Origin of the sequence: Pseudomonas orientalis, from assembly GCF_001439815.1 — a bacterium.
GTDB lineage: Bacteria > Pseudomonadota > Gammaproteobacteria > Pseudomonadales > Pseudomonadaceae > Aquipseudomonas > Aquipseudomonas orientalis.
Map to the genome: position 1 here is coordinate 342117 of NZ_JYLM01000001.1, position 115343 is coordinate 457459.

Annotated in this window: 91 protein-coding genes and 1 pseudogene (1 of these 92 only partly in view); 51 read left to right on the forward strand and 41 right to left on the reverse strand. The window is 61.2% G+C overall.

Going from position 1 to position 115343, the window contains the following annotated elements; all coding sequences use genetic code 11:
- The first annotated feature begins 170 nt into the window (after nt 1-170).
- Nucleotides 171-3278, forward strand: coding sequence for a hypothetical protein (locus tag TU82_RS01540; RefSeq protein WP_156421623.1), 3108 nt, complete (start codon nt 171-173; stop codon nt 3276-3278).
- A gap of 63 nt (nt 3279-3341) precedes the next feature.
- Here the strand turns inward: TU82_RS01540 and dsbG are convergent, their stop codons facing one another.
- The 3 genes from dsbG to dsbD are packed head-to-tail and all read right to left on the reverse strand — an operon-like array spanning nt 3342 to nt 6651.
- Nucleotides 3342-4103, reverse strand: coding sequence for a thiol:disulfide interchange protein DsbG (gene dsbG / locus TU82_RS01545; RefSeq protein ID WP_057721382.1), 762 nt, complete (start codon nt 4101-4103; stop codon nt 3342-3344).
- Complete coding sequence (locus tag TU82_RS01550) at nt 4079-4924, reverse strand: TlpA disulfide reductase family protein (protein ID WP_057721383.1); 846 nt, start codon at nt 4922-4924, stop codon at nt 4079-4081. The genes dsbG and TU82_RS01550 overlap by 25 nt, the downstream gene beginning before the upstream one ends.
- Nucleotides 4924-6651 carry a protein-disulfide reductase DsbD gene (gene dsbD / locus TU82_RS01555; RefSeq protein WP_057721384.1) on the reverse strand — a complete coding sequence of 576 codons (1728 nt, stop codon included), beginning with the start codon at nt 6649-6651 and terminating at the stop codon, nt 4924-4926. Before dsbD ends, TU82_RS01550 begins: the two co-directional genes overlap by 1 nt.
- A 176-nt stretch (nt 6652-6827) precedes the next feature.
- Here dsbD and TU82_RS01560 point away from each other — a divergent pair, with 176 nt between their 5' ends.
- The 5 genes from TU82_RS01560 to TU82_RS01580 all read left to right on the forward strand — a co-directional run bounded on the left by TU82_RS01560 (nt 6828) and on the right by TU82_RS01580 (nt 11655).
- Nucleotides 6828-7508: a response regulator gene (locus TU82_RS01560; RefSeq protein ID WP_057721385.1), complete on the forward strand. Its 681-nt coding sequence runs from the start codon at nt 6828-6830 to the stop codon at nt 7506-7508.
- Nucleotides 7508-8827 carry an ATP-binding protein gene (locus tag TU82_RS01565; protein ID WP_057721386.1) on the forward strand — a complete coding sequence of 440 codons (1320 nt, stop codon included), beginning with the start codon at nt 7508-7510 and terminating at the stop codon, nt 8825-8827. The genes TU82_RS01560 and TU82_RS01565 overlap by 1 nt, the downstream gene beginning before the upstream one ends.
- A 123-nt stretch (nt 8828-8950) precedes the next feature.
- Nucleotides 8951-9718 (forward strand): N-acetylmuramoyl-L-alanine amidase, encoded by a 768-nt coding sequence (locus tag TU82_RS01570; RefSeq protein WP_057721387.1) that lies wholly within the window; start codon nt 8951-8953, stop codon nt 9716-9718.
- Between the two features lie 232 nt (nt 9719-9950).
- The gene (locus tag TU82_RS01575; RefSeq protein WP_057721388.1) at nt 9951-11351 is read left to right on the forward strand and encodes an aspartate aminotransferase family protein; all 1401 of its coding nucleotides are present in this window, start codon (nt 9951-9953) and stop codon (nt 11349-11351) included.
- 82 nt (nt 11352-11433) lie between these two features.
- Nucleotides 11434-11655: an MbtH family protein gene (locus tag TU82_RS01580; RefSeq protein ID WP_057721389.1), complete on the forward strand. Its 222-nt coding sequence runs from the start codon at nt 11434-11436 to the stop codon at nt 11653-11655.
- Nucleotides 11656-11762: 107 nt separating this feature from the next.
- Here TU82_RS01580 and TU82_RS01585 read toward each other — a convergent pair whose 3' ends face one another.
- The 7 genes from TU82_RS01585 to minC form a co-directional block, all read right to left on the reverse strand.
- Entirely contained in the window at nt 11763-13934 is a 2172-nt protein-coding gene (locus tag TU82_RS01585) for a mechanosensitive ion channel family protein (protein WP_057721390.1), read from the reverse strand.
- Between the two features lie 66 nt (nt 13935-14000).
- Entirely contained in the window at nt 14001-14177 is a 177-nt protein-coding gene (locus tag TU82_RS28845; protein WP_164484911.1) for a hypothetical protein, read from the reverse strand.
- 148 nt (nt 14178-14325) lie between these two features.
- Entirely contained in the window at nt 14326-15615 is a 1290-nt protein-coding gene (locus TU82_RS01590; protein WP_057721391.1) for a M18 family aminopeptidase, read from the reverse strand.
- A gap of 169 nt (nt 15616-15784) precedes the next feature.
- The gene (locus tag TU82_RS01595) at nt 15785-16420 is read right to left on the reverse strand and encodes an RluA family pseudouridine synthase (protein ID WP_057721392.1); all 636 of its coding nucleotides are present in this window, start codon (nt 16418-16420) and stop codon (nt 15785-15787) included.
- 202 nt (nt 16421-16622) lie between these two features.
- Nucleotides 16623-16877, reverse strand: coding sequence for a cell division topological specificity factor MinE (gene minE, locus TU82_RS01600; RefSeq protein WP_003175252.1), 255 nt, complete (start codon nt 16875-16877; stop codon nt 16623-16625).
- A 3-nt stretch (nt 16878-16880) separates the two neighbouring features.
- Nucleotides 16881-17693, reverse strand: coding sequence for a septum site-determining protein MinD (gene minD / locus TU82_RS01605; RefSeq protein WP_017737535.1), 813 nt, complete (start codon nt 17691-17693; stop codon nt 16881-16883).
- 200 nt (nt 17694-17893) lie between these two features.
- Complete coding sequence (minC, locus tag TU82_RS01610; protein WP_057721393.1) at nt 17894-18631, reverse strand: septum site-determining protein MinC; 738 nt, start codon at nt 18629-18631, stop codon at nt 17894-17896.
- 119 nt (nt 18632-18750) lie between these two features.
- Here minC and TU82_RS01615 point away from each other — a divergent pair, with 119 nt between their 5' ends.
- Both TU82_RS01615 and TU82_RS01620 read left to right on the forward strand, forming a co-directional pair.
- Nucleotides 18751-19686 carry a lipid A biosynthesis lauroyl acyltransferase gene (locus tag TU82_RS01615; protein ID WP_057721394.1) on the forward strand — a complete coding sequence of 312 codons (936 nt, stop codon included), beginning with the start codon at nt 18751-18753 and terminating at the stop codon, nt 19684-19686.
- Between the two features lie 160 nt (nt 19687-19846).
- A complete protein-coding gene (locus tag TU82_RS01620) occupies nt 19847-20977 on the forward strand; it encodes a patatin-like phospholipase family protein (protein ID WP_057721395.1) in 1131 nt (376 codons plus the stop codon).
- Between the two features lie 124 nt (nt 20978-21101).
- Here TU82_RS01620 and TU82_RS01625 read toward each other — a convergent pair whose 3' ends face one another.
- From TU82_RS01625 to puuE, 7 genes are all read right to left on the reverse strand, one after another.
- Entirely contained in the window at nt 21102-21887 is a 786-nt protein-coding gene (locus TU82_RS01625; RefSeq protein ID WP_057721396.1) for an outer membrane protein OmpK, read from the reverse strand.
- Between the two features lie 226 nt (nt 21888-22113).
- Nucleotides 22114-23460: a nucleobase:cation symporter-2 family protein gene (locus tag TU82_RS01630; RefSeq protein WP_057721397.1), complete on the reverse strand. Its 1347-nt coding sequence runs from the start codon at nt 23458-23460 to the stop codon at nt 22114-22116.
- 176 nt (nt 23461-23636) lie between these two features.
- Nucleotides 23637-24920, reverse strand: a complete 1284-nt coding sequence (locus TU82_RS01635) for a urate hydroxylase PuuD (protein WP_057721398.1) — start codon at nt 24918-24920, stop codon at nt 23637-23639.
- A gap of 51 nt (nt 24921-24971) precedes the next feature.
- Nucleotides 24972-25475 (reverse strand): ureidoglycolate lyase, encoded by a 504-nt coding sequence (locus TU82_RS01640; RefSeq protein WP_005789953.1) that lies wholly within the window; start codon nt 25473-25475, stop codon nt 24972-24974.
- A 145-nt stretch (nt 25476-25620) separates the two neighbouring features.
- The gene (gene alc, locus TU82_RS01645; protein WP_057721399.1) at nt 25621-26616 is read right to left on the reverse strand and encodes an allantoicase; all 996 of its coding nucleotides are present in this window, start codon (nt 26614-26616) and stop codon (nt 25621-25623) included.
- 41 nt (nt 26617-26657) lie between these two features.
- Nucleotides 26658-27173 (reverse strand): 2-oxo-4-hydroxy-4-carboxy-5-ureidoimidazoline decarboxylase, encoded by a 516-nt coding sequence (uraD, locus tag TU82_RS01650; RefSeq protein ID WP_057721400.1) that lies wholly within the window; start codon nt 27171-27173, stop codon nt 26658-26660.
- The gene (puuE, locus tag TU82_RS01655) at nt 27170-28096 is read right to left on the reverse strand and encodes an allantoinase PuuE (RefSeq protein WP_057721401.1); all 927 of its coding nucleotides are present in this window, start codon (nt 28094-28096) and stop codon (nt 27170-27172) included. Before puuE ends, uraD begins: the two co-directional genes overlap by 4 nt.
- Before the next feature lie 438 nt (nt 28097-28534).
- On the opposite strand from puuE, the gene uraH reads away from it, so the two are divergent.
- Both uraH and TU82_RS01665 read left to right on the forward strand, forming a co-directional pair.
- On the forward strand, nt 28535-28888 hold the full coding sequence (uraH, locus tag TU82_RS01660) for a hydroxyisourate hydrolase (RefSeq protein WP_057721402.1): 354 nt from the start codon (nt 28535-28537) through the stop codon (nt 28886-28888).
- A 145-nt stretch (nt 28889-29033) separates the two neighbouring features.
- Nucleotides 29034-34172, forward strand: a complete 5139-nt coding sequence (locus TU82_RS01665) for a dermonecrotic toxin domain-containing protein (RefSeq protein ID WP_156421624.1) — start codon at nt 29034-29036, stop codon at nt 34170-34172.
- Here TU82_RS01665 and TU82_RS01670 read toward each other — a convergent pair.
- Together TU82_RS01670 and TU82_RS01675 are read right to left on the reverse strand one after the other, a co-directional pair.
- Complete coding sequence (locus TU82_RS01670) at nt 34153-34788, reverse strand: LysE family translocator (protein ID WP_057721403.1); 636 nt, start codon at nt 34786-34788, stop codon at nt 34153-34155. The genes TU82_RS01665 and TU82_RS01670 overlap by 20 nt on opposite strands.
- Before the next feature lie 65 nt (nt 34789-34853).
- Nucleotides 34854-36200 carry an NCS2 family permease gene (locus tag TU82_RS01675; RefSeq protein ID WP_057721404.1) on the reverse strand — a complete coding sequence of 449 codons (1347 nt, stop codon included), beginning with the start codon at nt 36198-36200 and terminating at the stop codon, nt 34854-34856.
- Nucleotides 36201-36508: 308 nt separating this feature from the next.
- On the opposite strand from TU82_RS01675, the gene TU82_RS01680 reads away from it, so the two are divergent.
- Entirely contained in the window at nt 36509-37111 is a 603-nt protein-coding gene (locus TU82_RS01680; RefSeq protein WP_057721405.1) for a glutathione S-transferase family protein, read from the forward strand.
- 164 nt (nt 37112-37275) lie between these two features.
- On the opposite strand, the gene TU82_RS01685 is transcribed toward TU82_RS01680, so the two are convergent.
- Nucleotides 37276-38172, reverse strand: coding sequence for a LysR family transcriptional regulator (locus TU82_RS01685; protein WP_057721406.1), 897 nt, complete (start codon nt 38170-38172; stop codon nt 37276-37278).
- Nucleotides 38173-38297: 125 nt separating this feature from the next.
- Between TU82_RS01685 and TU82_RS01690 the strand changes: the two genes are divergently transcribed.
- Genes TU82_RS01690 through TU82_RS01700 form a run of 3 tightly spaced genes read left to right on the forward strand, consistent with a single transcriptional unit; the run spans nt 38298 to nt 41266 of the window.
- Nucleotides 38298-39590: a CitMHS family transporter gene (locus tag TU82_RS01690; protein ID WP_057721407.1), complete on the forward strand. Its 1293-nt coding sequence runs from the start codon at nt 38298-38300 to the stop codon at nt 39588-39590.
- 15 nt (nt 39591-39605) lie between these two features.
- Nucleotides 39606-40931, forward strand: coding sequence for an acyclic terpene utilization AtuA family protein (locus TU82_RS01695; RefSeq protein ID WP_057721408.1), 1326 nt, complete (start codon nt 39606-39608; stop codon nt 40929-40931).
- Nucleotides 40928-41266, forward strand: a complete 339-nt coding sequence (locus TU82_RS01700; protein WP_057721409.1) for an AtuA-related protein — start codon at nt 40928-40930, stop codon at nt 41264-41266. The genes TU82_RS01695 and TU82_RS01700 overlap by 4 nt, the downstream gene beginning before the upstream one ends.
- An 83-nt stretch (nt 41267-41349) precedes the next feature.
- Here the strand turns inward: TU82_RS01700 and TU82_RS01705 are convergent, their stop codons facing one another.
- A complete protein-coding gene (locus TU82_RS01705) occupies nt 41350-41721 on the reverse strand; it encodes a glutathione S-transferase N-terminal domain-containing protein (RefSeq protein ID WP_057721410.1) in 372 nt (123 codons plus the stop codon).
- A gap of 102 nt (nt 41722-41823) precedes the next feature.
- Nucleotides 41824-42369: a GTP cyclohydrolase I FolE gene (gene folE / locus TU82_RS01710; RefSeq protein ID WP_057721411.1), complete on the reverse strand. Its 546-nt coding sequence runs from the start codon at nt 42367-42369 to the stop codon at nt 41824-41826.
- Nucleotides 42370-42552: 183 nt separating this feature from the next.
- Between folE and TU82_RS01715 the strand changes: the two genes are divergently transcribed.
- Both TU82_RS01715 and TU82_RS01720 read left to right on the forward strand, forming a co-directional pair.
- Nucleotides 42553-43284: a zeta toxin family protein gene (locus tag TU82_RS01715; protein ID WP_057721894.1), complete on the forward strand. Its 732-nt coding sequence runs from the start codon at nt 42553-42555 to the stop codon at nt 43282-43284.
- Nucleotides 43281-43469 carry a hypothetical protein gene (locus TU82_RS01720; RefSeq protein WP_057721412.1) on the forward strand — a complete coding sequence of 63 codons (189 nt, stop codon included), beginning with the start codon at nt 43281-43283 and terminating at the stop codon, nt 43467-43469. The genes TU82_RS01715 and TU82_RS01720 overlap by 4 nt, the downstream gene beginning before the upstream one ends.
- 52 nt (nt 43470-43521) lie before the next feature.
- On the opposite strand, the gene TU82_RS01725 is transcribed toward TU82_RS01720, so the two are convergent.
- The 3 genes from TU82_RS01725 to TU82_RS01735 form a co-directional block, all read right to left on the reverse strand.
- Entirely contained in the window at nt 43522-44079 is a 558-nt protein-coding gene (locus TU82_RS01725; protein ID WP_057721413.1) for a Smr/MutS family protein, read from the reverse strand.
- Nucleotides 44080-44154: 75 nt separating this feature from the next.
- Nucleotides 44155-44475 carry a hypothetical protein gene (locus TU82_RS01730; protein ID WP_057721414.1) on the reverse strand — a complete coding sequence of 107 codons (321 nt, stop codon included), beginning with the start codon at nt 44473-44475 and terminating at the stop codon, nt 44155-44157.
- A gap of 142 nt (nt 44476-44617) precedes the next feature.
- On the reverse strand, nt 44618-45208 hold the full coding sequence (locus TU82_RS01735) for a cysteine hydrolase family protein (protein ID WP_057721415.1): 591 nt from the start codon (nt 45206-45208) through the stop codon (nt 44618-44620).
- 239 nt (nt 45209-45447) lie between these two features.
- Between TU82_RS01735 and prmB the strand changes: the two genes are divergently transcribed.
- A complete protein-coding gene (gene prmB, locus TU82_RS01740; protein ID WP_057721416.1) occupies nt 45448-46356 on the forward strand; it encodes a 50S ribosomal protein L3 N(5)-glutamine methyltransferase in 909 nt (302 codons plus the stop codon).
- 125 nt (nt 46357-46481) lie between these two features.
- On the opposite strand, the gene TU82_RS01745 is transcribed toward prmB, so the two are convergent.
- Nucleotides 46482-47285: a hypothetical protein gene (locus TU82_RS01745; protein ID WP_057721417.1), complete on the reverse strand. Its 804-nt coding sequence runs from the start codon at nt 47283-47285 to the stop codon at nt 46482-46484.
- Between the two features lie 98 nt (nt 47286-47383).
- Nucleotides 47384-48346, reverse strand: a complete 963-nt coding sequence (locus tag TU82_RS01750) for an alpha/beta hydrolase (RefSeq protein WP_057721418.1) — start codon at nt 48344-48346, stop codon at nt 47384-47386.
- A gap of 143 nt (nt 48347-48489) precedes the next feature.
- Here TU82_RS01750 and aroC point away from each other — a divergent pair, with 143 nt between their 5' ends.
- The 4 genes from aroC (at nt 48490) to TU82_RS01770 (ending at nt 51754) form a co-directional block, all read left to right on the forward strand.
- Nucleotides 48490-49581, forward strand: a complete 1092-nt coding sequence (gene aroC, locus TU82_RS01755) for a chorismate synthase (RefSeq protein ID WP_057721419.1) — start codon at nt 48490-48492, stop codon at nt 49579-49581.
- 10 nt (nt 49582-49591) lie between these two features.
- Nucleotides 49592-50752 (forward strand): MFS transporter, encoded by a 1161-nt coding sequence (locus tag TU82_RS01760; RefSeq protein ID WP_057721420.1) that lies wholly within the window; start codon nt 49592-49594, stop codon nt 50750-50752.
- Nucleotides 50749-51276 carry an acireductone dioxygenase gene (locus TU82_RS01765; RefSeq protein ID WP_057721421.1) on the forward strand — a complete coding sequence of 176 codons (528 nt, stop codon included), beginning with the start codon at nt 50749-50751 and terminating at the stop codon, nt 51274-51276. Before TU82_RS01760 ends, TU82_RS01765 begins: the two co-directional genes overlap by 4 nt.
- A 208-nt stretch (nt 51277-51484) precedes the next feature.
- A complete protein-coding gene (locus TU82_RS01770) occupies nt 51485-51754 on the forward strand; it encodes a response regulator transcription factor (RefSeq protein ID WP_057721422.1) in 270 nt (89 codons plus the stop codon).
- A 255-nt stretch (nt 51755-52009) separates the two neighbouring features.
- On the opposite strand, the gene TU82_RS01775 is transcribed toward TU82_RS01770, so the two are convergent.
- Nucleotides 52010-52288: a DUF3509 domain-containing protein gene (locus tag TU82_RS01775; RefSeq protein WP_003172952.1), complete on the reverse strand. Its 279-nt coding sequence runs from the start codon at nt 52286-52288 to the stop codon at nt 52010-52012.
- Between the two features lie 382 nt (nt 52289-52670).
- Here TU82_RS01775 and TU82_RS01780 point away from each other — a divergent pair, with 382 nt between their 5' ends.
- The 4 genes from TU82_RS01780 to TU82_RS01795 all read left to right on the forward strand — a co-directional run bounded on the left by TU82_RS01780 (nt 52671) and on the right by TU82_RS01795 (nt 56498).
- Nucleotides 52671-53186 (forward strand): ankyrin repeat domain-containing protein, encoded by a 516-nt coding sequence (locus TU82_RS01780; protein ID WP_057721423.1) that lies wholly within the window; start codon nt 52671-52673, stop codon nt 53184-53186.
- Nucleotides 53187-53227: 41 nt separating this feature from the next.
- Complete coding sequence (locus TU82_RS01785; protein WP_057721424.1) at nt 53228-53758, forward strand: hypothetical protein; 531 nt, start codon at nt 53228-53230, stop codon at nt 53756-53758.
- A 66-nt stretch (nt 53759-53824) separates the two neighbouring features.
- Entirely contained in the window at nt 53825-54016 is a 192-nt protein-coding gene (locus TU82_RS01790) for a PLDc N-terminal domain-containing protein (protein WP_003172956.1), read from the forward strand.
- A 394-nt stretch (nt 54017-54410) separates the two neighbouring features.
- On the forward strand, nt 54411-56498 hold the full coding sequence (locus tag TU82_RS01795; RefSeq protein ID WP_057721425.1) for an LTA synthase family protein: 2088 nt from the start codon (nt 54411-54413) through the stop codon (nt 56496-56498).
- Nucleotides 56499-56558: 60 nt separating this feature from the next.
- Here TU82_RS01795 and TU82_RS27470 read toward each other — a convergent pair whose 3' ends face one another.
- A complete protein-coding gene (locus TU82_RS27470; RefSeq protein ID WP_003192767.1) occupies nt 56559-56711 on the reverse strand; it encodes a DUF3309 family protein in 153 nt (50 codons plus the stop codon).
- A 329-nt stretch (nt 56712-57040) separates the two neighbouring features.
- Between TU82_RS27470 and TU82_RS01800 the strand changes: the two genes are divergently transcribed.
- Nucleotides 57041-57856, forward strand: a complete 816-nt coding sequence (locus tag TU82_RS01800; RefSeq protein ID WP_057721426.1) for an SDR family oxidoreductase — start codon at nt 57041-57043, stop codon at nt 57854-57856.
- Nucleotides 57857-57983: 127 nt separating this feature from the next.
- The gene (gene csrA, locus TU82_RS01805) at nt 57984-58181 is read left to right on the forward strand and encodes a carbon storage regulator CsrA (RefSeq protein ID WP_057721427.1); all 198 of its coding nucleotides are present in this window, start codon (nt 57984-57986) and stop codon (nt 58179-58181) included.
- Between the two features lie 9 nt (nt 58182-58190).
- On the opposite strand, the gene TU82_RS01810 is transcribed toward csrA, so the two are convergent.
- The 4 genes from TU82_RS01810 to TU82_RS01825 form a co-directional block, all read right to left on the reverse strand.
- Nucleotides 58191-58418: a YheU family protein gene (locus TU82_RS01810; protein WP_003192759.1), complete on the reverse strand. Its 228-nt coding sequence runs from the start codon at nt 58416-58418 to the stop codon at nt 58191-58193.
- 75 nt (nt 58419-58493) lie between these two features.
- Nucleotides 58494-59693, reverse strand: coding sequence for an osmoprotectant NAGGN system M42 family peptidase (locus TU82_RS01815; RefSeq protein WP_057721428.1), 1200 nt, complete (start codon nt 59691-59693; stop codon nt 58494-58496).
- Between the two features lie 135 nt (nt 59694-59828).
- The gene (gene ngg / locus TU82_RS01820) at nt 59829-61574 is read right to left on the reverse strand and encodes an N-acetylglutaminylglutamine synthetase (protein ID WP_057721429.1); all 1746 of its coding nucleotides are present in this window, start codon (nt 61572-61574) and stop codon (nt 59829-59831) included.
- Between the two features lie 3 nt (nt 61575-61577).
- On the reverse strand, nt 61578-63350 hold the full coding sequence (locus tag TU82_RS01825; protein WP_057721430.1) for an N-acetylglutaminylglutamine amidotransferase: 1773 nt from the start codon (nt 63348-63350) through the stop codon (nt 61578-61580).
- Nucleotides 63351-63719: 369 nt separating this feature from the next.
- On the opposite strand from TU82_RS01825, the gene TU82_RS01830 reads away from it, so the two are divergent.
- A complete protein-coding gene (locus TU82_RS01830; protein WP_057721431.1) occupies nt 63720-68534 on the forward strand; it encodes an NEL-type E3 ubiquitin ligase domain-containing protein in 4815 nt (1604 codons plus the stop codon).
- Between the two features lie 24 nt (nt 68535-68558).
- Here TU82_RS01830 and mnmC read toward each other — a convergent pair whose 3' ends face one another.
- The gene (gene mnmC / locus TU82_RS01835; RefSeq protein ID WP_057721432.1) at nt 68559-70550 is read right to left on the reverse strand and encodes a bifunctional tRNA (5-methylaminomethyl-2-thiouridine)(34)-methyltransferase MnmC2/FAD-dependent 5-carboxymethylaminomethyl-2-thiouridine(34) oxidoreductase MnmC1; all 1992 of its coding nucleotides are present in this window, start codon (nt 70548-70550) and stop codon (nt 68559-68561) included.
- Nucleotides 70551-70706: 156 nt separating this feature from the next.
- Here mnmC and pap point away from each other — a divergent pair, with 156 nt between their 5' ends.
- The 13 genes and pseudogenes from pap to TU82_RS29410 form a co-directional block, all read left to right on the forward strand.
- Entirely contained in the window at nt 70707-72221 is a 1515-nt protein-coding gene (gene pap, locus TU82_RS01840; RefSeq protein ID WP_057721433.1) for a polyphosphate:AMP phosphotransferase, read from the forward strand.
- Nucleotides 72222-73219: 998 nt separating this feature from the next.
- Nucleotides 73220-74404 (forward strand): thiolase family protein, encoded by a 1185-nt coding sequence (locus tag TU82_RS01845; RefSeq protein WP_057721434.1) that lies wholly within the window; start codon nt 73220-73222, stop codon nt 74402-74404.
- 497 nt (nt 74405-74901) lie between these two features.
- Nucleotides 74902-75411 carry a fimbrial protein gene (locus TU82_RS01850; RefSeq protein WP_082631959.1) on the forward strand — a complete coding sequence of 170 codons (510 nt, stop codon included), beginning with the start codon at nt 74902-74904 and terminating at the stop codon, nt 75409-75411.
- A 51-nt stretch (nt 75412-75462) separates the two neighbouring features.
- The gene (locus tag TU82_RS01855) at nt 75463-76023 is read left to right on the forward strand and encodes a fimbrial protein (RefSeq protein ID WP_057721436.1); all 561 of its coding nucleotides are present in this window, start codon (nt 75463-75465) and stop codon (nt 76021-76023) included.
- A 20-nt stretch (nt 76024-76043) separates the two neighbouring features.
- Nucleotides 76044-78647: an outer membrane usher protein gene (locus tag TU82_RS01860; RefSeq protein ID WP_156421625.1), complete on the forward strand. Its 2604-nt coding sequence runs from the start codon at nt 76044-76046 to the stop codon at nt 78645-78647.
- On the forward strand, nt 78644-79405 hold the full coding sequence (locus TU82_RS01865) for a fimbria/pilus periplasmic chaperone (RefSeq protein WP_057721437.1): 762 nt from the start codon (nt 78644-78646) through the stop codon (nt 79403-79405). Before TU82_RS01860 ends, TU82_RS01865 begins: the two co-directional genes overlap by 4 nt.
- A gap of 18 nt (nt 79406-79423) precedes the next feature.
- Complete coding sequence (locus TU82_RS01870; protein ID WP_057721438.1) at nt 79424-80005, forward strand: fimbrial protein; 582 nt, start codon at nt 79424-79426, stop codon at nt 80003-80005.
- Between the two features lie 10 nt (nt 80006-80015).
- Nucleotides 80016-80498 carry a fimbrial protein gene (locus tag TU82_RS01875; RefSeq protein ID WP_057721439.1) on the forward strand — a complete coding sequence of 161 codons (483 nt, stop codon included), beginning with the start codon at nt 80016-80018 and terminating at the stop codon, nt 80496-80498.
- Between the two features lie 13 nt (nt 80499-80511).
- Nucleotides 80512-80991, forward strand: a complete 480-nt coding sequence (locus tag TU82_RS01880) for a fimbrial protein (RefSeq protein WP_057721440.1) — start codon at nt 80512-80514, stop codon at nt 80989-80991.
- A gap of 11 nt (nt 80992-81002) precedes the next feature.
- Complete coding sequence (locus TU82_RS01885; RefSeq protein ID WP_057721441.1) at nt 81003-81539, forward strand: fimbrial protein; 537 nt, start codon at nt 81003-81005, stop codon at nt 81537-81539.
- A 35-nt stretch (nt 81540-81574) separates the two neighbouring features.
- The gene (locus tag TU82_RS01890; RefSeq protein WP_057721442.1) at nt 81575-82543 is read left to right on the forward strand and encodes a fimbrial protein; all 969 of its coding nucleotides are present in this window, start codon (nt 81575-81577) and stop codon (nt 82541-82543) included.
- A gap of 68 nt (nt 82544-82611) precedes the next feature.
- The gene (locus tag TU82_RS01895) at nt 82612-83568 is read left to right on the forward strand and encodes a fimbrial protein (RefSeq protein WP_057721443.1); all 957 of its coding nucleotides are present in this window, start codon (nt 82612-82614) and stop codon (nt 83566-83568) included.
- A 74-nt stretch (nt 83569-83642) separates the two neighbouring features.
- A pseudogene (locus TU82_RS29410) lies at nt 83643-83822 on the forward strand (EamA family transporter); the annotation flags it as partial.
- 512 nt (nt 83823-84334) lie between these two features.
- On the opposite strand, the gene TU82_RS01905 reads toward TU82_RS29410, so the two are convergent.
- Nucleotides 84335-85723 (reverse strand): class II fumarate hydratase, encoded by a 1389-nt coding sequence (locus TU82_RS01905; protein WP_057721445.1) that lies wholly within the window; start codon nt 85721-85723, stop codon nt 84335-84337.
- A gap of 181 nt (nt 85724-85904) precedes the next feature.
- On the opposite strand from TU82_RS01905, the gene TU82_RS01910 reads away from it, so the two are divergent.
- The 3 genes from TU82_RS01910 to TU82_RS01920 all read left to right on the forward strand — a co-directional run bounded on the left by TU82_RS01910 (nt 85905) and on the right by TU82_RS01920 (nt 89845).
- The gene (locus tag TU82_RS01910; RefSeq protein WP_003175221.1) at nt 85905-86423 is read left to right on the forward strand and encodes a DUF2059 domain-containing protein; all 519 of its coding nucleotides are present in this window, start codon (nt 85905-85907) and stop codon (nt 86421-86423) included.
- A 6-nt stretch (nt 86424-86429) separates the two neighbouring features.
- Complete coding sequence (locus tag TU82_RS01915; RefSeq protein WP_057721446.1) at nt 86430-86723, forward strand: BolA family protein; 294 nt, start codon at nt 86430-86432, stop codon at nt 86721-86723.
- 137 nt (nt 86724-86860) lie between these two features.
- Complete coding sequence (locus TU82_RS01920) at nt 86861-89845, forward strand: RHS repeat-associated core domain-containing protein (RefSeq protein ID WP_057721447.1); 2985 nt, start codon at nt 86861-86863, stop codon at nt 89843-89845.
- A gap of 54 nt (nt 89846-89899) precedes the next feature.
- Here TU82_RS01920 and TU82_RS01925 read toward each other — a convergent pair whose 3' ends face one another.
- The 4 genes from TU82_RS01925 to TU82_RS01935 are packed head-to-tail and all read right to left on the reverse strand — an operon-like array spanning nt 89900 to nt 102112.
- Complete coding sequence (locus TU82_RS01925) at nt 89900-93613, reverse strand: toxin TcdB middle/N-terminal domain-containing protein (protein ID WP_338110593.1); 3714 nt, start codon at nt 93611-93613, stop codon at nt 89900-89902.
- Nucleotides 93526-94464 (reverse strand): SpvB/TcaC N-terminal domain-containing protein, encoded by a 939-nt coding sequence (locus TU82_RS29380; RefSeq protein WP_338110592.1) that lies wholly within the window; start codon nt 94462-94464, stop codon nt 93526-93528. The genes TU82_RS01925 and TU82_RS29380 overlap by 88 nt, the downstream gene beginning before the upstream one ends.
- The gene (locus TU82_RS01930; protein WP_057721448.1) at nt 94461-99281 is read right to left on the reverse strand and encodes a Tc toxin subunit A-related protein; all 4821 of its coding nucleotides are present in this window, start codon (nt 99279-99281) and stop codon (nt 94461-94463) included. Before TU82_RS01930 ends, TU82_RS29380 begins: the two co-directional genes overlap by 4 nt.
- Before the next feature lie 2 nt (nt 99282-99283).
- Complete coding sequence (locus TU82_RS01935) at nt 99284-102112, reverse strand: Tc toxin subunit A (RefSeq protein ID WP_057721449.1); 2829 nt, start codon at nt 102110-102112, stop codon at nt 99284-99286.
- 178 nt (nt 102113-102290) lie between these two features.
- Here TU82_RS01935 and TU82_RS01940 point away from each other — a divergent pair, with 178 nt between their 5' ends.
- The 6 genes from TU82_RS01940 to TU82_RS01965 all read left to right on the forward strand — a co-directional run bounded on the left by TU82_RS01940 (nt 102291) and on the right by TU82_RS01965 (nt 112089).
- On the forward strand, nt 102291-105197 hold the full coding sequence (locus TU82_RS01940; protein ID WP_072024048.1) for an RHS repeat-associated core domain-containing protein: 2907 nt from the start codon (nt 102291-102293) through the stop codon (nt 105195-105197).
- Between the two features lie 131 nt (nt 105198-105328).
- On the forward strand, nt 105329-106270 hold the full coding sequence (trhO, locus tag TU82_RS01945) for an oxygen-dependent tRNA uridine(34) hydroxylase TrhO (protein ID WP_057721451.1): 942 nt from the start codon (nt 105329-105331) through the stop codon (nt 106268-106270).
- A gap of 3 nt (nt 106271-106273) precedes the next feature.
- Nucleotides 106274-106912, forward strand: a complete 639-nt coding sequence (locus TU82_RS01950) for a DsbA family protein (RefSeq protein WP_057721452.1) — start codon at nt 106274-106276, stop codon at nt 106910-106912.
- The gene (locus TU82_RS01955; protein ID WP_057721453.1) at nt 106902-108704 is read left to right on the forward strand and encodes an ABC transporter ATP-binding protein; all 1803 of its coding nucleotides are present in this window, start codon (nt 106902-106904) and stop codon (nt 108702-108704) included. The genes TU82_RS01950 and TU82_RS01955 overlap by 11 nt, the downstream gene beginning before the upstream one ends.
- Before the next feature lie 71 nt (nt 108705-108775).
- A complete protein-coding gene (locus TU82_RS01960) occupies nt 108776-111238 on the forward strand; it encodes an EAL domain-containing protein (protein WP_057721454.1) in 2463 nt (820 codons plus the stop codon).
- Nucleotides 111239-111315: 77 nt separating this feature from the next.
- On the forward strand, nt 111316-112089 hold the full coding sequence (locus TU82_RS01965; RefSeq protein ID WP_420893024.1) for an iron-containing redox enzyme family protein: 774 nt from the start codon (nt 111316-111318) through the stop codon (nt 112087-112089).
- Nucleotides 112090-112110: 21 nt separating this feature from the next.
- Here TU82_RS01965 and TU82_RS01970 read toward each other — a convergent pair whose 3' ends face one another.
- Entirely contained in the window at nt 112111-113037 is a 927-nt protein-coding gene (locus TU82_RS01970; protein WP_057721456.1) for a GGDEF domain-containing protein, read from the reverse strand.
- 305 nt (nt 113038-113342) lie between these two features.
- Complete coding sequence (lldD, locus tag TU82_RS01975; RefSeq protein ID WP_057721457.1) at nt 113343-114479, reverse strand: FMN-dependent L-lactate dehydrogenase LldD; 1137 nt, start codon at nt 114477-114479, stop codon at nt 113343-113345.
- A gap of 100 nt (nt 114480-114579) precedes the next feature.
- On the opposite strand from lldD, the gene TU82_RS01980 reads away from it, so the two are divergent.
- Nucleotides 114580-115343: the 5' portion of a LysR family transcriptional regulator gene (locus TU82_RS01980; RefSeq protein ID WP_057721458.1), read on the forward strand. 139 nt of this gene lie beyond the right edge of the window; the window shows 764 of its 903 coding nt (coding positions 1-764); it begins with the start codon at nt 114580-114582; its stop codon lies beyond the right edge, outside the window.

A 115343-nucleotide genomic window follows, 5' to 3' on the forward strand; every position in this document is an offset into this window, starting at 1 on the left:
ACGTGTATAGAAAACAAGGCCTCCAGCAATGGAGGCCTTGTTCGTTACGCTCTACATGTTCAGAACTGTCAACTATGACAGTAGCGGACGAAGTTCCTATCGGATTAGATACCACAGGGCTTGCAGCAGCGGGCCATCGGATTATTTTTCCTTGGACGGGAGCGTAAGTCATGACTAAAACCCAAAAATCCGGAACTACTGCAAATTCTGCAGGAGCTGCGGCTTCACCTCCGGCGGTCAGCCCTCCAATCGAAGATCTGCCGCTGCCGCGGGTGCGCAATGCTTCGGCCAACAGCACCCTGTACCCTATGACGTCGATAACCGGTACGGATGTCATCATCACCGCCGCCGTCGCGAGCGGGGTTGAAATAACGGTGTATTGGGCAGTCCTGGGGCAGGAGCACGCCCCGCTATTTACCGCAAAAGCCGAGGGTAACGGCAGCGCTGACGTTCACGTACCGGTTCCGGCCTGGGTCGTGGGTTTTTGTATCGGCAAAACCACGACCATTTGGTATCGAACGCCGACGCAAAGCTCGCTTCGGCTGGAACTGACCGTTGAAGTGATTAAACCCGAGGAGATGCCCAAGCCCGAGTTCCTGGACCTGACGCCCAATGGCTCGGACCGCTGGTTGGATATGAAAGAGTTTTACGGCAACGCTCGTATCAAGCTCTGCGGGTGGCCCTTTATTGCCGATGGCCAGCTTTTATGGGTCGAGGCGAGCAGCAACGAGCACCTGACGCCCAGGCGTTTTCACTGGATTCTTGAAAACCATCGAGTGACAGAGGTGGAGTCGCAGAAAGGTTTCTGTTTCGTGCTGGAGATTCTGCGTGAGTGGCTGGCGAACAACGTGGACTGGTCTTCGGTCACGATACAAGCTGGCGTCACGTACGATGGAGCACCGGGTACACCGCCCAAGGATCCAAGTATTTCCCATCTACCCGAAAACGCCCATGAGTTCCAGCGGACCACGACTGTCCTTCGATTGGGTAATCCTGCGCTCAGGCTATTACCACCGACATTGCGCGAAGCGACGTATATCGAGGGTCAAGGGTATGTGCTCAATCCAGTCAATACTGTCAACGGGGCGCATTTGATAGTGGCGTACGATGGCATCAGTCCTGGCCATAAAGTCTGTGTGAACATCAAAGGCGCACCGGGCCCGGGCTCCCCGGAATTAGCGTGCAAGGTGGTACAGTCCGGCCAGACCAGCGTGGTGTTCGATGTACCACCTTCAGCGATCAGCGCCAACTTCGACAACACGTTCGTTGCGTCCTATACGGTCCTGAGCGGCGACGTCTTGTGGCCGTCCCCGGAGTTGCCCGTCAAGGTACTGGCACTTACCGACCTGGAGGGGATAGACGTTGACGAGAGGACGGGTGACAAGCTGTGCCTTAATACCTTTACCGGTGACGCTACGGCGCGGGTTGCCAGGTGGGATTACGCTGCGCCTGGCCCAGGTCAAACCTGCTGGCTTCATATTGTTGGTGAGTACGAAGACGGCCGCCTGTTTCACTGGACTATCCTGGAAGCCGAACCGGTCAAGCCTGAGTGGGTGAGTGGGGGGGTGAGTGCGCTATTAAGTCGTGAGCAGTTGGAGGCGCTGGCTGACTGCCACGAATTCAAGCTTTGTTTCGCCGTGGATTTCCGTGGCTCGGAGGTACTGGCAAACGCTGTTGCGTTTCGCCCGCTGACGCTGCACATGGTCCAGGCAAGTCTGGTATTGCAGCCGCCCTCGGTGCTCGAGGCGGTGGGTAATGTTTTGACCATATGGAACGGCCGCGCGGGTGTGACCGCTCGGGTGGGGTATAAACGCATCAGCCGGCATCACAAGGTTTGCCTGACGTGGGACAGAGGAGACGGTACAAGCCTGTCGCTAGGCCCCGAGCCGGGCGACAGCGACCTGGGGCACGTCGATTTCAAGATCCCGCGTGAAGAAGTGATTCGGGCTGCAGGTAAAGCCATTCCTATCAGCTACTCGGTAACGAGTGCCTGCCAGCAGGCGTCTTCCGGGACATTGGAGTTGGAAGTCAGTATTCCTGTCCTGGCGCGGCGACCAGCGCTGAGGGTCCACCAGGCGGCGTGTCCGCCTGGGCAGCGCTGCTACTTGGATCTGGGCACTTTCGAAGGAGATATAAACGTCTTTGTGAAAGACCCTGGAGAGGATATCGAGAAGGCCTGGTGGTTTATTCTTGAAGATCAAATCGCCTATATGACGTGTACGGGGCCTGCAGAAGATGGCTCTCCCCACACAATTAGCATCATGCACAAGGAACCTATCAAACTTGATGACCTGAACAGGTTATCGCGGACGGTTTTACGTGAGGAATTCGAGAGGTTCAAAGATGGCGCGGAGTTAACGTTGCGCTTCAAATGCACGACAGATCAAAGTCAACTTGAGAGCGATGCGCATGAATTTCAGACGTTAACACTGCTGTTTAAAAAAGCAATTGCGCTGCCCGCACCCCATGTGCCGGAGGCGAACGATGGCGTGTTGGATTTTCTACAACTGTGCTGTGAAAAGGACGCCCATCTGGTTGTGAACCCTTGGACGCGGATCGCTACGGATAACCAGGTCTCGCTGAGCTGCACCGGTAGCACGGTCGGCGGCGGTCAACACTCCGTTGAACTGCTGCGAGAGCGTCCAGTGACCCCCTCGGAAGTCCAGTACGGCTTGAATATTGCGATTACTAACGCGCAACTCGCATCGTTTGCCAATGGCAGTGAAATCACGCTGCAACTTAATGTGAGATTCCCGAATGATGCATTGCGGCCCTTCGATCCTGTGTCGCTGAAGCTGATCAAAAGCAGGCAGATCATCGAAAGGTTTGATGGACAGCCCAACAAGCTGCTCAAGTCCGGGGAAAGTATCCGCCTTTCGACGATGACCATCACCATGGTTCAATTGGCTGCACATGCTCGCGGCGGTATCTACACCTACGGGACCGTAGGGGACTTTATGTCAGGGCCAGCTTTTGGGCTTTGCATCGACGCTAACGGCAGTATCATCCCGGCTCAGATAACGCGCTTTGCATTCATCGTGCCTTGCGCCTGTCTGCGGTTTGCATATGTTCATCTGGACGGTAAGGCAACGGTGCGGTTTTACGGTGAAAGCGGCGCGCTCATGGAGACGCGGATCGTGGACTCAGCCAAGGGCGGGCGGCACCAATGGGTCGAGTTCAAGGCGGGTAAAGGTAAATTGCTCGCAAGCTTTGAGGTTGAAGTGGGAGAGCACGGCTACCTGGATAACTTCACCATGTGCAGCGTCGTGGATGCCTAGAACCAGGCAATGAAGAGCGGGGTCACGCAGACCCCGCTTTTTTGTTGTTTGTTGGTGGGCTAACTACTTCACCCCCAGTATCTTCACCAGCTTATCCGGCGACGGCGCCCCCTGCTGTTGCTGCAACGCACCCTTGTCATCCAGATAGAAAATCGCCGGCGTGGCCGATAACTCCAGTTCCTCCATCAACTTCATATTCCCATCGAGCTTGGCTTCGATATCCGCCGGGATTTTGCTCAGCGCCTGCAGTTTGCTGGCCTTGCCGGCGCCTTCGTGTTCTTCCAGGGCTTTTTGCGGGTCCTTGGCGGCGAACAGCGCGGCGGATTTGCCTGGGCTGTCTTCGCGGATGATGCCGACCATGATGTGGCGCAACTGCACCTTGCCGGCCTTCACCCACGGGCGGGCCTGTTCCCAGAACATGTTGCAGTACGGACAGTTCGGGTCGCTGAACAGGTAGACGACGCGTGGTGCATTCTTGTCGCCGTCCTGGATCCAGCTGCTGTTTTCCATCTTGGCCCAGACTTCCTTGGACATCGGGGCGTACACCAGTTTTTCCAGGGGCGCGCTGCTCAGGTCGTTGCCTTGGGCGTCGTACAGGTTGCCGGCGATCACGCTGTTGCCGTCCGCGGTCAGGTACAGCGCCATGCCGCGGTTCTGGTACTGCGCGGCGTAGCCGGTGAGGCCGCTGGGGGCGTCGAATTTGCCGAGGATTCTGGCGCCCTTGGCTTCGATTTGCTTGATCGGGGCCGGCCAGTCTTCGGCCTGGGCCAGGGTGGCGGCAAGCGTCAGTGGCAGCAGGGTCAGCAGGTGGCGGAGGCGAGGCATGTGGGTTTCCTTTGTGGGGCGGTGTCGAAGGGTTCCATGGCGCGGGCCAGGCTGGCTTGGGACAGCTCGCCCAGGTGGCTGTTGATCAGGCGCCCGTCGGCCGAGTAGAACAAGGTGGTCGGCAGGGCCATGGAGCCGACGGCCTGGCCGAGGCGGCCGCTGGCGTCGAACAGCACGTTGTCCAGGTTCAGGCCCTGGGTGGCCAGGTAGGTGCTGACGCTTTGCATGCTCTCGGCCTGATTGACGAACAGGAAGGTGACGTCCGGGCGTTGGTGTTGCGCGCGTTCCAGCACCGGCATTTCGCGGCGGCAGGGTGGGCACCAGGTGGCCCAGAGGTTGATCACCAGCGGGCCGCCTTTGTAGTCGGCCAGTTGCACCACAGTGCCATTGGCATCGCGCAGGGTGATGTCCGGCAGTTGCGAGCCCTTGTCGTAAAGGTTCAGGGACAGACTGGCCATGCCCCAGAACACCAGGCCGCTGATCACCCCGGCGCTCAGGGGCTTGCGCAGGGCCGGGCGTCGCCAGCCGTAGGCCAGCGCACCGAGTACCAATGCGATCACGCCGGGCCAGGCGAGGAAACCGCCGTCGCGCAGGTCGACCATCTGCAGCCAGTCGTTGCGGTAATCACTCCAGTACATCAGCACAAAGCTGACACGGGCAGTGAGCATGCCCAGCAGGAACAGGCTGAACAGCACCGATTCGGGGTTTTCCCCGCCACGCTTGGCCACGCGCCAGCCCACCAAAGTGGCGAGAATCAGCGCGCTGATCAGCAGAATGTGATTCAGGGCGATGGCGAAGGTGCCGATGGTCAGGGTCAACATCAGCGCGCGTCTCGGGTGTGCGTCCAGCGTTGCAGGAAGGCGGCGGCATCCACTTCGCCGGTGATGCGCTGGGCGCGGCGCTCATTGCCGTCCGGACCGATCCACACGAAGCTCGGTGGCCCCGGCACCTGGTAGCGGCCGAGCAGTTCACGGCTGGCGGCAGTGTCGGCGGTGACGTCCAGGCGCAGCAGGCGTACATCCTTCAGGGCATCCATGACTTCCGGTTTGCCGAACACCTGTTTTTCCATGATCTTGCACGATACGCACCAGTCGGCGTAGTAGTCCACCAGCACCCATTGGCCCTGGGCCTTGGCGCTGTCGAGCTGGCTTTGCAGGGCGGCCGGGTCGTTGATGGTGGTGAACCCATCGTGAGCGCCGGCTGTGGCGGCGACCCGCGAGCCGCTGTAGACCTTCAGCGGTTGCCACAGCTCATCGCTGCCGCCGGCCGCGCCCACCACCAGCACCGCGCCCCACAGGCCCAGCACCAGGGAGCCTGCGCCAAACACTTTGGCGGCCAGGCCGTATTCACGCGCCAGCGTCCAACCGCAATAGGCCATGACCAGTGCCAGTGCGCCCCACAGGCCGAGCCACAGGCTTTCGCCGACCACCGGGCGAATCATCAGCACGGCGGTGCCGAGGAACAGGAAGCCGAAGACGCCCTTGAGCATGTTCATCCAGGTGCCCGGCTTGGGAAGGAAGCGGTTGCCCACGGTGACCAGCAACAGCAACGGGATGCCGATGCCGATGCCCATGGCGAACAGGATCAGCCCGCCATGCAGCGCATTGCCGCTCTGGGCGATATACAGCAGGGCGCCGGCCAGGGGCGCGGTCATGCACGGGCCCACCAGCAGGCCGGACAACGCACCGAGAATGCCGGCACCGACCAGGCTGCCACCGCTCTGCCGGCGGCTGACCGTGTCGAGGCGGTCACGCAGGAAGGCCGGCAGTTGCAGTTCAAAGAAGCCGAACATCGGCAGGGCGAGGATCACGAACAATGCGGCGAAACTGCCGAGGATCCACGGGGTTTGCAGCAGCGCAGCCAGATTGCCGCCGAGCAGCGCGGCCATCACGCCCAGCGCGGCATACACCAGCGCCATGCACACCACGTAGCTGCTGGCCAGGGCAAAGCCGCGACGCGGGCTGGCACCGCTGCCCACCACCAGGCCGGCGAGGATCGGCAGCATCGGCAACGAACACGGGGCGAACGCCAGCAACAGACCCAGGCCGAAAAAGATCAGCAGGCTCCAGCCCAGGCTGCGCTGTTGCAGGCCGCTGGCCAGGCTCTGGTCCTGGGCCTGTGCGGTGGCGGCGACCGCCGGGTTGCCGCCCAGGTCCACGGTGATCGATTGCGGCGGATAGCACAGGCCGGCATCGGCACAGCCCTGCCAGCCCAGCTTGACCTGGCCGGTGGTGCCGGCCGGGAGCTTCACTTCCAGGCCCTGGCGATACACCTGCTGTTCGCCGAAGAACTCATCGCTATGGGCTTCACCCTGGGGCAGCACGGGCTTTTCGGCCAGGCCGTCGAATTTCATGCGCTGCTGGTACAGGTAATAACCGTCGGCAATCTGCCAATACAGCTGGGTCTCGCCGCTTTCAAGACGCTCGGAGGTAAAGGTGAAGGCCTTGCCCACCGGCAGGAAATCGGGTTTGGTATCGAACGGATTGCCCGGCGCGGCCTGGGCGAACCCCGCCAGCAACACCAGCAGAAAAGTAAATAGATACCGCATGGTCCAGCCTTAATTCGATGCAAGTGAGGCACACAATGTGTGGCGTTGATTAACCGATGATTAACCGGACGCTATTCTAGAGTGTAGGGGTTATCGGGTGTTGCGAAGTTAGCGGCATAATGCGCGCTTAATCCGTGCGCTTTCTAATCACCCGCATCTTTCATGAAGGGTTCAGCATGCACGTACTGGTCTGTGAAGACGACGAACTGATCGCCAGCGGCATCGTGGCCGGCCTCACCGCCCAGGGCTTCACGGTCGAACGCGTGGGCACGGCTGCGGCGGCCAGGGCGATGCTCAGGGCGGCGACCTTCGACATCATGGTGCTCGACCTCGGCCTGCCCGACGAAGACGGCCTGAAACTGCTGCAGCAGCAGCGCAGCCAGGGCCTGGAAATCCCGGTGTTAATCCTCACCGCGCGTGACTCGGTGACCAACCGCGTCGACGGTCTGCAGGCGGGTGCCGATGACTACCTGCTCAAGCCCTTTGACCTGCGCGAACTTGCCGCCCGCCTGCAAACCCTGCTGCGCCGCGTGGCGGGGCGCAGTGTCAACCTTATCGAACATGGCCGCCTGGCGTACAACCCCAGCAGCCGCGAGACGTTCCTGGGCGGCCAGCCGGTGGACCTGTCGCGCCGTGAACAGGCGCTGTTGCAGGCCTTGCTGCACAACAAGGGCCGCGTGCTCTCCAGTGAGCAGCTCAAGGACAGCGTCTACGGGTTCAACGACGAATTGGAAAGCAACGCGCTGAACGTGCACATCCACCACCTGCGGCGCAAATTGGGCAATGGCATCGTCGAGACCGTCCGCGGCCTCGGTTATCGCCTGGGTCCGGCGGATGCGGGAGAGGAGGCTTCGTGATGAGCCTGCGCCTGCGCCTGACGTTCAAGCTCGGCGCCGCGTTTGTATTGATCTGGGCCCTGGCGGCGGCCTGGATGCTCAACGACCTGCGCAAGCAGATGATGTTTTCTCTCGACCAGCGGCTGGTCGCCTCGGCGCGCATGGTGGCCGGGCTGACCGAACAGATGCCGGGCCTGGCCAGTGTCGGCGCCGGCACCCATTTGCGCACCGAACAACTCAACGTACCGGGGGGCATGGCCTGCCAGGTCAGTTCCCTGCACGGTGAAATCCTGGCGCGCAGCCACACCACGCCGGATGAAGGGCTGGAGTCGCGCAAGAGCGGTTTTCGCGACCAGATAATCGATGGCGTGGGCTGGCGCAGTTTCACCCTGTCCCGTGGCGACCTGCTGATCACCACCGCCGACCGTCAGGTGGAGCGTGAGGCGCTGAACCTGTCGATCCTGCTCGCGGCCTCGGTGCCGGTTGGCGTGGCCTTGCTGGGCTGCCTGTGCCTGCTGTGGCTGGGCATCGGCCAAAGCCTGGTGCCGCTCAATCGCATGCGTGACGCCTTGATGCGCCGCAGCGCCGACTCCCTTGAACCGCTGCAGATCCACCCGCTGCCCAGCGAACTCAAGCCATTGCTCGACACCCAGAACCAACTGTTGCAACGCATCGCCAAGACCATCGAGCGTGAGCGCCGCCTCACCGGCGACGCCGCCCATGAGCTGCGCAGCCCATTGACGGCGATCAAGACCCACCTGCAGGTGGCCCGCATGACCGAGGGTACGGCCCGTGACCAGTCCCTGGCTCATGCCGAGGAAGGCGCCGACCGCTTGCACCGCACCCTGGAACAACTGTTGCTGCTGGCACGGGTGGAGGGCAGCCTGTCGTTTGACGATGGTTTGCAGTGCAGCGCCGACGAGGTTGCCCGGCTGGCGATCCAGGATGCCAATGCCGGGGACAATTCGCGTATCGACCTGATCCTGGCGGACGGTCTTGCCGACACGCCGGTGGACATGCCCGTGGGCCTGGCCGTCGCGGCCTTGCGCAACCTGCTGGACAACGCCTTGCGCCACACCCCGGCCGATACCCGTGTGGAGCTGAGGGTTTTCTCCAGCGCCGACAAGGTGGTGTTCCGCGTGCGCGACCACGGCCCGCAGATTTCCAGCGAGGACCTGCAATACCTCACCCAACGCTTCTGGCGCAACGGCAGCAGCGAAGGCTGTGGCCTGGGCCTGGCGATCGTTCAGGCGATCGTCCAGCGCTGCGCGTGCTCGCTGACATTCGACAGCCAGGCGGATGGCCTGCGCGTTGATTTGGGCATGCCGTTGCGACGCTGAACGCTTTTCTGCAAGTGCCAAATAATTACCGCCCGCCTGAGCTTCAAGTCTTCAGGATGGCGGTAATTTTTTTGCGCTTGAAAGGGCCGAATGATTCGGCCCGTATTGAAAAGGACGGATCTTATGTTGGTCATCGATACCAGTTTCCCTGCCAGGGATTTCAACGAACGTAACGGCGAGCGGGTGGGGCAGGTGATCCTGCACTACACTGCGGCGTCCTTCGCATCGTCCCTGCGCACCCTGACCCGGAATGGGGTCAGCGCGCACTATCTGCTGCCCGATCCCGATGAGCCCGCCTACCGCGCTGCCGGCTATGACGAGCTGCGTGTGTTTCGCCTGGTGGGCGAGGACAAGCGTGCCTGGCATGCCGGAGCAAGTCATTGGGGCGGGCGGGATAACCTCAACAGCCGCGCGATCGGCATCGAAATCGTCAACCTGGCGCGTGACGACAAAGGCGTGTTCACTTTTCCGGCGTATCGCGAGGAACAGGTGCAGGTGTTGATTGCGCTGGTGCGCGACATTCTCGAGCGCTACCCGCGCATCGGCCCGGTCGATATCCTCGGGCATTCGGATGTGGCGTACTGGCGCAAGAGCGACCCGGGCCCTCGACTACCCTGGCGGTGCCTGTACGAAGCCGGAATAGGGGCCTGGTTTGACGAAAGCACCCGGGCGATGTACCAACGCCGGTTTTGCGTGGGGCTGCCGCCGGAAGTGGAAGTCGAGCGGGCGTTTCAGCGCTATGGCTACAAACCGGCCTGGAATCGCCAGGCCTTTGAACAGCGCACCCGGGCGTTTCAGATGCACTTTCGACCGCGCGATTATACCGGGCGTCTGGATGCCGAGACCTGCGCGATCCTGTATGCACTCAACGATAAATACCGCGGCCTCTAAAGCCAAACACCATTCAAATGTGGGAGGGGGCTTGCCCCCGATAGCGGTGTGTCAGTTGAAAAATGGCTGGCTGACCCACCGCCATCGGGGGCAAGCCCCCTCCCACATTCGATCTGCATACATCTGTAAATCCGACCGGGTCTCTAAATCCTTGCGCACCTGATGCGTCTTCAGAACATGAAGTCCGTGCGTATTCCCCACTCCCACGGATCACCACCTGAGGGATCGAGAGATGTCAGTCGCCACCAGCCCTATCGAAGCCGCGCCTGCGCACGCCAGCGAAACGCTCTACCAGTTCGACGAAACCCCGCTGCTGGCTCGCCAGCGCCAGCAGGAATCCAACGCCCGCAGCTATCCGCGGCGCATTCCGCTGGCGCTCAAGCGTGCCAAGGGTATCTACGTGGAAGACGTGGAAGGCCGCAGTTTCATTGACTGCCTGGCCGGCGCCGGCACGCTGGCGCTCGGGCATAACCACCCGGTGGTGATCCAGGCCATTCAACAGGTATTGAGCGACGAGTTGCCGTTGCACACCCTGGACCTGACCACGCCGGTCAAGGATCAGTTCGTGCAGGACCTGTTCGGCCTGTTGCCGCCGGCGCTGGCGCGGGAGGCGAAGATCCAGTTCTGCGGCCCCACCGGCACCGATGCGGTGGAAGCGGCCTTGAAGCTGGTACGCACCGCCACCGGGCGCAGTACGGTGTTGTCGTTCCAGGGCGGTTATCACGGCATGAGCCAGGGCGCGTTGAGCCTGATGGGCAGCCTCGGGCCGAAGAAACCCCTGGGCGCGTTGCTCGGCAATGGCGTGCAATTTCTGCCATTCCCCTACGACTACCGTTGCCCGTTCGGCCTGGGTGGCGCGCAGGGCGTACGGGTCAACCTGCATTACCTGGAAAACCTGCTCAACGATCCCGAAGCCGGCGTGTTGCCGCCGGCGGCGGTGATTGTCGAAGTGGTGCAGGGCGAGGGCGGCGTGATACCGGCGGATCTTGACTGGCTGCGCGGCCTGCGACGGATCACCGAACAGGCGGGCGTCGCGCTGATCGTCGATGAGATCCAGAGTGGCTTTGGCCGCACCGGCAAAATGTTTGCCTTCGAGCACGCGGGGATCATCCCGGACGTGGTGGTAATGTCCAAGGCGATTGGCGGCAGCTTGCCGCTGGCGGTGGTGGTCTACCGCGACTGGCTCGACACCTGGCTGCCGGGTGCGCATGCCGGTACCTTCCGTGGCAATCAGATGGCGATGGCGGCGGGGTCTGCGGTGATGCGCTACCTCAAGGAGCACGACCTGGCCGCGCATGCGGCGGCGATGGGCGAGCGCCTGGGTGAGCATTTGCGCATCCTGCAGCGCGATTTTCCGCACCTGGGGGATATTCGCGGGCGTGGGCTGATGCTCGGCGTGGAGCTGGTAGACCCCAATGGCATGTGCGACATCCAGGGCCATCCGCCGGTGCATCACCAGCTCGCGCCGCTGGTACAACGCGAATGCCTCAAGCGCGGCCTGATCCTCGAGTTGGGTGGGCGCCATGGCAGTGTGGTGCGCTTCCTGCCGCCGCTGGTGATCACCGCCGCCGAGATAGACCGCGTCGCCGAGATCTTCGGGCGCGCCCTGGCGGCGGCGGTCGCCGGCGTCTAATTTTCCTGGCCCTTGATACGTTTCTACAGATATCAGTGCTGCGCATGGTGCGCAGCCGGCCTTTGAGCGACGGAGAACCGCAATGACCTCAGTATTTGACCGCGACGACATCCTGTTTCAGGTAGTGGTCAACCACGAAGAGCAATACTCGATCTGGCCCGACTACAAGGCGGTGCCGGAGGGCTGGCGCACCGTGGGCAAGAGCGGCATGAAGAAAGAGTGCCTGGCCTATATCGAAGAGAACTGGACGGATATGCGTCCGCTGAGCCTGCGTCAGAAGATGGATGGCGCTGCACTCGCGTAACCACCGCCGATCAAAAATGTGGGAGGGGGCTTGCCCCCGATGGCAGTGGATCAGTTACAGATGCATCAACTGACACACCGCTATCGGGGGCAAGCCCTCTCCCACAATTAATTTGCGTTGACTTCAGGCCTTTCTTTCTCCTGTCCCCCCGTCACCACCTGCACACTCAAGCGCGGTGTCGCCAGGTCAAGCCCGGCTTCATCCAGGTGTCGCTTGAGCGACAGGTTGAACGCCCGCGACACTTCCCATTGCTTGATCGGCGCGGTCTTGAACCGCGCGCGCAGGATGGCGCTGCCCGATTCAAAACTCTCCACGCCCTGGATCTCCAGCGGCGACCAGATATTGCGGCGTTGCAGCGGGTCATTGCGCATGGCCTGGCCGACATCGCGCATCAGCTTGATCGCGTCGTCGATCTCCATGTTGTAGGGGATCGCCACGCGAAAGATCGCGTAGCCGAACTCGCGGGAATAGTTCTTGATGCTCTTGATTTCGCTGAACGGAATGGTGTGCACGATGCCGTCGATATCGCGCAGGCGCACGGTCCGAATGGTCAGGCCTTCGACGGTGCCCAGGTGGCCACCGACGTCCACGTAGTCATCGATGGCCAGGGAGTCCTCGATAATGATGAACAGGCCGGTGATCAAGTCCGCCACCAGCGACTGCGCACCAAAACCGATGGCGATACCGATCACACCCGCACCGGCCAGCAGCGGCGTGACGTTCATGCCCATGTTCGCCAGGGCGACGATGGCGGCAATGATAAAGATTGTCACGAACAGCACGTTGCGGATCAGCGGCATCATGGTCTGCGCGCGCGCATTGGCCAGGCCTTTGCGTGAGCGGGTCAGGGCGTGGTGGATCGCGGTGTCGCTGAGGATCCAGATCAGCCAGGCGAACAGCAGGGTCCCGCCCAGGCCGAACAGCTTGACGCTGACTTCATGGCCGTCGCCTTCGGTAAAGCGAATCATCGACAGGCCCCAGACCCGCAGCCCCAACTCGATAAACACCAGCCACACCACCAGATGCACCAGGGTGTAGACGAAGCTTTTCAGGCGGTCGGAGTACAGCGCATGGCGCTTGTGCCCGCGTTGTGGTTTGAGGGCGTGGCGTCGCACCAGCCCGTTGATCACCATGCACAACACCAGCAGCACCGTGCACAGCAGCGACTGGCGCAGGGCCGTGCTGGTGTCACCGGCGGAGAGGAAGGTGGCGAACAGCGAAATGCCCACCAGCAACAGCGCCGGCAGGTACCAGAAGGTGCCGATGATCGAGAGGGTGTCGGTGAGGGCGCGACGGGTCAAGCGGCGCGACAGCGGCTGGTTGCGGATCAGGTGGGCAATCGGCCGACGGAACCGCAGGATAAACACACCGGTGGACAGCGCCGCCATTACATTGGCAACGGTCGCGGCGGTGTGGGCCAGGTGCTGGCCGAGCGCCGCGACCAGGCGCGGGTCGCTCAGGGCTTCGCCAAAGGCGGCAAAACTGCCGATCCACCACAGCGGGCGGAAGGCCTGGTGGCGCAGGATATACAGGGCGCGGTGACGGTGCGGGCCGTCGAGCACGGAGAAGGCAATCACGCAGATGGCGGAGAAACAGGTGCCAACCACCAGCGCGTAAGCCAGCACCATTGCCAAGGATTTGCCCAAGGACGAAGGCAGGGCGTAGCTCAGGTACACCGTGATCACCAGGGCGATCAACCACGGGCCCAGCTTGCGCAGGGCGAAGCGCAGCATGTCCCAGGTGCGCGGGTGTTGTGGTAACTCTTCGGGCAGGCCGAAGCGTTCGCGCACGCGGTGGCTGAGCCAGATCAGCGCGGCGGCCAGCAGGCTCCACACCGCGAGGATCAGCGCAAAGCCAAAGATGATCGGCAACCATTCGTTGGCCGGCAGCATCAGTGCGCTGAGTTCATCCTTGGCCAGGTCGACTTCATTGGACCAGCGCCCCAGCGGGCTGTCGGCGCCGGAGAACTGCTGTTCAAAGCCCGACAACGTGCTGCCGATCAGGCCGAGTACACCGAGTTCGGCGGCCGGTTGGGCTTTTTGCGTGGCGGCGCGCAGCTTTTTCAGGTCGCTCAGCAGTTGGCTGCGCTGCTGGTCGTTCTCCAGGGTCTTGATCACCTCATCCAGCGACTGCCCCAAGGGCACCTCGGCCTGGGGTTGGGCCTTGGTGGAGCCGCCCAGCATCCCGGGCAGGCCCACGGCCTGGGCGGACGTCGGCGGCAGTAACATGAGCAGGGTGATCAGCAGGTAGCGGGGCAGGGCAAACAGACGGGAAAGCACGAGGCGGTCAACCTTGAAAACGACGAATCGACCGAGTGTACGAGGCCGCTATGCCAGATGCGAGTGTCATTGCGCCAATTTGGCGAGGATCTTGTACACCACGGTGCCCAGAATCAGCAGCATGCCGACCCACATGCCGAACACGCCAAGGGGTTTGTCACGAAAGTTGAAGCCGACGGCGAGCAGGATCATGCCGATCAGGATGGGGATCAGCAGGGTGTGGAACGAGGACATGGAGATCATGGGGGTGACGGCCTTGTCGAATTGGGAATACTGACAAGTCTAGGCTGGATTGTTAAAAATGCATGTGATGCAAGTCAGGTGTACGCCAAACCAAATGTGGGAGGGGGCAAGCCCCCTCCCACATTTTTGACCGAGTTAGCCCATCGAATCAGGGCAGGTCGCGACTGGCGTAGAACGCCCCGAGCACCTTGACCAGATGCGCCAGGTCATGGCTGCCGCACAGCTCACGAATGGAGTGCATGGCAAACGTCGGCAGGCCGATGTCCACGGTGCGCACACCCAGGTGGCTGGCGGTGATTGGTCCAATGGTCGAGCCGCAGCCCATGTCGCTGCGCACCACGAAGCTCTGCACCGGTACTTCCTGGGCCATGCACAGGTGGCGGAAGAACCCGGCGGTTTCGCTGTTGGTGGCGTAGCGCTGGTTGCTGTTGACCTTGATCACCGGGCCGGCGTTGAGCTTGGGGCCGTGGTTGGCGTCGTGTTTGTCGGCGTAGTTCGGATGCACGCCGTGGGCGTTGTCCGCAGACACCAACAGGGATTTCTGAATGGTACGTACGAATTCTTCACCTTCGGGCAGCAGGCGGCGCAAGGTCTGTTCCAGCATCGGGCCATCGGCGCCGCAGGCCGAACAGGAGCCGACTTCTTCGTGATCGTTGCACACCAGCACGCAGGTTTCTTCGGTGTCGCTGGTGAGCAGGGCCTGCAGCCCGGCGTAGCACGACAGCAGGTTGTCCAGGCGCGCCCCGGCGATGAAGTCGCCGTTCAAGCCAATCACGGCGGCGCTTTGGGTGTCGTAGAAGCTCAGCTCGTAGTCGAGCACCACGTCGGCATTGAGCCCATGCTCGCGCGCCAGTTGCTCGGTGAGTACGGCACGAAAGTCCACGCGCTCGTCACCGGCAAATTGCGCGAGGATCGGCGGCAGTTCGGTCTGGGCGTTGATCGCCCACCCCTGGTTGGCCTCACGGTTCAGGTGAATGGCCAGGTTGGGAATGATCGCGATCGGCAGCTTGAAGTCGATCAGTTGGCTTTCGACCTTGCCATCGCGACGGAACGTCACGCGGCCGGCCAGGGACAAATCGCGGTCGAACCACGGGGCCAGCAAGGCGCCGCCGTAGACTTCCACGCCCAACTGCCAAAAGCCCTGGCGTTGCAGCTCGGGCTGCGGCTTGACCCGCAGGCATGGGCTGTCGGTGTGGGCGCCGACCATGCGGATACCGTCTTGCAGCGGCGAGTGGCGGCCCAGTTTGAAGGCGATGATCGAGGAGTCGTTACGGGTCACGTAATAACGACCGTTGGACTCGGTGGCCCAGGTGTCGCGCTCGTCGAGACGCTGGTAGCCGGCCGCTTCCAGGCGCTGGGCGAGGGCGGCAGTGGCATGAAAAGGAGTAGGGGAGGCCTTGAGGAAGTCGATCAGGCCTTGATTCAACGCTTCGCGCATAAATAGCTCCAGACAGCAATGCGCGGAGTTTACCGTTCGATGGCCAGTAGTGCACAGAACAAATGTGGGAGGGGGCTTGCCCCCGATAGCGGAGTGTCAGTCGAATATTTATAACTGATACACCGCCATCGGGGGCAAGCCCCCTCCCACATTTGACTGTGTTCACAACTTAAAAGGGGGCTGGGCACTCGAAGCGCAAGCGCTCGCCGCTCTGTGGATGCGTGAAGCTGAGCATGCTCGCATGCAGGCACAGCCGCGGCCAGGCCGCCAGGGCCTGTTCGTGGGCGTACAGGCCGTCACCCAGCAGCGGGTGGCCGATGGACAGCATGTGCACGCGCAACTGGTGCGAGCGCCCGGTGATCGGCGTCAGTTCCACGCGGCACCAGTCGCCGCAACGCTCCAGCACTTTCCAGAAGGTCAGCGCGTGCTTGCCGAATTCGTGATCCACCACATGGCGTGGCTTGGTCGGCGGGTCATAGCGCAAGGGCAAGTCGATGCTGCCGCTGTCCAGTTCCGGCTGGCCCCACGCCAAGGCGGTGTAGGCCTTTTCCGTTTCGCGGTCGTGAAACTGGCGGGACAGTTCGCGGTGGCTATCGGCGTCCCGGGCCAGCAGGATAATGCCGGACGTTTCCCAGTCCAGTCGATGGACGATACGGGCTTCGGGGTAGCCGTTTTCCTGCAGGCGGGTGATCAGGCAGTCCTTGTTGTCATCGGCGCGGCCGGGCACCGAGAGCAGCAGGGTCGGCTTGTTCACCACCAGGACAGCGTCGTCCTGATGCAGGATATGGATGTTGGACAGCGGCATTAAACAGCCTCGTAACAAACGCCAACGGCGGCTCCACTGACTGCCCCCTCACCTTGCAGGAGCGAGCTTGCTCGCGAAAAACTCAACAGCACCGCGTTCATTCAGGTGAAACGCGTTGTTCTCAGGTTCTTCGCGAGCAAGCTCGCTCCTACAGCAGTACAGGGGCCAGGTAGCAGAGCCGCCGTGGCGGCCGCCTGTTCGATCAACGATCAGGCAGGGTGATATTGAGTTCCAGAATCGAGCAGCTGCCGTCATTTTCCAGGGCGACATGCACGTCATCGTTACCGATATTGACGTACTTGCGGATTACCTCGACCAGTTCCTTCTGCAAGGCCGGCAGGTAGTCCGGGGTACTGCGTTGGCCGCGTTCGTGCGCCACGATGATCTGTAGACGCTCTTTCGCGACCGATGCGGTACTTGGTTTTTTGTTGGCGCGAAAGAAGTCGAGAAATTTCATTGTTCAGTTGCCTCCAAAGATACGCTCGAAGAATCCCTTCTTCTTGACATCGAGGAAGCGGTGTTCCACGGTCTTGCCCAGCAGACGGTCGACGGCATCGCTGTACGCCTGGCCGGCGTCGCTCTGGTCGTCGAGAATCACGGGTACGCCCTGGTTGGAAGCCTTCAGCACGGCCTGGGATTCCGGAATCACACCCAGCAGGGTCACGGCGAGGATGTCCTTGACGTCTTCAACGCCGAGCATTTCGCCATTGCTGACGCGCTCAGGGTTATAGCGGGTGAGCAGCAGGTGTTCCTTGATCGGGTCTTCGCCTTTCTCGGCGCGCTGGGACTTGCTGGCCAGCAGGCCGAGCATGCGGTCGGAGTCACGTACCGAGGACACTTCCGGGTTGGTCACCACGATGGCTTCATCGGCAAAGTACATCGCCAGGTGAGCACCGGTCTCAATGCCGGCCGGGGAATCGCACACCACGTATTCGAAGGTTTCTTTCAGCTCGGCGAGGACTTTGCCTACGCCTTCCTTGGTCAGCGCATCCTTGTCACGGGTCTGGCTGGCGGCCAGCACATACAGGTTCTCAAGGCGCTTGTCCTTGATCAGGGCCTGTTGCAGGTTGGCTTCGCCGTTCACCACGTTGACGAAGTCGTACACCACGCGGCGTTCGCAGCCCATGATCAGGTCGAGGTTACGCAAACCGACGTCGAAGTCGACGATGACTGTCTTGTGGCCGCGCAGAGCGAGGCCGGTACCGATAGCGGCGCTGGTGGTGGTCTTACCCACACCACCCTTGCCGGATGTAACCACGAGAATCTTGGCCAAGGTGTTTCACCCCTAAGGAAAAAGGACGTTCAGTCCCTGAAAAACATCTCTTGAAACTCGCTGCAGGCGGACAGCCTTTGTAGGGAAAAGCCAGGGTTTGCCCAAGGGAAACGCCAGCTTCCAAATAGTCCTACGCAAGTATTGCCAGTTTCGCTTTGCTATCAGAGTCTAGAGATGCTTGGAAAATGCGGCAGTATCCGTTAAAGACGAATGATGTTCAACACATCGCCCGACAGGTTGACCTGTACCGAAGCGCCCCATAGCGGATCACGGCGCAGATCTTCGGAAACCTTGTACTGACCCGCGATGGAAACCAGCTCAGCGGTCAACTGCTGGCAGAAAATACGCGCTTTGGTATCACCCTTGATGCCGGCCAGGGCGCGGCCGCGCATCGGGCCGTATACATGGATGTTACCGTCGGCAAGAAGTTCCGCGCCGGGGCTGACCGAGGAGACCACCACAAGGTCGCCGCCCTGGGCGTAAATCTGCTGCCCGCCGCGTACGGGCGAGGTGATGATCTTTGTAGGCCTGATCACCGGTTCAGGTGGTTTTTCCGGTTTTTTCTTCTCTTCACCGACCAATGGTTCGAGCGGACGCTCGCGTGCACCGGATGGCGGCAATACTGGCAGTTCAATAGCGATGGCCGCGGCAATGTCTTCGATACGGCTGGCGCGAATCGCCAGGGTACGCAGGCCGTGGGAGCGGCACACGCGCATCAGCCCGGGCAGGTCGATGACGCCCTGGCCGGCTGGCAGTTTGTCCAGGGCCAGCACCAGCGGGGCATTGTTGAAGAAATTCGGCGCCAGGGCGACCTTGGCGGCCAGTTGGCGGTCGAGGGCATCAAGGTCATTGCGGGCCAGTTCCAGCACGGTAATGGCGAGCATGCTGCCTTTCAGCTGGAACACGGGATCTTGGTCTAGCGGTTCGGTTTGGCTCATGGTCGGCGAAAGCGGCTTGTCACGAAAAGTGTCGAGACTTATAACGAGAACACTCACCCGCCGCAAGCCGAGTCGAACCGTTGTAGAATGCGCGGCCCTTGTCTTTACCGGAATCTGTAATGGATCGCCCGCGTTTTCGAGCTGTATTTCTTCACCCGCGTTTTTGGCCGTTATGGCTGGGGCTGGGCCTGTTGTGGCTGGTCACCCAACTGCCGTACCGCGTGCTGCTGACCATTGGTCGCCTGCTGGGCGCGGGCATGTATCGGGTGGCGGGCGATCGCCGCCGTATCGCGGCGCGTAACCTGGAACTGTGCTTCCCGGAAAAATCCGCGCAAGAGCGTAAACGCCTGCTCAAGGAAAATTTTGCCTCCACCGGGATCGCCTTTTTCGAGATGGCGATGAGCTGGTGGTGGCCCAAACCGCGTCTGGCGCGGCTGGCCCATGTCGAGGGCCTGGAGCATCTGAAGCAAGCGCATCTGGAAGGCAAGGGCGTGATTCTGATGGCCCTGCATTTCACCACGCTGGAAATCGGCGCCGCCCTGCTCGGGCAGAAGCACACCATCGATGGCATGTACCGCGAGCACGGCAACCCGTTGTTCGACTTTATCCAGCGCCGTGGCCGCGAACGCCATAACCTCGATTCCCTGGCGGTGGAGCGCGACGACGTGCGCGGCATGCTCAAGCTGCTGCGCGCCGGCCGTGCGATCTGGTATGCACCGGACCAGGACTACGGCGCCAAGCAAAGTATCTTCGTGCCGCTGTTCGGCATCCAGGCCGCTACCGTCACCGCCACCAGCAAGTTCGCGCGCCTGGGCAAGGCCCTGGTGGTGCCGTTCACCCAGGAGCGCCTGGCCGATGGCAGTGGTTACCGTCTGGTGATTCATGCGCCGTTGAGCGATTTTCCCGGCGAGACGGACGAGATCGACTGCCTGCGCATCAACCAGTGGGTCGAAGCCTCGGTCCGCGCATGCCCCGAGCAATACCTGTGGACCCACCGCCGCTTCAAAAGCCGGCCACCGGGCGAACCCAAGCTGTACGAAAAACGCCGTCGATAACCCTGCTGTCACTGTAGGAGCGAGCTTGCTCGCGAAAAAACCAATAGCACAGCGTTCACCTAGGATGTACGCGTAATCATTGGCGATCTTCGCGAGCAAGCTCGCTCCTACAATGATGTGACGTTGTTAAGCCCAATTTTTCGCCACATGGAGTGACGCAATGCGCCCAGCTGAACCGGTCACAGGCTTGATTCTTTCCGGCGGCGGGGCGCGAGCGGCGTATCAGGTGGGGGTGTTGGCGGCGATTGCCGAGTTGCTGCCGCCCGGGGCGCCCAATCCCTTTCCGGTGATCGTCGGCACGTCGGCCGGGGCGATCAATGCGGTCACCCTGGCCAGTGGCGCGACTGATTTTACCGCCGCTATCGAACGCCTCACCGCTTTCTGGCAGGGCTTTCGCAGCCATCTGGTGCTGCGCAGCGATTGGCCGGGCGTGATCCGCCAGGCCAGTCGCTTCCTCTTTCATAGCCTGTTGGGCTTGGGCAGGCAGTTCCCGGTGGCGTTGCTCGACAGTTCACCGCTGCGCGATTTGCTGCAGGACAAACTGCATCTGGCGGGTATCGACGAAGCCATCCAGCGCAAACAACTGCACGCCGTGGCGGTCACCGCGTTCGGCTATGAATCCGGGCAAGCGGTGACCTTCTATCAGGGCGGCGGCACCATTGACCCCTGGCTGCGGCATCGGCGGATTGGCGTGCCGACCCCAATCACGGTGGAACACCTGCTGGCCAGCTCGGCGATTCCCCTGCTGTTCGCCCCGGTGAAACTCGACCAGGAATACTTCGGTGACGGTGCCGTGCGTCAGTCGGCCCCGATCAGCCCGGCCCTGCACCTGGGCGCGAATCGCGTGCTGGTGGTGGGCGTCAGCGGTAACCCGCGCGGCAACGAACCGTCGATGCCGCGCACCTGCACCGGCCAGGAGCCAACCTTGGCGCAGATTGGCGGGCACATGCTCAACAGCACGTTCATTGACAGCCTGGAAAGCGATATCGAATTGCTGGAACGCTTGAATCAATTCAGCGATGTCTCGCCCGGGTTGGCGGCCGTGGAAGTGCTGGTGATTGCGCCCAGCCAGCCGATCGATGAAATTGCGGCACGCCATCGCCAGGAACTCCCGGCGGCGTTGCGCATGTTCCTGCGTGGGCCTGGGGCGACCAAAACCAGCGGGGCGGGGGTGTTGAGTTACTTGCTGTTCGAGGCGGGATATTGCAGCGAACTGATCGAATTGGGGCGCAAGGATGCGTTGGCCAAGCGTGAGGAAATCACCCGATTCCTCGGCCTGATGCAGAACTGAATGTGGAGAGCTGAGTGTGGGAGGGGGCTTGCCCCCGATAGCGGTGTGTCAGTCACTGGATTTGTTGACTGGCACACTGCCATCGGGGGCAAGCCCCCTCCCACATTTGAACTGCGGTGTTTGATCAGAAGTGGTATTTCACCAGGAAGCTTGCGGTGTCCTGGGTCGTCTTGAATGCGCCCGAGTCCTCGATCCCGTACTTGTTCTTCCAATAGTCGTATTCAAAACCTACATACAACTGCTTGTCACCCCAATGCAGCGCTTTACCGAGGTCGTATTTGACCTGCGGGTTGAAGTGCAGGTTGGCGTGGTAGGTGCCACGGGCGTTCTTGTCGTTGTCCACCACCCAGTCCATGAAGCCGTCGATCAATACATCGGAGCTGCCCACGGGAATTGTGTACGACCACACCGGGGTGATCTGCCACACGCCGTCACCCGGGCGGTTGCCTTCGGTCTGGCGCTGGTAGAAGTTCAGCTGGAAGTAGTCGAAACCCGGAATATTCAAGTCAAACGCCGGGCCCAGCAGGTACGACTCGTTGTCGCCTTCGCCGAACTCGTAAGTGAAGGCCAGCAACACGTCCTTGATCGGGCCGAATGACAGGTCCTTGTCCAGAATCTTGCCGAACGACAAGCGCGGGCTGAACTCGCCGTAGTAGGTATTCGGACCGACGTTGCCGTCTTCCTTGCCGTTGTAGAAGATACGGTCGAGAAAGAAGAAGTTGTCGCCGTACTTCCACGCGTCGGCATGTTCGAAGGTGACGGTTTGCTGGATCTGCGGGTTGACGGTAAAGCTCTTGCCCCACAGATAGGTCAGGCTGTTGTTCTGCCACTGCAACAAGTCACCGGCCACGGCTTGGCCACCGCCCAGCAGGGATCCCGCCAGCATCAGGCCTTTGAACATAGGTTTCATTCGGTGCTCCCGAGTTAAAGTTTTATGTTTTTTCTAATCTGGCGCTCTGATACGGCGCCTTGGGTGTTGCTGAAAACTCGTCTGATTGGTCAGCTTTATGGCTACAGCAAAAGCCGCGCCAAGGCGGTAAAAAACCGTCGATTCAAGCGGGCGCGGAGAATACTGGCTCCCACGTCGGGGCTCAAGTGCGCCGTTACAGCGCGCACAGGGCGACAATGGGGCAGGGTCAGGTGTGGGCGTGCTCAACGGCAGGACGCTCGGCACCGCCGAGAATGTTGAACAGGATATTCAGCGACAGCGCGCTGAGGGTGGCCATGGCGATGCCACTGTGGGTGATCGGGCTCATCCACAACGGCAACTGCGCGAAGAACTCCGGGCGCACCACCGGGATCAGGCCCATGCCGATGCTCACCGCCACCAGCAACTGGTTGCGCCGGTCGGCGATGTCGGCTTCCTGGAGGATCTTGATACCGGTCGCCGCCACCATGCCGAACATGGCAATTGCTGCGCCGCCCAGTACCGCCGGCGGAATCGAGGCCACCAGGTAGGCAGCCTTGGGCAGCAGGCTCAGTACGATCAGAAAGCCCCCGGCCATGATCGTCACCGAACGGCAGCGCACGCCGGTCATCTGCACCAGGCCGATATTCTGCGCGAACGAAGAGTGGGTGAAGGTGTTGAAGAACCCGGCGAAAAATGACGCCCCGGCATCACACAGCAGGCCACGACGCAGCATCCTTGGTGTGACCTCCTGGCCGGTGATCTTGCCCAGGGCGAGAAACATGCCGGTGGACTCGACAAAGATGATCACCACCACCAGGCACATCGACAGGATCGGCGCCAGCTCGAACTTCGGCATGCCAAAGTGCAACGGCGTTACCACCTGCACCCACGGCGCCTGGGCCAGGCCGCTGAGGTCGACCATGCCGATAACGCCGCACAACGCATAACCCAGGCCCATGCCGATCAGTACCGAGATGTTCACCCAGAAACCGCGCATGAAACGGTTGATCAGCAGGATGGTGGCCAGCACCAGCGCGGCGACCGCCAGGTACACCGGCGAGCCGAACGTAGCGGCCGCGCTGCCGCCACCGGCCCAGTTCACGGCCACCGGAAACAGCGACAGACCGATGGCGGTAATCACCGTGCCGGTCACCAGCGGCGGGAAAAAGCGCACCACCTTGGACATGAATGGCGCAATCAGCATGCCGAAGAACCCGGCGGCGATGGTCGCGCCGAAGATGCCCTGCAAGCCGATACCGGGCATGCCGGCCATGGCGACCATGCTGCCGACGGCGGCGAAACTGGCACCCATCATCACCGGCATGCGAATGCCCAGCGGGCCGATGCCGAACGACTGCACGAGGGTGGCGATGCCGGCGACCAACAGGTCGGCGTTGATCAGGAAGGCGATTTCTTCACGGCTCAAACCTGCGGCCTGGCCAATGATCAGGGGTACGGCGACGGCGCCGCCGTACATCAGCAAGACGTGTTGCAAGCCAACCAGAATCAGTTGCAGGAGGGGCAGCCGCACCATGGCGGGCGCGGCAGGAGTCTGGGTTTCTAACTGGGACATGCAACACCTCGGATCTTTTTATTGTTGTGTCGTTTGGAACGCAATCGTCAACACACAGCCTGTCCAAATGTGGGAGGGGGCTTGCCCCCGATGGCGGCGGTCCAGTCATAGATGCTGTGAATGACACACCGCTATCGGGGGCAAGCCCCCTCCCACATTGGATCTCTGTGAATCAGTTAGTTGGTACGGGCTCCCTGATTGATCCAGGTGCCGATCAGATCCCGTTCCTGCTGGGTCATCTGCGTGATGTTGCCCAGCGGCATAATCTGGCTCGCCACCGCCTGCGCCTGAATGCGCGCAGCCTGTTGCTGGATCTGCTCCGGCGTGTCGAACATCACGCCAGCCGGTGCGGTGCTGAACAATGGACTGGTGGGTTTGGCCGAGTGGCAGACCGTGCAGCGTTGCTCGATCACGTGGTGCACCTGCCCGAAGTCGGTGCCGGCCTGGGCCGGTGCCGGTTCAGCGGCGGGTGCCGCAGGCGCTGCGGGTTTCAAACCGCCGCCCAGGGCGGTTTCCGGCAGTGGCTGGTACTCGATGGCCGCAGGTGCCTTGGCCACTTCCGGTGCCGGCTTGGGCCCGGTCACATACGCCAGGCTGATCATCGCCAGCGCGCCTACCGGCAAGGTCCATGCATACTTCTGGCTGTTATGCCGGGTGTTGAAGTAGTGCCGCACCAGCACCGCCGCCACGGCGATCCCGGCCAGGATCAGCCAGTTGTACTGGCTGCCGTAGGTGCTCGGGAAGTGGTTGCTGATCATGATGAACAGCACCGGCAGGGTGAAGTAGTTGTTGTGGCGCGAGCGCAGCAAGCCTTTGGCCGGGAGTGCCGGGTCGGGCGTGCGGTTCTCGGCGATGGCCGCCACCAGTGCGCGCTGGGCGGGCATGATGATACGGAACACGTTGCCAACCATGATCGTGCCGATCACCGCGCCCACGTGCAGGTAGGCGCCACGGCCGCTGAACACCTTGCTGAAGCCGTAGGCCGTCGCGATCAGCAGCACGAACAGAATCAGGCCGAGCAGGGCAGGGCGCTTGCCCAGGGCCGAGTCGCAGAGAAAGGAATAGATGAACCAGCCGGCGAACAGCGAGACGATGCCCAGCAACACGCCTTCGGTGCCGCTCAATGTGCTGCCGGGGGCCAGCAGGTACAGCGTCGGGTTCCAGTAGAACACCACGCACAGCAGCGCGACGCCCGACATCCAGGTGAAATAGGCTTCCCATTTGAACCAGTGCAGGTTGTCCGGCATGCTCGGTGGGGCCAGTTTGTATTTCTCCAGGTGGTAGATACCGCCACCGTGGATCGCCCACAAGTCACCGGCCAGGCCGCTTTTGGGGTTGACGCGATTGAGGTTGTTTTCCAGCCAGACGAAATAGAACGAAGCGCCGATCCAGGCGACGCCGGTGATCATGTGAACCCAGCGCACGCTCAGGTTCAGCCATTCCAACAGATGTGCTTCCACAGTCCTTACCTCTCGCCTGTCACCCTTGTTGTCGGGTGATCAGACCTTCTCTTATTGGTGGGGGGCGAGGATCAACCGCTCATCCTCTTTGAAAAAATGCTCATCGCAGTTATTGCCTGTGCCACTGCGATCAACCACCAGGAAGTCATCCCGCTTTTCGATCGTCAGCACCGGGTGGTGCCAGACGCCGCGATGGTAATTGATGCCCTGCCTGCCGTTGGTGACGAAGGCGCGGACCAAGCCTGATACAGGTGCATCGCCAAGGGGCGCGACCACGATCAGAAAGGGGTTGCCGAGCAGCGGAATGAAGGCCTGGCTGCCCAGCGGGTGTCGTTCCAGCATGCACACGGTCAACGGCATGTCCTGCGCGTCGGCGCGGAAGATGCTGATGATGGCGTGGTCTTCGGGCTGTGCCGTTTCGACCGTCGCCAGTTTGTGAAAGCGCATGGTCGACCCGTTGTTGATCATGAAGTGATCGCTGCCATCGGTTTCGATCACGTCTCCGAAAGGGGCGAAGGCTTCTTTGGTCAGGGGTTCGATCATCAGTGTGCGCATGGCTGTCTTCTTAATCTTGAGTTGTTATTGGATCTATGTAGGAGCGAGCTTGCTCGCGAAAAACGCAAGGACACCGCGTGTATCCAGGATGGGCGCGTTATCGTTGACGATCTTCGCGAGCAAGCTCGCTCCTACAGTCTCAGCATTACTTCGATACTTTGCCCAATACTCGCAGGCGACTCACACCGCCATCCGGGAACACGTTCAAGCGGATATGGGTAATCGGCCCCAGCGCCTTGATCTGCTCGGCGAAGGTGTGTTCGGCGTGCATTTCCAGCTTCTGCGCCGGCAGCAGTTCGCGCCAGAACAGCGACTGGGTTTCGATCTGGCTGTCGGTGCCGCCCTTGACGAACGCGCCCTGGATCGAGCAAGTGTCCGGGTAGTTGCCCTTGAAGTGCAGAGTGTCGACGATGATTTTCTCGATCTCGCCCGGATGGCCCAGGGCGACAATCACCCAGTCATTGCCCGGTGTGCGCCGACGCGCGGTTTCCCAGCCGTCGCCCATGTTGATGCCACGGCCCGGGTTGAGGATGTTGCTCATGCGCCCGAAGTGTTCATCGGAGCAGGCCAGCGCGCGACCGCCATTGAGCGCGGCGGCCAGGTCGACCTGTTCGTTGTCGCCCACCGCGGACCAGTCGCGGAACGGCACGCCGTACACGCGCAGACGGGCCACGCCGCCATCCGGGTAGATGTTGAAGCGCAGGTGGCTGAACGCCTGCGCGTTGTTGATCTCATGGTAGTGGTGGCTGTTGCCCTGCAGCTCGACGGCCGACAGCACTTCCACCCATTGAGTGTGCTCGTCAGGCTCGCCCGAGGCCAGGAAACAGGCTTCCAGGGACGCCGACGGCGGGAAGTTGCCGGTGAAGAATGAAGTGTCGATGTCCACGCCCTTGATCGAACCCGGTACGCCCAGGCGGATCACCGCGCTGTCGTAGCCTTCGAAGCGCTTGCGACGTGACTCCCAGCCGTCCATCCACTTGCCGTTGTCATCGAAAACGCCCTCCTTCCACACGGCCGGGGTCGGCTGGAACAGCCGGTTGGCGTCGGCGAACCAGTCATCGGTCACCGAGATGATTTTGGTGCCCAGGCGGGCGTCGGCCAGGTTGACGAACTTTTCGAAAGGTACGGCGTAAGCATTCATTCTTCTTGTCTGCCTTGGATAGAGTGGCTGGGAATGGTCGTTTAGAGGGTCAGTAAGCGGAACAACGCGATCTTGTTGATCTCGTCCAGCGCGCACTTGAACTCGGCGTCTGCAGAGTTGTGGATGCGCGTTTCGAACGCGGCGAGGATCTGATGCCGGTTGCTGCCTTTTACCGCCATGATGAAGGGAAACTTGAACTTGGCCTTGTAGGCCTCGTTCAGCTCGGTGAAGCGCGAGAACTCTTCGGCCGTGCATTGGTGAATCCCCGCGCCAGCTTGCTCATCAGTGCTGGCTTGGGTCAGTTGGCCCTGGACGGCGGCTTTGCCTGCCAGGTCCGGGTGAGCATTGATCAGCGCCAGTTGCGAGGCATGATCAGCACTCAACAGGATATCGCTCATGCGCTGGTGCAGCGTTTCGATCTGGTCGATCGACGTGTCCTGGCCCAGCTCAAAGGCCTTTTCGGCTACCCATGGCGAGTGTTCGTAGATATCGGCGAAGGCGGCGACGAATTCATCGCGGCTCAGGCTCGACGGTTTCAGGGTCTGGAATGCAGTCATTTCGCGGTTCCCGTGTACGGGTGGGTTTCGTGCCAGTGACGGGCAATGTCGACGCGGCGGGTGAACCACACCTGTTCATGGCTTTTGGCGTATTCGATAAAACGCTTGAGCGAAGCCAGGCGCGCCGGACGGCCGATCAGGCGGCAGTGCAGGCCGATGGACAGCATCTTCGGCGCTTCGGCCCCTTCGGCGTACAGCACGTCGAAGGCATCCTTGAGGTACTCGAAAAAGTCATCGCCCTTGTTGAAGCCCTGCACCTGGGTGAAGCGCATGTCGTTGGTGTCCAGGGTGTAGGGGATCACCAGGTGCGGCTTGCCGGTCGGGTTGTTGGGTTCCCAGTAGGGCAGGTCGTCGTCGTAGGTGTCGCAGTCGTACAGGAAACCGCCTTCTTCCATTACCAGGCGCCGGGTGTTGGGGCCGGTGCGGCCGGTGTACCAGCCCAGCGGGCGCTCGCCGGTCAGTTCGGTGAGGATGCGGATCGCTTCGAGCATATGCTCGCGCTCCTGGGCCTCGTCCATGTACTGGTAGTCGATCCAGCGGTAGCCGTGGCTGCAGATCTCGTGGCCTGCGGCGACCATGGCGCGGATCACATCCGGATGGCGCTGGGCGGCCATGGCCACGGCAAAGATGGTCAGCGGGATGTCGAACTCTTTAAACAATTTGAGGATGCGCCACACACCGGCACGGCTGCCGTATTCGTACAGCGACTCCATGCTCATGTTGCGCGCGCCCTGCAGTGGCTGGGCCGAGACCATTTCCGAGAGAAAGGCTTCGGATTCCTTGTCACCATGCAATACGTTCCGCTCACCGCCTTCTTCGTAATTGAGTACGAACGACAGCGCGATGCGTGCCTTGCCCGGCCAGTGGGGGTGAGGAGGGTTACTGCCGTAACCGATCAGGTCGCGTGGGTAGTCAGCGCTCACTGCAGTCTTCCTTCTTGTTCGTGGTAGCAAATGTGTGGCGGCCGGGCAGTGGAAAGACTGGGGGGCGTCACAGCGATGAGTGATTGTATACAACTTATCGCGAACTTTGTAAGCCTGCATTTCTGCATTTTTTCTGAACGGACTCCACGCCTTGCCTTGCAAGAAACCTGCCTGACTGGTCAGCTAAAGGCGAAAAACCCCACTGTAGGAGCGAGCTTGCTCGCGAAAAACCTGAGCGCGCCACTTTTCATTCTGAAAGCCCGCGTTATCGTTGGCGTTTTCCGCGAGCAAGCTCGCTCCTACAGGGGATTGGAAGGCTGTGGAATTTATTGTGTACAATTTTTTTAAAAAGTGTCTTAATCAGCCATCGCCGGCTTTTTCGCTGCCCTGAAAGAGTGCGGGTTGTTTCTTTACTGACTTCGGGAGGCGCATGACGCCATGGGACGTTTGACCACACACGTTTTGGACGCCGCGCACGGCTGCCCCGGCGCCGCAATCAACGTTGAGCTGTACCGCGTCGAAGGCGCCCGGCTTGAACGGGTCGCCACCGCCACGACCAACAGCGACGGCCGCTGCGATGCGCCGCTGTTGCAAGGCGACGACTACCGCAGCGGTGTCTACCAGCTGCAATTCAACGCCGGTGATTATTACCGCGCCCGTGGCGTGCAGTTGCCCGAACCGGCTTTTCTGGATGTAGTGGTATTACGCTTCGGCATCAGCGCCGAGCAAGCGCATTACCATGTGCCCCTGTTGATTTCGCCTTACAGCTACTCCACGTATCGCGGTAGCTGAGCGTCACCTCGCTTCACACCCCCAAATGCTCTTCGTTGGTTTCGCCCGCGCACACTGCGGGCTTTTTTTCGACCGTCAACTATGTAACTCCGGCGGCTCACTCCAACTGCCTAGTCTTTTTTTTTCAGAAAAAATGGACGTAGACATGGGACCCGAACCCTTTCTGCTCGACCGCCTCAACACGACCGTCACATCCGGTCGCCAGCTCAACGAGCTCTACCTTGCCCATGCACGCTGCGCGGACCGGGCGCATGTACTGCAACGGATGCAAGTCCGCGCGCCACGTATCAGTCGTCTGATTCGCCAGACCTTGCGCGACACCTTTCAAATGGACCCCGACTCCTTGTTGCTCAATGTGCCCTTGGCCCCTGACGAGATGCCCTGGCGTCTTAGCTTGACCGACACGGTGATGCGCTTGCTGGCTGAGCGCGCCTGTGTCCGTGAGGGCAAGCTGAGTCAGCGAGCGTGTCAGTCCCGGCAACTGGCCGACGCGGCCTTGAGCCGGGTGCTGAAAGTGGATCTGTTGGCGCGCATCGAGTCTGCGGCACCGGCCTTCTGGCAAGTGCTGGCTGAGGATCGATTAGCGACGCGCGAGGCGTACTGGTGTGAGCTGTACCACGAGTTGGTCGGCGACCAGGCGCTGCTGGCCCACGGACTCAACCAGTTAACCGAGGAAGGATTAGCCATGGTCATGACGGTGGTCGAGGCGCCCACCGCCGAGCAACGTACACGGGCAGGCGGCCTGCGTGCCGACCTGCGGGTGGCGCAAGTGGTATGCCCAGGCAAGTCCGGCGCCACTGTTCCCTTCTGTGGCGCGCTGCATCTCTACTACGAAGCGGACCCTGCTCACACCCGACAGGTGCTGTTCCTGCCGGGTCTTGCGCCACCGTTTTATGAGTTCGAAACGCACCAGGCCTGGCAGAGTCGCTTCCCTGAGCTGGTGACGGCACAGGCACACTCGTTGTGGCCGTTGCTGGCGCTGCGCAGGCGCCATGAGTTACCCGATGTCACCGCATCCTCCGCGCTGCCCATGGTGGCAGGGCAGTTGGGTCCGCGGGTCGATAGCCATGCGTTCGAGAACAGCGCCAGGGCGCTTTTGCATGTGCAGTGGGACAACGAGATGGCAACGTTGCTGGATATCAATATTGCTTACCTGTTTGCTGGCGATGCGATCAAAGGCGCCTACATGCAACCGGTCGAGCGTCTATTGCAGGTGGAACAGGGGCGCAAGCTGTTGTGCATGCCGGCTGGCTGGAATTCGACCCTGGCACACCTGCTGAGCCGCGACCAGCACGAGCGGCATGTGCAAATCAGCTTCGCCAGCCTGTCCCACAGCCTGCCATTGCGTCTGCGCGAGCAGAAACAGCAGCAGTATGAACAGGCGCTGACAGGTTTGCTTGATGATGATAAGCCGAGTGAGGAAACGGTCGACTTCAAGGCTTTCACTGCCTTGCACCAGCAGTGGCTGGAGCAGCGTCAACACTGCTCGACCTTGCTCGAAGGCCATGAACATCGATTGGATGACGAGTCATTCTGGGTGGGGCCTGCCAGCGGTGAGCCCAGCCGCCGGGAGCGCTTGCTGGCGGCGCGTGGCGCGGCCTTGATCAACGAGGCGCAGTTGATGCATCGGCTCAAGTTCATTGACGAACACTTGCTGGCGCGGGTCAGGGCGGTGGTCGAGAAACCGTCGCAAATGCGTGGCCTCGGTGCCGGTAGAGTGCTTTCTGTGACGCTGGGAGGGGGCACGCAGCCAGCTTTCCGATTGCTTGGCGTGTTCGTGGTGGCGGGCGCCTCGGACCAGGCTCATCAGGCGACGTTGTTGTACATGCCGGGGCTGGAAGGCGGGCTGCAGCGCTTCAAATCCCTGCCGGCGCTGACGCAGCGCTTGCAGGCCAGTTTCATGGCGCGCGAGCCGAGCCCGCTGTGGCAGGGCGTCGGACGTGCCGAGCGCAATGCAGCGCGCAGTTGGGTCCGGTGCCTGCCACCCAACGAGGCCGTCACGGTGTGCTTTGCGGACATCGATGGCGACGTGCTGTTGGTCGGCCTCAAGGAACAGGTAAAGGGTTTCGCTGACGCACGCCAGAAAATCATCGCGGGCGAACGGGTGTTTACCGAGGTCAGCGATGCCGCGCTGGCAACGACCCTGCTGGCGGCCGAGGTTGCCCAAAGCCTGCAGGTACCGGGCCACGATGTCAGGGAGGTGGCCCTGAACAACCTGCAGATGGTCATGACGGGGGCCTCGTTGGCAACCGCAATGCCGGCCTGGTACGCCCAGGCGCCGGTGTCCATCAGCAGGCGGCACGCGCGGTTGGTCAATCGCCAGCACCGCAGTGCGCTGAACCTGCAGCGTCAACTGGTGGATGCGCTGGGGAGTGTGGAGAACTTCGCCCGCCCCCTGTTGATTCGGCAGTTGACCCTGGATGGGCTCTACCCTGAGCTGGATATCGATCAGCCGCTGTTCGATATCCCCGATGATGTGAGCAAAGTCTGGGCCGGCCATCCGGAGCGTCCTCCCGGTGAGGCAGGAGCGAAAACCGTGGTCAGCAAAGAACGCACCACCTACAGCTTTTTGCAGCTGGCGCTGAACAACCTCGACCCCGAAGCGCCCTGGACCGCCTGGCGCCTGAAACGCATGCGGTACGTGATCCCTTCATGGAAGGAGCGCTTGAGCGTGGATTATTTGATCAAGACCATCGCCGCCTTGGATATCGGTGACCAGTACGATCGAAAAATCCTCAGTGTTTGCTACGGTGAAGGCGATATCGCGGATGCCGCTACGCACTCGCCGCTGCGCCATGAACTGTTGCGCAGGCCGGTACGGCGTCAGACGAAAATAGACCTGATCAGTGCCCGACAGCTCAAGCTGAGCGAGCAAGGGCTAAAGCTGTTCAGTCGCGCAATAGCCCTGCAACACGGCGCATCCTCGTCACTGCGCCTGTGTTTCCTCAGGCTTGAGGCGGTGACGGTGCCCTGGGCGCGTCATATTGCCGGGATGATAGTGATCCAGGACCCCGACGCGCAGCACTGTGTTTTCTACTGGCCCGCTGCAACCAATTTCCCGGTGCTTTCGGAGCACATCAGTCTCGACGCTCTACGTGAAACCCTGACCAGGCACTGGCAGGCGCAGGAGCACATTGTCGAGCTTGCGAAATTCATTGCCCCTGGCTCAGAGACGCAAGCGCTCGCCGGTTATCCAGGAGCAATCACCCCTGTAGTCACCCCGCGAACGCTCTGGCGCAGCATGCTGGAGCAACTGCGGATGTTTGCCTTGGTGGGGGTTACCGAGCCCAGCGCGTTATTCGTTGGCCGGTATCTGTATCGCTGGTTTAAAAGCAAGCGGGTATTCCCGGCCACGGCACTCAGCGAGATCGAGCTGGAGATTCGTGAACAACAGGAGGTGATGCCTGCACAGTGGTTGGGTATCACCCAAACTGACGCACGCGACATGGTCGCAGCGCTGGCCCATGCACAGGTGCTGAGGGTGCAGCGCCAGGGGCGTGCCGAGTCCAACTCTCAGGCTTCGCTGGAGGTTTATCGTCGCTGGCGATTGGCTGAGCAAAAGGCTCAAACGATCAAGGGGCTGTTGTCCATGATCCCCTTCGTGTCCCTGGGCGTGCTGCTGCATGATGTCCTGTTGGCCGCACGACGTCTCTATCACAGCACGGGCGACGGCGTTGACCTGGCGATTGCCATTCATCAACTGGTGCTGGATGTGGCGCTGACGTTCGCTCCGTTCAAGATCGGACCCGTCGCCAAACCGCTCAAGCAGGTCGCCGTGAGACCGCTGAGATCGGCCCTCAATCAGTTGCGTCGGCGCCAGCCTGTTCAGAGCCGATTGTCGTTGCGCCCACCTTCCTCCCCCCTGACCTTCAAGGGCCTGGAGCCCTACAAACTCTCGGGGTTGGCCAGTGATGCGATTGAATTGAAAGGGCCTGTGAGCAAAGGCTCCCGGCTTAAAAACGGCGAACAATTCGTCACCGATGCCAAGGGCGAACGTTATCAGGTGTATCAGCGCGATGGCGAACAGCAACTGCGCTTCAAGAACGCGCAAACACCTGGGGACAACGAACTGATATTGAACATCGAGGAACCGCGCCAGTGGTTGTTGGGGGCCGATGCCCCCGAGCCGCAGCCGGGGCCCAGCTCGAGCGCCACGCCATTCTGGCAGCAGACACTCCCCCCCTCGAAGGTTCCGGTCAGTTGGACGCCGCCGCCCGTTGCGTCGGCGGAACAACTGGGCAGGCGCCCGCACAATCTGACGAGCGCCTGGCGGAACTGGGGGCAACCACTGGGCTCGCGCAAGGCGGTGGAGCTTGCGCCGCACCGCAAAATATTTACGATGGAACAGGTCAGCAATCCGAGCCTTAAAGTGGGCGATCAGTATTATGAAACCCTGTCCGGCGGCTCCCGGGTCGATCCCGACGTGGTTTTTCTCAAGCCGCCAGGATCGCTGATGGACAGTATCGACAGCATCAGTATGCTGCTGGGGGACGGGACCACGCCTCAGCCCGTGCTGTTCACCTATGGCGAGGACCTGCGCTGGACCGCCCGGGAGGCGCTGTTCAACCAGCCATTGTCTGCCTCGATCAACGCCAGATTTCCAGAGCTGACACCGTCCAGTGCACGGCATGCGGCGCGCAGGTTGGTTGAACTGGCCGATCCGGGTGAGCGCGCACTGACGAGCACTCGCTTATTAAGGATTCGCGCAGCTCTGGACGAGTGGAGGCCTCAAGCGCCGGGGCAAACGGTTCGAACCGATGACTTGATAAGAATGTTGCGGCCTTTGCAGCCACGCAAGCCGTTCAGCCTGTATGTGGGCGCAGACGGGCAAGTCGGCAATTTCGAGCGTATGGATTTCAACTTGCCGTCGACGTTTGACCGTTCCCTGTTCGTCAAACCCAAAGGCCAGAATGCGATCACCCAAAGACGAGTAGTGGCCAGTCTTGAGCAAGCCACGCGGATACTGCAGCAACAAGGGTTTGCGGTACAACGCTTGAATCTTGTCTATGCGCCTCGTTATCCCCATCTTCTGGCGACCCATCCAGCCTCCAATAAGCTCTATTACATCATGCCCAAATGGCTGGACGGAAAAAGCATGCCTATGAAACTGGGCGCCAGGCGACTACTTTCCAATGATTGGTTTCTGAATAAGAGCCAGGTGTATCCGGCGTTATATCGGCAGGTCATCGAAGCCTCGAACGAGGGACGGTTGGTCAAGCTGGTCGCGGGGGTCCAGAACGTCAGGCCGCCCACGATCTACTTCATCAGGCCAGGGGAGCTTTGATCAATGACGCAATGCCGGCGCCGCCGAACAGCGCCGCGCTGATGCGGTTGAACCAGCTCTGTCCCGAACCGCTGCGCAAATAGCGTGCGGCGCCATGGGCGCCCGAGCCATAGGCCAGTTTGCACAGCAGGTCGAGCACTGTCCACGTGGCGATCATGGTCAGCAATTGCGGCAGGAACGGTTGCTGGCTGCTGAGAAATTGCGGCAGGAAGGCGGCGAAAAACAGGATGTCCTTGGGGTTGCTCGCACCCAGCACAAAAGCCCGCCCAAACAAGGCGCGAAAGCGCGGCACGGCCGGCGTCTGCGGCACGTGTGCACCCTGGGCCGGCAGGCGCGATTGCTGCCAGCTCTGCCAGGCGAGGTAGAACAGGTACAGCGCACCCACGATCTTCAATGCACTGAACACGTGCTCGGACGCCAACAGCAGGGCGCCCAGGCCCAGGGCCGAGGCGCTCAGCAGGCAGATCGAGGCAAACACCCCGCCCAGGAATGCCGGGTACGAGCGGCGCAGGCCATAGTTCAGGCTGTTGCTGATCATCAGCAGGGACAACGGGCCGGGGATCAGGATCACCACCAGCGCGGCGCCGCTGAACAGCAGCCAGGTTTCCAGGTTCATCTACGTTTCTCCCTTCATGCAAAAGCCTCACCCGAAGATGAGGCGGTTTTTCAGCCGTTCCTGAATTACAGGAAGATGAACTTGGCGATAAAAATCGCGCACAGCACCCACAGGCTGACGGAAATCTCGCGGTACTTGCCGGTGCCGGTCTTGAGCGCCACATACGTGATAAAGCCCAGGGCGATACCGTCGGCGACCGAAAACGTCAGCGGCATCATGATCGCGGTGACGATCGCCGGAATGCTGTCGGTGGCTTCATCCCAGTTGATATGCGCCATGCTCGCCATCATCAGCATCGCCACGTAGATCAACGCGCCGGCGGTGGCGTAGGCGGGGATCATACCGGCCAGCGGCGCGAAGAACATCGCCGCCACAAACAGCACGCCCACCGTGACAGCGGTCAACCCGGTACGCCCCCCGGCTGCCACACCGGCGGCGCTTTCCACGTAGCTGGTCACGGGCGGCACGCCGACCATGGCACCGAATACACTGGAAGCACTGTCGGCCTTCAGCGCGCGGGACAGGTTGTCGATCTTGCCGTCGGCGTTCACCAGGCCGGCACGCTGCGCAACGCCCATCAGTGTACCCGCCGTGTCGAACATGTGTACAAAAAGAAAGGCGAATACCACGCTGATCATGCTTACATTGAACACACCTATCACGTCCATGGCCATCCAGGTCGGCGCCAGGCTCGGTGGGGTGGAGAGAATGCCGTTGTAATGCACCAGGCCCAGGCCCCACCCCGCCAGGGTGACGGCGATGATGCTGATCAGGATCGCGCCGAACACGCGGTGATAGCTGAGAATGGCGATCAGCAGGAAACACACCGCCGCCAGCAGCGGCGCAGGTTCATGCAGGGAGCCGAGCTTGATCAGGGTCGCCGGGCTGTCCACGATGATCCCGGCGGTTTTAAGACCGATCACGCCGAGGAACAGGCCCACCCCGGCGCCCATGGCGTGGCGCAGACTCACGGGAATACTGTTGAGCAGCCATTCACGGATGCGCGACAGCGTAAGAATCATGAACAATACGCCGGAGATAAACACCGCGCCGAGGGCGGTCTCCCAGTGGTAGCCCATGGTGCCGACCACGGTGTAGGTAAAAAACGCATTCAAGCCCATGCCCGGCGCCAGGCCCACCGGCCAGTTGGCGTACAGGCCCATCAACAGGCAGCCCAGCGCGGCGGCGATGCAGGTGGCGACGAACGCCGCACCGTGGTCGATGCCCGCATCGGCCATGATGTTGGGGTTGACGAAGATGATGTAGGCCATGGTGATGAAGGTGGTAAGGCCGGCGATCAGCTCGGTCTTCACTGTGGTGCCATGCAAGCGCAGTTTGAACAGGCGTTCGAGCCAGTCATGCGGCGGCGGGCTGACGTCCAGGGCAGGGGCTTCGGTTTTACGGCTATCCACAGCGAGTACTCCTCAATCGTTTTATTGTTATTTCCAGCGCCGGTCACATGAGTGGGCAACAGCGCTTTGAGGTACTGGCGGGTTTTGTTGACTGATAGGTCAGGAACTCGCACGAAGCGAATTATGCTTTTGTATACAAATAAAGCAAATAATGTTTTCGATTATCTCGGCGCAAAGGGATGAAAGGCTGTCCCTACGGCAGGCGGGCGGATTTATTCTGCGCAATGCCTTGAAACAAACCTTCGATACCCGCACTTTGTGGGCGCAAGCGTTCGTTCAGAGCGCGTCAAGCGGCATAAGGGGAGCCCATGTACAAGGTTTATGGCGATTACCAATCGGGCAACTGCTACAAGGTCAAATTGATGCTCAATCTGTTGGGCATCCCGTACCAATGGATCGATATCGATATTCTCAAGGGCGACACCCAGACCCCTGAATTCCTGGCCAAGAACCCCAACGGCAAGATCCCGGTGCTGGAACTTGAAGATGGCACCTGCCTGTGGGAGTCCAACGCGATTCTCAACTTCCTCGCCGATGGCAGCGACTTTTTGCCGAGCGAGCCGCGTCTGCGCACCCAGGTATTGCAGTGGCAGTTCTTCGAGCAATACAGCCATGAGCCGTATATTGCGGTGGCGCGGTTCATTCAGTTTTACCAGAACATGCCGCAGGATCGCCTCGAGGAATACAAGACGACCCACAAGGGCGGTTACAAGGCCCTGAAGGTGATGGAGCGCCAGCTGCAAGCCACGCCGTATCTGGTGGGCGAGCACTGTTCGATTGCCGATATCGCGCTGTATGCCTACACCCATGTGGCCCATGAAGGCGGGTTTGATCTGGCGCCGTATCCGGCGGTGCAGGCCTGGCTGCAGCGCGTGGCCAGTCATCCTCGGCATGTCCCGATGCTGGACTGATCATGCAATCAAAAGGTGGGGGCACGTCCTGATGCAGGAGCGAGCTTGCTCGCGAAAAACTTACAGGCACCGCGTTCATTCAGGAGGTACGCGTTATCGTTGACGTTTTTCGCGAGCAAGCGCGCTCCTACAGAGGGTGGTGTTCGCCAAGCCGCCTCCCGCATTCAGCTCAATGGTGAGTCTGCTAGTTCTTTATTCAGCAGGTCGTAACAGCGCTGTGCTGCCGGGCTCAACGCCGCCCCGCTGCGGCTGATCAACCCGATCTCCCGGTTCACGCCGGGATGATCGATGTTGATCCGCTGCAACCCCTCCAGGCTGTCCGCCGCCGACTCCGGCAGCACACTGATCCCCAACCCCTGGCGCACCAGCGCCAGCACCGTGGACATGTAGTTGGCCTCCATGCCCGCGTTCAGCGTCAGTCGCGTCTGGTCAAACAGCGCGTCCACTTGCTCGCGCACGCTGCTGTCGCGTCCGGTCAGGATGATCGGTTGGTCTGCCAGTTGCTCCAGGGTCAGTGACCGATAGCGCGTCAGCCCATGGCCCAGCGGCACAAACGCGCACAGCCGATCATTCAGCACCGGCACGAAGTCCAGGCCGTGGCTCAGGCGCGCGCGCACGCCGATGCCGAAATCCACCTCGCCGGAACGCACCTGGGCATGAATGCGATGGGCTACCAGGTCATGCAGACGCACTTCGATCCCGGCAAAACGTTCGCGAAACAGGCGCAACACCGGCGGCAGGCTGCCGGCGCACACCGAGGGCAGGGCGGCGAGGGTGACCACCCCCCGACGCAGGGCCGCGAGGTCGCGCGAGCCGGTGACGATGTTGTCCAGGTCCAGCAGCAATTTTTCCATGGGGCCACGCGCCTCCTGGCCGGCGGCGGTGATGCTCACGTGGCGCGGGCTGCGGTCGAGCAGGGCGACGCCGAGCCAGTCTTCCAGTTGTTGCACCTGCACGGTGAGGGCTGACGGAGACAGATGCAGCTCGTTGGCGGCCTTGGTGAAACTGCCGGTACGGGCGACGGCGAGAAAGGCCTGGATGTGCTGGATGCTATTTTTCATAAGAGCGGCTTCATTTTGTTTTTCCGAACGCGCTATGCCGAATATTCCAATTTACAAAGACTAACCCGCTTCCAATACTCCAGGGAAAACAATAACCGGCCATCAAGGCCGCTCTGGAGTACCCCATGCTCGCGACCCTGGGTGTCATCACCATCCTCTGCCTGCTTGCCGCCGTCATGAGCAAGCGCCTCTCGCCGCTGGTGGCCCTGATTGCGTTGCCGATCATTGCCGCATTGATCGGCGGGTTCGGCCTGCAAACCAGCACCTTTATCATCACCGGCATCAAGAACGTCGCCCCGGTGGTGGGCATGTTTGTGTTTGCGATCCTGTTCTTCGGGATCATGACCGACGCCGGCATGCTCGACCCGATTATCGACCGCATCCTGCGCACGGTCGGCACGCGTCCTACACGGATTGTCGTCGGCACCGCGACCCTGGCGCTGCTGGTGCACCTGGACGGCTCCGGCGCGGTGACCTTTCTGGTGACGGTGCCGGCGATGTTGCCGCTGTACACCCGGCTGGGTATCGACAAGCGCATCCTGGCCTGTGTCTGTGCGATGGCCGCCGGGGTCAACTTCCTGCCGTGGACCGGTCCGGTGCTGCGCTCGTCCGCAGCCTTGCATGTGCCGGTGGCGGACCTGTTCCAGCCGCTGATCCCGGTGCAGATTGTCGGTCTGATCTTTGTGTTCGCCTGCGCCTGGTGGCTGGGCCATCGGGAAGAAAAACGCTTGGGCCTGGGCGCCGGTTCCCGCGTGGACGCAGTACCGCAGCGGGTGCTCAGTGACGACGATATCAAGCTGCGCCGGCCACGGCTGTTCTGGGTCAACCTGATCCTCACCGTGCTGGTGATGGTGGTGATGATTGCCGGCTGGGTCGACCCGGTGGTGATGTTCATGCTCGGCACCGTAGTGGCGCTGTGCATCAACTACCCCAATGTCGACGCCCAGCGCGCGCGTATCGACGCCCATGCCAAAACCGCCCTGACCATGGCCAGTATCCTGCTCGCCGCCGGCGTGTTCACCGGCATCATGCAAGGCACCGGCATGCTCAAGGCGATTGCCGAAGTGGCGGTGGCGCAGATCCCGGCCGGCCATGGCAAGCTGATCCCGGCGGTGGTCGGCTTTATTTCCATGCCGTTGAGCATGTTGTTCGATCCCGATTCCTACTATTTCGGCGTGATGCCGGTGATTGCCGAAGTCGGCAAGGCCCTGGGTGTCGATCCGCTGCAAGTGGCCCAGGCCTCGTTGCTGGGCGTGCACACAACCGGTTTCCCGGTCAGCCCGCTGACCCCCGCGACCTTCCTGCTGGTGGGCCTGTGCAAGATCGAACTGGCCGATCACCAGCGCTTCACCATTCCTTTTCTATTCGCCGCGTCGGTGCTGATGACCCTGACCGCGCTGCTCCTGGGAATTATCTAAGAGGAGTTATCTGAGATGAAAACCTTGCGCATCGGCGCCGGTGCCGGCTATTCCGGTGACCGTATCGAACCCGCCGTGGAACTGGCCGAACAGGGCGACCTGGATTACCTGGTGTTCGAATGCCTGGCCGAACGCACGATTGCCCTGGCGCAACAGGCGCGTATCAGTGATCCGGCGGGCGGCTACGACCCCTTGTTGAGCGAGCGCATGCACCGTGTGCTGCCCTTTGTCGGGCGGCAACCGGGTCGCCGCCGTCTGCGCGTGATCACTAATATGGGCGCGGCCAACCCCGTGTCTGCTGCCGCTCAAGTGCGGCGCATTGCCGGTGAGCTGGGCGTGAAGCTCAAAGTGGTGGCCGTGCTGGGCGACGATGTGCTGTCGGCGTTGCGGCCCGAGCAGATGCTGGACAACGGCCAGACCCTGGGCGCACTGGGCGACCGGCTGATTTCGGCGAATGCCTACCTGGGTGTGGACGGCATCCTGGAAGCCTTGCGCGCCGACGCCGATGTAGTGATTACGGGGCGTGTGGCCGACCCGTCATTGTTTCTTGCGCCGCAGATGTTTGAGTTCGGCTGGGCCGCCGACGATTGGCTGCGCCTGGGCCGCGGCACCTTGGTCGGGCATTTGCTTGAGTGTGCGGGGCAGGTCAGCGGTGGTTATTTCGCCGACCCAGGCTTAAAGGATGTGGATGACCTGGCACGCCTGGGCTTTCCGTTGGCCGAGGTCGACGCCGACGGCCATGCATTGATCACCAAGGTAGCGGGCTCCGGGGGGCAGGTCAGTCGCGCCACCTGCAGCGAACAATTGATCTACGAAGTGCACGACCCGGCGGCCTATCTGACTCCGGATGTCACGGCCGACTTCTCACGAGTGGGTTTTGTCGAGGAGGGTATTGACCGGGTGCGTGTTCAGGGGGCCGACGGCCGTGCCCGGCCTGAACAGCTGAAGGTCAGCGTCGGTTATCTGGATGGCTGGATTGGTGAAGGGCAAATGTCCTACGGCGGCCCTGGCGCTGTCGCGCGGGCGCAGTTGGCACGGGATGTAGTGCTCAAGCGTCTGGAACTGATCGGCGTGACGATGCAGGACGTGCGCGCCGAGTTGATCGGCATGGACTCATTGCACGGTCCGCGCAGCCACGTCGAACCGTGGGAAGTGCGCCTGCGCGTCGCTGCCCGTTGTGCGGATCGCGGTGATGCCGTACGGGTCGGCAATGAAGTGGAAACCCTCTACACCAACGGCCCGGCCGGCGGTGGTGGAGCGAGCAAGAGCGTGCGTCAGGTGGTGGCGGTGGCGTCGTTGCTGCTGCCGCGTGGCGCCGTCACACCGAGGATTGAAGGATGAAACTGCACACGCTGGCCCATTCCCGCACCGGGGACAAGGGCGATACGTCGAACGTCTCGATCATTGCCTATCGCGCCGAAGACTATCCATTGCTGTGCGAACAGCTTACGGCGGAGCGGGTGGCCGAGTGCTTTGCCGACTTGCTGGAACCCGGCGCTGCGCCGGTCCGGCGTTATGAGTTGCCCAATGTGCAGGCGCTGAATTTTGTGTTGCCGGGCATCCTGCGCGGCGGCGTGACCCGCTCGCTGGCGCTGGATGCTCATGGCAAGTGCCTGGGGTCGGCACTGTTGGACCTGGATTTGCCAACACCGTGGGAGGGGGCTTGCCCCCGATAGCGGTGGGTCAACCAACATCAGTGTTTGCTGGGCCGACGTCATCGGGGGCAAGCCCCCTCCCACAGTGGATCCGCGCAGGTCTGTCAGATCGCGGCGAAGCGCTTGTCCAGGTAATCAATGATCACCTTGGAGTCATACATCCAGGTGGTCTGGCCATTCTCTTCGATACGCAGGCACGGCACCTTGATCTTGCCGCCTTGCTCCAACAGGGTCTGGCGATCCTGTGCGTTGTTCTTCGCGTCCTTGAGCGCTACCGGCACATTCAGGCGATGCAGGGTACGCCGGGTTTTCACGCAGAACGGGCAGGCATGGAACTGATACAGGGTCAGGTCTTTGGCCGCTGCGTTCACCTGCGCCTGTTGTTCGGCGGGGCGCTGCTTTTTGCGCGGACGGGTCAGGAAGTCGCCGGCGATGATGATCTGGCCGAGGCCGATTCGTAGTGCTTTGACGAACATGGCTGAAAGCCTCTTGCCCATGGAGAAGGGGTCGCAGCTTACCTGAATTTTACCGGCGAAAAAAAAACCGGCGATGAACGCCGGTTTTTCCTACACAGCCACTTACTTGATCAGGCTGAGAAATTCGCTGCGGGTGGCCGCGTTGTCACGGAACTCACCGAGCATCACCGAGGTGATCATCGACGAATTCTGTTTTTCCACACCGCGCATCATCATGCACATGTGCTTGGCTTCGATCACCACCGCCACGCCGAGGGCGCCGGTCACTTCCAGCACCGCATCAGCGATCTGGCGGCTGAGGTTTTCCTGGATCTGCAGGCGCCGCGCATACATGTCGACGATCCGTGCGACCTTCGACAGGCCCAGCACTTTGCCGCTCGGGATGTACGCAACGTGGGCCTTGCCGATAAAGGGCAGCAGGTGGTGTTCGCACAGCGAGTACAACTCGATGTCCTTGACCAGCACCATTTCGCTGTTGTCGGAGCTGAACAAGGCGCCATTGGTGACTTCTTCGAGCGTCTGTTCATACCCGCGGCAGAGGTACTGCATCGCCTTGGCGGCACGTTTTGGCGTGTCGAGCAGGCCCTCGCGGGAGACGTCCTCGCCGAGTTGGCCGAGAATCGCGGTGTAGTTTTGTTCCAATGTCACAGGACTGTTTCCGTATGAGTTTCAGAGCGGTACGGTGTATGCCTGTACCAATATGAAGCGTTGTTATCGCGCTGATATCGCAGTGTGCGCTGGTGATTGGCGCACATAGTAGCGTAGGTACGGCGACAGGTGTATTCCCGGACGAAGCCGATGTTAAAGTCGGCCTCCAGTGAGGAGTATGTGATGACGCCACGGGAACGAAGTATTGCTGAGCGTGCTATCGGCTTTGCGAAGGCGAATCGGACACGAATCGCCAGGGATTTGGCCTGCTTGACTCGCTACCCCGGTGAAGAATATCCCGTATCGGTTTTTATGGCGGGTTCTCCTGGCGCCGGTAAGACTGAGGTCTCGAAGTCCTTTGTTAATTTGATGGAGGCACATGGGGCCAAAACGCTTCGTATCGACCCTGACGACTTCAGAGATTATTTTCCTGAGTATACCGGTGCGAATTCGAGCCTGTTTCAGCGCGGCGTAACCGTTATGGTGGAGCGGGCCATCGACCTCGTTTATCAGCAGCGACAGTCGTTTCTTCTGGATGGGACTCTTGCGAATATCGACGTTGCGCGAAAAAACATCCAGCGTGCGCTCGGCAAGAAAAACCGGTCAGTTCAAATCATGTATGTGTATCAGAAGCCGGAACTGGCATGGGAATTCGTGCTTGCACGGGAAGCCATTGAAGGCAGAAATATCCCTTGTGTGGAATTTGTTCGCCAGTTCTATGCATCCAAGGCGACGGTGTGCCAATTGAAGCGCGAGCTTCTGGGGAAAATCCAGGTCGATGTGATTCTCAAGGATACTGATGGGGCCGATGCCGAGGTTGGTATTGACCTGTCAACCGACGAAATTGACGAACTGGTCAGGCAGCCCTACCATCCTGAACAACTTGAGCAAATGTTGGCCGGAGTAGCCCCATGAAAGGCGAAATCACGGAAACACTGGAAAAATACCCTTCTACAACCATGTCCGACTTTTTCCGAAGCTGTTCGGTAGAGGAGAAGCGGGCGGTCTATCGAAGCGCAGCCAATACTGCAATCACGATGCAAAAAGCCATGATTTCACTGGCAAGAGAGAAGAAGGCTAAAGAGTTCTCCGGCGAATAAAGCCCGGATTTTCTGATTGAAAGCCCAGCCTGAGTGCTGGGCTTTTTGTCTGTTACTCGTCGCGCCCTTCCATCATGGTGCGCTTGAGCATCACATACACCGCGCCGGCCCCGCCGTGGCGGGCCTGGCAGGAGGTAAAGCCGAGTACCTGGGTGTGTTGGCGCAGCCAGGTGTTGACGTGGCTCTTGATCATCGGCCGCTTGCCGTCCAGCCGCACGGCCTTGCCGTGGGTGACGCGCACGCAGCGGATTTCGAATTTGGTGGCTTCGGCGAGGAAGGCCCACAGGGTTTCCCGAGCTTTTTCCACGGTCATGCCGTGCAGGTCGAGGCTGCCTTCGAATGGGATCTGGCCGGCCTTGAGCTTGCGCATCTGGCTTTCCTGTACCCCGTCGCGGGCCCACATCAACTCATCTTCGGGGCCGACGTCGATCACGAACTGGTCCGACAATCCATCCACGGTGGTGGCATCGGTGCGCACGGTCGCGGCCTGACGCAGCTTGGCGATTTGCGCCCGATCAGCCTTGGGTTTGCCGGTGTCGGCGCGGTCGTGCTTGATCGGCTTGACGCCGCGCAGCTCGTTCTTGAACAGGGAAAAATCGTCGTCTTGCATGTCAGCCTCCGCGAAGGGCGGGCAGTTTACCTAAATCGCGGCGGCTGGGGCGCGGCAAATGCTATCCAAGCGCCATTAGTCGTGCTTTTTCATCAGGTGCGAGGCGATATTCAACGACAACGGTTGGCGCATTTTCCGACGACTGCGGCGCCATAGCCATACACCCAACCACAGCACCAACAGGCCGATCCCCAGCAGGATCGCCGAGCCGCCAGGGCTGGCATTCAGTTCGCCGAGTGCCGGCGAATGCCCAAACAGACCGGCGCCACCAGCGCCTGCCAACAACAGACCTACGATCGCCAGCAGCGCGGCAAAGCCCGCCACCAGGCGCAGACGCCAATTGCTCGGGCCCTTGGGGCGCAAGCGACGAGCATCAAAACCATCGGATATCTTCATTCCGACCTTTCCTCCAGGGTATCGGCCCTTCGACCGGAAGATGCACAGGTTGTTCCTGTGCCCGAGGTAAATGCGCGAAATGAGCGGGCTTTGCGGATGAGCGGGGCAATGAACATCGGCACACCGCTCATCAGAGAGACGATCAGATCAGATCTTTGGTCAACGCCAGGGTCGCGAAGTTGTCGGCCATGATGGCCATTTCGGTTTGTTGCACGTGCTCGGCACTGAGCACGCCTCCCTTGTAGGGCAAGTCGCGTGTAGCACAGGCATCTTCCACCAGGGTGCAGCGAAAGCCGAGGTTCTTGGCGGCGCGTACCGTGGTGCTGACGCTGGAGTGGCTCATGAATCCGCAGACGATCAGGTCCAGCGAACCCAGGTCCTGCAAGTGTTTTTCCAGGCCGGTGCCGTGAAAGGCGCTGGGCAGCAGCTTGCCGATAATGGTTTCGTCGCCTTCAGGCTCCAGGCCGGGAATGAATTCGCCGCGCTCGCCTTGCGGATCGAACAGGCCGCCGACGGTCCCCAGGTGGCGCACATGCACAATCGGGCGTCCGGCGTTGCGCGCAGCATTCGCCAGTTGCTTGATGTTGCCGACCGCCGCGTCCATGCCCGAGAGGGCGAGTGGGCCGCTGAGGTATTCCTTCTGGGCGTCGATGATCACGAGGGTCGCATGGGCCAGGTTGGCAGCTGCGTAACCACGACCGCTGAGTTGAAACATCGTCTTTGGAACGGACATTCTGGGGCTCCTGTGAGGGGGGCTTTTGCGACATTGTCCACTGGCTGAGCGGTTCTGTGAATCGCCACCATCGTAAGGTACGCCGTTGCTGGCGTGCAGCCATGTCAAGAGGGTGGCTTGTTTAAGCCATTCGTGATGATTTGGATGAAATCCGACATACGGCAACGGCATTTCGTACATCGTCGGTACAGATGAACACTGTTAGAATCGCCAGTCGTTTTTTCCAGGAGTCTGCCCCCGTGATCACTTCCCGCCTGCGCACCTTGCGCGACCATATCCGTTGGGCTGTCAGCCGTTTCCATGGGGAAGACCTGTTTTTTGGCCACGGCACCGACAACGCCTGGGATGAAGCCCGGCAACTGGTACTCGGCGCCCTGCACCTGCCGTGGGAAATTGCCGACAGCTACTTGGACTGCAATCTGGAAGAAGAGGAAATCTCCCACGTGCAGCGTTTGTTGCATCGGCGCATCCATGAGCGCGTGCCCACGGCCTACTTGCTCAAGGAGGCCTGGTTCTGCGGCATGTCGTTTATCGTAGATGAGCGCGTGCTGATTCCGCGCTCACCCATTGGCGAACTGATCGAAAACCGCTTCGAGCCCTGGCTGGCCCAGCCGCCGGCGCGCATTCTCGATTTGTGCACCGGCTCCGGCTGCATCGGCATCGCCTGTGCCTACGAATTCCCGGAGGCCGAGGTGGTGTTGGGCGACTTGTCCTTTGAAGCCCTTGAAGTGGCCAATCAGAACATCGAGCGCCACGGCGTCGATGAGCGCGTATATACCGTGCAGGGCGACGGCTTTGATGGGCTGCCGGGTCAGCGCTTCGATCTGATCGTGTCCAATCCGCCGTACGTGGATGCCGAAGATTTCGCCGATATGCCGGATGAGTACCAGCACGAACCGGAATTGGGCCTGGCGTGCGGCGATGATGGCTTGAATCTGGTACGGCGCATGCTGGCCGAAGCGGCGGAGCATCTGACCGAAAAGGGCTTGCTGATTGTCGAAGTGGGCAACAGCCAGGTGCATGTTCAAGCGCTGTACCCGGAAGTGGATTTCGCCTGGCTGGACTTCCAGCGGGGTGGGCATGGGGTGTTCATGTTGACGGCGGAGCAGTGCCGGACGCATCAGGCCGTCTTCGCCGCCAGGATCTAACTGAAGAAGTAGGGTCAATGTGGGGGGGGCTTGCCCCCGATGAGGCAGTGTCAGCAAATGCATTGCTAACTGACATACCGCTATCGGGGGCAAGCCCCCTCCCACATTGGTGGTATTTCAATCTGTTAGCGGTGCGTGGCAATCCAGATCAGAAGCCCCGCCTGAAACACGGTAAACGCCACCAGGCAGGTGATGGTAAAGCGCAACCCGCTGTCCTCACGCTTGAACTTGAGCACCTTTTCCTCTTCCTTGCGCAGCTTCACTTCCTGCTCGGCCAGGTTGTGCTCGGCCTGTTGCAGCATTTGCGCAGCTTCGAGGATTTCCACGAATTGCACCTTCTCGGTGTTCCAACTGTCCAGCACATCGCTGACCTTGCCCGGCTGTACGTTGCCCTTGAGGTGTTGCACGTCGGCATAGGCCACGTCAAAACCCTGGATGCGCAGGAAGTGATCGCGGCGCAGGCGCGTGGCTTCGTTGAGCGCGTCCTTGTTGGCCAGGTCCACGCCATCGACGCGGTAATGTGACCACTTCTTCTTGGCCCACGCAGCGGCCTGGGCCACCAGGAAGCGGCCAAGACCACGGTTCGCCGGTTCGATTTCCAGGCTGTTGCCCGGGCCGAAGTGCACGCGATGTTTATCGTGATCCACCCAGATATCCAGCTGGTTCTGCTCGCGCCGTACGCGCTGGCCGGGCAACTGGATCACCATGCGCAACAGGCTGTGATGCGAGTCATGGCGCTCGGCGTAGCCGAACTGCACAAACCGCAAGGGTCGCGCGCCGGTCGCACGGTCTATGGCCAACGGGGCGAGGCGCAGCATCTTGAAATGTTCGGCGTGCACGTCCGCCCACGGCAGCGCCGCAGCGGCGGCGGCTTCGGTTTCAGCCGGGGTGTCGGCGGTGGATTCTGGTATTGCTTCTGTGGTTGTCATGCGGCGCGATCCTGTCCAAGCCCTGCGGGCCGACAGTCTTTTTACTGTCGACCCTGAGCTTATCGGCCGCTTTCCTCAGGACTGGAGGCAAATTGCCGTTAACGGGGTTCAAGTCCGTCGATAAAGCGCACTATCCGCTCGCCCAGTTCGGCGGCGAGGGGCAATTTGGGGTCGTTGTAGGAGGCCAGTTGCTGCTTGACGTTGTTGGGCACGATGCGCATCACGTGGTTCATGCCTTCGATCACGGTCAACTGTGCGTCGGGCTTGGCCTGTTTCAGTTGCCGGGCATCGCCTACGCCGACCTGTATGTCGTTGGTGCCCTGGATGATGAGGGCCGGCATGCTCAAGCGGGCAAAGGCAGCAGACGGATCGGCGCGGAACAGGCTGATCAGATAGGGCTGCACGCTGGGTCGGAAAATACCTTCCAGCGGGCGTGGCACATCGTCATCGACCTGGCCGGCCTTGAGGTGATCGAGAATTTCATTGCTGCGCAGCAACAGGGCAGGGGGCAGGTGATCGGCCAGTTGCTGGCGAATCACCTGGTCGACCGGGCGCGCGCTGCCGGACAAGGAAATCACCCCGGCCGGGTTCAACTGCGGCGCGGCGAGGGCGGCGACCAGCGCGCCTTCGCTGTGGCCCAGCACAATCAGCGGGCCCATGCGCTTGTCGGCCTTGAGCAACTTGCCCCAGGCCACAGCGTCGGCCACGTAGGCGTCGAGGCTCAGGTTGCGTTCATCCGGGGTCGCGGCAAGGCTGGCGGCCACGCCGCGTTTGTCATAGCGCACACTGGCGATATTGTGTCGGGCCAGCACCCAGGCCAGGCGCTTGAGGCTGTCGTTGCGCGCGCCGTCGGCGCTGTTGCCGTTGCGGTCGGTGGGGCCTGAACCGGCGATGATCAGCACCACCGGCACGGGTTGGTCGGACTGCGGCAACAGCAGCGAGCCAAACAGCTCACCGCTGCCGGTGTCCAGGCTGATGGGCCGTTGCAGCACGACAGGGGAAGCGGCCTGGGCCGCAACGGTAAACAGGGTGAGGGTGAACAGCAGAACTCGCAGCATCATCGCGCCATCATTGGAGAGGTGCCGGTTGGACCAACGTCTACCGGTAAGGTTTCGAGGATGAACTAGTCGGTTAGCCTGCGTATACTGGCCGCCTTAAGTTATTACGGTTGACTTGATTCAACTGATTTCACGGAGCGCTCCGCATGTCCGGCAATACCTTCGGCAAGCTGTTCACTGTCACCACCGCGGGCGAAAGCCATGGCCCGGCGTTGGTCGCCATTGTCGACGGCTGCCCGCCCGGCCTCGAGCTGTCCGTGCAGGATCTGCAGCGTGATCTGGACCGCCGCAAGCCCGGCACCAGTCGCCATACCACCCAGCGCCAGGAACCCGACGAAGTCGAGATCCTCTCCGGGGTGTTCGAAGGCCGCACCACCGGTTGCGCCATCGGCCTGCTGATCCGTAATACCGACCAGAAGTCCAAGGACTACTCGGCGATCAAGGACCTGTTCCGCCCGGCCCACGCCGACTATACCTACCATCACAAATACGGTGAGCGCGACTACCGTGGCGGTGGCCGCAGCTCGGCTCGCGAAACCGCGATGCGCGTGGCGGCCGGTGCCATTGCGAAAAAATACCTGGCGACCCAGGGCATCGTCATTCGGGGCTACATGAGTCAGCTCGGCCCGATTGAAATCCCGTTCAAGACCTGGGACAGCGTCGCAGACAATGCCTTCTTCTGCCCCGACCCGGACAAGGTGCCGGAACTGGAAGCCTACATGGACCAGTTGCGCCGCGATCAGGACTCGGTCGGTGCGAAGATCACCGTCGTGGCCGAGGGCGTGAAACCTGGCCTGGGCGAGCCGATCTTCGACCGTCTCGATGCCGAACTGGCCCACGCGCTGATGAGCATCAATGCGGTCAAGGGCGTGGAAATCGGCGCCGGTTTCGCCTGTGTGGCGCAGCGTGGCACCGAGCATCGCGACGAGATGACCCCGCAGGGTTTCCTCAGCAACAACGCCGGCGGCATCCTCGGTGGCATCTCCTCGGGCCAGCCGATCGTTGCGCACCTGGCGCTCAAGGCCACGTCGAGCATCACCACGCCGGGGCGCTCGATCGATGTGCACGGCAACCCGGTCGACGTGATTACCAAGGGCCGCCACGACCCGTGCGTCGGCATCCGCGCCACACCGATTGCCGAGGCGATGATGGCCATCGTGTTGATGGACCACCTGCTGCGCAACCGTGGACAAAATGCCGATGTGCAAGTGAGCACGCCGGTGCTGGGCCAGCTGTGACGGGCTGACAGTGACAGCCCTCCCTTATTGGCGCCTCTCCAGTTTCTACCTGTTCTACTTCGCCCTGCTCGGGGCGACGGCGCCGTTCCTGGCGTTGTACTTCGATCACTTGGGTTTTTCCAGCGCGCGTATCGGCGAGCTGGTGGCTATTCCCATGCTGATGCGTTGCGTGGCGCCCAACCTCTGGGGCTGGCTGGGTGACTACACCGGCCGCCGCCTGGCCATCGTGCGGTTTGGCGCGGTGTGCACGCTGCTGAGTTTCTCGTTGATTTTCGTCAGCCAGACCTACGCCTGGCTCGCGCTGGTCATGGCCCTGCATGCGTTCTTCTGGCATGCGGTACTGCCGCAGTTTGAAGTGATCACCCTGGCTCATCTGCAGCAACAGACGTCGCGCTACAGCCAGATCCGCTTGTGGGGCTCCATCGGCTTTATCCTCACTGTCGTGATCATGGGGCGTCTGTTTGAATGGCTGAGCGTGGATATCTACCCGGTGGTGGTCGTGGTGATCATGGCCGGTATCATCGGCGCCAGTCTGTGGGTGCCGAATGCGCATCCCGCCAGCCACGGCCAGCGCCTGGCCGGCGACGGTTTTCTCAGGCAGTTACGCCACCCCGGCGTGCTGGCGTTCTATGCCTGTGTGGCGCTGATGCAGATGAGCCATGGCCCGTATTACACCTTTCTCACGCTGCACCTCGAACACCTGGGCTACAGCCGTGGCGTGATTGGCTTGTTGTGGGCCCTCGGGGTGGTCGCGGAGGTGTTGATGTTCCTGGGCATGAGTCGCATCCTGGCGCGCTTTTCGGTGCGCCGGGTGCTGCTGGCCAGTTTCCTGTTGGCGGCGCTGCGCTGGCTGCTGCTCGGCGCATTTGCCGAGTTTTTCTGGGTACTGTTGCTGGCGCAAGTGCTGCATGCCGCTACGTTCGGCAGTTTCCATGCGGCGGCCATCGCCTTCGTGCAGCGCAGTTTCGGTGATCGTCAGCAAGGCCAGGGCCAGGCGCTTTACGCCGCGTTGGCCGGCACCGGCGGTGCGCTGGGCGCGCTCTATGCCGGTTATAGCTGGAACCTGCTGGGGCCCACGCTGACGTTCAGTATTGCCAGCATCGCGGCGCTCGCTGCCGCCGTTATCATTGGCCTTCGATTGCAAGAGCCGAACAAAGGAGTCGTGCAATGAGCTATGTCGCTGTCTATGACCTCACTACACCGGGCACCCCGAACAAGGTGCTGACCCACTTCGATGACATTCAGTCGACCCTGGCCGCACACGGCGTGCGCTTCGAATGCTGGCAGCCCGGCACACTTGAAAAGGGCGCCAGTGAGGCGCAACTGATTGCGGCGTATCAGACGCAGATCGACGCGCTTGGCTACGCGCGCGCCGAGGTGATCAGCATCACCGGTGATCACGCCAAAGAAGCGCTGCAGGCCGAACGCCTGGATGAACACACCTGTGGTGAGGACCAGGCGCGATTTTTCGTCGCCGGCCAGGGACTGTGCTCGTTGCGCATTGGCGAGTATGTCTACGGCGTGCGGTGTGAGAAGAACGATCTGCTGATCGTGCCCGCCGACATGCCCCATTGGTTCGACATGGGCGAGCATCCTTATTGTGTGCTGCTGCATTTGTTCAACACCGTCGAGGGCTCGATGGTGAAGTTGACGGGCAATGACATCGCCCGTGGTGCTGCGAAATTGGACGATTAAAACAAATCTTTTAAAGGTTCAACCCAGGCAAGTTGGAATTTGTTGTGGGAAGAAGCCTAAATACCTGTAGGGCTTGGCTGTTTATCCTCAGCCTTGGTTTCTCATTGCTCAGATTGTGTAACTCTCGCTTTGTTCAATGTTCATGGCGCCTGTCAATAGGAAGAATCCGAAGAGTGGCAGCGCATCGGCATATAAAAAGGAGAGAGCAATGAGTCGCCCAGAGGAGATATCTCACCCGTTGGAAATTGTGCCGACGGTCATCAGACGACGCTTGAGTCTGCTCGGCAAGCCCCTCACCAAGACTGAACTGGAGATTCTGCGATGGGCCTCCGAGGGCAAGACCATTTGGGAGATGAGCAGGATTCGCAGCACGTCGGAGGCCACGGTTAAATTCCACCTGCGCAATATCTACGGCAAGCTCGATGTGAATAACCGGGTGCAGGCGATGAATGAGGCGACGCGTCAAGGACTGTGCTGACGGCATAAAAAAAGGCCGCGACGCTCAACCAGGCACAAGATCGTCCCCACGCTCCGCGTGGGAATGCCGCCGAGGACGCTCCGCGTGCCGCTTTCAATGCAACATCCGGCACTTGCGCAAGGGTGACGCGGAGCGTCACGGGATGCATTCCCACGCGGAGCGAGGGAACGATCAACGCGTCAGGGACTGTGCTGACGGCATAAAAAAGGGCCGCGACGCTCAACGGCGTCGCGGCCCTTCTTTTTAAACTGGAGCTTATGCCGAATGGTAGGTCGGCAGGGCAAAGCGGTTCTGGCTTTGCAGCATCGAAATTTGCGGCAGCTCGCTGGCTTGTTCAGCCAGATCGCGGCGGATGGCACTGATTACCCAGGTCAGTTGGTCGGCGGTGTGCAGCTGCTGATACGAGATCGAGCGCTTGACCTGTTTGCCTTCGCTGTTACGCAGGGTCAACAGGATGCCGCCGTCCGGACGTGGTTGGGTGGTGACGTCGTAGTTGGAAAATACCGAAGCGAATTTATCTTGGATCAGGCTCATGTCTATCAGCTCCATTGGCTCAAGTTGGCAAGCATGGAGTGATAGGTGCAGCGATTGTGCCAGTATTGAATATTCTAAAAAATCGTTATAAATCAGCAGCTTAAAAATTATAGGAATTTTCGTTTTCGTGCAATTTGCATGAAAGGCTATCGTACATCCTGCATTTTGCGTTATCCAGGCGGTTAATTCCCACGTGCAACCGCTCTTTTCCTACCGATTAAGACCATATGTTTCCCGGATAAATTCCATCCAGGCCATTGGCGGTCGGTAACGGCCTGCACTATTGATTCTGCCTATGGCCGCTTTTGACAAAAAAGCCATGACAGCAGGGAACTCCATCGCGACACTGGGCGCCATATAAAGCATCAGAAAGGAGCCCTACATGTCGACCCAGCCCAAACAAATGACCGATGACGAAGCCGCCGAATTCGCCGAGCAAGTCTTCGACGTCGCCCGCAAGGGCGACGCCGCCATGCTCGCAGCACTGTTGGCCAAAGGCTTGCCGGCCAACTTTCGCAACCACAATGGCGACACGCTGTTGATGCTCGCCGCCTATCATGGCCACGCCGAGGCGGTAAAAGTGCTGCTGGAGTTCAAGGCCGATCCCCTGATCGCCAACGACAAGAACCAACTGCCAATTGCCGGCGCGGCATTCAAGGGCCACCTGGCCGTGGTCAAGGCGCTGATCGAAGGCGGCACCCCGGTTGAAGCGGCGTCTTCGGACGGGCGCACCGCGTTGATGATGGCCGCCATGTTCAACCGCGTCGAAATGCTCGACTACCTGCTCGTCCAGGGTGCCAACCCCAGGGCCACCGATGCCCAGGGCGCAACGGCGCTGGCGGCGGCGCAGACCATGGGGGCGGTGGACACGGCAGCGGCGTTGCAAAAACTGGTGTAGGCTACGCGCCCTCGAAAACCCGCCCGCCACAGGACTCGCCCATGCAAACCGCTCTCGTCGACCTCATCAGCAAAATCAGTACCGGCATCATGGGCGAGGATGAAGTGGCACGCATCGCTGACGAAGCGGCCCAGGCCTACGCAGATCCTGCGGCTTTTCTGGCGGCCAATCCGGATATCAACTACGACGACAGCTTCCCGATTGCCCTGGGGGAGTGGGTGGTGGTCGGCAGCTTGCCGGAGACTGTGCTGTTCCAGGCCGATACCTATGCGGACCTGTTTGCCCAGATCGTTGCCTCATTCGGCCCGGGGGTGGCGTTCAACCTCAAGCCCAAGCAATTGGCCAAGACCGAAGACCTGACGGCGCTCAATCGCATCCAGATCCAGATGAGCGCCCTGAGCCCGGAAGACGGTGGCTATGTGCTGCTCAACTTCAGCCAACCGCTCGATGACGACATCCAGGCCGTCCTGGTGTTCGGCAATGATCTGCCGCGCGTGCTGGCACTGTGCGCCGAGGCTGGCATCAAGGCCGCGCCGTCGCTGGAAGCCCTGAAGATTGCCGTTCACGTCTAAATAAAACGGAACCCCCGCCAGGGCTGACTATCCTACAAGGGCATGCCCTCACTTAGGAGCGACACCATGGGTTCGACTTTCAATGGCCTGATTGGCCTGATCATCCTCGCACTGGACATCTGGGCGATCATCAACGTGTTCAAAAGCGGCGCGAGCACGGGCGCCAAGGTGTTGTGGATTCTGTTGATCCTGCTGCTGCCGGTCCTGGGCCTGATCATCTGGGCGATTGCCGGGCCACGCGGTAACGTGCGGATCTAACGCGTCACTCAGTCAGTCAATGTGGGAGGGGGCTTGCCCCCGATTGGCGGTGGGTCAGCACTGTATCTGTTGCTGACCCTCCGCTATCGGGGGCAAGCCCCTCCCACATGGGTTTGATTACACCCGCTGAATTTGTGTGTCGAAAGTATTCGCTGTACGAAATTTTCACATCCCGTCCAAGACAATTCGCCCGCTTTGTTCCTCTGCCAAGGCTCCATCCCCTGGTGCACTGAAGGCAGGGCAGTGGCGCACGTTCAGTAATCTATAGCGTTGATGCCGTTGATCGGGCACCATTTGCCCCACCGCGTTAACCGCCCACCCCGGCCAGCCTGGGCGAGGGCGCACGCCACTGCATTATTTCGCAACTTCAACTTCCAATGGGTCCTAAAACGACATGGCAAACCCGGACGCCCTGAATCAGCAGCGAGCTTCAAATCGCCTGCTGCAACCGACCGTCAAATCCCATCTGGCGTACACGCTGCTCTGCGCACTGGTCATGATGGTGATGTTCTCCCTGCTGCGCCTGGCGTTGCTGGTCTACAACCGCGAGATGATCCTCGACACACCGGCCTCGACTTTCCTGGAAGCGTTCGCCAACGGCCTGCGCCTGGATATCCGCCTGGTGATGTACCTGCTGGTCCCGCTGCTGCTGGCCTTGTTCAGCGTACGGGCGATGGCGGCGCGCGGGTTCTTCCGGCTGTGGCTGACCGTCGCGTCCAGCATCGCGCTGTTCCTGGGCCTGATGGAGATGGACTTCTACCGCGAGTTCCACCAGCGCCTCAACGGCCTGGTCTTCCAGTATGTAAAGGAAGACCCGAAAACCGTGGTGAGCATGCTCTGGTATGGCTTCCCGGTGGTGCGCTACCTGCTGGCCTGGGCGGTGGGCACGCTGATCCTGAGCATGGCCTTCAAGGGTGCCGACCGCGCAACGCGCCCGCGCGGCCCGTTCAGTGGCGGCAGCATCGGTACGCGCCAGGTGGCGCCGTGGTACAGCCGCATTGCGGTGTTCGTGGTGTGCCTGCTGGTCGCCGTGGTCGCCATCCGTGGCACCCTGCGCCAGGGCCCGCCGTTGCGTTGGGGCGATGTGTACACCACCGACTCGAACTTCGCCAACCAGCTGGGCCTGAACGGTACGCTGTCGTTGATCGGCGCGGCCAAGGCGCGTTTCTCCGCCCATCGCGACAACGTCTGGAAAGCCACCCTGGAACAACCGCTGGCCACCCAGACCGTGCGTGACATGCTGCTGCTGCCGAGCGAGAAGCTGGTGGATACCGACACTGCCGCCGTACGCCGTGATTTCACGCCGCCGGCCGAGAAGACGCTGCCGATCAAGAACGTGGTCGTGATCCTGATGGAAAGCTTCGCCGGTCACTCGGTGGGCGCCCTGGGCCGTCCGGGCAATATCACGCCGTACTTCGACAAACTGTCCAAGGAAGGCCTGCTGTTCGATCGCTTCTTCTCCAACGGCACCCACACCCACCAGGGCATGTTCGCCACCATGGCGTGCTTTCCGAACCTGCCTGGCTTCGAATACCTGATGCAGACCCCCGAGGGCAGCCACAAGCTGTCGGGCCTGCCGCAGCTGCTGAGTGCGCGTGATTTTGACGATGTGTATGTCTACAACGGCGACTTCGCCTGGGACAACCAGTCGGGCTTCTTCAGCAACCAGGGCATGACCAACTTCATCGGCCGCAATGACTTCGTCGACCCGGTGTTTTCCGACCCGACCTGGGGCGTGTCCGACCAGGACATGTTCAACCGTGGCTTGGAAGAACTCAAAGCCCGCGAAGGCGGCAAGCCGTTCTACGCCCTGCTGCAAACCCTGTCCAACCACACGCCATACGCGTTGCCGACGCCCTTGCCGGTTGAGCCGGTCACCGACCGTGGCAGCCTCAACGAGCATTTGACGGCCATGCGTTACTCCGACTGGGCCTTGGGTCAATTCTTCGAGAAGGCCCGCAAGGAGCCGTACTTCAAGGAAACCCTGTTCGTGGTGGTGGGCGACCACGGCTTCGGCAACGAGCAGCAGATCACCGAGATGGACCTGGGCCGTTTCAACGTGCCGATGCTGATGATTGCACCGGGCATGCAGGAAAAATTCGGCGAGCGTGACCACACCGTGGGCACCCAGATTGATATCGTGCCGACCATCATGGGCCGCCTCGGCGGTGACACCCTGCACCAGTGCTGGGGCCGTGACCTGCTGAACCTGCCGGAAGGCGACAAGGGCTTCGGCGTGATCAAGCCATCGGGCAGCGACCAGACCGTGGCCTTGCTGACGGCGGACCGCGTACTGGTCCTGCCCAAGGAAATGCCACCGAAGTTGTGGCAATACGAACTGGGCGCCAATCCGACCGGCAAGGTCATCGCTGAATCGCCGGACGAAGCGGCACTCAAGCAGAAACTCGAGTCGTTCCTGCAAACCGCTACCAAGAGCCTGCTGGATAACACCGCAGGTGTAGTGGACGGTAAGCCGGACTGATAAACCTGCAATAAAAAAGAGGCCTCATTGAGGCCTCTTTTTTTTACCCTTGGACGGGGCTTATATCTTGCCGAGCAACAACAGCACCAGCAGAACCACCAGTACCACACCCAGGATACCCGACGGGCCATAACCCCAGTTACGCGAGTGCGGGAACACTGGCAGGCCACCGACCAACAGGAGAATCAGGATAATGATCAGAATCAGGCTCATGGTTTTATTCCTTATAGGCCTTCTGTAAAGACCGGTTATTCAGCGGGAGTCTCGTCCATCTGATAATGGACGGCTTACCAACTCCGACTCTGTCATTTGATAAAAAATTCCTTATTTTTTTAAAGCATTTCGCTTGCTCGCTTATTTCTTTTAACACCTGCGCAAATGCGCAATGTTAGTTGAAAAAGATTGAACTTAGGCTATACGCAAGTATCCGACCGAGCCCGCGGTTTGCCTGGGGCATTCATCACTCTGATGGTGCGTGGGCGGCGCAACAACCTTCGCTACACTGCCGATCACTTCAATCGTGAACCACAAGGCTACTTCCTATGCAAAACCGCATGATGATCACGGGCGCCGGGTCCGGTCTGGGTCGTGAAATCGCACTGCGCTGGGCCCGTGAGGGTTGGCAGCTGGCCTTGTCGGATGTCAGCGAGCCCGGCTTGCAGGAAACCCTGAGGTTAGTGCGCGACGCCGGTGGCGACGGTTTCACCCAGCGCTGCGATGTGCGTGACTACAGCCAGCTCACCGCGTTGGCGCAGGCGTGCGAAGTGAAGCTGGGCGGCATCGATGTGATCGTCAATAACGCCGGTGTGGCCTCCGGTGGGTTCTTTGCCGAACTGTCGCTCGAGGATTGGGACTGGCAGATCGCAATCAACCTGATGGGTGTGGTCAAGGGCTGCAAGGCGTTCCTGGCGCTGCTGGAAAAGAGCAAGGGCCGCATCATCAACATCGCCTCGATGGCTGCGCTGATGCAGGGGCCTGCCATGAGCAACTACAACGTGGCCAAGGCCGGCGTTGTAGCGCTGTCGGAAAGCCTGCTGGTGGAACTCAAGCAGCAGGAAATCGGCGTACATGTGGTCTGCCCGTCGTTTTTCCAGACCAACCTGCTTGATTCATTTCGTGGGCCGACACCGGCGATGAAAGCGCAGGTGGGCAAGTTGCTCGAGAGCTCGCCAATCTCGGCGACGGACATCGCCGACTACATTTATCAGCGCGTGAGCGAAGGCGAGTTCATGATTCTTCCCCACGAGCAGGGACGGATGGCGTGGACGCTCAAACAGAAAAACCCGCAATTGCTGTATGACGAGATGACGCTGATGGCCGACAAAATGCGCGCCAAGGCGCAGGCCATAAAAGCTTAAAACCAGGCGCGGTCTGTCAGGGAAATTACCAGTCTGCGTAGGTAACGCCTGATTTGGCCGCGAGCCATTGCTGCTGTTCCAGCATTCGCGCATGGTCATGGCCCTGTCACCCAAAAGGACAACCGCCATGCTGGTCTTAAGCCGCCTCGTCGGCCAAACCCTGTCGATCGGCGATGGCATCGCCGTGCATATTCTTGAAATCAATGGTTCTCACGTGAAATTTGGCATTGACGCGCCAGCCGAGGTCAAGGTGCACCGCGCCGAGATCTACCAGAAAATACAGCAGCGCCAAAAGGCACTGGCCCAATCGGAGTCCATGCCTTAGTACGCGCGGTCAATCAAACAGATGCTTGGGCACATCGTGCTTGAGCATCAATTGGCATTGCTCGCTCTCGGGGTCGAACACAATCAGCGCCTGGCCTTTGGTCAGTGCCTGGCGCACGCGCAGTACGCGGGTTTCCAGCGGCGTGTCGTCGCCATTATCGGTGCCATCGCGGGTGACGAAATCTTCGATGAGGCGGGTCAGGGTGTCGACTTCAAGCGCGTCGTAGGGAATCAGCATATAAGCCTCAGAGGTCAAGTCCCGGCGATGCTACTGTGCCGGGACCTATGTTGCCAGTATCAGGCGTTTGCCGTATCAGCTGTTGCCGGCATCGGACTTGTGCCCGACCAGGCTGTCCACCGACGGCACCCGGGTATCGCTCTCCATTTGCGTCTCATGTTCGATCTGATGGCTGAAGCGGTCCAGGGAGCCTTGTGCCGGTTGCGCATCGCTGGCAAATACCGGTGGGCTGAGGATATAGGCGCCGAGCAGCCGACTCAGCGCCGCCAGGCTGTCGATATGGGTGCGCTCGTAACCGTGGGTGGCGTCGCAACCGAACGCCAGCAGTGCGGTGCGAATGTCATGCCCGGCGGTGACCGCCGAATGCGCATCGCTGAAGTAGTAGCGGAACAGATCGCGGCGCACCGGCAGGTCGTTATCCGCCGCCAGGCGCAGCAAATGCCGTGACAGGTGATAGTCATAGGGTCCACCGGAATCCTGCATCGCCACGCTTACCGCATGCTCGCTGGAGTGCTGGCCCGGCGCGACCGGGGCGATGTCGATGCCGACGAACTCACTCACATCCCAGGGCAGGGCGGCGGCGGCACCACTGCCGGTTTCCTCGGTGATGGTGAACAGCGGGTGGCAGTCGATGAGCAGCGGTTCGCCGCTGTCGATGATGGCCTTGAGCGCGGCGAGCAGGGCGGCGACGCCGGCCTTGTCGTCCAGGTGACGTGCGCTGATGTGGCCGCTTTCGGTGAACTCAGGCAGTGGGTCGAACGCCACGTAATCACCCACGCTGATCCCCAGGGAATCACAATCGGCACGCGTTGCGCAGTAGGCGTCCAGGCGCAGTTCCACATGGTCCCAGCTCACCGGCATTTCATCCACGGCGGTGTTGAACGCGTGCCCGGAGGCCATCAGTGGCAACACACTGCCGCGGATCACACCGTTGTCGGTGAACAGACTGACGCGGCTGCCTTCGGCAAAGCGGCTCGACCAGCAGCCGACCGGCGCGAGCGTCAGGCGGCCGTTGTCCTTGATCGCGCGCACGGCGGCACCGATGGTGTCCAGGTGCGCGGAGACGGCGCGGTCAGGGCTGTTTTTCTGGCCCTTGAGGGTCGCGCGAATCGTGCCGCGCCGGGTCATCTCAAACGGGATGCCCAGTTCTTCCAGGCGTTCGGCGACGTAGCGCACGATGGTGTCGGTGAAGCCGGTGGGGCTGGGAATGGCGAGCATTTCCAGCAGCACTTTTTGCAGGTAGACGAGGTCGGGTTCGGGGATTGTTCGGGTCATGGAAACTCCTGATGAGTTGAGGGCGATCGTTCCCAAGCTCCGCGTGGGAATGCCTCCAGGGACGCTCTGCGTCCGCTGTGGTGACGCAGAGCGTCACGGCTGCACTCCCACGCGGAGCGTGGGAGCGATCGGTGGTCAGGTGGCCGGCTGACTGTGTGGAAACAACAAATCCACAAACTTCTCAGCGGTAGGTTGCGGTTCATGGTTGGCAAGGCCGGCCCGTTCATTGGCTTCAATGAAGACGTACTCGGGCTGGTCGGCGGCGGGCACCATCAGGTCCAGGCCGACCATGGGAATATCCAGGGCGCGGGCCGCTCGCACGGCGGCATCCACCAGGGTCGGATGCAAAATAGCGGTGACATCTTCCAGGCATCCGCCGGTGTGCAGGTTGGCGGTGCGGCGCACGGCCAGTTGCACGCCACGGGGCAACACGCTGTCGTAGTCGTAGCCGGCGGCCTTGAGGGTGCGCTCGGTTTCCGCGTCCAGGGGGATCTTGCTTTCGCCATCGGTGGCGGCCTGACGCCGTCGGCTTTGCGCTTCGATCAAGGCACGAATCGAATGCTGACCGTCACCGATCACCTCGGCCGGGCGGCGAATCGCAGCGGCGACCACTTCAAAACCGATCACCAGAATGCGCAGGTCCAGGCCCTCGTGGAAGCTTTCGAGCAGTACCCGGCTGTCGAACTGGCGCGCCGCTTCGATGGCCTGCTGCACCTCCTCGATGGTGTGCAGATCCACCGCCACGCCCTGGCCCTGCTCGCCATCCAGCGGCTTGACCACGATACGCTGGTGCTCGTCGAGAAACTCCAGGTTGTCATCGGCACTGCCCGCCAGCTGTTGTGCAGGCAGCTTCAATCCGGCGGCCTTGAGCACCTTGTGGGTCAGGCTCTTGTCCTGGCACAGGGTCATGCTGATGGCGCTGGTCAGGTCGCTCAACGACTCGCGGCAGCGCACGCGGCGCCCGCCGTGGCTGAGGGTGAACAGGCCGGCATCGGCATCGTCTACGTGTACATCGATGCCACGTCGATGCGCTTCTTCGACAATGATCCGCGCGTAAGGATTGAACCCCGCCTGCGGCCCGGGCCCCAGAAACAGCGGCTGGTTGATACCGTTCTTGTGCTTGATGGCGAACGTGGTCAACGCACGAAAACCCAGCTTGGCGTAGAGGCTCTTGGCCTGGCGGTTATCGTGCAGCACCGACAGGTCCAGGTAGCTCAAGCCACGGCTCATGAAGTGCTCCACCAAGTGGCGCACCAGCACTTCACCCACGCCGGGCCGGGTGCATCGCGGGTCTACCGCCAGGCACCACAGGCTGCAACCGTTTTCCGGATCGTGGAAGGCTTTCTGGTGATTGAGGCCCATCACACTGCCGATCACCGCGCCGCTGTCCTCGTCTTCGGCCAACCAGTACACCGGCCCGCCTTGATGGCGCGGCGTCAAGCGCTCGGCGTCGACGGGCAGCATGCCGCGGCCCTGATACAGCAGGTTCACCGCGTGCCAGTCGGCCTCGCTTTGCACCCGACGGATACGAAAGCCGCGAAACACACGGGTGGCCGGTCGGTAATCACTGAACCACAGGCGCAGGGTGTCGGAAGGGTCGAGGAACAGCTGCTGCGGATCGATACCGAGGATCTGCTGGGGCGCGGCCACATACAGCGCGATATCGCGCTCGCCGGGTTGTTCGTTGAGCAGTTCCTGGGCGAGGCTGGCCGGGTCGGGGAAGGTGTGCCCGATCAACAGACGCCCCCAACCGCAGTGCACGGCAATCGGTTCGGGGCCTTGGGCGCTGCCGTCTTCGGCAAGCCGGGCCTGCAGGCGCTCGTAGGTCGGCGCCTGGCCCTTGATCAAGCGTTGGCTGTACGCCGCGGCGTTAGGTTTCATCGATCAGATTCCTTGTTCGCTGAGCCACAGGTTCAGCGCCGCCAGTTGCCACAGCTTGGAGCCGCGCAACGGGGTCAGTTGGCCTTGTGGGTCCGTCAGCAGGCGGTCGAGCATGGTGGGGTTGAACAGGCCACGGTCCTGGCTCGGATCCAGCAGTAACTCGCGTACCCAGTTCAGGGTGTCGCCTTGCAAATGTTTGAGGCCCGGCACCGGGAAGTAGCCTTTCTTGCGGTCGATGACTTCGCTGGGGATCACTCGGCGCGCGGCCTCCTTGAGTACCTGCTTGCCGCCGTCGGGCAACTTGAACTTGCCCGGCACGCGGGCCGACAGTTCCACCAGGCGGTAGTCGAGAAACGGTGTACGCGCTTCCAGGCCCCAGGCCATGGTCATGTTGTCGACGCGTTTGACCGGGTCGTCCACCAGCATCACGGTGCTGTCCAGGCGCAGGGCCTTGTCGACGGCGGCATCAGCCCCCGGCATCGCGAAGTGTTCGCGCACGAAGTCCCCGGCGGCGTCGTTGGCGGTCAGCCATTTCGGCGCGACGGTGGCGGCGTAGTCGTCGTAGCTGCGGTCGAAAAAGGCATCGCGATAAGCCGCATACGGATCGCTGGCGCCATCCACTTGCGGGTACCAGTGGTAACCGGCGAACAGCTCGTCGGCACCCTGTCCGCTCTGCACCACCTTGCAATGCTTGGCCACTTCCCGCGACAGCAGGTAGAAGGCGATGCAGTCATGGCTGACCATCGGCTCGCTCATGGCGCGGAACGCGGCCGGCAGTTGCTCGATGATCTCGCTTTCGGCGATGCGTAACTGGTGGTGACGGGTGCCGTAATGCTTGGCGATCAGGTCCGAATACTGGAACTCGTCGCCGCGCTCGCCGCCGGCGTCTTCAAAGCCGATGGAGAAGGTCGACAAATCGTCGACACCTACTTCGCGCAGCAGGCCGACGAGCATGCTCGAATCGACGCCGCCGGAAAGCAGCACGCCGACATCGACGGCCGCGCGTTGGCGGATCGCCACGGCTTCGCGGGTGCTGTCGAGTACGCGATCGGTCCAGTCTTCCAGAGTCAGGTGTTTTTCGTCCTCGTGTGGGCCGTAGGGCAGGGTCCACCAGGTTTTCTGTTCGGTCTTGCCGCTGGCATCGATGCGCATCCAGCTCGCCGGCGGCAGTTTTTCAACACCCGCCAACAGCGTGCGCGGTGCTGGCACCACGGCATGAAAATTCAGGTAGTGATTGAGCGCCACCGGATCGAGGATCGGGTTGATATCGCCGCCCTTGAGCAAGGCCGGCAAGGCCGAGGCAAAGCGCAGGCGCTGGCCGGTGCGCGACAGGTACAAAGGCTTCACGCCCAGACGGTCGCGGGCGATGAACAGACGCTGGGCGTCGCGTTCCCAGATGGCGAACGCAAACATGCCGTTGAGCTTGGGCAGAAGCGCTTCGCCCCAGGCGTGATAGCCCTTGAGCAGCACTTCGGTGTCACCACCGGAATAGAAGGCGTAGCCGAGGGCTTCCAGCTCTTTTCGCAGTTCCGGGAAATTGTAGATCGCGCCATTGAAGGCCAGGGACAGCCCCAGGTGGGCGTCGACCATCGGTTGGGCGGAGCCGTCCGACAGGTCCATGATTTTCAGGCGACGATGGCCCAGGGCAATCGGCCCCTGGGCATGAAAGCCCCAGGCGTCGGGGCCACGGGGGGCGAGGTGATGCGTGATGCGTTCCACGGCTGCCAGGTCGGCAGGTTGATGATCAAAGCGTAACTCGCCAGCTAGTCCACACATAAGTTCCTTACCGGTTTTTCCGTTGGGGAGGGTCAATACTCAATACGCCCGAAAGGGGCGCGTACCCAGAAACTGACCCAGGCACACTGCGGGAGTTTTAGAACGATAAGTTATAAGTCGGCATTCGGTCAGGCTGTGTCTAGCGCTCGCCGGCGGGTGTGGCCCGCGTCGTCGGGGTGGTAGACAGGTCGAGGTTGGACGCAAATTACGGGTCATTAACGGGCTGGATCCAGCGAGTATTCGAACCCTTCGGTGGTCGCGATGGGCCTATCTTGGAGCGTCACTTATTGAGTGCTATCAAGGAAGGTTACCCATGACGACACAACACGGATCAAGCCGTTTCGGCGGGCTGGCGCCCAGGGAGGAGGCATGACGCAGGTAAGCGAAGTGATCGGCCCCCAACTGAGTGCGCAACTGCCCCGTCAGTTACTGGAGATGACTCAGGATCTGGATATTGCCCAGACGCTCATCGATATCCTGCCGGGTTGGCTGGTGCAGGCCGATCCGCAAACACTGGTCGGGATTGGACAGGCCCATGAGGACGGCGCGCCGCTACGGGAATTGGTCGGCTCACAGTTAAAAACCCTGGAGCCTCTGGATGAATTTTGCACCGAACGCCTTGAAGCCTTTCTCTTGTCCAAGGGACACACGCTGGATGTGCAGAACGATGTGCTGGAGATGCCGCATCGCACGATGACGAACCTCAACCCTGACCTGCTGGGGCCAATGACGATAACGGTAACCCTGGAAAAGCACACCCTGTTGCAGGCCGCCATGCAGAACTTCAGTGCCGCACGCGCGCAGACCAATGGCCTGGCAATTGGCGCATTGATTCGCAGCGCGGCTTCAGGCCTGGAAGTCGATTCCCTCAGCGCCCTGGAGTTTGTACGTTACTGTCGCGAGTTGGACTTGGGCGGCGCCTATCAATGGCATCTGCGTGAGGTGTTTGACCTGCCGGCTCCGCGCGACGTGTCGGCAACGAATACCGACGGGCCGGTGGCGAGGAGCATCGGCGCTCTCAAGTTGAGCGACATGCGCCTGGACCTGCATATGGCCGTGGGCAAGGGGCATGTGAGCGCGACGACTGGCGAGCTGATGCTCAAGGTGTTGAGAGGTAATGGCCAGGCTCCGCCCATCAAGGACCTGCCGATGAATGGGCGGCCGGTGACCTGGCAGGGATTGAATGTCGACCAGGCGTGCGCGTGGAGTGTGTTGGTGTTTTCCGGTGGCGCGTTGCACAGCCTGCCCACTGGGCATTGCGTGGTGTACATGCCCAATGAGCCGCAACGGCCCTGGTTTGAGTACGACACCCTCGCAGCGTTCGAGCATTACCTGTCTTCCAGCCTGCAGATACCGGCCTATCGCGAGTTTTTCAAAGGTTATCTGGATGAGTCCGAGCGCGCGGATTTCTTTGTACGCTTCGATCAACGCAATGCGGTGGAAACGCTGGAGGCAGTGTCGGTCGCCGTCAGCCTGTCGCGGTTTTTCTCCGATACCTATATCGGCAAGGCGCAACTGGACGCCAGGGTGTTGGCCGTGCCCGTGGCGGAAGTGGACGAAGAGGCTCGTACGGCACTGCTTGAACGCTATGTCGACCTGGGGTTGACGTTGGCCAATATCGCCGGTTTTTTCGTACCCGGCCTGGGGCAGTTGATGTTGGGCGTGGGGGTCGGGCAACTGCTCGGGGAAGTTTACGAAGGCGTCCAGGATTGGCGGCATCAACATAAAACTGATGCATTGACGCACTTGATCAATGTGGCCGAAGGCATCGGCTCGATGATGCTGCTGGCGGCAGGGAGCAAGGTCGTAGGGACGATGTTCACCCGCACACGCGCCTCCTCGGCAGCTTTTTTCGAGCAGTTTGACCCAGTGCAATTACCCAGTGGTCGCTCACGGCTCTGGAGGCGTGACCTGCAGCCGTATCGGCAAAGCGATGTCGGCGAGGTGCTCGCAAAGCCCGGTTACCGCGGTATCTACCAACATCGCGGGCGTTCCTACGCGGCGATTGATGGCGCGGTTTATCGGGTGTATTTCGATGCCGCGCTCAATCGCTGGCGAGTGCTCCATCCTGCGCGCGCGTCGGCCTACAGCCCGCTGCTGGAGCACAACGGCGCCGGCGGCTGGCGCCATCAGTCCGAGCAGGTGGAGCAGTGGCACAGTCCGGCGTATGTGCTGGAACGGTTGGCGCCGAGCCTGAAGTCGCTGCCGGATGGTCGACTGGATGAAATCGTCACCACAACCAACAGTCAGTTGCCGTGGTTGCGGCAGTTGGCCGAGCACAACCTGGCACTGCCGCAACGACTGGGCGACAGCGTCGCTCGCTGGCGGCAGGAGCAACTGATTCGCGACCTGATCTGGCAGTTGCAATTCCAGAGCCATACCTCGCCTGCTACGGCGCGCCTGCAAATGCTTGCATTGCCCTTGCTGGAGGGCTGGCCAAAAGGACGTTTTTTCGAGTTGCTGGACGAAGAAGGCTATTTGCTCCGACGGTTCCCCGACACGGCTCCGTTTGACTATGAGGACTTGAGCATTCACGTCAGCGAACAGCAAATCAAGGAGGGTCAGCTAATGCTCACCCTGCTTGAGGCACTGAGTCCGCAGGAGCGCCGGCAGTTGCTGGGCGCAAGCGTTCTGCCTGGCGAGGCACAAAAGGTCTTGTCGGCCCGTCTGCTGTCGGTGGTCAAGCAACACCATGGCGAGTTGTTCGAGCAGCTTTACGCCGACGATGACCCGCTCCCCCATGGCAGTGCCGGGGTACTCAAACATCAGTTCCCGCAACTGCCGACGGCAATGGCCCAAGAGCTTGTATCCCAGGCGACCTCGGTTGAACGCCTGCATCTGCGCAACGCCCGGCGGGTGCCCCTGCGCCTGGCACAGCGTGCCGTACAGGCGCTGGAAACACTCAGGGAAGACCGTGCGGTGGCAGGATTTTATTTGCCGCAACTGGCAACCGAGTCGACCGAGCGGCTGGCTGTCGCCCTGCTGGGTCGGTTGCCCGGCTGGCCGGCGGAACTGCGCGTGCAGTTGCATGACCAGAGCCTGGATGGCGCCCTGCTGGGCAAGCAGGAAAGTGCCTCGGCCAGCGTGTTGCACAAGGTGGTCAAGTCGGCACGGGGCTATCAGGCCTTTGACGAGCAGGGTCGCCCTGTGCACGAACCGCTGCCCGGCCCGTCAGGCTTTTACCAGGCGCTGCTGAGCACGCTGTGGGCGGCGCAGCGCACCCGGCTGGGCATCTATGCTTCGGGCGAGCTTGGTGCTTCGCAGTTGCAATTGAAGTTGCGTTGGCGGGTCGCAGATGAACGTGCAGAAATAGCCCGTTACCTGCGCGCGCCAGCCGAAGAGTCCTTGCCTGCGTGGCGCGACGGGTGCGTGCAGGCCGCACCGCCCGCCATCACACCGCAGCCGCGCTCACTGGTGCGCAAAGTGAAGAAATTGTTCCCGTTGTTCAATACCGACCAGGCGTCGAGTTTCATTGAAACATTGGGTGAGGATCATCTTGCGCGGGCCGAGGCAGTCAAGCGGCTGCGCACGCAATACGAAACCCTGCATTCGCTGCTCGCCACCTGGCGCAAGGATAAAGCGGCGCTGGCCAAGATCTCGGGGGCATTGCCCGACGCGCGGTTGAGTCGCAAGATCATGGCGCAACGCATCGAGGCGTGCTGGCGTCGCATGAGTGGCTTGGGTGAAAGGGCCCGCCTGGTACTCGACGAAATGCTCGGCGGGCCACTGCCTGCTTTTCCGGCCGACTTCACTATTGAGCATGTGCGCCACCTGAGCATGCGAAACATGGGGCTGGGTGATGAGGTGGCCTATTTCATCAAACATTTCCCCGGACTCAAGTCCCTGGACCTGTCCGGTAACCGCCTGAAGCACCTGCCGGCAGCCATCCCGAGCATGTCACAGCTCGAATCCCTTTATCTGGACGGCAATCAATTGGTGCTGACGGAGTACACCCGTACCAAGCTGGCGGATTTGAAGCAGCTCAAGATACTCAACCTGGCCGGCAATCCGTTGATTGACCCGCCCGGGGTGGCCAACATGCTGTACTTGCGTCAATTGATTCTGCGTGACTGCAAGCTGAAGACCTTCCCGGGGCAGATTCGGCGTTTGACCGACCTGGAACACGTCGACCTGCGCCAGAACGATATAACCGAGCTGCCGGCCTGGCTGTTCGACGAATTTCGCGAGCTCGCCCACGTCATCAACCTGCGCCACAACCCGTTGTCGGGCCCGATGCGTATCAGAGTGCTCGAACATCGACGCCGGCGCGGGGTGGGCATGGGGTTCTATGAAGATGATATAGCGCGTCTGAACGAGCAAGCCGCACGTGAACTGTGGATGCCTGACACAAGGGCGGCTGACTACGCGCAAAAAGAGGTCATATGGCGGATGCTCAGTGATGAGCCGCGCAGTGACGGACTGTTCAAGCTGCTGGCCGAGCTGGGAGGTACGGCCGATAGCCGGTATGTGCGTGAAGATATGGCGCAACGTGTGTGGCGAGTGCTTGAAGCGAGCAGCCAGCGCGCCGATCTGGCCGACGAGGTGTTTGAACGTGCCGCCACGCCGTTCAACTGCGATGATGGCGCTGCGGTGAATTTCAGCGCCTTGGAGATATTGACCGAGATCAGCGATGCGCGAAGGCTGGTCGAGGGCGGGCGGCTCGCCGCGAGGCCCTTGCTGGCGCTGGGGCGAGGCTTGTTCCGGCTTGATCGCCTGGAGAGTATTGCGCGCAGTCACAGTATCGAGCATCCGGGCACCGACCCCCTGGAGGTCAGCCTGGCCCTGCGGACCGGTTTGGCAAGCCGGTTCTATCTGCCCGGGCAGACCAGGCATATGCGCTACGCCAATCTGAGTGGCGTCACCCCGGCGGCGCTTAGCGATGCCGAGCTCAAGGTCAAGGCCGCCGAAGTGTCCCCTGAGCTCTTGCGGTTCCTCAACGAGTTGCCGTTTTGGACGGATTACCTCAAGCGTGCTTACGCCGCCCGCTTTGCGAGCCTGGACGAGCCGTTCGAGACGCGTATGCAAGAGGTGTTCGACCAAGGCTTGACGCTCAACGACGCGGATTACCGATCGCGCATGGACAGTATTCTGGCCGAGCGCAGCACGGTCGCGCAGGCGGAGATCGAACGGCTGACCCTGGCCGCCATGCGTGCTGACGAACTGGGCGTGTGCGAAATCCGCTAGGGGCTGCGCGCGGTCAATGCAGGCTCAGGGCGTGTGGCGCGATTTGCCGCGAATCAGCTCGCGCAAGGCAAACCGGTTTGGGTGGCACGCCTGGGCGACGCTGGTCGGCACGGGCAGCGGTTCGTTGTCCAGCCAAGCCGCCAGCAGTTGCGCGGATAACGGCGCGGTGATCAGGCCGCGTGAGCCATGGCCGCTGTTGATGTACAGACCGTCCAGCCAGGGGCAGGGCGTGTCGGGCACCTGTCGCGCATCCCGGGCCAGCACGCCGTAGGCCTGTGCAAACGCCTCGGCGTCGGCCAGCGGCCCGACGATGGGCAGATAGTCCGGGCTGGTGCAGCGGAAGGCGGCGCGGCCTTCCAGGGCCTCCAGCGTCTGGCTGTCGGGATGCAACGCGTGCAGCAGGGCCGGGGAGATTTCCCGCAGCAGCGCCAGGTTGTCGGCGTGTTCGGCCAGGGTGGGCGTGAGGTCACTGCTTGCGAAGTCAAAACTGGCGCCCAGGGTGTGCTCGCCCAACCGTGCCGGGGCGACATAGCCTTGGGCGCACACCACGGTGCTCAGTGACTGGCTTTGCGCGGTTTGCGCCAGGCGTGTGATCTGCCCGCGAATGCGCTTGAGCGGCAGCGCGGCGCTGAAGGGGAAGCGCTTGATTTCGGCGGCGCCTGCGAGGATCACCACGGGCGCATCGGCAATCGGCGTGTCGCCGTCCCAGGCCTGCCACCGGCCATCGACGCGTTGCAAGGTCAGAGCCTCCTGATGCAGCTTCACCTCGATATTCGGATGCCGGGCCTGCCACTCGCATAAGGCCGGCGGGTGCACCCAGCCGCCTTCGGGAAAGAACAATCCACCCTGCTCCAGCGCGATGCCGGCATGGGCTTGTGCCTGGGCCGCATCCACCGGATGCAGCAGGTCTGGTGCGAAAGCCTCGGCCAGTTGCGCCTGGCGTTCGGCCTCCCTGGTATTGAACGCCAGTTGCAGCACGCCGCAGGCGTCCCAATCGACGCCGCGCTGCAGATGTTCAAGCAGCCTGCGTGTGTAGCCAAAACCGCTGACGATCAACTGCGACAGTGCGGTACCGTGGGCCGACAGTTTCAGGTACAGCACGCCTTGGGGGTTGCCTGAGGCTTCCTGCGCCAGGGCCGCGTGACGTTCCAGCAGGCACACCTGCCAGCCGCATGCCGCCAGGCTGGCCGCCGTGCAGCAGCCGGCCAGCCCGCCGCCGATCACCAGTGCCCGGCGCTCGCCAGCGTGGGGCGTCGGGCGTGCAAACCACGGCGCAGTGGCGGCGGGCCTGGGCGTTTGCTCGGGCCAGCCGAGGAACTCGCCGCGCAGGATCTCCCACTTGTGACCAATACCCGGCGTGCGTTTCATCTTGAACCCGGCGGCATTGATCAACCGGCGCACCCAGCCGGTGCTGGTAAAGGTGCTGATGGTCGAGCCCGGTGCGGCCAGGCGCGCCAGTTCGGCGAACAGTTCGGCGGTCCACATGTCGGGATTTTTCGCCGGGGCAAAGCCGTCGAGAAACCATGCATCTATTTGCGCGTCCAGTTGCGGCAATTGTTCCAGGGCGTCGCCGATCAACAAGGTCAGGGTTACACGGCCATTGTCCAGCACCAGGCGCTGAAAGCCCTGATGGATGGCGAGGTACTGGGCCAGCAATTGTTCGGCGTAGGGTTGCAGTTCGGGCCAGAGGGCGAGGGCGCGTTGCAGGTCGGCATGGCTCAGCGGGTATTTTTCCACGCTGACGAAATGCAGGCGGGCACCGGCCACCGCCTGTTGGTCGAACAACTGCCAGGCGCACAGGAAATTCAAGCCCGTACCGAATCCGGTTTCACCGATCACCAGGCGCCCGCCTGCCGGCAAGGCCGCAAAACGCGCCTGCAAGCGGTTCTGCTCAAGGAACACATAACGGGTTTCTTCCAGGCCCGATTTATCGGAGAAGTACACGTCATCGAACGTCCGTGAGTGCGGGCGGCCTTGGTCGTCCCAGTCGAGCTGGGCGTGGGTGATCGGGTTCATGGAGGGCTCATAAAAATAACGGCAGGTGAAGACAAGGCGGCCATTCTAGCCGATCAACCGGTCTTGAATTGATCCACGGCAAGCGGCGGTTGAATTTCCCCCCGCGTGTTGTTGCCCAATCCGCTAGTCTTGAGCCATCTTGAAACGGAGCTGCCCATGTTCGAATCCGCCGAAATCGGTCACGCCATCGACAAAGACACCTACGACGCCGAAGTGCCGGCCCTGCGCGAAGCGTTGCTTGAGGTGCAGTACGAGCTGCAGCAGCAGAAACGCTTCCCGGTGATCATCCTGATCAACGGCATCGAGGGGGCGGGCAAGGGCGAAACCGTCAAGCTGCTCAATGAGTGGATGGACCCGCGCCTGATCGAAGTGCGCACCTTCGACCAGCAGACCGATGAAGAACTGGCGCGCCCGCCGGCCTGGCGTTATTGGCGACAACTGCCGGCCAAGGGGCGCATGGGGATTTTTTTCGGCAACTGGTACAGCCAGATGCTGCAAGGCCGCGTGCATGGGCAGATCAAGGACGCGCGCCTGGACCAGGCCATCGCCGGTGCCGAGCGCCTGGAAAAGATGCTCTGCGACGAAGGCGCGCTGATCTTCAAGTTCTGGTTCCACCTGTCCAAGAAACAGATGAAGGCGCGCCTCAAGGCCCTGGCCGATGACCCGCTGCACAGCTGGCGCATCAGCCCGCTGGACTGGCAGCAGTCCAAGACCTACGACAAGTTCGTGCATTTCGGCGAGCGCGTGCTGCGCCGTACCAGTCGCGACTATGCGCCGTGGCATGTGATCGAGGGCGTCGACCCGCATTACCGTGGGCTGACCGTGGGCAAGATTCTGCTCGAGGGCCTGCAAAGCGCGTTGAAGCAGGCCAAGGTCAAGGCCAGTGGCATGAACCCGGCGCCGCTGCCGTCGTCGGTGGACCAGATGAGCCTGCTCAACAGCCTCGACATGAGCCTGCGCCTGGACAAGGACGATTACGAAGAGCAGCTGATTACCGAGCAGGCACGCTTCTCCGGCCTGATGCGCGACAAACGTATGCGCCGGCACGCGCTGGTCACCGTCTTTGAAGGCAACGACGCGGCCGGCAAGGGTGGAGCGATCCGTCGGGTGGCGGCCGCGCTGGACCCGCGCCAGTACCACATCGTGCCGATTGCCGCACCGAGCGAGGACGAGCGCGCCCAGCCGTACCTGTGGCGGTTCTGGCAGAAGATCCCGGCGCGGGGCATGTTCACCGTGTTCGACCGCTCCTGGTACGGTCGTGTGCTGGTGGAGCGCATCGAAGGCTTCTGCACCCCGGCGGACTGGATGCGCGCCTATGGCGAGATCAATGATTTCGAAGAGCAGTTGCGCGATGCCGGTGTGATCGTGGTCAAGTTCTGGCTGGCCATCGACAAGGACACTCAGCTGGAACGCTTCAAGGCTCGCGAGGAAATTCCGTTCAAGCGCTTCAAGATTACCGAAGACGACTGGCGCAACCGTGACAAGTGGGACGACTATCGCGCGGCGGTAGGCGACATGGTGGATCGCACCAGCACCGAGGTGGCGCCCTGGACGTTGGTGGAAGCCAACGATAAGCGCTGGGCGCGGGTCAAGGTGTTGCGCACGATCAACCGGGCGTTGGAAGACGCGTTCGAGAAGTCCGACAAGCACGACAAAAAGAAAAAGAAATAGCCTGAACCTCACTCGGTCCAACTGTGGGAGGGGGCTTGCCCCGATAGCGGTGTGTCAGTCGATAGATTTTTGACTGACCCGCCGCCATCGGGAGCAAGCCCCCTCCCACAGTTGGTCTGCGCACAACAGATAGACTGCCTGCGCGCCCATGCTTTCGCCAAAACCGACGAGTACGACAAGAAGAAATAGCCTGAACCTCACTCGGTCCAACTGTGGGAGGGGGCTTGCCCCGATAGCGGTGTGTCAGTCGATAGATTTTTGACTGACCCGCCGCCATCGGGAGCAAGCCCCCTCCCACAGTTGGTCTGCGCACAACAGATAGACTGCCTGCGCGCCCATGCTTTCGCCAAAACCGACGAATACGACAAGAAGAAATAGCCTGAACCTCACTCGGTCCACCTGTGGGAGGGGGCTTGCCCCGATAGCGGTGTGTCAGTCGATAGATTTTTGACTGACCCGCCGCCATCGGGAGCAAGCCCCCTCCCACAGTTGGTCTGCGCACAACAGATAGACTGCCTGCGCGCCCATGCTTTCGCCAAAACCGACGAGTACGACAAGAAGAAATAGCCTGAACCTCACTCGGTCCAAATGTGGGAGGGGCTTGCCCTCGATAGCGGTGTGTCAGTCGATAGATTTTTGACTGACCCGCCGCCATCGGGGGCAAGCCCCCTCCCACATTTGGTCTGCGCACAACAGATAGACTGCCTGCGCGCCCATGCTTTGCCAAAACCGACGAATACGACAAGAAGAAATAGCCTGAACCTCACTCGGTCCAACTGTGGGAGGGGGCTTGCCCTCGATAGCGGTGTGTCAGTCGATAGATTTTTGACTGACCCGCCGCCATCGGGGGCAAGCCCCCTCCCACATTTGGTCTCCACAGATCATATAGACCGGTCTGTCCGGCCTCCATGCTTTCGCATCCATGCAGTGAATGATCATCGCGGTCAGCCAGGCCCGCCTCTATCCTCGATCCAAAACCACAAGATCGAGGTAGCCCCATGCGTGAAGTAGTGATCGTCGACAGCGTGCGAACCGGCCTGGCCAAGTCCTTTCGCGGCAAGTTCAACCAGACTCGCCCTGATGACATGGCGGCCCATTGCGTCAACGCGCTGCTGGCCCGCAATGGCATCGACCCGGCCACGGTCGAGGATTGCATCGTCGGCGCCGGCTCCAACGAAGGGGCCCAGGGCTACAACATCGGACGCAATGTGGCGGTGCTGTCGCAACTGGGCACCGGTACGGCGGGCATGACCCTCAACCGGTTCTGTTCGTCGGGCCTGCAGGCGATTGCGATTGCGGCCAACCAGATTGCCTCGGGTTGCAGCGACATCATTGTCGCCGGCGGCGTGGAATCCATCAGCCTGACCATGAAAAGCGTCAACACCGACCACCTGATCAACCCGCTGCTCAAGGAACAGGTGCCGGGCCTCTACTTTCCCATGGGCCAGACCGCCGAAATCGTCGCGCGGCGCTATGACGTCAGCCGCGAGGATCAGGACCTGTACGCGCTGCAAAGCCAGCGCCGTACGGCCCAGGCCCAGGCGGATGGGCTGTTTGACGATGAAATCGTGCCGATGGCGGTCAAGTACATCGTCGAAGACAAGCACACCGGCCACACACAGGTGCTCGATGGCGTGGTTGACCGCGACGACTGCAATCGCCCCGACACCACCCTGGCCAGCCTCAGTGGCCTGAAACCGGTGTTTGCCGAAGACGGTTCGGTGACGGCGGGTAACTCGTCGCAGTTGTCCGACGGTGCGTCGATGACCCTGGTGATGAGCCTGGAAAAAGCCCTCGCGTTGGGGCTCAAGCCCAAGGCGTTCTTTCGCGGGTTTACCGTGGCCGGTTGCGAGCCGGATGAAATGGGCATCGGCCCGGTGTTCTCGGTGCCCAAACTGCTTAAGGCCAAAGGCTTGCAGATCGCGGATATCGATCTGTGGGAGCTCAACGAAGCGTTTGCCTCGCAGTGCCTGTATGCGCGTAACCGCCTGCAAATCGACAATGCCAGGTACAACGTCAACGGCGGCTCGATCTCTATCGGCCACCCGTTCGGCATGACCGGCTCGCGGCAGGTGGGGCACTTGGTGCGTGAGTTGCAGCGGCGCAATCTGCGTTACGGCATCGTCACCATGTGCGTGGGCGGCGGCATGGGCGCAACCGGGTTGTTTGAAGCTGTGCGCTAGGCATTGATGAGGGGCGCGCACACTATCGGAGGGGGAGCGTTGCTCCCTCTTTTTGCCTCTGCCGTTCGATAAATCTCCTTTAACTTCGACTAAATACTTAGTTTCAAAAACCCCGTTAGGTTTGTTGTCTCAGGCGGCATGTAGTCATATTCTTACGGACGTCTCCAGCGCTAAATAATTCTCATCTAACTTGTGTGTAGTCCTGTTCCTTCAGTCGTTTTCAAAGTTTTGGCAAATCGCCATAATTTTCCTGCAAGCCTTGATATTCAAAGGCTACATCATTAAGAGAAACAGCTGGCTTACTTACTCAAGTGTGAAGTGGACACTTGCCCGGCGTTGAACGTACTTCTGAAATGCAATACAAAAAGTTGGAAAAGCACGTCAGAAGAACGTCCTCGATGCATGGGTCGTACCGCTCGTTTAATCAGCCCTGCGCCTGCCGGTGCAAGGCTCCTTAATGACATTTGTTAAGTGGGAATCTGTAGATGAAAACCAAAATGAAAACTGTGCTGTTGTCTGTCGGTCTGCTGGCGGGTTCGATGTCGATGGCGCACGCGGCGGATGGAACGGTGACGTTTATCGGGTCGGTCCACTCAGGGGCCTGCTCCATCAAGCCTGACTCCGTCGACCAGACCGTTCGCCTGGGCGCGATTGCCAAGCATCAGTTACAGGCAGGTGGCAAGTCGGAAGCCCGACGCGTGCTGATCGAACTGGAAGGTTGCGACCTTGCCGGCCTCACGGACAACACGGTCACCACGACCTTCACCGGCGCGCCATCCACGGTGGTGCCGGGTGCCATCGGCACGGTCGGCGGTGCAGGCAACCTGGGCATCATGATGACCCATGGCGGTGACCTCGTTAAGTTGGGTGTTCCTACCAACCCGCAAGTCATCAGCGCGGGTGATAACACGCTGGAGTTTGGTGCCTACGTACAGGGCGCCGCCACGGGGGACATCATTCCCGGCGACTTCAGCGCGGTCACCAATTTCACTTTGGCTTATCAGTAAGTTTCGCCCCCGCCACCCTGTGTGGCGGGGGGATGCTGACGGGAGATCCAGGTGAACACATTCATGCGTCTGGCTATCGCCTCTTCATTAACGACGTTCATCAGCCCTTGCGTGGTCGCCCAGGCGTCTGCGCAAGGCGATGGGGTCGTGTTGCTGGGGGGCGAAGTGGTTGATTCCGCCTGCGGGCTGGAACTGGCCAGTGTCGATCAAACCATCGAGATGCCGCCCGAACCGGTGGGTCGGCTCTTGCGCAACACGCGGGGCGAAGATCATCCCTTTCAGTTACGTCTGGTCAATTGCTCATTGACCCGCCCGGACCCGTCGCGGCCAGGTACAAACCTGCCGGATTGGGAACACATGCGCGTGACGTTCGAAGGCCCCACCGACAGGGCAGGGCTGTCCTTCGCCGTGTCTGGCGACTCGCAGGGTGTTGCCCTGCACATCGTCGACGCCGCCGGCCAGGAAAGTCTGCCGGGGCAACGCATGGCCCCGGTGCCGTTGGCCGAAGGTGACATGACCCTCAACTACCGATTTTTCCTGGTCGGCAACGGCTTGCCATTGGTGGTCGGGGCTCACAGTGCCGCGGTGCGGTTCAAGTTGGAATACTTTTGAACAGTGATGGACAGGCTTGCATGTTGAATACGTCGAAGATCAAAAATACGCTTCGCCCCGGGCTGTTCGGCGGGTTGATGTCACTGGCGGGCACTGCACTGGGCGCTGGGGATATCGAGTTCAATACCGACGTGCTCGATCTGAGCGATCGCGCCAATATTGACTTGTCTCAATTTGCGCGCAGCGGATTCATTCTGTCCGGCACTTACTCGATGGCGGTGCACCTCAATGCCCAGCCTATTGCTGAACAATCGGTAGCGTTCTATCCCCCCGATAACGACCCTAAGGGCAGCCAGGCTTGTTTGTCGCACAGTCTGGTCGAGCAACTGGGCCTGAAAGTGTCCGAAGCCGGCAAATTGCTGTGGTGGAAGGACGGCGAGTGCCTGGATATAACCAGCTTGCCCGGCGTGGAGGTCAGTGGTGATTTGGCCACCTCCGCCCTGAGCATCAACGTGCCCCAGGCCTACCTTGAATACAACGCTATCAATTGGGACCCGCCTTCCCGATGGGATGAAGGCGTGCCGGGGCTGTTGGTGGACTACAGTCTGACGGCGCAGTCCAATTACCAGCGCAACGATAGCCAGCGCCAAAATCTCAGTGGTAATGGCACCGTCGGGGCCAATGCCGGTGCCTGGCGTCTCAGGGCGGATTGGCAGGGGCGGGTGGAGAGCGGCCGGCAGGAGGCGGCCGGCCCGCAAAAGCTGGAGTGGAGCCGCTACTACGCGTATCGCGCCATTCCGGCCTTGAAGGCGCGCCTGGTAGTGGGTGAGAGCTACCTGTATTCGGACCTGTTCGACAGCTTCCGCTTCACCGGTGCCGCGCTCAATTCGGATCAAAGCCAGCTGCCGCCCAACTTGCGCGGTTACGCGCCGGAAGTGGTCGGCGTGGCCAAGACCAACGCCAAAGTCATCATCAGCCAGCAGGGCCGTGTGCTCTACGAAACCCTGGTGGCGGCGGGCCCCTTTCGCATTCAGGACCTCAATGATGCAGTGACCGGCAAGCTGGATGTGCGGGTGGAAGAACAAGACGGTTCGGTCCATACCTTCCAGCTCAATACGGCCGGCGTGCCCTACCTGACGCGCCCTGGTCAAGTGCGTTACAAGCTGGCGAGCGGGCGACCGTCCAATCTTCAGAATGGCTCCGATGGCGCGTTCTTCGGTACCGGGGAGTTTTCCTGGGGCGTGAGCAATGGCTGGTCGTTGTTCGGCGGCGGTATCACCGATAACAACTATCGGGCGTTATCCGTGGGTGCCGGGCGGGACTTGCTGGCGTTCGGCGCCGTCTCGCTGGATGTCACGCAGTCCCGTGCCAACGTGTGGAACGAGACCCTCTCGGGTAAATCCTACCGGCTTCAATATTCGAAGAACTTCGAAGAGTACGACAGCCAGGTGACCTTCGCCGGCTACCGCTTTTCCGAGAAGAACTTCCTGAGCATGAGCGAATACCTGGATGCCCGGCATTACGGGTTGAACGGCGAACTCGGCGGGCGTGGGGATTATCGCGACCCCAACGAGGGATGGAAGCCTATCGGTGGCAGCAAGGCGCTGTATACGGTGACGGTCAACAAGCAGTTTCGTGACCTGGGCGCCACCGTCTACGCCAGTTACAACAAACAGACCTACTGGGACCGGCCGGACACGCATCGCTGGAACCTGTCGCTGTCGCGCTACTTCAATGTGGGCACGGTCAAGAACATGAGCCTGTCCCTGAACATGTACCGCACCCAGGAATATAACTACAAGGATAACGGCATGGCGCTGACGGTCAGCCTGCCGTTGGGGCGTACCGGCACACTCTCGCTGGATGCCAATCGCGCCGCCGGCAAGAACAGCTTTGCGTCGCGCTACAGCGATCGCTTCGATGAGCGCAACAGCTACCAGCTCAGTGCCAGCGACACGTCCGCCAGCGGTTACCTGAGCCATATGGGCGACCATGCCGACATCGACGTGAGCGCCAGCCGGCAACAGGGCGGCTCCAGCAGCCTCGGTGTCTCCGCGCGCGGCGGTGCCACGCTCACGGCCCATGGTGCGGCGCTGCATCGAACCACCAGCACCGGCGGTACCCGCCTGATGGTCGATACCGCCGGCGTGCCCGATGTGCCGGTGCGCGGTTATGGCGCGCCGACTCGCAGCAATGCCTTCGGCAAGGCCGTGATCTCGGATATCAGCAGCTATCAGCGTACCGCGGCCAGCGTGGATCTGGAGCGCCTGCCGAGCAATGTCGAAGCCACTCAATCGGTCACGCAATTGACGCTCACCGAAGGGGCAATCGGTTATCGCTCGCTGGATGTGATTGCCGGTGAAAAGGCCATGGCGGTACTGCGCCTGGCGGATGGCAGCGTGCCGCCCTTCGGCGCGACGGTGCAGAACCTCAAGCAGCAGGACACCGGCATTGTCAATGACGGTGGCGAGGTCTACCTGAGCGGCATCCAGGCCGGCGAGCAGATGACCGTCAGTTGGGGCGGCGACGCACGCTGCCTGCTCACGCTGCCTGCCACGTTACCTGCCGATGGGTTGACCGATGCCCTGCAACTGCGCTGCCAGCCGGTAGCCGCCGAACCCTCCTTGCCCGAGCCCGCCGGGCTGTCCGGCACGCCTATTGATACGGAGAACACAGCCTCATGATGCCGAACACACGTCCCCTATTCCCGACTTTCGCGCTGTTGACCCTGGCCTTGAGCCAAAGCGCCAACGCTGCGGTGGGCCTGGACCGTACCCGCGTGATTTTCGACGGTGGCAAAGATGCTACCAGCGTGAACATCACCAACAACAATACCCAGTTGCCCTATCTGGCCCAGGGCTGGATCGAGGATGAAACCGGTAAAAAAATCACCACGCCGTTGATCGTGCTCCCGCCGGTGCAACGCCTGGAGCCGGGTAAACAAAGCCAGGTGAAGGTCCAGGCGTTGCCGGCGGCCAAGTTGCTGCCCCAGGATCGGGAGACGGTGTATTACTTCAACCTGAGGGAGATTCCGCCGCGCAGCGATAAGTCCAACACCCTGCAGATCGCCCTGCAAACCCGCATCAAGCTGTTCTACCGCCCGCAAGCCATCGAGCCGAGCCAGCAGGACCTGTCCAACCCGTGGCAGCAAAAACTGACCCTGACCCGCGAGGGCGATCAATACCGCGTGAATAACCCCACGCCGTACTACGTGACGCTGGTGGATGCGCGTAACAGCAAGGACGGCAAGACCGTGCCGGGTTTCGTGCCACTGATGGTGCCCCCCAAAGGCACCCTGGTTCTGGGGCCTACCGCCAAGGCCATGGGTACAACCCCGTATCTGGCTTATGTGAACGATTACGGCGGCCGTCCGCTCCTGGCTTTCACCTGCACGGGCGATACCTGCGCAGTGAACCCGCAGGCCGTGCCGGCGAATGAGTAAGGGGGGCTGGAGAACGTCATGAAGTCGCGAAAAGTGAAGGTCCTGGGCGGTCTGTTATGGGCCCTGGCGGTGAGCGCACAGGCCGCCGATGAGGACGATATCGAAGGCATGAGCGGCCTGCTGAATGTGCTCGGGTCCATGCATGAGTCGCCTTGCAGCCTGGAAATGACGTCGCTGCATCAGACCGTCGACCTGGACGCCGTCTCGACCAGCCAGTTGCAACGGCCCGGTGACCAGGCCACCCCCAAGGCTTTTCAACTGCGGTTCACCGATTGCCTGCGCACCGCCGGCCGTATACGCAATGAACGTACGGGCAACCTGACCTGGAGTGCTTACCAACCGGTGCTGTCGGTTACGTTCGAGGCGCCGGCCGATGCCGACGATCCACGGCTGGTCAAAGTGCAGGGCATCACCGGCATGGGCCTGCAATTGACCGACGCCCTCGGCCGCGACGTGCAGTTGGGCACCCGGGGCCAGCCGCTGTTCATGCCCGTGGGTCGCAATACCCAGACCTGGAATGTACGGCCCACGCGCACCGCTGCGCCGTTGATCAGCGGGCCATTCAGGGCCGTGGTGGATTTCAGGCTCACTTATGAGTAAGGGTGCAACGATGGCTAAATCAATCGGCCTGATTGCCGGCGGTGTGTGGCTGGCGGTCAGCCAGGGCCTGCAGGCCGACACCAGTTTGACTATTCGCGCGGTGATCATTGCGCCCCCGCCGTGCGTGATCAATGGCGGCAGCACGCTTGACGTGCCGTTCGGCAATGACCTGCTGACGTCACGGGTTGACGGGGTCAATTACCGTCGCGGGGTGCCGTATACCGTCACCTGCAGTTCCCCGTTCAGCAATGCCTTGACCCTGGAGCTCAAGGGCACGGCGGCGGCGTTTGACAACCGTGTGCTCGCCACCCGCAAAGCGGACCTGGGCGTCCGGTTGTTTGTGAATGGTGCTGACTGGCCGCTGAATACGGCGGTGAATTTCACCTATCCCAATTTTCCCGTGGTGCAGGCGGTGCCGGTCAAACGTGCGGGCAGCAAGCTGACCGGCGGAGCCTTCGATGCCGCCGCGACCCTGGTGGTCGATTACCAATGACGAGGAATGATCAATGACATTTTGGCAGCAGCGAGCATTGCTCACCTTGTGTTGCATCGGCCTGTGCAGTGGCGCGTCGGCCAACGTGACCTTCAGCGGAACGCTGAACGAACCGCCTCCCTGCACGATCGATGCGGGCAACACCCTTGAGATTGACTTTGGCGATGTCGGGGTAAAACGCGTCGACGGGGAGAGGTATCGCAGAGGGGTTGGCTACGCGATCAGTTGCGGCACCGACACCCTGCCATGGGCATTGAAACTGAGCGTCAACGGCACCCCCACGGCGTTTGACGGTTCAGCGGTGCAGACCAGCGTGCCTGCGCTGGGCATTCGGGTGTTTCAGAACAACCTGCCGTTTGCCCTCAATACGCCTCTGGACATCACCCTGTCGTCACCGCCGACCCTGGAGGTAGTGCCCGTGCAGCAACCGGGTGCAACGCTGCCTCCCGCCAGGTTCACAGCGGTGGCCACGTTGTTGGCCGAATATCAGTAGGAGCTGAATCGATGCGATATCAAAGGGTTCAAACGGCAGGCCTGGCCGTCCTGCTCGGCGTCGGCCTGATCCCCCTGGGGCAGGCGGCGGACAATTTGCGTTTCAAAGGCAACCTGGTTGAAGAGGCCTGCACCCTGCGCCCCGGCGACGAGGCCATCACGCTGGAACTCTGGGACCTCACCAGCAAGTACCTCTATCTCAACACGCGCTCGGTGGGTAAGCGTTTCAAGCTGCACCTGGAAGACTGCGACACCACGATCGGCAACTCGGTGACCATCACCTTCGGTGGCGCCGAGAACAGAGAGCTTCCCGGCTTGCTCGCGCTGGACGGTGGCAGCGGAGCCTCCGGCATTGGCGTCGGCATGGAGACGCTGAGCGACAAACCCTTGCCCTTGAATACCGTCAGCGACAAACAGGTGTTGAGCGACGGCAGCAATGCCATCGAGCTCAAGGCTTATGTGCAGGGCGAGCCGACCGCCATCCAGGATCAAACCATCGGGCACGGTGCCTACACGGTGACCTCAACTTTTACGCTGGATTATCCATAGGCTGTGGCCGGGTGGCGGAACAACGAGAGAACAAGATGAAACGACTCTATGGCGCCATAGCGCTTCTTGTACTGCTGGGTGTTAGCACGGCCGTGCGAGCAGCTGATTGCCGCGTTAATAGCGGGGCATGGCAATATGTTGGCAACGGTGGGATCCTGAACCTGCAGGTCCCCGTCAATGTAAGCGTGGGCTCGGACAGTACTCGTCTGATCCTGGAAGGTGCACGGCTGGAGTGTCGATTTACGCCTTCGCCTGCTCACCCTACGCGCATAGACTTTTGGGGAACGTCTGCGCAAGCCGGTTCCCCCTGGGTGCCCGGTCCGAAATTTTCCGGCCAGGGTACTGGCTTGCGCATCAATGGCGCGTTTTATAACACTCCTGTGCCGTTTAATATCCATATCGCCACCATGCCTAATAACGGTGGGGCGTATCCCATCCAGGTAGCCCCGTATATCTTGCTGCGAAACGACCCGAGCAACCCTATCGACGTTCAAAGAGGGGATGTCCTGGGCGCGTTAAATCTCCACCAGACCAACAATTACAATCCGGGAAGTACGAGGCTCGTATTGACGTACATCGCCGCGAACAACTTCGGCATCTCTCCATCGACCTGCACGATCAACAATAACAATCCCATCGAGATCAACTTCGGCACCGTGAATCAACGGGCCATTGGTACTGACCCGCTGACAACCTCGATAGTCAGCCACCGCAGACTCACCTACTCATGTCCAGTCGGCGGGATCAATACACCGATCACCATTACTTACAAAGGCAGCCCATCGTCGTTCGACTCACGCTTGTTGCTGATGAACAATCCGGACGTGGGCACAGCGCTTATGCGCGCGGGTTCAACGGTACCTGTGAACGGTTCGTTCCTGACCCGTATCACCAACAGCGTAGGCGGGGACGATGTGACGTTTGCCCTTGTGCGGCGTAACGGGGCGCTGCCGAGCGCGGGGGCCGTTAGCGGGAGTGGTGTGCTGGTGATGGGAGTGCCCTGATGCATAAGACCAAGCCCGCTCACACAGGGGGATACGCTGTTTTTTTCAGACGTTCGAGAGAGTTCAGGATGAAACGATTATCAGGGGCCTTCGGGCTACTTGTTCTGGCGGGTGTGGCGACCACCGCGCACGCTGTCGATTGCCGTGTCAATGGGGGCCCCTGGCAGAATGGCAACCCGAACCTGCAGGTCCCGGTTACCGTCACCCTGAGCGCAGACCGCAGCAGGATCATGCTGGAGGGCGCAAGGCTGGAATGCCGATTCACCTACAGCGGCGGCCCCGCCTGGCACGCTGACTTTTGGGCGAGTGGGAGTGCGGCAGGCACTGCGTGGACGCCCGGCCCGAAATTTGTCCGTGAAGGAACCGGGTTGCGAATCAATGGATCCTTCTACAACACGCCGGTGCCGTCGGGTATCGGCATAGCCACCATCCCCAATAACGGAACCTTTTATCCGATCGATGTCACGCCCTATATTTTGCTACGCAACTATCCGTCCAACCCGTTCGATGTGCGAATCGGCGATAACCTCGGTCTGTTGCGCCTCACCAGTTCGAACAACTACGACGGCACCCGGCCGCAACTTACGGTCACCTATACCGCCGCCAACAACTTCACCGTCTCCCCGTCGACCTGCACGATCAACAACAACATTCCCATCGAGATCAATTTCGGCAACGTGCACCAGCGGGGGATAGGCACCGACCCGCTGACATCGTCCATTATCAGCAACCGCAGGCTGACCTATTCGTGCCCGGATGGCGGGATCAATACACCCATCACCATCACGTACAAAGGCACCCGCTCCGCGTTCGATTCACGCCTGCTGATGATGACCAATGCCGATGTGGGCACAGCCCTCGTGCGCAGCGGGTCTGCCGTACCGGTCAACGGTTCGTTCCTGACCCGCATCACCAACAGCACGGGCGCGGACGACGTGACGTTTTCCCTGGTGCGTCGAGCGGGCTCGTTGCCGGCCGCCGGCCCCATCAGCGGCAGCGGGGTGCTGGTGATGGGCGTGCCATGAACACTGCGTGATACCCAAAGGGCACCGCATGCCCCTAGAATGCCGGTCCACTTCCTCTGGCATCTGGGGCACTCATGCACATCTCTTCGGGCCGCTGGGTCTACGGTTTTCTCCTGACCCTGTTGACCGCGCTGCTCTGGGGTATTTTGCCGATCAAGCTCAAACAGGTCCTTCAGGTGATGGATCCGATCACGGTGACCTGGTTTCGCCTGATCGTCGCGGGCAGTTGCCTGTTTGTTTACCTGGCCCTGACGCCGTTGGTGACCTTTGTGGCCGTGGCCCTGGCGGCGTGGCTGTGGCCGGATAGATCAACGCCCTGGGTTATTTTGGCGCGCTGGTGGTAGTGATGGGCTCGGCGCTGGTGGCGCTGGCGCCTTCATTGATGGCGGGACTCAGGGCCCGGCGTGCGCGGTTGGTCTAGGTGCATGACGATCCAAATGTGGCAGGGGGCTTGCCCCCGATGGCGGCCTCAGGACCGACCAGGATGTTGGATCAGATCGAGTACATATCCGCTTCTGCGGTCACGGCCACTTAGGGTTCCGCTTTTACAGCGGCTCACTTTTGAAAAGCGCAAAAATAAGCAAAACGCTCTTGCCCCACCACTCGGCACCTCGCCTGCGTTCGGCCAGCGTGGTTTAACGGGGCGCCCAAGATCAAAAGCAAAAGCGCGGCGGCCTTAGAACCGACCGGTATTTTGTGTCAATCCCGGTGCAAATGTGGGAGGGGGCAAGCCCCCTCCCACATTTGATTACCACAACCTTTGGTCTCAGTGCCCGGCTTCCAGCATGTTTTCCGGGCGTACCCACTGATCGAACTCGGCGTCGGTGAGGTAGCCCAGCTCCAGCGCCGCCTCCCGTAGCGTCAGCCCTTCGGCATAGGCCTTCTTGGCGATCTGCGCGGACTTGTCGTAGCCGATATGCGGGTTGAGGGCGGTCACCAGCATCAGCCCACGTTCCAGGTGCTTGGCCATCTGTTCGGCGTCAGGCTCCAGGCCGGCGATGCAGTGTTCCTGGAAGTTGTTGCAGCCATCGGCCAGCAGGCGGATCGATTCCAGCAGGTTGTGGATGATCACCGGTTTGTACACGTTGAGCTGCAAGTGCCCTTGGCTCGCGGCAATGCCGATGGTCACGTCGTTGCCCAGTACCTGACAGGCCAGCATCGACAGCGCTTCGCACTGGGTCGGGTTGACCTTGCCGGGCATGATCGAGCTGCCGGGTTCGTTGGCCGGCAGCTTGACTTCGGCCAGCCCGGCGCGAGGGCCTGAGCCGAGCAGGCGCAGGTCGTTGGCAAGTTTCATCAAGGCCACGGCCAGGGTTTTCAGTGCGCCGTGCAAGGTCACCAGCGGCTCATGGCCGGAGAGGGCGGCGAATTTGTTGGGCGCGGTGACGAACGGCAGGCCCGACAGTGCGGCCAGCTCGGCGGCGATCGCTTCGCCAAAGCCATGGGGTGAATTGAGCCCGGTGCCCACGGCGGTACCGCCCTGGGCCAGCTCGCACACGGCGGGCAGGGCGCTGCGGATGGCGCGTTCGGCGTAGTCCAGTTGGGCAATAAACGCCGAGATTTCCTGGCCGAAGGTAATCGGCGTGGCGTCCATCATGTGGGTGCGGCCGGTCTTGACCAGTTTCATGTGCCGCGCCGCCAGCTCCGCCAGGCCGCCGGACAGCAGCGTGATGGCCGGCAACAGCTGTTCGTGCACTGCCTTGACGGTGGCGATGCTCATGGCGGTGGGGAAGCAGTCGTTGGAACTCTGGGAACGGTTGACGTGATCGTTGGGGTGCACCGGGCTCTTGCCGCCGCGGTTGCCGCCGGCCAGTTCATTGGCGCGCCCGGCGATCACTTCGTTGGCGTTCATGTTGCTCTGGGTGCCGCTGCCGGTCTGCCACACCACCAGGGGGAACTGGTCGTCATGCTGGCCGTCGAGGATTTCATCGGCGGCCTGTTCGATCAGGCGGGCGATATCGGCCGGCAGGTCGCCGTTGCGGTCGTTGACCCGCGCGGCAGCCTTCTTGATCAGGGCCAGGGCATGCAGCACCGCCAGCGGCATGCGCTGCTCGCCGATGGCAAAATTCACCAGCGAACGTTGGGTCTGGGCGCCCCAGTAAGCGTCATCCGGGACATGGACTTCTCCCAGGCTGTCGGTTTCGATACGGCTCATCGGGCACACTCCTTCAGGTTCGTTTGCGCAGTTTAGGCTGTGATTGGCCAAGGGGGTTCCATAAAAGACGTTTCATCGATCAAACCACACCCGACACGCCCCGGGGTTGAGCCGCGAGGTTTTTTAGGCGCAGAATGGTCGCCCTTGGGGTCTTACCTCGCCTGCTAGAAAAGGAAACTCGATGACTCGTCTTCGTGCCATCTGTACCGCGGTTGCTCTGGTTTGCGCCAGCGGCCAGGTTTTTGCCGATACCGCCAGCCACAACGCCAGTGCCGAAGCCTTCCTTACCCTGGCCCACGCTGACAAGCTGGGTACCCCGGTGTACATGCAAGTGCAACAAATGTTCGCCCAGCGTTTCGAGCAGACCAAGGCGCCTGCCGCCAAACAGTCCGTCCTCGACAGCTACCAGGCCAAGGCCAACGCCGCGTTGGACCAGGCTATCGGCTGGCCGAAGCTGAAACCGGACATGGTCAAGCTCTACACCACCAATTTCAGCGAATCCGAGCTCAAGGACCTGGTTGCCTTCTACCAGTCGCCGCTGGGCAAGAAAGTCCTGGAAAAAATGCCGCAGCTGACCCAGCAATCGGCTCAAATGACCCAGGCCAAGCTGGAAAGCGCCGTGCCGGTGGTGAACAAGCTGTTGGAAGACATGACCAACGAGCTGGCGCCAAAAGCCGCCGCACCCGCCAAGAAGAAGTAAGCAGCAATGACTATGCAACAGCGTATCGAAACGGCGCTTGCCGCCCTGGCCCCGGAACACTTGAGTGTGTTGGATGAGAGCCACATGCACAGCCGTGGGTTGCAGACCCACTTCAAGGCCGTGCTGGTCAGCCAGCAGTTCGAGGGGCTTAACCGCGTCAAGCGCCACCAGAAGGTCTACGCCACCCTGGGTGACCTGATGAGCGAGTTTCATGCGCTGGCGCTGCATACCTACACGCCTGAGGAATGGGCGCAGATCGACGCAGCCCCGGCCTCGCCGACCTGCGCCGGCGGGCATTGAGCGCAGCCTCGACCCGCGTGAGCGGGTCGGGGCGATGCCAGTAACCCGACACACAAAACATCCTCCAGCACCACCTCGCTCTCCCTCTCATCCCTAGGCTTTCAGGACCACTTATTCAGCAATAAGGTCTTGAGGTCATGTCTTATTCCATCCATCGACACACGCCGTCCCTGGCCGCCATCGACCCGCGTGGGTTGATTGTTCGTCACATCGATTACCACCGCTCAAGCGCAGAGGTTGACGCGCAGGTGCGCATTCATCGCCAGGTATTCGGCAGTACGGGCTTGATGACTGAGCAATGGGACCCACGTCTGTTGCAGTTGTCACGCGCGCAACCTGACACAGCGCCCAATCAACGCACGGTCTACAGTCTCGGTGGGCATGCATTGTGCAGCGACAGCGTGGATGCCGGCCGGCGGCTGACGCTGATGGGAGAGGCCGGGCAGGTATTGGAAGAGTGGGATGGACGGGGCGCTCGCCAGGCTCATCACTACGATCAGTATCTGCGGCCGATCGCGGTCTTCGAGCAGGCGGCCAGTGACCGGCTAGCGCTGTGCGTCGAGCGTCTTGCCTACGCTTCATCGTCCAATGAGGAGACAGCGCGCAACCGCTGTGGTCGGGTGGTTCGCCACGATGACGGCGGCGGCTCGTTGTTTCATGAGGCGTACGGACTGCACGCGCAGGTTGCGCAGCAGACCCGACGCTTCCGGCAGGCGGGTGCCGCGTTGGATTGGCCGCAGCCCGATGCGCAACGCGAGCTGCGCCTGGAGCCCGAGCGGTTCGAGACATCCGTTGGGTTTAACGCACTGGGTGAGCGCCTGCATCACACGGACGCCAAGGGCAATCGCTTCGACTACGCCTACGGCATTGACGGCCAACCGGCGAGTATCTTCGTGACGCCCAGGGGCGGCGCGCGTAAGCAGGTGCTGGGCCAGCGCCGTTACAACGCCGCCGGCCAGGTGCTCAGCGAACGCGCCGGCAACGGCGTGGTGCGCGCCATGCACTACCGTGAGTTCGACGGTCGGTTGCGGCAAATGACTGCCCATCTGCCCGCACAACCTGACGCAGCGCTGCAAGACCTGCGCTACGACTATGACGGCGTGGGCAACATCGTGCGGATCGACGACCTTGCCCAGCCGACGCAATGGTCCAGCAACACCCGGATCAGTCCGACCAGCGTCTATGAGTACGACACGTTATCGCAACTGACCACCGCCACCGGACGCGAAACCGCCGGCAACACGGGAGGCCCGGCGTTACCGGCAGGGGTGGCGTTCGGCTCGACTGACGACAGCGTATGGCGTCGCTACACCCAGCGGTTCAGCTATGACGCCGCTGGCAATGTGCTTGAGTTGCAGCATGTGCCCAGCAGCGGCACGGGCTTCACGCGGCGCATGAGCGTGGCCGCAGGCAGCAATCACTTTGTGCCGCAGGCCGACGGCAAGGCCGCGCCGGGATTGGGCCAGGGCTTTGACCGCAACGGCAACCTGCAAGCGTTGGCAGGCGAGCAGATGGGTTGGGATGTGCGCAATCAGCTGGTACGCCTCACGCTGGTGCGGCGCGAGGGCGGTAACGACGATGAGGAACGCTACGCCTACGACGCCACGGGCCAGCGCATTCTCAAACGTCGGCTCTCCCAGGCCCGTGGCGTGCTGCATACCGCCGAGGTGCGCTACTTGCCGGGGCTGGAAATCCGCCATGACAGCGCAACCGGTGAGCAACTCAATGTACTCAACCTCGATGCCGGTACGACCACGGTGCGCGTCCTGCTGTGGGACCGTCACCCTTCGGGAGGGCGCCAGGACGCGCAGATCCGTTACGGCTTGCCGGACCACTTGGGCAGCAGTTGCCTGGAACTGGGCGAGCAGGCGCAACTGCTCAGCCAGGAAAGTTATTACCCCTACGGCGGGACCGCGTGGCGGGCGGCGAGAAATGCCAGCGAGGCGAGTTACAGGTTCATCCGTTATTCGGGTAAGGAGCGCGATGCCAGCGGGCTGTCTTACTATGGCTTCAGGTATTACGCGCCGTGGTTGTGCCGCTGGATCAGCCCGGACCCGGCCGGCGATGCCGATGGCTTGAATCTGTACGCCATGGTGGGTGGTAACCCGGTTACCCAGGCCGATGCGCAAGGGCTGGTCGGCGCACCGGCGTTGGAGGCGTCCCAGGATAAACAAATACGCAGGCTTTCCATCAGCCGCAGGCTCGCGACCATGGGGCGGATTATCCGTCCGAGGATCCAGGCAGCGTCTTCGGCCGCGATTCGCGATGGTTTATCCACTTATATTGCCAATGCCATCGCGACGGGCGTTGATCTTGCAGTATTCGGCAACCTCCAGGCCACGCCGGAGCGCAATCAGGTCTTGCGCTATACCGTTGCGTCGCTGGACGCCCTGGCCACGATGCATATGAGCACGGGTATTGCGGGTAACTGGACACGTTTTGCTCCACAGATCGGTGTTGTTTCGGCAGCGATGGCGGGTATCGGTTATGTCTATCACCCTGACACGCAGAGCGTTCAAGCCGGGGAACGCTGGGATCCCGTGGCGGTGCAGCGATTGAGCGGGCATATACGTTCGCTCTCCAGGGAACTGGTGCAGCAGATCATGCGTGGGCACGGCACCGGCGCATCCTGGGGCAGCACGGCTCTGCGGGCCAGGGTCGGCCGTACCGCCGGCGCCACGGCGGCATACGCGGTTGCAACCGTCACCAGCGCGGTCTACGGCGGGGAAGTGCCTGCGTTGATGCAACCCAATGTGTCACCCGCAATTGAAGCCTACGACGGGGCGATGGGAACGTTGATTCGCAGCGGTCACCCCACGGCGGCCCACGATCCCCATGGGCAGACCTTGCAGACACCTGACCCTGTTGCGTTGATGCACGGCGGGCTGAGCAGAATGTTCAATCAGGTGTGGACATTTTGGGCCACGACCGGGGTCGAGGCATTGGCCGTTGCGCTGACGGGCCAGCCCCAGGCCGCGCAAAGCCGCACCACTCGAACGATTGTCATGGTGGCCCGCGGCGTGATTGCATCAATGACCGAATGGCGCGGCTTTGTCGTAGCGTTTGCCAGGCGCGGGTACACAAACCTGGCGTCGAGCTGGCGCGCCGCGCCGCGGTCCTGACGAGAACTTGAATGCGATCGTTCCCACGCAGAGCGTGGGAACGATCAGGGCTCGTCAGGAATTGCGCTCTTCATAGGTGTCGTTTTCGTCTTCATTGACGGTGTACCAGGCCCAATAGGTGGTACGCCGCATGAATCCCCCTGCGGTCAGCGTCTGGGTCGGGCGTCCGAGGACGTCATACAATTGCCGGTCGCTGTGGCCCAGCTCGCGCATGCAGTGATCATTGACGTAGGCGTGGCTGTTGGTGAAGTAGGCGCGATAGACGCGTATGACCAAGCCCTTGTTGTTGTATTCGACACGCTCGCTGACGCGCCAGCGGGGGTCGGCATGCACTTGGCGCAGCTGTTTCTTCAAGGTGCCGAAAGTATCCGGCAGTTCGTCGACCAGCAGGTTGCCCATGGCGTCGACCGCGTGAGCCGGGCCTGGTTCGGTCTTCTGCCGGGTCTGCAACGAACGGCCGAAGCCATCCCAGCAGGACTGGGTCATGCGAATCTGCCGTTCGGCATCGCCGGGGTAGCGGTCGGCCTGCAATAGGAGCCCATGCACCGGCGTGCGGCTGGCCTTGTCGATCAGCGCCTTGAGTTGTTTTTCGCCATCACTGAGGGGGCGGCGACCAGCACTCAGGCGCGCTCGTGTACTCATGCGGATATGCCCGCCGGGGAGCAGGTAGGCCTTGCTGATCCACTCGGGCTTGACCAGGGCCGGGTCGATGCTGCCCATCCAACTGAACGGGGCGTAGCAGTGCGCGCTGGCCATGTCTTGCAACACGCTTTGTGCCTGTTCGATGGCCAATCCGGGCGTCACAGTGTCGAGCGGGCGGTAGCTTTCCAGGGCGGCGAAGCCCACTCTGAGGCCTTGTTCATGGCCGTGAAAGCTGCTGACGAGCAACTGCCCGAAACCGTCATAAAGCGCCTCTTGAACAGTGCCGTTGGGGTCGACGATTTTTGTCGGCAGCAGCAATTGATAGTCGTATTCGGCTGTGGTCACGCAACCGTCGGGTGTCTTTACCTGCAGGGTCTGCAGTGAGTAGGGGTCATAGTGGAGGGTTGTTTCGCCGTGGGCCTCGGTGGCCCGCAGCGCCCTCAACCGACAAAACCGGCCGGGCTTGTCATAGCGGGGAAAGTGGCGGCGGATCGACCACAGGCGGTTTGGCGCCGGGGGCGCCTCGCCGTCGAACAGGAAAAACATCGCCATGGTGTGATAGCCGCTGTCGGTGAGCTTTTGCACCAGGTCCACCGTGGGTTGGCCGGGCATGGCCGGAATGTCGTTGTAGACGTTCAAGGCCTGGTCATCCAGCTCGGCGGTTTCAAGGTAATCGGTCAATGCCTGGGCCGTGGCGACGCCGGGCGCCAGGGTTTTACCGAAGCCACCGGCCTGCCGGTAGTGCTGCACCGACAAGCCGCTCAGTGTGCGCCCGACCCCTGCAGCCAACGGCCCGTCGCGGGTGTCGATGAACATTTCATAATTAATGCGCGCGGGGTCCAGCCCGCCAGGCGCCGGCGCCTTGCCGAGCACCAGGGCGTTGTGTCGTTGGCGGTAGGGCAAGGCCAGGCGCCACTGCTGTGCGTCGTCCAGGTGAATCGGCTGCGCCAGGGTTTCGCTCAGGTAATGGAACTGTTGCGCGTTGTCATGGGTATCGCGCCACCAGCGCTGCTGATGCCCATCCACCAGCACGGCGGGCGGTGGGCTGTCGGCGGTGGTACGGCGGGCATGATGCAGGGTCACGCCATGCACCAGGCAACCGTAGGCATCCCAGCGCAGGTTGATCTGGTGCTGGCAGACCGGATCGTCTGCCACGCCTTCATATTGATAGCTGACCGACTCCAGAGCCAATGGCAGCAGCCGCGCGTAGGGCGTATGGGCACTGGCCGGTGCCAGTTCGCGGACCAGATACCGCTGGTGTTGTACCGAATAGGGCACCCCGTCGTGCGCCGTGTCCGCCGCCATCACCTCGACCCGCAGCACCACGCCACTGAGGGCACGGGCTGCGTCGCGTGCCAGCGCCGGCGCGGGGTCGCTGATCAAGTCGTCATGATGATCCAGCGGCTGTGCCTGGGCCGTCCCCCTGTAGCGGCTGACCAGCGTGCGGCCGGGAGGCTTGGCGTGCGGGTCGTGAGTGCTGTGGCCGAGGCAGGGCATGTCAAGCGATCGCCCGGTATGGAACCAGGTTTTACTGAGCGCGGGGGCGCTGGAGCCCGGCGCCTGGAGGGCGTCCTTGCGGTGGTCGGTGTCGGTTTGCAGCAACAGCCCGAAGCCACGGAACTCGCGGTCCACGCGGTCGTAATAAGCCTGGCGATAGCTCACGCGTCTGGTCAGTTGGTTACCGGTAATTTCGTCGCGTTGGGTGTGCTGGCAGACCAGCAGCAGTGCAAAGGGTAACCGGCTGATCGCGGGCTGGCCCTGGGCATGCAGCTCGCGTTTTTCGTCCAGCCACTCCTGGGCGCTGCTGCGATATTTGATCGACGCCTGGGCGCCCAGGTTGTTGTAGGTGCGCATCAGCAGCCAGGGCTTGTGGCTGAAAAAGTCGTAGCGCCACTGGATGGGGGTCTGGTGAGCAGCCGTCAGGATCAGGCTCGGGCACCCCAGGCCGAGCACATCAATGACGCTGACCTGGCAGTGATCGTCATACTGCACGCCCTTCGGCCACGGGACGTTGAGCGCCTGGGTTTCGAAGCCGTTGCCGGCTTTGTTGAGGAAAATACTCAAGTGAGTAGTGCTCAGATACAGCAAATCTGCTGCGCCGCCGCCATTGAGGTCGACGAGCAGTACATGGGCCGCGTTGAACGTCTGATAACGCAACGGCAAGGCGGCCAATACAAACCCCTGGCCAAAGCGGCCACGACCCAGGTTCGGCCAGCATTTCACTTCGTTATGCCGGACACGCACCAGATGCTGTTGGCCCGTGGCGAGCACATCGCTGAACGCCACCAGTTCGTTGGGCGAGCCGGAAACGGTCGGCAAGCCATCGTCGGGCGTGTGCGGCACCTCGGTGGCGGGTGCGAAGCCGGATGCTCGACGATTCTCATACAGGCGCACGCTACGCGGGCCGATCATTGCAAAGTCATGGCGGCCTGCTCCGGTCAAGTCCGCCAGCATGCCCTGAGGGTGGAAGAACTCCGAGGGGAATGCATCGAACGGCGTATAGGCTGACCAGTTGCGCTGTTCGTCCAGGCTGAAAAAACCGTTGATCCCGGGCCCGGCCACCAGCCAGTCCAAACGCCCGTCGCCGTTCACATCGGCCAGCGCCTGGTGGATGGGCCGGGTGCTGTCGGCGACCGGCACCCGCGTCAATTCCACGGCTGCGCCGTAACTCACCTCATCGCTGGTGTGCGGATGTTGCGGCCTCAGCGGTTCACGGTAATACCAACTTTTGTCTGCGCGGTACAACACCCCGGGCAAGCCTTCGCCATACAAATCCACCAGTTGGTAACGAGCGCCGTCATGCAGCCGGGGCAATGCACTGAATGCCTGGTAGCGGCTCGGGTCGACCTTGAGTTGGCTCGTCTGGTAAAGGCACTCCAGCGGCGGGCGGCTCACGCTATTGCCTGCGCTGTCGAAGGCCTGTTCATGGACCGCGCTCAACAGGCTGACATGGCTGGAGGTGCGGTATTCCAGCAGCAGGCGCTTGACCAGTACCGGGTCGGCGCCCATTCGCGCTTCTTTGGGGAAGTGGTGAAACATCAGTATCTGGCTGCAACGGCGCAGGGTGCGTAGCTCGAAGCCGTAGGCAAAATCCGAGCAGGGGTCGGGTCGGGTCGGGTCGGCCATTCGCGGATTTTCCGGTACGTCGGGCGCTCATCGAGTTCGAGGGCGCGTTCGCCATAATCAAACAGCAATTGAAAGTGCCAGCCCATGCCCGGTGTATCGTCGGTCTGCCAGAGGTAAAGCTGCTCCTGCTCCCTGGCGGTGAAGTTGCCGTAGCAGACACTTTCCAGGTAATGCCGGGCGCGGCAGTCCCTGGGGTAGCGCGTGTCATCGGTTTCTTTGGCGTAGTGATAATAGATGTGCTCGCCGTGGGCATTCAGGCTTTCCTGCAACAGCCACTGCGCCACATGGTGCGCCTGGTCCGGGTCGGCAATCCGGGCCAGCGGGGTTTTTCCGTAAAAGTGCTGACTGCCATCGGCACCGCGTATCAACCAGAAGCCGGCCGTGTCGGTCGCCGATTGCCAGTGTTCGATACGGTCGAAGCGGCCCTCGACCCTGGGGAAGTGGCGGGTAACCGTATACGCGTGCGGCAGTGGCAAGCCATTGAATGATGCAAGGGTGCTGCTGATGATCGCGCCCTCGGCGTCGCGTTCCGGTAGCCAGATGTGCGCGTCGGGGCCCACCAGCACATCGTCCATCGTGTAGCCAGGCACGCCATGGGACGTGCGCCGGCTGACGGCAGGCTGAGGCACCCCCCAGCCAAGGCCGAAGGGGCCGTTACCGGCGCCGCTCTGGTAGGTCAGCGACATGGCTGGCGCGTAGCCGCGTGCGGGCGAGATCGGCAAGGCAATTTCAAAGCTTGCCGTACCGCTGGAACCGATATCGCCCCAGCCCTTGCCAGTGCCTTGAATGGCCGCACCGCCTTTGGGCAGGGTCGGGGTATTGATCTGCAGGTTGTGAGGGTCGTCGCTCATGCCTGACCCCCGACGGCAGCGGCCACCCTGGCGGTGTAGCGCAGGTGAATGACAATATCGTTGATGGATTCCAGAATCGCCTTTTGCCGGTCCGGGTTGGGAAACTCCAGGGTCCAGTCGGATATGGCTCCGGTGTATTCGAACGGCAAATAACGCTCGTTGCTGTCGAACGTCAGGGTGAACAGGCCGTTGTCATCCAGCCCGGTGGACAGTGCGATTTGCTGGTGGGCACGCATGTCCGTACGCACCTCGCCCGTAGGCAGTTGGATGTCGTTGCGGGTCTGCGTCAGTATCGCCTTGATGTCTTCATAGGGGCCCAGCGTCGCGGGCAACGATACGCTGATGCCTTTGATCCGGCGCAGAATGTGCCCGGGGTAATCCTCTTCAAACAGGGCGGCGGGCAATTTGAAGCACAGCCTGCCTTTATTGATCAGTTGGCGCTTATGGCCGGTCCACTTGTCTTCAGTTGCTGAAGGTGACGTCTGTGAGGTGCTTGTCGAGGAGGAAGCGACCTCGCACTGGGTCAGGCGGTGACGCAGGGAAATGGTCTTTACAATTTCCAGATCCCGCACGTTATGGTTCAAATAGGCCGTATTCATGTTCAACAGCGAGAGCTTCAGGGCTTCACCCGCCAGATAGCCACGGTAGTTGTTGTTCCAGGCGCCTGTCTGGATAAAGGTGCGCTCATAGTCCGCTACCTCGTACTGCCAGCACGCTTGGGCGGTGCGGCACAGGGAGAGGCCGAGGTCATAGACCTGATAATAGAACTTGCTCAACTGGGCATTGAGCCAGTCATACAGCTGAGCCTTGGAAAAGCGCTTGGCCAGCAGTTGATAGCTCGACCAGGCCTGTGCCAGGGAGGTCTGGGCCAGGCGCAGTTGCAGGCGCGTGGCTTTTTCCTGCTCGGCATAGGCTTGTAATTGAGCATCGACCTGGGCCAGTTCGAGTCGGGCCTGGTCCTGGGCATGGGCCCATTCTTGCGCCCGGCGGTTGAATTGCTCGGAGCGATCCAGGTCTGCGGCGTCGCCACGCAGCGCCGTGGCAACGCCTTGGGCCAAGGCCTGGGCGGCATAGAAAGGCCCTTCCCAGCGCGAGCCGCCGACACTGGTGCCGAAGATATTCGGCGCCACCATCGCGAGGCCGGCCCCCACGGCCGCGGCCGAAGCGGCGGTGTCGAACCCGGCGCTGATCAGGTAGAGCAAGCCGGCATGGGATTCCCCGGGGCTGATGCCTTCGGTGAGCTGGTGGGCGTAGTAATGCATCCGCGACTCGATCATGCGGCGACTGGCGTCGAGTGCCTCCCGGTTCTTCCCATCGATGCGCAATGCCTGGGTTTGCTGGGTCACGACGATATTGGCCAGGTCCCACGCTTGTTGTTGCTGTAACTCCAGGTATTCCGCCTGTTCCTTGCGTTCAATCAGGGTCAGCACCGTACTGCCGAATTGAATCACTGCTTCGGTGGCCGTGAGCGCATGGCCGAACATGACCTGGAAGCGATAATGACCGACCTGCGCGTCGAGAAACGGCGCTGTACCGCTTTCGCCGAAAGCCCCTTTGCCTTGGCTGGCCAATAATTTCAGAGGCGACAGCGGGGCCGCGTAGAGCGCAAGGCTCAAGGGCTTACCCGTGATGTCGAGATTGTGCCGCAGATTATGCAGTCGACTTTCGAGCTTGTCCCAGCGCGTCACCAATTGGGCATTGAAAGGCAGGCGCAGATTGTCGGTGTCTGTGAGCGGAGCCAGTGCATCGCCTTCGCGCGACAGGTTGACGTCGATTGTCGGGTTGGTTCGCTCAAGTTTTTTCAGGCTTTCAGAGCCCTCCGTTGCCAACTTGGCCAGGGTAATTTGCGCCCACGGTTCAGTGGTGATGACCCTGGGGCGTGGGCCAAGCAAGTGTTGGGCTCGGGTGTACCAGAGTTTGGCTTGGGTCAGGCTGTCCGGGGTGAGCTGGCGATAGTCGGCATCGCCGCGATTGAGCAGGATGTCCAGATAAAACAGGTAGATTGCCTTGCGAAAATGCACGGGCGCGCGTATCGCCAGTTCGTGGGGATCGTGGCTGATGTAACCGGGCAGCGGTTCTTCACGGGCGAGTTCGCGCAAACCCCAAAAGGCAGGCCGGTCGCTCGCGGCGTCGGCTGCCCGGCCCGGGTCGAACAGACAGCTGATCCAGACCTGGGCTTGGACATACTGCTGCTCCTGATTCAGACGATGGGCTATCAACCAGGGCACGTACAGGAACAGCTCCCAGAAGTACTTGCCGTTGGCCCCCCGAAAGTCAATGCCTTCTGCTGTACCGTCGGATGTGAGCGGAGGCTCTTGCCAGGTTTGCGGCGTTAACGAGAATAAATGTTCAAGGCTGATAGTGGCCGCCTGGACCAGCTTTGCGGCAAAGCAGGTATTCATGCGCAGGGTGGCGGATAGGCCGGCAGGCAGTCTTGCCGAGCTGTTGGAGAAGTCGATGAATTCAGCGGTGCCGATGCTGTCCGATTCGAGCCTTTTGATCGTCGGCGCCAGTTGCTGGTTGAGCGTGGTGCCGGAAGCAGGTGTTGTCAGTTTCAGGGTTGCCGTATTCAGTGCATAGCCGAGGATTTTCGTGCCGTTTTCCTCAGGCTCAAGAGTCACCACGCCATGGATCAGGGTGATGCCGGATATCAACTGCGCCTGCGTCACCGGCATGCGCGTTGTGACCCGATGCCCGGCCGGTAATTCGGCACTTGATCCGGTGAGGCTTTCGTGAGCAGTGTCCTGAAAGTTGATGATGCGATGAGAGTTGGCGTTGATGGTCTCGGTAAAGGGGTAGTCTTTGAAGTTCGCGCTCATGATGACGTGTTTGAAGGCGCGCAAGTTAAGCGTGGTCACTTTTGCCTTTTTGATCAGCAAAACATTCTGTGAATGCAGCTTGTTTTTTTTATCTTCGTGCGTGGAAAAAGTGCCGTAACGGTTAAGGGTGATATGGAAGTGTCTGTGTGTGTATAAATTGACGAAGGCGTTTTTGTCGATGAAGTGGCCTTCGAGCAAGAGGCTGCCTGGCTCTTTCGGGTCTGTTGTATGGGTAAAGAGCGCCCCGTCAGCATTATGCACCGCGTTGGGAAACTCCTCCTGCGTGATCGAATTCTTAAAATAAAGCGCGTAAAAGTCGGTTTTCAAGCCTGTCGAGACGCCGGTAATTGTCGAGCCCTTGCTCAGTTCAAGCTGAGTCTTTGTCGGGTCATCCAATGCGTCATGGGTGATCAGCGTAATGATCGCACCCTGCGGTTTGTTTAATGTGACAGTGTAGGGCTGCTGGAAACCACCGTTGAGGGTAGAGGAGAAAACAAGTTCATGGGTGTTTGAATCAAAAAACACCTGGGTGCTGTCGGTGTCTTTTATGCTTGCCTGATTTTTTTCAAAATTCCAATGGTCCTCTTTTTCGAAAATCTTCTGCGACGTTATGGAAATCGTGTACTCCGCCGTGGGCGCTATTTTGAACTGCAAGTTGCCCTGGTTCTTATGAGCAAAGAGCGCGAGAAATTGCCGGGCGCTGTCAGGCAACAATTCGCTGTAATACCCGTTGGTACTGTGCACCTCGCCCTTGAGTATGGCCTGTACTTTAGTCTTCTGGGACGGGTCGAAGGGTTCCAGCAGCCGGTTTATTTCTTCGGCAACGTCTGAGTCGGGCAGCACGCTATAGCGCTCGGGGCTGCCTCCATCGGCAACGGTGGTGATGTTGAAAGACTGGTCGATATGCACGGCCTGGAAAAATTTGCCGATGAAATTATCCTGCTGCTTGGGATCTTTACGGCTGGTGGCAAGCACACCTAAAAACAGCGCAGGCGTGCTGTTGTCATCGACGATCGCCACCGTTTGCGTAATGCTTTTCAGAAGCTCGGAAGTCGAGGCGTTGACGTCTTCGGTCGCACAGTATTTCTCGATGCACGCCTGGGGCGCGCTCCAACTGTCGTCATGTTTTTTATACGAGAAGTTGAGTCGAAATTTGACGTAGTGGGTATTGATCCAATCGGCCAGATGTTCTTTTTCCTGCGTATCCCATCGCGCCGGTTTGAACGAACTGCTCGGGGTGGGCTTGATGCACTCGGCCCAGATGAAAAACAGCCGGCTGTTGAAGTACACCGGCCGGATACTTTGCTCGGCGGTGGCGTCGGAGACCGACAGGTTGATTTTTTTCCAGTCCGACCAGGCATCCTGCAGCAGCACCGCGCCGGAGCGCCTGGACAGGTCCAGGGAACGCCAGTAATAGGTGTTCCCGGAGCTCGATTTACCGACGAAGTAATAGGTGCCGCTATGCAGGTTGTTCAAGTCCGCGTCGATATAGCCGTTGATCGTGCGTATGTTGGCGGTTTCCTCGAACCTGGCCAGGTAACTCTGAACCGCCGTGACGACGGTGTCCGCTTGAATTCGGTATTGGCTGAGGTCGTTTTCCAACTGTTGAAAACTGTCGGTCTTGTCACGTCGTAACGTCGGGTCCAGATAGTTGGCCGGGTGGTAGCGCAATTGCTGGCTGGCATTCCAGAGCGGGTAGCTGTGCAAGTGTTCGCGCCAGACCTTGTCCTGTTGCGCGGTCATGCCCTGCTGTTCATAGCCCGGCTCAAGGCCCAGCTGAATACGCGTGATGTATTGCTGCAGGCTGGAAATGGCACAGGCTACCGGGCTGGTTGGCACGGCTTGGCTGACTTGCACATCGAGTAACCAATACGCGTAAAGGTCATCGGCATTGCGCAGGGTTGCCTTCAGGGCGTCAGGCACTTTGTGGGTGAGGTAGTACGCGAGCATGGCGTCGCGCAGGCTTTCATTAAGGTGTTGGTCAAGCGAGTCAGACATGATCAGTCCTTGAACAGGTCGGCCGGGGAAGGCGTGTTAACGGGGAATGCACGGGCGCTCGTGAGCGCCTCGCCGACGGCCTTCCATTGCGCGAACGTCGAGTCGGTTTTAAGTTGGCTGGCTGCAATCAGCAGGGTGGCCGACAGGCCGGTGGCGGTGCAGGTCTGGCGGCAACGCAGCAGCCAGTCCAGGCGATCCATTGAGGTAATGCGTGGTGGTTTCAGCTGGCTGCTGAATACACCTATTTCGCTGGCACTCCAGCCACAAAGTCGGGCGAGACGCTCGTTGGTTTCGTCACTGGTGTTTTGTGCCGCGCTACCGGGCGGTGTGTTGGCCTGTCTGAAGTAATCGAGAATTTGTCCTTCCGTCAGGCCAAAGCGGTCAATGCAATGGTTGAACTGTTGCATGAGGTAGAGGGTGTGCGGGGTCAGTTCCAGTAACGAAGAGACTTGATAATCGCTGTCCAGCCAATGCGGGTTTATCAGGAATTGATCAAGCGCCTGGCGGCTGAGTGGCCATTGCAGAACATCGACGGCGTGAGGGAACAGCACTATCAAATAGCCGAGGGTTTGCAGCGGTGGGACATCTGGCGCATACAAGCGCAGGAAATGGCCGTAATGGTCATATTTTTGATGCCCGTTGGCGTTGCCCGGCAGATGCGGGACGGCGTGGATGATGTCTTTGAGGCGCCTATACAGCGCCCAGAGCTCATCACGTAGGGTGCTCACCAGGGTATGAAGCCTGGGTCTGGTCTGTTCGATGATGAAGGCTGTGCGTTTGGCGTCCGTGCTGATTGCCACGCCAGCCAGCCCTTCATTGAGCGCCACCTCGATGCTCGCGTTTGAGCGCATCCGTTGCAGCACCTGATGGATCACGGATTTCCAGTCAACGACGGGCAAGCGGTTGTCTTCGTCATCGGGTTGTTGAGGCAGCTCAAGCAGGTTCAACTTGGTGGAGAGAGAAGCCTGATCATAGGCGGCGAACTCTTTCAACAGCAGGTTGATGGCGGGGTCCTGGACCTGCTGATCGAGCAACAGCTGATGCCTTAACAGTGACAGGCTGTTGCCGTTTTCCTTGAGCCAGCGGCTGGCCCATTCCAGGTGCATGAGCACATCGAGAAAGTCAGTCGCGCCTTTGGACTTGCGACGCAGCGTCGGGTTGCGCAGTTGCGTGAGAACGTTTGCTTTGCCGAGCAACTGCGCCAGTTGCTGGCATTCCATGACCGACAAGCCGAACAGGCGGGCGATTCGCGCTTGCCGATAGAGTGCGCTGACGGTCTCGATCGTACGGGTTGCAGGCCTGTCGGCGATCAGCAGTTGCAGCGATTCCCGGGTGTCTTGCAGGTCCAGCCCGGCGCAGAGTTGGTGCACAGTGGTGGCGTCGAACGCATGGCCGTCCAGGTACAGGGGCGGCAGGGCGGAACCTGCGCGGTTGAATACCTGATCGAACAATGACACGTGCTCACCCGAGCCGTGAACGGGCATCTGATGGAGCCAGGCGGCAAACTCTTCGGCTTGCAAGCTGTAGCGCCGGTTCAGATAGCAGAAGACTCCCAGCGCCCGAACGGTGTTATGGGTGATCAGCAGCGCGCGGTTGCTGGCGCCTTCGCAGCGCATGGCGCTGACCAGCAACGTGTCCACTTGTGCGAAAGGCAGGCCGAGCCAGCGCTGCAGGCGAATCATCCGTTGCAGCCTGTCGAAGCGTTCAAGGCTCACGTTGAGCAGCTTGGCGGGGGCCTCGTTGCCCAGGCTGATTGAGGGGGTGGGGGCAGTCGCGCCGTTGATGTAACAGGCCCCGTAGTTGAGCCCGGTATCCTGCCTGCAGTAGGGCGATTTGCGCGGTGTTTGTGTCTGTTGTGCCAGCAACGCTTGAAGTTGTTCAGCATCCAGCTGCGTATGGTGCAGGAAGTCAGCGACGTTTTCCGGGCCCTTCCCAGCCTTCCAGTTGAAGTACGTGAGATAGAACGTCTGCGCATCCTGCACCGCTGCCCAGTCACTTTTCAGCATCGCCTGTTGTTCAGGGCTCAACCCGGATAACAGACATTGAACCTCATTATTGTGGGTAACGACCTGCCCATAAGTGTTGGTTCCTCCCGTCAGGGGCAACTGGCGACTGATGCGATAGTTCAACTCACCCAACAGCGGCTTGTCGCCCGACAGGCCCAGCCGGCATTGCTGGTGGTGGAAATGATACGGCAGCGAAAACGGGTACCAGGTCCTGCTCAGAAGTGTGTAAGCGTCGTTGGCGTTGGCGCCCGCGATAGTGCGCAGCAAGGTCTGATTGACGATCGACAACATGGGCACCTGGCCCGCGACGCTGTGTTGGTCGATCAAAAGCGCCTTGAGGTCCGCACGCCGGTCCGACAGCTTGATCGCGTCCGCCTCCTTGGCATTCTGTTCCAGTTGCAGGGCGAACAGATAAAGCGCGCGCAGGTAGGCCACCGGCGAGTCGACCGCTGCGATGGACGAACTGGCGCAGAACTGTTCGCGGTTTTCCTTGAACAACGCCTGGTAGGTGGCACCGGTATCGGCGGCGACATCGCGTTTATCGCGCAGGGCAGGGCGGTCCGAAGAGACTTGCTGCTCGCGAAACAATCTGTCCAGTTGCGCTGCAGCACTGCGGGCCTTGAGGTACACCGCGTGGGCATCGTCGTCGTTGCAGGTGGCCAGTTGCTCTGCGAAGGCCTTCTCGCCGAGTCGCACAATATCGAATACCGAGTGAATGTCGAGGCGCTGCAACGCGGTTCTGAAATCGTCCCGACCGGGGGCGGGAGGGCGTGAGTGATCAATCAGTTGAGCGAGCACGGAGCTGCTGTCGGCTTGCATATTCATACGTTCCTTCACGCCCGCCGATGGGTCCGGCGGGCAATGAAAAACGCTATCACGCAGGTTGACGGCGCCAGGTATAGGTATGTACAGGCATCGCCGGCGCCCATACGCCGCTACCACCTTTATCCAAGACATCAAGTGCAGGCTTGGCTGACCTTTGTGCAATTGAGGTCATGTGATCATGTCTGCTTCACTTCATCGAAATACGCCCTCGCTTGCGGCATTCGACCCCCGTGGGTTGATCGTGCGCAGCGTCGCTTACCTGCGCGCTGCGTCCCAGGCTGTGCCGACGGCCCGTGTCAGGCGCCAGGTCTATGGGGCCAGCGGCCTGCTGCTGCAGCAGTGGGATTCGCGCCTGCAGGCCCTTGCATTGAGCGAACCCTCGACCGAGGCCAACCAGGTGTCGGTATACAGCCTGTCCGGTACGCTGGTGCGCCGCAACGATGTGGACGCCGGCATGCGGCTGATGCTGGCGGCACCCTGCGGGCAACCGTTGCATGCCTGGGATGGGCGGGGTGCCTACCAGCGCCACGACTACGATGCCTTGCAGCGTCCGGTGGCGGTGTTCGAACAAGCGGCCGATCAAGCACACCCCCGCTGTGTCGAACGCCTGGAGTATGCGCCTTCAACCCCCGAGGACCGAGCACTTAACCGCAGCGGCCGTCTGGTACGCCATGCCGACCCGGCGGGCACGCAGGTGTTCGATGAGTATGGGGTGACCGGGCAGGCGCTGCGGCAAACGCGGCGGTTTCGCCAGGCGCCCGATGAGGTTGACTGGCCGCTTGCCCAGGCCGATCAGAACCGGCAGTTGGAAAGCGCGCGTTACACCACGCGTTGGACGTTTGATGCCTTGGGCGGCACGGTGGAACAGGTCGATGCCAAGGGTAATGGTCGGCACTTTGCCTATGGTCTGGACGGACAGGCGAAACAGATTCACCTCACCTTGAACAGTGGCGCACGCAAGACCGTCGTAGAACGCTATGACTACAACGCCGCCGGTCAGGTGGAGGCGGCCCTGCTGGGCAACGGCGTAAGCAGTCTGGCCGCCTATCGGGCCGAGGACGGCCGGCTGCACCGGCTGATGGCGTACCGCAAGAACGAGCGGGCGGCGCCCTTGCAGGATCTGAGCTACGACTATGATCCCGTGGGCAATGTTTCCAGCCTGCGCGATCAGGCGCAACCGACGCAATGGAGCCACAACACGCAAGTGCAGGCGTCATATGCCTATGAATACGACTCGCTGTACCAACTGACCCGGGCGACAGGCCGGGAAAGTGCCGGCGCCGCCATCGGGCCGGCGCTGCCCGCGCGTATTTCGTTCGGGTCCACCGATGCCGGTTTATGGCGCAACTACACCCAGCACTATGCCTATGACGAGGGGGGCAACCTGACCCGGCTGCGTCATGTGCCGTCCACTGGTGTCGGCTACACCCGCGCCATGCAGGTGGCGACGGGCAGTAACCGTGCGTTGTCGAGCGAACATCCGGCCACCGAGTGGGCGCAAGGCTTTGACGCCAATGGCAATCAGCAGTCGCTGGGGCGCGCCCAGCCAATGCTGTGGAACGTGCGTAATCAGCTGACCAGGGTCGCCTCCATTGAGCGGGTGGGAGAGGAAGCCGATGAAGAGGCTTATGTGTATGCAGGCGACGGCCAGCGTGCGCTCAAGCTCACTCATCGGCAGGTGGCCGGCAGCCGGCAAACGGCGCGGGTGTATTACCTGCCAGGCCTGGAACTGCGCCATCGGCCAACGCGGCGCTTGAACATAGTGCGCCTTGAAGTGGCGCGTTGCACGGTTGAGGTCGTGCAATGGGAGCTGGAACCCGATGAAGAGGCAGTCGATGAAACCCTGTGTTATTGCCTGAAGGATCAGCAATCGAGTCATGGGCTGGAGTTGGGCGAGCAGGCCGAGTTGTTGAGCCAGGAGAGTTATTTTCCGTACGGAGGGACCGCCTGGTGGGCCTCGCGCAATGCGCTGCAGGGCAGTTGCAAAACCCGCCGGTATTCAGGCAAGGAGCGTGACGCCAGTGGTTTGTATTACTACGGCTTTCGCTATTACGCCCCGTGGTTGCAGCGCTGGATCAGTCCCGACCCCATAGGAGGCGGGATGCAGTTGAATCCTTATCTCATGGCGTCCAACAACCCGATCACCTTTGTTGATTCAATGGGGTTGCAGCCGGCCGCCGTGGAAAATACCCAGATACAGGGAGGCATCATCATCCTCTTGCTTCTGGTCTTGCTGGGCCTGGGAGCGGGGGCGCTGCTGGGCAATGCGCCGGTGGGGGCCTCCGTGGGCGCTCTGGTGGGAGGCGTACTGTTTGGCGCCAGCCGCCTCAGTGCCTATCAGGACATGCAACCCCAGGCGATGGCCAGGACCGCGGAAGAAGTCGAAGAACAGTTCGCCAGGAATATTTCGGAAATGGCGATCGAGTTGGCGCAACAGGCGCGATTGAGTCACGACGAAACGGAGCGGCTGGTGAATTTTGCCTATGCCCGCCGTCCTGCTGAAGGCGGCATGTCCATTTACGTTTATTCACGGCAGGGGTCCATCTATGGCTATGCAGGGCCGGTGGACCAGCCGGGGGAAGTCGAACGGGTACTGGCGGAGCATCGCAACCCGATGCCCGAGCTCAGGCGCATGGGCATCGGCGTGATTGTGCTGCGATCCCCGGGCCGTGATCCGGCTGCCGCGAGCGGTCAGCAGGCAGGGGCAAGTGCGTTCGAGGTGGGGGAGACGACCCAGGTTGCCGGCACAAGCCGCACCCGCGCCGCTCGGCAAGGTCAGGGCCGGGGCGCGATGGTGGCGCCGACGGCGGTGAGAGCGGTTACGCCGCTTATGGAGATCGATACCCAGGTGCTTGGCGGTACCGACCCATCGAGCCGCGAGGGACGGAGTATTGCCCTTACCCTCGGTCACTTGCGTGAAGGTCGTTTAAGCGCTGTCTATTGGCATCGCCACAGAGACCTGTTGTGGTCCGCTGATCTGCACGGCTACGCCTCTGCCCGTGGACGCGGCGCCTATCGCCTGATGCTCAGGCATCTGGGTGGCCAGCGGTACCGAGTGGAGGGCGTGCGCAACCCACACCGTTGAGGACCTATCAGCGACCGCGTGTCGATGCGGCGGCGGCGTGGTTTTGCTAGAATGCGCGCCGCGCCGCCTGGCCGGCGTCATTTTGCATCCGGTTCACCCCTTACGAGGGTAGCCACCTGGAGAGATTACCCATGACTCAACCGATCGTCGTGGCGGCACTGTACAAGTTCGTCACCCTTGAAGATTACGTCGCCCTGCGCGAGCCACTGCTGCAGGCGATGGTCGACAACGGCATCAAAGGCACCCTGCTGATCGCCGAAGAAGGCATCAACGGCACCGTGTCCGGTAGCCGTGAAGGCATCGATGGCCTGATGGCCTGGCTCAGGAAAGACCCACGCATGGTCGACATCGACCACAAGGAGTCCTACTGCGACGACCAGCCGTTCTATCGCACCAAGGTCAAGCTCAAAAAAGAGATCGTGACCCTGGGCGTGGAAGGCGTCGACCCGAACAAGAAGGTCGGCACCTATGTCGACCCCAAGGACTGGAACGCGCTGATCAGCGACCCCGAAGTGCTGCTGATCGACACCCGCAACGACTACGAAGTGTCGATCGGCACCTTTGAGGGCGCAATCGACCCGAAGACCACCAGTTTTCGCGAGTTCCCCGACTACATCAAAGCCAACTTCGACCCGGCCAGGCACAAGAAAGTCGCCATGTTCTGCACGGGCGGCATTCGTTGCGAGAAAGCATCGAGCTTCATGCTCAGCGAAGGCTTCGACGAGGTCTATCATCTCAAGGGCGGTATTCTCAAATACCTCGAAGAGGTGCCGCAGGAGGAGACCAAGTGGCAGGGCGACTGCTTCGTGTTCGACAATCGCGTCACCGTGCGCCACGATCTGAGCGAAGGCGACTACGATCAGTGCCATGCCTGCCGCACACCGGTCAGCGTAGAAGACCGCGCGTCCGAGCACTACGTGGCCGGCATCAGTTGTCCGCATTGCTGGGATAAGCTGCCGGAGAAAACCCGTCGCAGCGCCATCGACCGGCAAAAGCAGATCGAACTGGCCAAGGCCCGCAATATGCCGCATCCGATTGGTTTCAATTACAAGCAAACCCCTTCCGAGGCTTGAACCATGTCCGCGCGCCTGCTCTATGTAATGGACCCGATGTGTTCCTGGTGCTGGGGCTTTGCCCCGGTGGCGCAGGCGCTGGTTGAGCAGGCCCAGGCGGCCGGCGTGGAATTGCATCTGGTGGTGGGCGGCTTGCGCACCGGCAGCGGCGCTGCGCTGGAACCGACTACCCGGCGCTATATTCTCGAGCACTGGCAAGCGGTGACCGACGCCACCGGCCAGCCGTTCAAGCGCGAGGGCGCATTGCCCGATGGGTTTGTCTATGACACCGAGCCTGCGTGCCGTGCCATCGTCACTGCGCGCAGCCTGGCGCCCGATTGCGCCTGGAAGCTGCTGGGGCTGATCCAGCAGGCTTTCTATGTAGAGGGACGCGACGTCACCAATGCCCACGTGCTGGTGGAACTGGCCGAACAGGCCGGTATTCCACGCATCGAATTTGCCGGCGCGTTCGACCGCGCCGAGCAGCACGCGGCCACGGCAGCGGATTTCACCTGGGTGCAGGATTTGGGCATCGCCGGTTTCCCGACCTTGCTGGCCGAGCGCAATGGCCAATTGGCGCTGCTCACCAATGGCTACCAGCCGCTGGACGAGTTGTCACCGTTGCTTGCCCGATGGCTGGAGCGAGCCACCTGTGCAGGATGAGACAAAAACCAGCGACCGCCTGACCTGGGCGGAAATTCGCCGTCTGGCCCTGCGTCACAGGAAATCCCTGTGGATCGCCAACAGCGTCGCCGTGCTGGCGACCTTGTGCAGCGTACCCATCCCGTTGCTGTTACCGCTGCTGGTCGACGAAGTGCTGTTGGGCCATGGCGACGCCGCGCTCAAGGTGATGAACCACGCGCTGCCCCTGGGCTGGCAGAAAGCCGCCGGTTATATCGGCCTGATGCTGCTGGTGACCCTGGCCCTGCGCTGTGGCGCGCTGGTGTTCAACGTGGTGCAGGCGCGGCTGTTTGCGCGCTTGGCCAAGGACATTGTCTACCGCATCCGCGTGCGCCTGATCGAGCGGCTCAAGCGCATCTCCCTGGGCGAATACGAAAGCCTGGGCAGCGGCACGGTGACCACCCACCTGGTCACCGACCTGGACACCCTGGACAAATTCGTCGGCGAAACCCTCAGCCGCTTCCTGGTGGCGATGCTGACCCTGGTCGGCACCTCGGCGATCCTGGTGTGGATGCACTGGCAACTGGCGCTGCTGATCCTGCTGTTCAACCCCTTGGTGATCTACGCCACGGTGCAGTTGGGCAAGCGCGTCAAGCACCTGAAGAAACTGGAAAACGACAGCACCTCGCGGTTCACCCAGGCACTCACCGAAACCCTGGATGCCATTCAGGAAGTGCGGGCCGGCAACCGCCAGGGTTTTTTCCTTGGGCGTCTGGGCCAGCGTGCCCGGGAAGTGCGCGACTACGCCATCCACTCGCAATGGAAAACCGACGCGTCCAGCCGGGCCAGCGGTTTGTTGTTCCAGTTCGGTATCGACATCTTCCGCGCCGCAGCCATGTTGACCGTGCTGTTTTCCGACCTGTCCATCGGGCAGATGCTCGCGGTGTTCAGTTACCTGTGGTTCATGATCGGCCCGGTGGAGCAATTGCTCAATCTGCAATACGCCTATTACGCGGCAGGCGGCGCATTGACGCGCATCAACGAACTGCTGGCCCGCGCCGACGAGCCGCAATACGCGGGAGGCGCCGACCCCTTCAGCGGGCGTGCGACCGTCGGCATCGACGTGCGCGGCCTGGACTTCGGCTACGGTGACGACCTGGTGCTCGACCAGTTGAACCTGACCATCGCAGCGGGGGAGAAGGTCGCCATTGTCGGCGCCAGCGGCGGCGGCAAAAGTACCCTGGTGCAACTGTTGCTGGGCCTCTACACCGCGCAGGCCGGCAGCATTCGTTTTGGCGGCGCGACCCAGCAGGAGATCGGCCTGGCGACCATTCGCGAAAACGTCGCGGTGGTGCTGCAGCACCCGGCGCTGTTCAACGATACCGTGCGCGCCAACCTGACGATGGGCCGCGAGCGTACGGACCAGGCGTGCTGGCAGGCACTGGAAATCGCCCAGCTCGATGCTACCGTCAAGGCATTGCCGTTGGGCCTGGACAGCGTGGTGGGGCGTTCCGGCGTGCGCTTTTCCGGTGGTCAACGGCAACGCCTGGCCATCGCGCGCATGGTGTTGGCCGAACCCAAGGTGGTGATTCTGGATGAAGCCACCTCGGCACTGGATGCGGCCACCGAGTACAACCTGCACCAGGCGCTGGCGCGGTTTCTCAGTGGGCGTACTACACTGATCATCGCCCACCGGCTCTCGGCAGTGAAACAGGCCGACCGTGTCCTGGTGTTCGACGGCGGGCGTATCGCCGAGGATGGCGACCATCAGCAATTGATTGCCGATGGCGGGCTGTACGCCAAATTGTATGGACACCTGCAACAAGTGCGTTGATTTAGCTTAGGCTGTGCTATCGGGAGCGGATTTTCGCGTGCGTATTGAGCTGTGCATGTGCAAGGGACTTCATGAAGCAAAAGCGGACTCTCGGAACGCCACGGCTGCTGGGCATTGTCTGGCCCTTTATCGCCGTTGTGCTGTTCCAGGCATTGTTAGGCTGCGTCAGTCTCTACGTGCTCTCGGCGGTGCGCGGCTATGTGGCCGGTGAAAGTCTGTGGTCCAAGGGCCAGAAAGACGCTATCTATTACCTGACCCTCTACGCCGACAATCGCGAAGCCGCCACTTACCTCAAATATCAGCAAGCCATTGCAGTGCCCCAGGGCGGGCATGAGTTGCGCATCGCCCTGGATCGCCCCACCCCTGACATTGCGGCGGCGCGCCTGGGGATCATCAAGGGCGGCAACCACCCGGACGACGTCTCCAGCCTGATCTGGCTGTACCTCAACTTCCGTCATTTCAGCTACCTGGAAAAAGCCATCGAACTCTGGACGGTGGGCGACGGCTACCTGTTGCAACTGGACGACCTTGCCCGGGAAATGCATGGCGCCATTGCCGCTGATCGGGTCGATGACAACGACGTGCGGTTGTGGAAGGCGCGCATCACGGCCATCAACGAAGGTGTGACACCGGCGGCCAAGGCGTTCAGCGATGCGTTGGGCGAAGGCTCGCGGATGATCCTGCGCCTGCTGTTGATCACCAACCTGGCCACGGCCCTGGGCCTGATCGTTCTGGCGCTGCTGCGCACGCACAAGTTGCTGGCCCAGCGTCATGCGTTTGCCGACGCCCTGCAGGCGGAGAAGGAGCGGGCACAGATCACCCTGGAGTCGATTGGCGACGGAGTCATCACCACCGACGTGGACGGTGCGATCGCCTACATGAACCCCGCCGCCGAAGCGCTGACCCACTGGAAGTCGGCCCAGGCCCAGGGCCTGCCGCTGGCGGCGTTGTTCAAGCTGCTGGATGAAAACGCCGAGCCGGACGGCTTCACCCTGCTTGAGCACATCATCAAGGGCGAGCTCAGTGGCGGCAGTGAACATTCCAAGTTGATCCAGCGCCTGGACGGCAGCACCGTCTCCGTGACCCTGGTGGGCGCGCCGATTCGCAGCGCGGGCAAGGTCAGTGGCGCGGTGCTGGTGCTGCATGACATGACCCAGGAGCGCCAGTACATCGCCAATCTTTCCTGGCAGGCGACCCACGATGCCTTGACCGGCCTGGCCAACCGGCGTGAATTCGAATACCGCCTGGAGCAGGTGCTGCAGCAGGTGGTACGCCAGCAGAACGGCCGGCATGCCTTGATGTTCCTCGACCTGGACCAGTTCAAGCTGGTCAATGACACCTGCGGTCATGCCGCCGGCGACGAGTTGCTGCGACACATCTGCGCGCTGCTGCAATCGGATTTGCGCGAAGGCGATACCCTCGCGCGGCTGGGTGGCGACGAGTTCGGTATCCTGCTGGAGAACTGCCCGGCACCCGTGGCCGAGAAGATCGCCGAGAGCCTGCGCCACACCGTGCAGAGCCTGCATTTTGTGTGGAAGGGCCGGCCGTTCATGACCACCGTCAGCATCGGCCTGGTGCATATCTCGCAAACCCCCACCACCCTGGAAACCTCGCTGCGCGCCGCCGACATGGCGTGCTACATGGCCAAGGAGAAGGGGCGTAACCGGGTGCAGGTGTATCACGCCGATGACTCGGAATTGTCCATCCGCTTTGGCGAAATGGCGTGGGTGCAACGCCTGCACATGGCCCTTGAGGAGGATCGCTTTTGCCTCTACTCCCAGGAAATCTCGCCGCTGGGTCATACCGAAGCGGGCACCGGGCATATTGAAATACTCTTGCGCCTGCACGACGAGGCGGGGCGAATCATCCTGCCCGACAGTTTCATTCCGGCGGCCGAGCGTTACGGCCTGATGACTTCACTGGATCGCTGGGTGGTGGAAAACGTATTCAAGATCATCGCCCGTTGCATGCACGAGCGTCCGGGCCGACCCATGGCCATGTGTGCGATTAATCTGTCAGGCATAACGATTGGCGATGACGATTTTCTCGGGTTTTTGCGTGAGAAATTCGGCACTTACAGCATTCCTCCGGAAATGATTTGTTTTGAAATAACTGAGACCAGCGCTATCGCGAATTTAGGCAGTGCGATTCGTTTTATTAATGAACTCAAAGCGTTAGGTTGCCACTTTTCCCTGGATGATTTTTGCGCCGGAATGTCCTCATTCGCCTATCTCAAACATTTACCTGTAGACTTCTTGAAGATCGATGGAAGTTTCGTAAAGGATATGCTGGACGACCCGATTAACCGCGCCATGGTCGAAGTGATCAATCACATCGGCCATGTCATGGGTAAACGCACAATTGCCGAATTTGTTGAAACGTCGCAGATCGAACAGGCGTTACTTGAGATAGGTGTGGACTACGCTCAAGGCTATCTGATCGAACGCCCGCAATTGTTTACCTGTGATCGCCTGCAGTGCCGACCCGTGCGGCCACAGCCCCTGTTATTCAAGGCGCCCGGCACATTCCGCTGAAACCTTTGCTGGTCTGTACATCACACTTAAAAAGGAGCCCTACAGTGATCGACACCTTCAACAGAACCGGCCCGCTTATGGAAGCCTCGAGTTACCCCGCCTGGGCCCAGCAATTGATCCAGGACTGTAGCGAGAGCAAGCGTCGGGTTGTCGAACACGAACTGTACCAGCGCATGCGCGATAACACGCTCAGCGCCAGGACCATGCGCCACTACCTGATCGGCGGCTGGCCTGTGGTGGAGCAGTTTGCCTTGTACATGGCGCAGAACCTCACCAAGACCAAATTTGCCCGTCATCCTGGAGAGGACATGGCACGACGCTGGCTGATGCGCAATATTCGCGTGGAACTGAACCATGCCGATTATTGGGTGAATTGGGCGCATGCCCATGGCGTCAGTCTCGAAGAGCTGCAGGCCCAGGACGTACCGCCGGAGTTGCACGCATTGAGTCATTGGTGCTGGCATACCAGTTCGGCTGATTCATTGATCGTCGCGATTGCCGCCACCAACTACGCCATCGAGGGCGCGACGGGGGAGTGGTCCGCCGTCGTCTGCTCCACCGGCGTGTATGCCGCCGCCTTCCCCGAGGAAGAGCGCAAACGCGCGATGAAGTGGCTGAAGATGCACGCCCAGTATGATGACGCGCACCCTTGGGAAGCCCTGGAAATCATCTGCACCCTTGCCGGCACAAACCCGAGCAGGCCCCTGCAGGTGGAGTTGCGCCAGGCCGTGTGCAAGAGCTACGACTATATGTACCTGTTCCTGGAAAGTTGCATGCGCCTGGAACAAGAGAAAGAAAAGGCACCCGCGCTCGTGCGTGAGCGCCAGGCCCGCGTCGCCAGCGAGGCCTGATGCACAGGTGATGGCGGGGTTTTACCCCGCCATTGCCAGGCGATTACGGCCTTCGCGCTTGGCCACGTACAAGGCATTGTCGGCCCGACGCAGCAGGCTTTCACCCGACTCAGCCGCCAGCAGCGTCGAGCAGCCGAGGCTCACCGTCAACTCGATTCGCGTCCCCTCTACCCAGTAGTCCTGGGCTTGCGCCGCCTGGCGCAGGCGCTCGCCGACCATCCGCGCCGCATCGCGTCCGGTGTTGGAGAGCAGGATCAGAAACTCCTCCCCGCCGAACCGAAACACCATGTCCACGTTACGCAACTGACTCTTGATCGCTGCAGCTACAGCGCGCAGTACGCTGTCACCGGCGGCATGGCCATGGGTGTCGTTGATGCGCTTGAAGTGGTCGATGTCCAGCATCAGCAGGGAAAGCGGGTGCATATGCCGGCGCGCCATGTCGATTTCCCGTTGCAGCGTCTGGTCCATGGCGATGCGGTTGCCGGTTTCGGTCAACGGGTCACGCAGGGCGCTGCGGGTGGCGGCGCGGTAGAGCAGGGCATTGCGCATCGGGTAAAGCAGCGTCGCCAACAGGGATTCCAGCTGGCCCAGCTCCTCTTCCATAAAGCGCTGGTTGCGACGGAACACCAACTCGCCCAAGTGCTCACCGTCATGGCTCAAGGTGTAGCTCACCGAATGATGGCCGCGATGGCCGAACTCCAGGCGCAGGTCGCTGGTGACGTGGCGGTATTGCAAGGCGTCCAGCGGCACCAGGCGTTGGATTTCGCGAAAGAACAGGCCAAGAATGCGTTCCGGCTCGAGGCTGGTTTGCAATTGCTGGTTAAGTTGCTGGCGAAGTTGGCCGAGGGAGGCGGGGCGAGGTGAACGCAGGGATGGCTGACCAAATCCCAGGCGTTGCAATTTGGCACTGTCAAAGTCAATTGCGTTGGTCTGGGTAGGTGTTTTCATCGGTGGGCGGCCTCTAAGCACATGACTGTCTTACAGGCGGATGAGAGTGGCAAATGCCTGGCGTCTTACTGTTCCTTCAGTTCCGTAAAACATTGGAAACAGTTTAAACCGCTTTTTGCAGGGTTATAACCCCGGGGCACTGCCACACGTCTTGTCATCGCTTGACCTGCTTGAAGAGCGTTAGAGCGAGATTCGTGCCAAATCGTTTTATTTAATAAATAGCTATATGAATCAATCGACTGCCTTGGCGCGAAAAACAGTCGACAACGTATGGCGTCATTTATCTGGCTGAGTCGGTTGAAGAATTACCGGCCCACCAGTGTAGAACCGTCGATTTGTTCGATCGAAGTGACACCGGTCAGCGTCATCGCCACGCGCATTTCCCTGGCGAAAATATCCAGCAGGTTTTCCACGCCGTTCTGCCCGTCGGCGGCCAAGGCGTACACGCTGGCGCGCCCGAGCAGGCAGGCCTTGGCTCCCAGGGCGAGCATGCGCACCACGTCCAGCCCGGAACGAATGCCGGAATCCACCAGCACGGTGAGGTCATCGCCTACGGCTTCGGCAATCGGTGGCAACGCCCTGGCGGTAGACAACACCCCATCCAACTGGCGGCCGCCATGGTTGGAGACCACAATGCCGTCGGCACCAAAGCTCACAGCATCCTTGGCATCCTGCGGGTCGAGAATGCCCTTGATGATCATCGGCCCCTTCCAGAAGTCGCGAATCCACTCCAGGTCTTTCCAGCTGATCGAGGGATCGAAGTTATTGGCCAGCCAGCCTATGTAGTCCTCCAGATGCGTCGGTTTGCCCAGGTACGTGGAGATATTGCCCAGATCATGGGGGCGGCCCATCAGGCCCACATCGAACGCCCATTGCGGCTTGGTCACCGCTTGCAGCATCCGTCGTTGCGCCGCATAGGGGCCGGACATGCCGGAATGGGCATCCCGATAACGCGCACCCGGGGTCGGCATATCGACGGTAAACACCAGCGTCGTCACACCCGCCGCCTGCGCCCGCTCCAGGGCATTGCGCATGAAGCCGCGGTCCTTGAGCACATACAGTTGGAACCAGATCGACTGCGCGCTTTGCGATGCGACTTCCTCAATCGAACACACCGACACCGTCGACAAACAGAACGGCACCCCCTTATTCGCTGCGGCCTTGGCCGCTTGCACTTCACCACGTCGCGCATACATGCCGGTGAGGCCGACCGGGCTGAGGATGACCGGCATGGCCTGTTCCTGGCCGAACAACGAGGTTTTCAGGCTCAGGTTATCGACATTGCGCAAAATGCGCTGGCGCAGGCTGATCTCGGCCAGGTCCGAACTGTTGGCCCGCAGCGTGTGCTCGGCGTAGGCGCCGCCGTCGATATAGTCGAATAAAAAGCGCGGCAACTTGCGCTTGGCGGCAGCGCGATAATCGGATGCGGACGAAATGATCATGTACATGAGCTCCACTCGGCGAAGCGCTCCACCATAAGCAAAGTTATGGCATGATAAAAACAACTTTTATCGCTGCGATCCAGTCGCAAAGGGAATACCGATGAATCTGCGAACCCTGCGGGCGTTTGTCGAAGTGGTGCGCCAGGGCGGTTTTTCCCAGGCGGCTGAAGTGGTGTCCCTGACCCAGTCCACCGTCAGCAAGGCGGTCAAGACGTTGGAGGACGAGCTGGGCACCCCGTTGCTTAATCGTCTCGGCCACAGGAACGAACTCACCGCCGCCGGTGAAATTGCCTACCGTCGCGCCCTGGTGCTGCTTGCCGAACACCGTGACCTGGTGGGGGAGATCAACGACCTGCGCGGCCTCAAGCGCGGCGTGCTGCGCATCGGTCTGCCGCCGGTGGGTTGCGGCCTGCTGTTTGCGGCGATGTTTGCCACCTACCGCACGCGTTACCCCGACATCGACATCGAACTCACCGAGTACGGCAGCAAAAAACTGCGCGAATGCCTCGAAGCGGGGGAGGTCGACCTGGCGGCGCTGCTGCTACCGGTGGACGAGGGCTTCGACTACCAGCCGGTGCGCAACGAACCGCTGATCGCCGTGCTGCCCCTCAACCACCCGCTGGCGCGCCGCGAACGCATCGACTTCACTGACCTCGCGGACTCACCGTTCATCCTGTTCGAAGCCGGTTTCGCCCTCAACGCGAAAATCCTCGCCGCCTGCGAACGCAAGGGCGTTGTGCCAAAGGTGACGGCGCGCAGCGGGCAGATCGACTTCATCGTCGATCTGGTCGCCGCCGGCCTGGGCGTAGCCTTCCTGCCACGGATGCTGGCGCACAAACACCAACATGCCGGCATCGCCCTGAT

Excerpts from the sequence above, each read along its gene's own strand:
- TU82_RS01540 (WP_156421623.1), top strand. The coding sequence starts at position 171 with ATGACTAAAACCCAAAAATCCGGAACTACTGCAAATTCTGCAGGAGCT.
- dsbG (WP_057721382.1), bottom strand. The coding sequence starts at position 4,103 with ATGCCTCGCCTCCGCCACCTGCTGACCCTGCTGCCACTGACGCTTGCC.
- TU82_RS01550 (WP_057721383.1), bottom strand. The coding sequence starts at position 4,924 with ATGTTGACCCTGACCATCGGCACCTTCGCCATCGCCCTGAATCACATT.
- dsbD (WP_057721384.1), bottom strand. The coding sequence starts at position 6,651 with ATGCGGTATCTATTTACTTTTCTGCTGGTGTTGCTGGCGGGGTTCGCC.
- TU82_RS01560 (WP_057721385.1), top strand. The coding sequence starts at position 6,828 with ATGCACGTACTGGTCTGTGAAGACGACGAACTGATCGCCAGCGGCATC.
- TU82_RS01565 (WP_057721386.1), top strand. The coding sequence starts at position 7,508 with ATGAGCCTGCGCCTGCGCCTGACGTTCAAGCTCGGCGCCGCGTTTGTA.
- TU82_RS01570 (WP_057721387.1), top strand. The coding sequence starts at position 8,951 with ATGTTGGTCATCGATACCAGTTTCCCTGCCAGGGATTTCAACGAACGT.
- TU82_RS01575 (WP_057721388.1), top strand. The coding sequence starts at position 9,951 with ATGTCAGTCGCCACCAGCCCTATCGAAGCCGCGCCTGCGCACGCCAGC.
- TU82_RS01580 (WP_057721389.1), top strand. The coding sequence starts at position 11,434 with ATGACCTCAGTATTTGACCGCGACGACATCCTGTTTCAGGTAGTGGTC.
- TU82_RS28845 (WP_164484911.1), bottom strand. The coding sequence starts at position 14,177 with ATGATCTCCATGTCCTCGTTCCACACCCTGCTGATCCCCATCCTGATC.
- TU82_RS01590 (WP_057721391.1), bottom strand. The coding sequence starts at position 15,615 with ATGCGCGAAGCGTTGAATCAAGGCCTGATCGACTTCCTCAAGGCCTCC.
- TU82_RS01595 (WP_057721392.1), bottom strand. The coding sequence starts at position 16,420 with ATGCCGCTGTCCAACATCCATATCCTGCATCAGGACGACGCTGTCCTG.
- minE (WP_003175252.1), bottom strand. The coding sequence starts at position 16,877 with ATGAAATTTCTCGACTTCTTTCGCGCCAACAAAAAACCAAGTACCGCA.
- minC (WP_057721393.1), bottom strand. The coding sequence starts at position 18,631 with ATGAGCCAAACCGAACCGCTAGACCAAGATCCCGTGTTCCAGCTGAAA.
- TU82_RS01615 (WP_057721394.1), top strand. The coding sequence starts at position 18,751 with ATGGATCGCCCGCGTTTTCGAGCTGTATTTCTTCACCCGCGTTTTTGG.
- TU82_RS01620 (WP_057721395.1), top strand. The coding sequence starts at position 19,847 with ATGCGCCCAGCTGAACCGGTCACAGGCTTGATTCTTTCCGGCGGCGGG.
- TU82_RS01625 (WP_057721396.1), bottom strand. The coding sequence starts at position 21,887 with ATGAAACCTATGTTCAAAGGCCTGATGCTGGCGGGATCCCTGCTGGGC.
- TU82_RS01630 (WP_057721397.1), bottom strand. The coding sequence starts at position 23,460 with ATGTCCCAGTTAGAAACCCAGACTCCTGCCGCGCCCGCCATGGTGCGG.
- TU82_RS01640 (WP_005789953.1), bottom strand. The coding sequence starts at position 25,475 with ATGCGCACACTGATGATCGAACCCCTGACCAAAGAAGCCTTCGCCCCT.
- alc (WP_057721399.1), bottom strand. The coding sequence starts at position 26,616 with ATGAATGCTTACGCCGTACCTTTCGAAAAGTTCGTCAACCTGGCCGAC.
- uraD (WP_057721400.1), bottom strand. The coding sequence starts at position 27,173 with ATGACTGCATTCCAGACCCTGAAACCGTCGAGCCTGAGCCGCGATGAA.
- uraH (WP_057721402.1), top strand. The coding sequence starts at position 28,535 with ATGGGACGTTTGACCACACACGTTTTGGACGCCGCGCACGGCTGCCCC.
- TU82_RS01665 (WP_156421624.1), top strand. The coding sequence starts at position 29,034 with ATGGGACCCGAACCCTTTCTGCTCGACCGCCTCAACACGACCGTCACA.
- TU82_RS01670 (WP_057721403.1), bottom strand. The coding sequence starts at position 34,788 with ATGAACCTGGAAACCTGGCTGCTGTTCAGCGGCGCCGCGCTGGTGGTG.
- TU82_RS01680 (WP_057721405.1), top strand. The coding sequence starts at position 36,509 with ATGTACAAGGTTTATGGCGATTACCAATCGGGCAACTGCTACAAGGTC.
- TU82_RS01685 (WP_057721406.1), bottom strand. The coding sequence starts at position 38,172 with ATGAAAAATAGCATCCAGCACATCCAGGCCTTTCTCGCCGTCGCCCGT.
- TU82_RS01690 (WP_057721407.1), top strand. The coding sequence starts at position 38,298 with ATGCTCGCGACCCTGGGTGTCATCACCATCCTCTGCCTGCTTGCCGCC.
- TU82_RS01695 (WP_057721408.1), top strand. The coding sequence starts at position 39,606 with ATGAAAACCTTGCGCATCGGCGCCGGTGCCGGCTATTCCGGTGACCGT.
- TU82_RS01700 (WP_057721409.1), top strand. The coding sequence starts at position 40,928 with ATGAAACTGCACACGCTGGCCCATTCCCGCACCGGGGACAAGGGCGAT.
- TU82_RS01705 (WP_057721410.1), bottom strand. The coding sequence starts at position 41,721 with ATGTTCGTCAAAGCACTACGAATCGGCCTCGGCCAGATCATCATCGCC.
- TU82_RS01715 (WP_057721894.1), top strand. The coding sequence starts at position 42,553 with ATGACGCCACGGGAACGAAGTATTGCTGAGCGTGCTATCGGCTTTGCG.
- TU82_RS01720 (WP_057721412.1), top strand. The coding sequence starts at position 43,281 with ATGAAAGGCGAAATCACGGAAACACTGGAAAAATACCCTTCTACAACC.
- TU82_RS01725 (WP_057721413.1), bottom strand. The coding sequence starts at position 44,079 with ATGCAAGACGACGATTTTTCCCTGTTCAAGAACGAGCTGCGCGGCGTC.
- TU82_RS01730 (WP_057721414.1), bottom strand. The coding sequence starts at position 44,475 with ATGAAGATATCCGATGGTTTTGATGCTCGTCGCTTGCGCCCCAAGGGC.
- TU82_RS01735 (WP_057721415.1), bottom strand. The coding sequence starts at position 45,208 with ATGTCCGTTCCAAAGACGATGTTTCAACTCAGCGGTCGTGGTTACGCA.
- TU82_RS01745 (WP_057721417.1), bottom strand. The coding sequence starts at position 47,285 with ATGACAACCACAGAAGCAATACCAGAATCCACCGCCGACACCCCGGCT.
- TU82_RS01750 (WP_057721418.1), bottom strand. The coding sequence starts at position 48,346 with ATGATGCTGCGAGTTCTGCTGTTCACCCTCACCCTGTTTACCGTTGCG.
- aroC (WP_057721419.1), top strand. The coding sequence starts at position 48,490 with ATGTCCGGCAATACCTTCGGCAAGCTGTTCACTGTCACCACCGCGGGC.
- TU82_RS01765 (WP_057721421.1), top strand. The coding sequence starts at position 50,749 with ATGAGCTATGTCGCTGTCTATGACCTCACTACACCGGGCACCCCGAAC.
- TU82_RS01770 (WP_057721422.1), top strand. The coding sequence starts at position 51,485 with ATGAGTCGCCCAGAGGAGATATCTCACCCGTTGGAAATTGTGCCGACG.
- TU82_RS01775 (WP_003172952.1), bottom strand. The coding sequence starts at position 52,288 with ATGAGCCTGATCCAAGATAAATTCGCTTCGGTATTTTCCAACTACGAC.
- TU82_RS01780 (WP_057721423.1), top strand. The coding sequence starts at position 52,671 with ATGTCGACCCAGCCCAAACAAATGACCGATGACGAAGCCGCCGAATTC.
- TU82_RS01785 (WP_057721424.1), top strand. The coding sequence starts at position 53,228 with ATGCAAACCGCTCTCGTCGACCTCATCAGCAAAATCAGTACCGGCATC.
- TU82_RS01790 (WP_003172956.1), top strand. The coding sequence starts at position 53,825 with ATGGGTTCGACTTTCAATGGCCTGATTGGCCTGATCATCCTCGCACTG.
- TU82_RS01795 (WP_057721425.1), top strand. The coding sequence starts at position 54,411 with ATGGCAAACCCGGACGCCCTGAATCAGCAGCGAGCTTCAAATCGCCTG.
- TU82_RS27470 (WP_003192767.1), bottom strand. The coding sequence starts at position 56,711 with ATGAGCCTGATTCTGATCATTATCCTGATTCTCCTGTTGGTCGGTGGC.
- TU82_RS01800 (WP_057721426.1), top strand. The coding sequence starts at position 57,041 with ATGCAAAACCGCATGATGATCACGGGCGCCGGGTCCGGTCTGGGTCGT.
- csrA (WP_057721427.1), top strand. The coding sequence starts at position 57,984 with ATGCTGGTCTTAAGCCGCCTCGTCGGCCAAACCCTGTCGATCGGCGAT.
- TU82_RS01810 (WP_003192759.1), bottom strand. The coding sequence starts at position 58,418 with ATGCTGATTCCCTACGACGCGCTTGAAGTCGACACCCTGACCCGCCTC.
- TU82_RS01815 (WP_057721428.1), bottom strand. The coding sequence starts at position 59,693 with ATGACCCGAACAATCCCCGAACCCGACCTCGTCTACCTGCAAAAAGTG.
- ngg (WP_057721429.1), bottom strand. The coding sequence starts at position 61,574 with ATGAAACCTAACGCCGCGGCGTACAGCCAACGCTTGATCAAGGGCCAG.
- TU82_RS01825 (WP_057721430.1), bottom strand. The coding sequence starts at position 63,350 with ATGTGTGGACTAGCTGGCGAGTTACGCTTTGATCATCAACCTGCCGAC.
- TU82_RS01830 (WP_057721431.1), top strand. The coding sequence starts at position 63,720 with ATGACGCAGGTAAGCGAAGTGATCGGCCCCCAACTGAGTGCGCAACTG.
- mnmC (WP_057721432.1), bottom strand. The coding sequence starts at position 70,550 with ATGAACCCGATCACCCACGCCCAGCTCGACTGGGACGACCAAGGCCGC.
- pap (WP_057721433.1), top strand. The coding sequence starts at position 70,707 with ATGTTCGAATCCGCCGAAATCGGTCACGCCATCGACAAAGACACCTAC.
- TU82_RS01845 (WP_057721434.1), top strand. The coding sequence starts at position 73,220 with ATGCGTGAAGTAGTGATCGTCGACAGCGTGCGAACCGGCCTGGCCAAG.
- TU82_RS01850 (WP_082631959.1), top strand. The coding sequence starts at position 74,902 with ATGAAAACTGTGCTGTTGTCTGTCGGTCTGCTGGCGGGTTCGATGTCG.
- TU82_RS01860 (WP_156421625.1), top strand. The coding sequence starts at position 76,044 with ATGTTGAATACGTCGAAGATCAAAAATACGCTTCGCCCCGGGCTGTTC.
- TU82_RS01865 (WP_057721437.1), top strand. The coding sequence starts at position 78,644 with ATGATGCCGAACACACGTCCCCTATTCCCGACTTTCGCGCTGTTGACC.
- TU82_RS01870 (WP_057721438.1), top strand. The coding sequence starts at position 79,424 with ATGAAGTCGCGAAAAGTGAAGGTCCTGGGCGGTCTGTTATGGGCCCTG.
- TU82_RS01875 (WP_057721439.1), top strand. The coding sequence starts at position 80,016 with ATGGCTAAATCAATCGGCCTGATTGCCGGCGGTGTGTGGCTGGCGGTC.
- TU82_RS01880 (WP_057721440.1), top strand. The coding sequence starts at position 80,512 with ATGACATTTTGGCAGCAGCGAGCATTGCTCACCTTGTGTTGCATCGGC.
- TU82_RS01885 (WP_057721441.1), top strand. The coding sequence starts at position 81,003 with ATGCGATATCAAAGGGTTCAAACGGCAGGCCTGGCCGTCCTGCTCGGC.
- TU82_RS01890 (WP_057721442.1), top strand. The coding sequence starts at position 81,575 with ATGAAACGACTCTATGGCGCCATAGCGCTTCTTGTACTGCTGGGTGTT.
- TU82_RS01895 (WP_057721443.1), top strand. The coding sequence starts at position 82,612 with ATGAAACGATTATCAGGGGCCTTCGGGCTACTTGTTCTGGCGGGTGTG.
- TU82_RS01905 (WP_057721445.1), bottom strand. The coding sequence starts at position 85,723 with ATGAGCCGTATCGAAACCGACAGCCTGGGAGAAGTCCATGTCCCGGAT.
- TU82_RS01910 (WP_003175221.1), top strand. The coding sequence starts at position 85,905 with ATGACTCGTCTTCGTGCCATCTGTACCGCGGTTGCTCTGGTTTGCGCC.
- TU82_RS01915 (WP_057721446.1), top strand. The coding sequence starts at position 86,430 with ATGACTATGCAACAGCGTATCGAAACGGCGCTTGCCGCCCTGGCCCCG.
- TU82_RS01920 (WP_057721447.1), top strand. The coding sequence starts at position 86,861 with ATGTCTTATTCCATCCATCGACACACGCCGTCCCTGGCCGCCATCGAC.
- TU82_RS01925 (WP_338110593.1), bottom strand. The coding sequence starts at position 93,613 with ATGGCCGACCCGACCCGACCCGACCCCTGCTCGGATTTTGCCTACGGC.
- TU82_RS29380 (WP_338110592.1), bottom strand. The coding sequence starts at position 94,464 with ATGAGCGACGACCCTCACAACCTGCAGATCAATACCCCGACCCTGCCC.
- TU82_RS01930 (WP_057721448.1), bottom strand. The coding sequence starts at position 99,281 with ATGTCTGACTCGCTTGACCAACACCTTAATGAAAGCCTGCGCGACGCC.
- TU82_RS01935 (WP_057721449.1), bottom strand. The coding sequence starts at position 102,112 with ATGAATATGCAAGCCGACAGCAGCTCCGTGCTCGCTCAACTGATTGAT.
- TU82_RS01940 (WP_072024048.1), top strand. The coding sequence starts at position 102,291 with ATGTCTGCTTCACTTCATCGAAATACGCCCTCGCTTGCGGCATTCGAC.
- trhO (WP_057721451.1), top strand. The coding sequence starts at position 105,329 with ATGACTCAACCGATCGTCGTGGCGGCACTGTACAAGTTCGTCACCCTT.
- TU82_RS01950 (WP_057721452.1), top strand. The coding sequence starts at position 106,274 with ATGTCCGCGCGCCTGCTCTATGTAATGGACCCGATGTGTTCCTGGTGC.
- TU82_RS01960 (WP_057721454.1), top strand. The coding sequence starts at position 108,776 with ATGAAGCAAAAGCGGACTCTCGGAACGCCACGGCTGCTGGGCATTGTC.
- TU82_RS01965 (WP_420893024.1), top strand. The coding sequence starts at position 111,316 with ATGGAAGCCTCGAGTTACCCCGCCTGGGCCCAGCAATTGATCCAGGAC.
- TU82_RS01970 (WP_057721456.1), bottom strand. The coding sequence starts at position 113,037 with ATGAAAACACCTACCCAGACCAACGCAATTGACTTTGACAGTGCCAAA.
- lldD (WP_057721457.1), bottom strand. The coding sequence starts at position 114,479 with ATGATCATTTCGTCCGCATCCGATTATCGCGCTGCCGCCAAGCGCAAG.